We start from the raw sequence: 97,022 nt of genomic DNA, 5'->3' as shown, positions 1-97,022 counted from the left end.
GGGGAAGAAGTCTTTAACGTGAAATACACAGCTTAATTTTTAAAAAATTGGATGCGCTATTAGATGCTCAAAACACAACATTTGACAATATCTCAATGGATTAATTTATGCAAAGAAAACCGATGATAATAGTCATGGTTGATTTTTGTCCCGCTGACCTGAAATAGAGGGCCAAGTTTTCTAAAAAACGTACGCATTGTTTTTAGGTGAATAGGTGCCGTTTTGCTCAAGTAATTAGAGGCTAGAAATTGAATTTGTTTTTTTTGTTCTTCTGTCAATTCCCCAGAATCAGCAGCAGCTTTTAAGAGAGCAAGATTTAAAAGCCATGCATTTTGAGATTTATCTATTTTTTCATGACTTGTGAATAATTTAGTTTTACTTACAAATTTTATTTTAAAAATTTTGTTTGCTGCACTTTTAACTTTATTAACTAATCCTAAGATATTTTGAGAAATAAAAGAGGTAATTACAGAAGAAAGTGTGGAAAGACTGAGATTTTTTCCAAAATGGGGAAGAAATTTTGATAATTTTTTATTAGGATAGACCCCATAATTTTTTAGTGGGTCTTGTAAATTATTCGCACTAGTAATAATAGTTTCATTTTTAGGTTGTAGAGGTAAAGTCATAAACTATTACTTTGTTAAGTGTTATAATGTCATTATAACAACATTGCTTCCTCAAAACAATCGTTTTTTAGATTTTTAAAATCTGCAATTTCTATTAACGATTTTAAATAAAAAACCACAAGAAGGAATTGTGTTCATTTTTTTTGAGAAATTTATTTTAAATGATTTGACTTTCTACTTCTAAAAGACTTATTTCTTCATAAAAACGAGTAAATGGTTCGAAGTCAGAAGGGGGCTTATGTTTAAATGGCTTTGTTTGTTTCTTTTCCTCATTTCCCAAGCTTCTTGCAATGATTCGATAAAAAATAATCCTGCTTATCCTATTTCGGCAACCCCGCAACTTCCTTTTGAAGTGTATTCTGAAGAATTTGCAAAAATTTTAGGGGTAAGACCACAACTTTTTCATGTGGCAGATGGTTTTGGATTTACGGAAGGACCAGCTTATCTTTCTATTAAAAATAGTGAAGAAGGGTATTTACTTTTCACCGATCAAATTAATGATAATATTCTTATTCTGCGTTGGCACGGACTTTTACCCTATAATCAGATTACCCCTTTATCATGGAGTAAACCCGTGGTTTTTAGACATCCCTCCAATATTGCGGATGGTCAAACCATTGACTCAGAAGGAAGATTATTGACTGCAGAAACGACGGGTAGAAGAGTTTCTGTAACTGAACTAACTGGGGAAGTCAAAACATTAGTGGGATTTTACGATGGAAAGCCCCTTAATTCACCTAACGATTTAGTCGTCAAATCCGACGGGACAGTTTGGTTCACGGATCCAGGATATGGGTGCTTACAATTTCCACAAGAATGTTATCTACCGAACAATGTCTATCGTTACAATCCGAAAACCAAGGATTTAGATGCTGTCATTACCGACTTTAAGATGCCTAATGGAATTGCTTTTTCCCCAGATGAAAAAATTTTATACGTGATTGATAGCGGGGCAATTCAAGCTCCTCGCACCTATTATGAAAAATATCCTCACGCAATTTATTCTTTTGATGTCACAGAAGATGGTTCCAAGGTGACAAATAAGCGGCTTTTTACGATGGTAGCGCCTGGGTTTCCTGACGGAATGCGTCTCGATCACGAGGGTAATATCTATGTGGGAGCTTTGGATGGGGTGCAGGTGTTCAATCCTAAGGGAGAGTTGATTGGAAAAATTCGGATGCCAAAAGAAACAGCGAACTTAACTTTTGGCGGTAAAGATAATAACGTCTTGTTTATTTGTTCATCAGATTCTATTTGGGCCATTAAGTTAAATACGAAGGGAGCTAAACCTGTTCCTGAACTAGCAAAGGCTTCCTAATGCGTAAAGAAACGATAGCCATTTATTTTGCTGGTCTAGTCCAGGGGATCGCATTGGTCGCATTTCCTGCTGTAAGTACTATATTAACTGATCCACATCAATTTCACCTGTCCAGTACTGCCTATGGAAGCCTATTTATTCCTCAAGCTATATTGTCGATCATTGCGTCCGCGTTAAATCCTGTTTTTTGTCGAAAATTTGGATCAAAGTCGGTTTTTTTGTGTGGACTTGTAGCCAATCTCTTATCCATGATACTGCTTGCTATAAGTGCCTTTACCGTGCACTCCTCTATTTTAAGCTATGTCATCTTACTCTGTGCGACAGGTTGTCTAGGGCTCGGCTTTGGACTGGTTGTCCCCACCATTAATGCGATGGCAGCTTTACTATATCCTACCCAAGTCGATTCCATCCTTCTCATGTTAAATGCTCTTTTAGGAATTGGGACAGCTTTAGCACCCATTTTTAATGCGTTTTTTGTTTCGATGGGGTTTTGGTGGGGATTACCGCTTTTATTGGCTATCCTGCTAGCCACAGGATTTATTTTCAGCCAGGCTTTAAACTTGCCAGGAGGAAAATTTAACTTTTCAACAAATCAATCGCTCACCGTTCCCATCCCCATTCGTTTTTGGATCTTTGCGTCTTTTGCTTTGTTGTATGGAATTGTGGAAACATTAAACGGAAATTGGCTTTCTATTTTTATGAAAACACATCTCCATGCTTCGCTTGAATTGCAGTCCATTGCTTTAACGGCTTTTTGGGGAATGGTGACTTTTGGAAGGGTATTTTTTGCAATCGTCAGAAAATATTTTCGAGAAGAGCTTATTTTCCAAACTTTTCCCTTCATTTCGACACTTGCATTTATCGTGATAGCCTCACTTCCGCCAAATGCTGAATACTGGGCTGTGGCTGCATTTGGATTAACCGGTTTTGGATGTTCGGTCCTTCTTCCTCTTATTATTAGTTTTGGAAATCAACAGCTGAAAGCATTTGCTTCCTCCGTGCCAGGCATGGTGATTTCATTTTATTTATTGGGATATGGAATCGCAGCCTTTGGAGTTGGATTACTTGAAGATAGCACGCATATGAGCTTAAGAGACGTGTATTTAGTCGGGGCGGTAGTCGCCTTTATTCTTGGGATTATTTCATTTTTTGTCACAGAAACTCCAAAGAACAATCATTTATCAAAGGAGATATAATGGATTTGAAAGGAAAGGTAGCCATTGTTACAGGAGGGAACACAGGCATAGGGGCGGGCATTGTTCTAGAGCTAGCTAAGCGTGGGGCTAATATCGTCATCGATTATGTCGTGAATCCTCAAGCGACGGAAGAATTAGAAAAGAAGGTAAAAGCCTTGGGCGATCAAGTGATTGGTGTTGATGCAGATGTAAGCAAAGTGTCTGATTGGCAAGCATTAGTGGACGCAGCTGTTAAACAATTTGGACATTTAGACATTTTGGTGAACAATGCAGGCATCGAAACGAGAACCTCTATCCTGGATACAACCGAAGCTCAGTATGAAAGAGTTTTAGCGATCAATTTGAAAAGCGCTTTCTTTGGGACCCAAATTGCAGCCAAACAAATGATTAAGCAAGGTAAGGGCGGGCGGATTATCAATATCACTTCTGTACATGAAGATTGGCCCATGCCTAACAATATTCCTTATTGCCTGTCGAAAGGCGGCATGCGGATGCTAACTCGAACCTCAGCTCTTGAGCTTGCCAAATATGACATTTTAGTGACGGGAATTGGCCCTGGAGCAGTTGCAACTCCTATTAATCGCGCCACGATGGAAAATGCCACATTAATGAAAGAACTGGATACGACAATTCCTTTAGGTAGAATGGCTCAACCAGAAGAGATTGCCAGAGTCGTCGCTTTTATTGCTGGAGAAGGGGCTAGCTATATGACTGCCTCTACCGTATTTGTGGATGGTGGTTTGATGCATCAAAGTCCTGGATTGTAAAATGGAGAATATTGAATCCACAGAAGAAGGTAAACGTCTGTCAGACATTCGGCTCAATCAAGCCTCATGGAGGAAATGGGGCCCCTATTTAAGTGAGCGTCAATGGGGAACTGTGCGAGAAGATTATAGCCCTCAAGGAACTGCGTGGGAATACTTGCCGCATGATCAAGCTCGCTCGCGTGCTTATCGTTGGGGAGAAGATGGATTAGCGGGTATTTCGGATGAAAAACAGCAGCTCTGTTTTGCCTTGGCTCTATGGAATGGACAAGATTCCATTTTGAAAGAGCGTTTATTTGGAGTCTCAGGTCCAGAGGGGAATCATGGAGAGGATGTAAAAGAATATTATTTTTATTTAGACAACCTCCCCAGCCACGCTTACATGAAGCATCTTTATAAATATCCACAAAAGGCTTTTCCTTACGATGAATTAGTTTCTGTAAATAAGCAAAGAACACGAGAACAACCGGAATATGAGCTTTTAGATACGGGCATCTTCGATGATAATCGTTATTTCGACGTCTTTACGGAATATGCAAAAGTTTCATCCGAAGATCTCTTAATTCAATTTACTGTTGCCAATCGAGGGCCAGAATCTGCGGTCTTGTATTTACTCCCCACACTATGGTTTCGGAATACATGGTCATGGGATACGAATAACGCGAAGCCGGTCATCTCGCTTACAAAAGAAAAACATGTTCTAAAAGCCTCTCATATTGGTTTAGGAGACTATTGGCTATATTGTGATAGTCCCGATGCTGTTTATTTTACAGAAAATGAAACTAACCAAGAAAAATTGTTTCAAATCCCCAATAAATCATCCTACACAAAAGATGGTGTGAATGAATTCCTGATTCACGGATCGCAAAACAGCATCAATGGTGAAAAAGGAACGAAAGCCACGATCAGTTATCGTTTGGATGTCACGGCTGGAGAAACCAAAGTCATCAAATTACGCCTAACTAATCGAGACAACTTGGCAAATCCTTTTGCGGCAGAATTTGATCAAATATTCGCACAAAGAAAAGTTGAGGCAGACGCCTTTTATTTAAGCGTGACCCCTTATCCTTTGTCAAAGGATATGCGGAATGTAGAAAGGCAGGCCTTTGCAGGGTTGCTGTGGAATAAACAATGTTACCACTACAATGTAAAAAAATGGTTAGAGGGAGATCCCTCGCAACCTAAACCTCCTCAAGAGCGTTTAAAAGGGAGAAATTATCACTGGCCTTATCTAGATGCCTATGATATTTTTTCGATGCCTGACAAATGGGAATACCCTTGGTTTGCTGCATGGGATTTAGGCTTTCATACCATATCTTTAGCCATGATTGATCCAGAGTTTGCAAAAGAGCAATTGCTTTTGTTAACACGTGAGTGGTACATGGCTCCAGATGGGCAAATACCCGCCTATGAATGGAAATTTTCCGATGTTAACCCTCCTGTACAAGCATGGGCAGCTATGCGTGTCTATCAGATTGAAAGTACGATGTACGGAAGAAAAGATAGGAATTTCCTAGAGCGGATCTTTCATAAGCTATTATTGAATTTTGGTTGGTGGGTTAATCGCAAAGACACAGCCGGCCGCAATATTTTTGAAGGGGGATTTTTAGGATTAGATAACATTGGGGCTTTTGATCGTTCGCTTACATGTCCTGATGGAGGATATTTGGAACAACCTGATGCCACAGGCTGGATGGGGATGTATTGTTTAAACTGTCTTCAAATTGCTCTAGAGCTTGCGGATGAAGATCCTGTTTATGAAGATATCGCCACCAAATTTTTTGAGCACTTTGTTTGCATCGCGGATGCAATCAACAATGTGACAGGAGAAGTAGATGGTTTGTGGGATACTGAAAATGGCTTTTATTATGGGCTGATGATAAAAGCGGACGGTGAAAAAGTGAACATGTCCCAAGATAACATGACTGGCATTATTCCCTTATTTGTGGTGGCAACCAATAATGCGGATGTTCCAAGCAAATTCCCAAATTACCGACGCCGTTTCGTTTGGTTTGTGGAAAATCAGGCTGAACGCCTTCACAACATCGCGGATTTGCGCAAAAGAGGGCAACACGAGCGCATTTTACTTGCTTTTACCAATCAAATTAAGCTGACTCGCGTTTTGGAAAAAGTTTTAGATGAAGAGCAGTTTTTAAGTCCGAATGGAATTAGATCTGTTTCGAAACGATTAAAAGATCAACCTTTTACCGTATTTTTAAATGGGAAAGCATTCAAACTCGACTATGAACCTGCAGAATCTACCACACCTATCTTCGGAGGAAATTCTAACTGGCGAGGCCCTGTATGGTTTCCCCTCAATTTTCTGCTGATTGAATCCTTACAAAAATTTCATTATTACTACGATGACCATTTAAAAATTGAATGTCCCACGGGATCAGGGCAAATGCGAAACCTTTGGGAGGTCTCTTTGGATATTTCTAAGAGGCTTATTGATATTTTTCTAGAAGATCAAAATGGGCGTCGACCCGTTTATGGCAATATTGAAAAATTTCAAACCGATCCGCACTGGAAAGATTACATTTTGTTTCATGAATACTTTCATGGGGATTCAGGCAAAGGGTTGGGGGCTAGCAATCAAACGGGGTGGACGAGCTTAGTGGCTAAACTTATCCATCAATATGGAAAATTTGTTGCCCAAGGGATCTCTCCAGACAAACTTTCAGAAGAAAAGATTTGGAGTCTTTAGGCAAGAATGATGGCAAAAAAAGATTAAGAGAGTTTTTATGGATGCATATGACGTGATCATCATTGGAAGTGGGGCTGGAGGGGGAACCTTGGCTTGTCATCTGGCTCAATCAGGGAAGCGGATATTGATTTTAGAGCGTGGAGATTGGCTTAAAAGAGAAATTGAAAATTGGCAAGCTGAAGACGTTTTTGTCAAAAATCGCTATGTTTCACCCGATACCTGGCATGACGATCAAGGAAAAACTTTTCAACCACAAGTGCATTATTTTGTAGGAGGTGCGACAAAAATGTATGGCGCAGCTCTTTACAGATTACGAAAAGAAGATTTCGGTGAACTCCAACATTATGATGGAATATCTCCGGCATGGCCCATTAGTTATGAGGAATTAGAACCTTATTATGGAAAAGCCGAAAAGATGTACTATGTACATGGTGAGCGAGGGATTGATCCGACAGAACCTCCAGCAAGTACGCCATTTCCTTATTCACCTGTTTCGCATGAACCACGCATCCAGCAGCTCTACGATAATCTTAAAAATGCGGGCTATCATCCTTTTCCAGCACCCTGTGCAATCATGCTCGATGAAAAAAATCCTCCTTATAGTCGTTGCATCCGGTGTCAAACATGCGACGGTTTCCCTTGCCTTGTTCAAGCGAAAGCAGATGCAGAAATAGTGGGCGTGCGCCCTGCGATTGCCTACCCAAATGTCACTCTTTTAACAAATGCTAAAGTCATCAAATTAAATACAGATGCATCAGGGAAAACCGTTAATGAAGTTGTTGTGGAGATAAACGGGTTAAAAGAGAGCTTTAAAGGTAATCTCATTGTCGTGTCATGTGGAGCCGCGAATTCCGCTAAGCTATTGCTTTCATCCGCAAATGACAAACATCCAAATGGATTAGCAAACGGATCTGATCAAGTGGGACGCAATTACATGTTTCATAATAGTCAGGCCGTTTTAGCGATCTCAAGAGAGCCAAATCTTACCTATTTCCAAAAAACATTGGCTCTTAACGACTTTTATTTTGGCATGGAAGGGTTTAACTTTCCCATGGGAAGCATTCAAATGGTAGGCAAGTCACAAGGTCCGATGTATAGAGGCGAGAAACCCATCGAAACAGCTATATTGCCGCTTATCCTTCTCAACGATTTAGCGCGGCATGCTGTGGACTTTTGGTTGACAACTGAAGATTTGCCGACACCTAATAATCGGATAACAATAGATAAACAAGGGCATGTAAGGCTTAGCTACACTCCGAATAATCAGATACCCAAGCTCAAGCTTTATGAAAAACTTAAATCCATGCTTAATCATCTTGGAATGCACCCAGACTATTTAGTTCCTCGCAATCTTTATCTAAAAACAGACATCCCTATTGCAGGTGTCGCACACCAAGCGGGAACTTGTCGTTTTGGAAAAGATCCTAAAAATTCCGTTCTTGATGTAAACTGCAAGGCACATGAGCTTGATAATTTATATGTGGTGGATACCAGCTTTTTCCCAAGCATCGGAGCTGTGAATCCCTCTCTTACAACCATTGCAAATGCGCTAAGGGTCGGGGATCATCTATTGGAGCGATGGAAATAAAGCGCGAGACTCTTGCTTTAATTGAATTCCCTATTTATCCTAACTGCTTTTAGAATATGTGGAGGATAGACCATGAGTTGCCATGTCCATATAACACTACATTTTGAAGATGGGAATGAAGAATTTTATTCGATGAGCTGCAAGGAAGCTTTAACCTGGCAAAGAATCAAATATCGTTTATACGCGAATTCTTTTTTAAAAGCGAATTTGACTTTCAAACCCGGTTTCTTTGAAAAAAAAGTGTATGCCTCATTTGAATCTTTGCAGTTTCGAGACTTTCACAATCTTCTTCAATGCGTAAGTTCCGCTAAGGATAAAAATGTTTTTGAAAAATGTGTCGCTGTAAGTAAAAGAAGATTCCTGAGAGGTTTTTCGGACGAACCTATAGGGCATTCACATTCCTAGTCGTCATTCCACATTATAGAGAGATAAATTCTGGGGTGGCTTGTTCACCCTTTCATTACCCTAAACGAATTCCATTTTTATGAATGAAAACCCCTCCTTTGTTATTGGCATTAGTGGCATATCTGGAGCGGGGAAGTCAACTTTGACAAAACGACTTGCAAAAACGTTAAATGCGACTGCCTTATTTTGGGATGACTTCGATGAAATATCCCAAGGACCCGAGGATTACGTGCATTGGTTTGAAATAAGCCACAATTATGACGATTGGATTTATGATGATTTGGCCGCGACATTAAAAGTTCTCAAACGGGGGCAAACAATTGTTTGTCCTGCCACAAAAAAAGAGCTCATTCCAACTCCTTACATTTTATTTGATGCCCCTCTTGGATATTGTCACCACGCAACAGGGCAGCATATTGACTTCTTGATTTGCTTAGACACCCCTCCTGATATCGCCCTTGCTAGACGCCTTTTGAGAGATTATCGATCTCAAGATAATTTACAGAGAGTTTTGAATGAGTTAGAAGGTTATTTATTGAAGTCTCGACCTCTTTTTCTATTAGCACCGGAAGAAAAAGAATGTGACCTAATGATTGATGGATCCCTGTCATTAGATGAACAAGAAGCAAGGGCTTTAAAATTTCTTTGTAGCTAAGGTTGACTTTAGACTGGCAACTCTCATATAAAATACTGATGCTACTTGCCACTTTTTTGTCATTGCAAAACCTTGAGATCTCATTTTTTTCCCATAACTCATAGCGGCAAAGTGGTATTTCAATACCTGAAGAAGGATTAAATTTAGAGAGTGTGTTAATCACGATTTTATCCAATTTTCTTTCTATTGCTCTCGAATAGGATTAATCGTTTGTGTAATTATTTTTTTTGATAAGTAAAAGAGCGTGGATCGTCTCTTTTTTTGTCGTTAAAAGGCAAAATAAACCGGTGGAAATAAAAATGCATGCATAAGAACCATGGATTGAAAAGCTTTCAAAATTGGCCTCTTCTAAAAGTGGGATGAGATAGTGTCCTGTTCCACACATGGGACCTAAAAAGGGGACCACCAGCTTTTACGGCGTAATCAAGATAGTAGGCCAACATTTCTGACGGGGTGAAGGTTTATTAAGGTCATAATATTCAGTGCAAAGTCTTTGATAAGTCATCGATTCTTTATGCATATTTTTGCTATATTCCTGAAATTTTTTGAGGTTAGTCTCATGTTCTCCAAATATCTTTCTATTTTTTTTATTTTTTTATTTTCTCAATTTGCCATTGCAAAGCCTAGACTTGAAGTTTCGCCTACATGTGCATTAATGGATGTTCCTTTATCTATTGAAGTGCATGAGTTAGATCCTTTTCAACACGCAACCATAAAAGCGGAAATCGTGGATGATGTAGGCGAAAAATGGAATTCTTGGGCTTCATTTGAGGCTGATGAAACCGGTATTATATACGTGAATGCACAAAATCCTATTGAAGGAGCTTATGAAGAGGCTGATGGAATGGGGTTGTTTTGGACCATGAAACCCACTTTAAATCCTTTCGCTTCCTTTAAAAAAAAGGGAGATTTTGAAGTTGAATTAAAATTGTTCGTTCAAGGGGAAACCGTGGATATCAAAAATGTTCAACGACTGAGGCAATCTTTCGAGATGGTAAAAATAGAGGTTAAAGAAGACGGTTTAGTAGGCTCTTTATTTCTTCCTTTCTCACAAGCTCCTTTGCCTGTCATTATCGTATTAGGTGGGTCCAATGGGGGACTAAGTGAAAACCGAGCTAGGTTAATAGCCTCTAATGGTTTTGCTGTCCTTGCTTTGGGGTATTTTGGTCTCGAAGGATTGCCAGATAATCTTGAAAACATCCCTTTAGAATATTTTGAAAGAGCTTTTGAATGGTTATCTCAAAGAGATGATATTTTAGGAAATCGTGTGGGAATTTATGGCATCTCCAGGGGGGCGGAACTTGCTCTTTTGATTGGTTGTTTATTTCCTGAAAAAGTGCAGGCAATCGTGGCTGCACTTCCTAGTTATGTGGTATTTGGAGGATTAAGTAGCGAGCGTGTACCGGCATGGCAATATCGGGGAGGGCCGTTAATTCCCGATGCACCTGTTCCCATGTGCGATCTCAGTTATGGAAAAGGACAGAATCCAGAAGATCCTCTCACAATATCTACAAGTTATTTACAAGGGATGCAAGAATTTCCTGAGGATTACGCTGCTGCGGAAATTCCTGTGGAAAAATTACAAGCTTCTTTGTTGCTTATTTCTGGAGGAGATGATCAGATGTGGCCTTCTACACTGTTTGCGAGCAAAATCATGGATCGTCTAAAGGCAAAACAATCCCAAATTACACGTATACATTTGGATTATCCATTAGCAGGTCATTTGATCCACGTTCCTTATCTTCCTGCCGAAACGGTTTACTATCATCCACATGGAAAATTATGGTTTTCAATGGGCGGATTTCCATGTGAAAATGATTTAGCAAGTCGTGATTCATGGCTTAAGCTTTTGCATTTTTTTCAAATTCAACTTTGTAAATAGAAAAATATGGTTCTTGAAATAAGCGATCTTTTTTTGTGCTCGCCCATTTTAGGACATGTTTTTAAGAACTTTTAAATTTTATTCAAAGAAGAGAATTTTTCAAAATAGTAAAAAAATATTTACACGATAAATGGTTATCAGGTACACGATGTTTTTAAAAGTGAGATGATATTTATGAAATATTTTTTTAACGTTTTTTTAAGTTTGACAACCGCTTGCTCTTTTCTGATCGCTCCTATCAGAATTCAGGCTGATGAAGTCTGTGGTGAAATAAATACAGAAATTTATGAAGAGACATCTTGCACGGAAGCCAGTGAAATTTCTACAGAAGTTTGTGATGTTCCTTATTATCCCAAATCAAACATTAAAAAATACCTATTCGGTGCCGCGATTATTGCTGCTGTCGCTGCTGGAGTGGGTGGCTATTATGCGGGTAACGATCCGAAAACAAAAAAGATCAGACCTCAATGTCCAGTTTGCCCGGATTGTCCAACATGTCCGACTAACTGTGGTGAATGTCCAACTTGTTCCACTTGTCCGGCTTGTCCAACAGATACTGTTAATAGCAATGTGAATGCTGTGTTTACTTTTCACGGCGATACTGTTGGCACGAATACAATGACCATCTCTTACGCATTAGTTTCTCCCGATGGAAATTATCGTAACGATAGCATTACGGTGGTTCCTAACGTAACGACAAGCGTATCATTGGAGCAAGGCCCACCCTTATCTCCTGGAGTTTGGAAAATTGTTGTGATGGGAGTCAATGGGGCATCGCCTATTTCTACACCAGTGTTAGTTGTCGATGTCTTTACTTCTTCTGGGCTGATCGCTAGCCAGACGTTTAATACGGTAAATCCAGGCGACGTGCTAACCCTTAACTTTACAATTCCTTAGATTGGAGCTTTAGATGAAAAATTTTGTTTCAATTCTCAAAGGTTTATTTGCTGTTGGTTTACTAAGCTTGTATCCATTTGCAATTTTTTCAGCACCTTGTCCGTGCCCAACATGTCCAACATGCCCGACATGTCCCACATGTCCTCCTCTTGTGTTTTACGATGGACCTATAGATGTTCAAGTGACTCTCCACACGGGACCTGATGTTACAGTATCATTGGTTGCAACAGATGGAAGCATTACAACACAAACATTGTCTGCAGGAAATACAATCACGCTCTCTCTTAGTGGGTCCTTTCCAGCTGGATCGGCTGAAATTATTGCAACACCTATAAATGCATCAACTGGTTTTGCGGAACTGACTTACAATGTATCTATGAACGGTCCCGTATACACGTTTGCCAGTATTTCTGCAGTCGCTGGTGAATCAGCGATCACACGTTTTAACGTTCCTTACCATTTTTAAAGAAGAAATCGAGTAAATTTTTACGGGGTTGCTAAGTTGTGAGTGAATATGAATATTGCGTGTGTAAAAAAAGTTTACAAACAAGATGAACTTGAACTAAAGACTGTTTATTACAGTGAGATGATATGATGAAACCATTATTCAATATTTTTTTAAGTTTTATGACAGCCTGTTTTTTTCTGGCTAATCCCATGAAAATACATGCGGAAGAAGTGGATGGTGACGAGGAAAAGACGGAGAATGTTGAAGAAACGGTATATCAAGAAGATGTTGACCCACTAAGACAACCTCCTAAGTCGAATCTAGGAAATTATCTATTAAGTGCAGCCCTTTTAGTCGCTGCTACGGGAGTCGGGGGGTATTATTTAGGGGAAGATAATAGCCATACAAAAAAAAAGGTGATTAAGCCAGATTGCCCTGTTTGTCCAGAATGTTCTCCATGTCCACCTGATTGTGTATGTCCGACTTGTGCAACATGTGGCTGTCCTTCTACCAGCGTTGATGATACGGTGACTGTAACGGTTACCGTTAGTGGAGATTTTATAACGACTAGTTCACTTACCATCGCTTTTGCGTTTGTATCTCCTGATGGAAGTTATCGTAACGATAGCATTACTGTATCGCCGAGTCAAACAAAATTGGCTCAGAGAATACAAGGTCCCCCTCTTACGCCAGGGATTTGGAGGCTTATCATCACAGGAGTGGATGGCGCATCTCAGCCTGTGCTGCCTTCGATATTTGTCACCGTGTCAACAGCTAATTCTGGTATTATCGCACAAGAGACATTTGGTGGAATTACCCCAGGCGATATCATGACAATTAACTTTACAATTTCTTCATAGTTTGGAGCTTTAGATGAGAAATTTTATTTCGCTTCTCCAAGGTTTGCTCCTTGTTTGTTTGCTAGGTTTATATCCATGTGAAATGTTTTCATTAACTTGTCCCTGTCCAACATGCCCAACTTGTCCCACATGTCCCACATGCCCTACTACAACGTTAACATTTACAGGAACTGTGACTGTGCAGGCGACTCTTGTTTCAGGGCCTGATACTTCAGTTTCATTGTACGCCACTGATGGAAGCATTACAACACAAGTGGTAACTGCAGGAAACACCGTTACGCTTTCACAAAGTGGAACTTTTCCAGGCGGTGATTTTGAAATTGTTGCGACTCCATTTAATACTACAACAGGCTTTTCAGTATTAGATTACTCAGTATCAGTAAATTCAGATAGTTATACGTTTAATGCGATTACTATTAGAGCAGGACAATCTTCATTGACAGGTTTTCCGGTTCCCTACCTCTTCTAAGCTTTAAATATGTAGGTTTCGGTAAGAAACTTACATATTTTCTAGATTAACTTTTTATCAATCAGCTGAAAATAGTTTTTTCATAAAAAGGGAAGAATTGTTTTCATAACTATTTAATTTGTAGGAGATAGGAGTTTTTTTCTCTCAGTATAGATAATTCCAATGTGATGAGATAAGTTTACTTTGCTAGGCGAGAGCTATGAGAGAAGATTGTTTTCTTCTTGAATTTCTGGAAGAGGAACTATTTTGGCAAGGGCAAAGTTAAAATTTAAAAATGGTCATCTAGTTCATTTGATTCACATTTTTTATTCGTCTGCAGATCCCAGAAGAAGCGATGTAGTAAGTCGAGATTTTTGATTAAGTTTTTGCATGAGATCATTTTGCAAAATGAATATACGATGAAAATCGCAAATATCCACTTCCTGATGTCTTTCGACAAGACAAAACCAAATAAAAAATATATGTAAAAGGGCGTGAAATAAAGATCTTTTTAAAAGGCAGTAAATTCTTCTGAGATTTTTTTTGAATTGTTTTTTAAGTTTTATGACAGCCAGCTTTTTTTTGATGAATCCAATCAGAATTCAAGCTGATGAAGCGTTTGACGACGAAACAAATACAGAAATTTATAAGGAAATGACAAATGAAGAAACTTGTGATGTTTCTTACGAACGTCCTATGGATAAAGTAAAAAAATGTCTATTCAATGCTGCTCTTTTAGCAGCGACAGGCGTTGGTGGTTATTACATCGGAAAAGATAATAATAATCATACAAAAATGAAAGTTGTTAAGCCTACCTGTCCAGAGTGCCCAGTATGCCCAACGGCTCAGACTGTCCCGTTTGCCCAGAATGTCCAGTATGTCCTCCAGAAACTCTCGAAGATAATATAACGACCTCATTTCTTTTTGGAGGGGATTTTTCTGGAAAATGACACTTTCACTGTATCTTTTGCGCAAATAGACCCAGCTGGAAATTCTCAGGGCTACAGCGTCACAGTACTTCCTAATACTAGTGATGGTGTGGTTTGGTTCCAAGTATCGCCTTTACCTGCTGGGGTTTGGAGAATTATTATTGTTGGAGTAAGCGGCGCATCACCGATTAACCCCGTATTAACTCCACTAATAGTCACAGTAGAAACCGATAAACGGGGAGTAATTGTGAACGAGCCCTTCAATACCATAAATGCAGGTGACATAAAGACGATTAATTTTACACTGTAGCTAATTATGAGCATTTATAAATGATGAATTTTCATTTTTGATCACTCTATTATGCAGGCTTTTATTGAAGCCTGCAATTTAAGAAAATTACTCACTAAATTGTGTTAATTCTTTAAGAAATAATTGCCCAATGCATTTCCTCTTGTGCAATCGAGTTCTGGAGGAGTGTTTTCTATTTTGCCAATATGAAAGAGCAAGATCTTTTCATTCTCTTTTAAAATGCTTTCAATTATGTGGTTGGAAGCAATAGTTATTGTTTGATCATAGGTTGTTTCTTTTTGAATCTCTAGTCTAAGGGTTTTCATCAAATTTAATGCAATCCACTAGACAAGCCCCCATAAATTCTATAGGGGCCGGATTTTTTACACTAGAGAAGAGAAAATTCAAAAGAGAGGTCAATTTTTCTATGAAATTCTAATCTTGTTTTAATTTAAAAAATTTTCTATTTGAACATTTAATAGGTTCTGAATACCATTTGGAAGTGCTTTATTATGAAGAATCGATCTCGACTCTAAAAATATTTTGTGCTCGAGTGTGGGATTTTCGTGCAAAGCTACGGCAAGGGAAACTTTGTCGGGGATAATATGATCTCCCCCTTTGGCTTCAGGTGAAACATGCTGAATAATGATATGCGTGATGTCGAGCTGACTGAGCTTTTGGGCCGCGTTTATCGCGTTAATATTCAAATTAGCAAGATAGAAAATTCGTTCAACTATCCATCCCATGAAGGGGCTTGAAAACTGGCTTATAATAGCTCCTGCAGTTTTGGCCAAATCACTGAATGAACGATCTGTAATCGATAAATACTGAATGCCGTCTTTTTGCCCCTTGTTAAAATCATGCTGTTCAATGGCTTTAGCCATCATAGCTCCGCCAAGAGATAAGCCTTTCATGATGATATGAGTTGCTTTTATTGTCTGTTCCAAAAATTGTATTCCAGCTTCAAATCCGGCGCCCATCTGATAAGGGGTTGGCCAGCCTTTGCTTGAAACGACAGAAGGACCGTTTATCAACAATGTATTGCAATCATATGCAAAATGTTCCTTTGCAAATCGATAGACATGGGTTTCCATATCCATGCCATTTCCTAGAGCACAAATCACCCATTTCCCATTTTTAATGCGGGTTTGATCCGTAACAAGAATCGCGGAATACGCAATTCCAGATTTTTTGATAAAAAATTCTTTAACGACATAACTCTCATTTCGAAGGTTTGCGATTTGCTCAGCTCCTTCTTCTTTAATGGACTTGCGACCACAAAAAGGGAAAGATGTTAAGGCTGCTGGGTAAACCAAATAGCCTAGCACAACCGCTGCAATTTTTTGAATATTGTACGCCATTGAAGCATAGGAAGCATAAGCTAAAAAACCGGATTCTCTAGTCGATACTGCAAAGAGTCCATATAAACTTAGTAAGGCTAAAGATTGATGACAGGCACGGATCGTTTTTTCTTCAGTCGTTGTTTTAGCCACAAATTCAGGGATAGCTAACCAATTGGGAAGGGTATTATCGGAAGAATCATTTTGAATCATATTAAGCCTCTTTGTTTTTAAATAAAAATATTGGCGAACGGTTTAGGGACAGCATAGAAAAAGATTTAGAAAATGACAATATTAAAAAATTGTTTACGCATTATGTCGGCTTTTATAATGTGAATTTCGAACACATACCTTTAAAGGTGCTGATATGTCAAAAAAGATGGCGGATAAAGTGGTGATTGTAACAGGGGGCTCAAAAGGCATTGGAGCTTCCATTGCGATGCACTTTGCCGCGGAAGGAGCTGCTGTAGTTGTTGATTATGCATCGAGCAAAGAAGATGCAGAAAAAGTTGTTGCGGAAATTGACAAGAAGGAGGGAAAAGCCATTGCTATACAGGCCAATATTTCTAAGCCTGACGACGTTAAACGCCTTTTCTCTGAAACATTTAATCACTTTGGACGACTTGACATCTTGGTAAATAATGCAGGGATATAGGAGTTTCACCCCATTGAAGATGTTACTCCAGAACATTTTTATAAAATATTTGAAATAAATGTGCTTGGGTTACTTTTGGTCTCTCGAAAAGCTGTAGAGTATTTTGGGGCTCCGGAGGTAGTATCATTAATATTGGTTCTACGGCTAGTGTTTCCACGCTCCCCAATATGTCTGTCTATAGTGCAAGCAAAGGGGCTGTTGACCCAATCACAAAGTGTTTAAGTAAAGAGCTTGGCCATCGAAAGATCCGGGTCAATTCGGTCAACTCCGGGATGGTAGAGATTGAGGGTGTCCATTCCATGGGCATTGATAAAGGGGAATTTTGTCAGCAAGTGGAATCAAAAACCCCACTTGAAAGAATTGGCCTGCCAAAAGATATCGCTCCTGCTGTTGTCTTTTTAGCATCAGATGACACCACGTGGATTACAGGAGAAATCATGTTTATCTCGGGCGGGTATTTTTGAATGAAATAAGGAATCTCATGAGTCATTTTAAAATTTTCGTCTACTGTGTATTAGCGTTTATTTCTCTGGTTAATTTAGGGTGCTCAAGAGAACACGTGCACAAAAAAAAGCATTTAGTCGTCAGGGAAAATCCTGCCTGGCAGAGTGTTGTCAGCTATGCTACCGAACACTTACCACTAGAGGGAAAATTAGTGGGAAAATCAGATGGATTTGTCTATCTTAAAGTGGATGATGACTATATTCGAAGGCTTTTTCCCATGCTAGGGCTTAAAGAAGATGGTTTTAGGGTCCCGCCCTATTTTCGTAGAATAGATTCTCCAGGAGCTCACATCAGCGTTTTTTATGCAGATGAACACATTACTCCAGAAGAGTTAGGGAAAACCTTCCATTTTATTCCCAAAAAAATTGTGGTTCTTCAATTATCAAAAAATACCAGTTATGCAGTGTTACAGGTAGAATCTCCAGAGCTAGAAAAACTGAGAGAAAAGTATGGGGCGACTCCAAAACTTTTTGGTCATGATTTCCACATATCTTTAGCTAGAAAAAAGGCGCATTTGCATTATAAGTAAGCAAAAATGATTTGAATTAAATGATTTTTCTTGTATAATTAATTGCACCATCTACATGGCTTTTAGCCATTCTTTTGTATTTTTCTTTATATTCCTACATTTTTCCCCGGCCATTACGTCATTATTCATTTTTTCTATTTTAAATTTTATCGGAGATTAGGATGCATTTTTCACAAGATGTTTTGCTGACCAGTTCTAAGAAAAATACTCTTTATGCAACCTTATTTATTGCTTTTGTTGATTATATGGGAGTCGGACTTGTCTACCCCTTATTTGCTGCGATGCTGTTTGATCAATCAGCAGGACTTTTGTCAATTGAAACCAATGCGGATTTAAGGGGGCTGTGGCTAGGAATTTTGATTGCTTTGATGCCCTTTGCCCAATTCTTTAGTGCTCCCTTATGGGGATCGATTTCTGACAATATGGGTCGAAAAAAACCTTTGCAAATCAGCATAGGTATAGCAATGTTAGGTTATCTTTTCGCTCTTTGGGGGGTATTCGTAAGCAATATTTGGCTTTTATTAGCTTCGCGAATCATCATCGGATGTGCGGCAGGTAATATGTCGATTGTTCAAGCCACGCTTGTCGATTTAAGCTCTCACGAGGAGAAAGCGAACCATTTTGGATTATACAGTATGGCTTTAGGCGTGGGATTTACGCTAGGACCATTTTTTGGTGGGATATTGTCATCCTTTGGTTACAGCGCACCCTTTCTTTTAGCGCTGGTTTTAACTGGTCTGAATTTTTTATTTGTCTTTTTTCTTTTCAAAGAAACACATTTTATCTCTGCAAAGCTTAAGCTAAGTTTATGCTCTGGATTGACTAGCATAAAAAAAGCCTTTTATTTTAGAGAGATTAGAATCGTATTTCTCTGTTCATTCCTTCATAATTTTGGTTGGTCTTATTTTTTTGAGTTTACTCCTGTTTATTTGATTTCTCAGCTGAATTTTACAGCAACAATGTTGGGTGTTTTTTATGCGGCATCAGGATGCTTTTATGCTTTGAGCACAGGTTTGCTTATTCGACCTTTCACCAAGTTTTTGACTGCAGAAAAGCTTTTTTTCTGGGGGAATTTGCTGTCAGGAATCACGATATTAAGCATTCCTTTTTTGCCGATTTCATTCTTAATTTGGCCGCTCTTATTTCTCATTTGTTATTTTGTCGCCTTTGTGACTCCCTCTTCTACAACACTTGTTTCGAATAGCATTTCTTCAGAAAATCAGGGGGAAGCTTTAGGCATTTTAAGCTCTGTAAATGCTGCTGCGCTCATTTTTAGTCCTCTGTGTTCTGGCTCTTTCGTTGGGCATTATCCAAGTCTTCCCATGCATGTAGGGGGTTTTCTATTGCTTATCACAGCAGGGATATTTTTTATGCGACTTCGAAAGCTCTTTATTTAGAAACCGACTTCGGAACCAAGACACACGCTACTAAGACGTGTTCGAGTGGCTTGGTTAGCAAATCGTCGCAGCATAATAAAAATATTCAGATATGTTTTTTTAAACTTAAAAGTCATTTCGATGGGGAAAAAACGATTTTGAGTAAAATGGTGAGAATGGCAATGATAAAAAAGCTCATCATAGCATTTGATTTCAGTTAATTTTCCCCAATTTTCAAGAGGAAAAACTAACATGATGCGATGTCTAAAGATGTATTCAATGCGGGGGTTATTTTGCCTTTTTTGGATTTGGAGACGGTTACGCCATTTGATAACTACGCGATCATTTAGCTGGAGGGATGGATTGATTTCCAGCTCTAAGCGATGCGTATGATGAAACATTCTTGTTTCGATCGGTTTAGTGCGAATAAAACTGTAATGAGCTTCCAAATCAAGCCATGAAGTCGCTTTGTAAGCGAAATTTTCTGTGATGCGATAGTGATAGAGTGTTGAAGCGTCGCGATCCATCCTGAATTCACCAGACGAATACAGCCTGTAGGGTCCTTTTTCAAAATTTTTCAAAGTAAAGTATTGCCAATACTCAGCGTCAAATTCGTTAGCCTGTAAAGAAAGGAAAAAAAGAATAAAAAAAATAAATTTGACGATTCCTATCGCAAAGGAAAAATGGTGTGTCATAGAAGGCTTATTACTCGCTTAAGGAAAACAAAATACTTCTCTACTTTAGTCAATCAATGTTATGGATTGGTAGTATACGAAAGAGAGAATCGAAATGCTTCAGTTGCCAATAACAGCTTTTACAACGGCCGGCTTTTATTTTTCTATGTTTCTATTTTTGGCCTCAGCTTTTTTGCTTTTGGCCGTTTATTATTTTCGATGGAAGTCAAATTTAGTCTCCGGGATTATTTGGTCAATCACGCTTCTAGGAATTGCATGTGCAACTTGGACAATGATACATGAACTTTTGCCTGTGATGGCGACTTTATGCGTCAGTGTGTTGCTTGTTCTATGTTTTTATAGATTGATTTCGACGATCTCATTATTTGGTGTCTTTTTTTTAGTGAGCATGATCTTACCCGCCTTTTATGGAATTGTTTGGCTGAGTGAACTTGTAATGGCCTCATTCCATTATTTTGAGCATTGGCTAAGTGCTGCTATTTTCATTACTTTAATGGGGTCGCTCGGCTGTTTGATGATATTCAACACGGTGATGCTGAGTTGGATTACACTAGTCAGGTATTCAGATTTATATTTTCGTTTTCCTAGATTGAAAAGGGGACTGACAATCGCAGATCAATCAAAAAAAAATTCCCCCTTTGTCTCGATTCACATTCCTTGTTTCAATGAACCCCCAGAACTTGTTATCGAAACACTTAATGCTATTTCCCGATTTAACTATCCCCATTTTGAAGTGATCGTATTAGATAACAATACCAAAGATCCAACGGTCTGGGCTCCTGTTGAAGCACATTGTTTGCAGCTTGGCGAGCGTTTCCGCTTTTATCACATCGACAAGCTAGCAGGGGCTAAAGCTGGAGCACTTAATGCCTGTCTAAAATGCACTGCTTCACAAGCTGAATTGATTGCGGTTTTTGATGCAGACTATGTGGCTAAGGAAGATTTTTTAAGCCGTCTTGTGGGCTTTTTTGACGATCCAAAAATTGGCTTTGTACAATCTTGTCAGGATTATAGAGATTGGGACCATAGTCATTATCAAGCGGCATGTTATTATGAATATGAAACCCATTTCAAATTGGAGCTGCCAGGCCAAAATGAATGGGATGTGACCTACACGATTGGGACTATGTGTTTAATTCGTCGAACTGCACTAGATGAAGTTGGAGGATGGGCAGAATGGTGTCTTACAGAGGATTCGGAAGTCGCCGTACGGATCCACGCATTAGGTTTTGCAGGCTATTATCTAAAAGAAACCTTTGGTTACGGGTTAATCCCCGAAACATTTGAAAGTTACAAGCTGCAACGTTTTCGGTGGTCAGCAGGCCCTGTTCAACAAATCCAAAAACATTGGCGCCTCTATTTGCCTTGGGCAAAGAACGGTCTTTCATTAGCGCAAAAATTTGGTGAAATTTTTCACAGTTTATCCATTTTCTTTAGTGAATCCTTGAGCTTTCTCATCAATATTCCTATTCTGTGCATATGCTTGTGGTTTGCTATTGTAAAACAGCAGTCCTTCATATTGCCAAAAGCTGTGTTGTGGGCTATCCCTATCGTCTTTATTAAGAATATTCTTAGTAATTGGTTGTCTATCCGCTTACTTGGTGGATCTTGGAAGGAATACCTATTATCGGCTTTAGCGGCGCGATCGCTCATTTTTACGCGGAATGTTGCGTTTTATAAAGCGTGGATGTCAAGTCAATTGACATGGATTCGCACAGATAAATTTAAGGCAAAAACAAGTTTGTGGAGGGCTTTTCTCTCTTGTAAGCAAGAGATCATTTCAGCGATTATTTATGCTGTGATCGCTGTCATTTTAATTCCTTTTATTAGCTTTTGGCCGGCAGATATTATTTTTTTAATTTGGTTAGGAATAGTTAATCAAATTATTTCTTTTTTATGTGCACCAGTTATGGCGTTTCTCTCTGAAAAAAGCATTGAAACATCCCATATTAAATAGTATTAAATTCATTTTTATTGATATTAAAAAGTAATTAATTGATAATCCGTTAATTAACTAATGGATTATTGAAAATGAATAAGAAAGATTTTGTTTTTTGTCTAAAAAATGTGGCTTTTTCCTACAAACTAGGATCTCACTTAGTTGATGCTCTTCGTGATATTTCCTTTGATATTCCAAGCCAATCACTCGTGACTCTTTCTGGTCCATCCGGCTCTGGAAAATCAACACTATTAAATATTCTCGGATTTATTGAACCTCTACAAAAGGGGAACATCTATTTCCAAAATGAAGACATTTCTCAAATGAATGAATCACGGAAAAATCATATTCGGAAATTCAAAATTGGATTCATTTTTCAACAATTTCATTTAATTCCTGTTTTAACAGCAGAGGAGAATGTCTCGTATTTTTTGCATAGACAAGGTCTGCTTAGCAACGACGTCAAAAAGAGAACGCAAGAGTCTTTGGAAGCTGTATCCCTGTGGGACCATCGTAAAAAAAGACCATCTGAATTAAGTGGAGGACAGAGGCAAAGGGTTGCCATTGCCAGAGCGATCGCAAAAAATCCAGAAGTCATTATCGGAGATGAACCCACTGCAAGCCTAGACCAAGCAACAAGCCGCGAAATTATGGACATTTTCCAATTTTTAGCTGAGGAAAAAAAGGTATCCGTTCTTTTAACCACTCACGACAGCATGGTTCAATCTTATTCAGATTATAATTTTTTGATTAAGGACGGAATTTTATCAGAAATATTAACTAGAAGAGCGCTATGATTTTTCTTTCTTTCATGAATCTATTTCGCAATTATCGAAGAACGCTGGCAATACTACTTACAATTGCATTAGGAACCGGTGTTTTATTTTCCTTCAAAGGATTTATTCACGGTGTATTGAATCAATATAAGGAAAATACGATTCATGCCCATTATGGACATGGTCAAATTAATGAAAGAGATTACCGCGAAACTGTTTATGTGGATCCATGGAATCATTGGATGAGCAATGGTGAGGAAATTGAAGCTTTTTTATCTACGCAAAAATCAGTTGAGCATGTTTTCCCACGCGTAAACTTTCCAGCGTTATTGAAAAAAGGAAACGTGGGGGTAAGTGGATATGGGCATGGAATTGTGGCCGAAGAAGAGGCGGAATTCTTTTATAGCCTGAACGTGGAATCTGGAGAAACACTTGTCCACCAAGAAAAAGGGATTCTTTTAGGAAAGGGATTAGCAAAAGCTTTGGATGTATCTCCAGGAGAAGAGATCTCTTTATTTGTGACATCCACAGATGGAACAATGAGTGAAAAAACATTTATTGTAACAGGAATTTTTCATACTGGTTCTCTCGATTTTGATAATCGCATCTTTCGGATTCAATTATCTCAAGCACAGGCCTTATTAAAGACTTCCAGAGTCGAATTAATCTCTGTGGGATTGCGAAGTGATTCGGATTGGGATGCCTTTTCACAAGCATTAGAAGCAAAATTTCCGAATCTTGAAACAACCTCTTTTGCAATTTTGGACAAAGTTTACTATCAACATTCTGTTGATTGGCTCCATGCACAATTTCATGTTATCCAAATGATTATTCTATCGATTGTTTTATTAGGAATTTTTAATTCTATTTCATCCTCTATATTAGAAAGAAAGCAAGAGATTGGGAATTTTCGCGCTAATGGAGAATCGATTGCAGATATCATACGTTTAATTATTCTAGAAGGCGCATATCTCGGAGTGATAGGAAGTTGCTTAGGAATATGTGTGGCTTATGTCATCCTAAAAGTCTTTCTTGACAACGGGATTTTAATGCCCCCAGGTCCAGGTTTGACACGTCCTTTTTACATTTCTTTTGAATTCGAATGGTCCATGGTGTACGTAACGCTTGGGCTCAGTTCTGCAGCAGCTATCATTGCATCCACTTTTGCTGGTATTCGTGTCGCGAGAATGACAATTGCAAAAGCTCTCAGGGCTTTTTAGCTTATCGTCGTTGTTTTCCTGTGTTTTATATTTATATTTTGACAATTTATTCTCTTTTGTACGAATATTCTGAAGTTTAAAATAGCAAATCATGAATGAAAGAGTGAAGGTTGCCATGAAAAATTTGATTACAGTGATGTCAGTTCTCAGTGTTGTTTTTTGGATTATCGTTTTATGTGCTAACGGAATGAGCTCCCAAAATAGCATTGCATGGCAAGTTTGTGAACTCACCGGATTTTCACTTTGGGCCGCATTGTTTGCTTATGGAATTTCAAAGTTCTTTAAAAGTAAAAATGCTCCATATGGGTTAATTTGCTTTGCGACATTATTTTCATTAATTGCTGGAATTAAGACTTTATCAACAAGCCAAGAAGCAATTGAAACAGAATTTGAAAATACGAAATTAGCCTTATTGGATATGCTTGAAAAAGATCCTTTAAGAGTGAGTGTGGATAGTTCAGAAAAAAAATATTCAACGGATGAATATGGGGACATGGCAGATGTCTTACGGATCATTGACAAGCTCGTTACTAGCCGTGTGGATGACATGCAAAAATATAATCTAAAATTAGAAGAATCGGGCTTGGAACAATTATTTGATCCAACAAGCTTATGCGATCAGTTGAAGCGGGCAGAGTTAATAGAAAAACTTAACATTCTCTTGGCAGAAATCAGCATTTTAGATCTTAATCTCAAAAAATACATGCTGAATTTAGATAATGAGATAGCTGAATTACCCCGTGAAGAATTAAGAATTCGCTGCAAAGCTAGCATGGAAAGAGGAAATGCACAATCAAATCCTTTGTGGGAAAGTTATGTTTCCATCGAGAAAGAGTTTATGCAGACGGCAATTGAACTGATTGAATTTATGAATGCTAAGGAAGGATTATTTTGGGAAGAAGATAGTATTCTTTGCTTTGAGGAAGAAACAGATGTTGATTTGTTTAACAATCATGTAGAAAAAATCATGAGGCTTGCCGAGCAGGAAGAGGCCGTAACATGCAAAATGAAAGATCTTCAGGAACGAGCCATTGAAAAATGCAGAATGTTTTAGATTTGCACATCAAAGGTCGTCAATAACTTCTTGATTAAAATTTTTTATATCCTGTAAATGAGAGAATAAATCCCTTCTATTTATTCATATGGTAGAGAAGGGAAAAATGCGTTTTATATCATTTAAAGGAGATGAATTATGGCTCGAGATTTATTACCCGATCTTATTTCTGATAGACCGTTTACACAGCTCGCAAACTTATGGCCGAATCTTTTTGCTGGTAATGTGCTATCCGACGATTTTTCTATAAAAGGTGTGCGTATCTATGAAGAGAATAATCAGCTTCATGTAGAAGTGCCTGTTCCAGGACTTAGTTTAGACGATATTGAGGTTAGCTTAAATAAAGGGGTTCTTTGGATAAAAGGAGAATTAAAAGAAGAAGAAAAAGACAAAAAAAGAAATTTTTATCGTTTTTCTAAAAGAAGCTATTCCTCCTCTATTCCATTGCCTGCTCAAATTGATGAAAAGCAAGAGCCACAAGCTGTTTACGAAGATGGAATTTTAAAAGTTTCTCTTCAATTAGCCAAACATGCTGAAACAAAAAAAATTAAGGTTAAGTCAGGGAATAAGAAAAAGTAAATCCACTTAGTCCAAGTTTAGATAAACCGAATTAATGCTGTTTAAAGCGATGATTCGGTTTTTTTATTTAATGTATTTTTTCCACTTTTATTAAGAATTTTGAGATAAAATATCGATAACTTCCTGGTCTTCTACCTGGTAAAATTCATCATAATAAGCTCCTACGGCTCCCAAAAATTGCCCATCTGGGGGGATTTCAATGGCCACAAATTCATCAACCATACTGGCCAATAATTGTGCGGTGCTTTTGGGGCTTACAGGGACGGCTGCGATAATTTTTTTTGGTTGATTGGATTTTAATTCCTTAATCCCTGCTTGCATGGTGAGACCTGTTGCAATGCCATCATCCACAATAATGGCAATTTTATCTTTTGCGGATTTTTTTGGGATGTTCTTCAAATACAGGGCACGTCTTCTTTTCATTTCAAGTACTTGTCGTTCTTTTTCTTTTTCGAACCATTTTTTATCGACAAATCGAAGTTCATCAGATGCTTCGACGATTAGTCCATGTTCGGAGATCGCTGCAATTGCATATTCTTCTTGATAAGGATGACCTATTTTGTGAGCAAAAATTAAATCGAGGGAAGCATGTAAAAATTTAGCGATTTCTTCAGCTATGACAACCCCTCCACGTGGCAGGGCATAAACAATGACATCTTTGTCTTTATATTTTTCTAAAAGTTCTGCAAGCTGTCTCCCCGCATCGTGCCGATCTTTAAAGTGGTTCATATGTATACCTAAATGTTTATTTGGCTTTTATTGGCATATCAGTCATCATTTTTGGTTTCCAAATGGTTCTAAGAGAGTTCAAAATAGCTAAGACATCAATAACTTCCTGACTGATTGCTCCTGCGACAGGAGGTAAATAACCAAGGGCCGCGATGACCATTCCGATTAAAGAGAGAGCCATGCCTCCCACAGCACTTTGTAAGGCGACTGTACGCATACGATGGCTAATATGGAGAAATTCGTCGACTTTCTCGAGTGTATTGTCCATGATCACAGCCCCTGCAGCCTCGGCAGTTACATCGCTATTCTGTCCAAAAGCAATCCCAACAGTAGCCACGGCTAATGCCGGAGCGTCATTTATTCCATCACCTAAGTAAACTGTTTTAGCGAGTTTGGTTTCTTCTAAAACAATTTTCACTTTTTCTTCAGGGCTTTTATTTGCATAGACTTCATTAATTCCAACAGCTTCAGCTAAATACTTGACCTCTTCTTCTCGATCTCCTGAAATAATGAGCGTTTTTTTAAATCCATGCTTAGGAAATAAATGCTGAACAAATGATTTACTATCTGTTCTTGGAGCATCCCTAAACTGAAAATGAGCAGCTAGTTGGTGGTCGATAATAATGATACATTCGAGACCGCTGCTGTAGGGGAGTTGCTCTCTTTCTTTTTCGAGACCTAATTGTTCAAGGTATTTTCGGCTTGTAATCATCACCTCATGCCCATTGACAATTCCTTGAAGCCCTTTTCCTTTAGGTTCACTAATGTGTTCAGCATCTATGAGTTGGATTTTTTTGTGTGTGGCTTTTTCTAAAATTGCACTTGCTAAGGGATGTTTGGAATATCTTTCTAAGCAAGCCGAAAATTTTAAAACATCTTGAGCGCTATTATTGTTATAGAGAGTTTCTTCAGTTAAAGTGGGCTTTCCATAAGTTAATGTGCCTGTCTTATCAAAAATCATTGTTTTACATTGATCAATTTGTTCTAAAACAACCGGATCTTTAACGAGGATACCTCGTTTAGCGCTTAAAGAGATCGATCCGATAATCGCCACTGGAATTGCAATAAGCAGCGGGCAGGGGGTCGCAATCACAAGCACAGCTAAAAAACGTATGGGATCTCCACTCATAAACCATGCTGCAAACGCAATTAAAAGGGCAATGGGCGTATACCAGGCACCCAGCTGATCTGCTAATCGGCGGATTCGCGGCCGTTTTTGTTCGGATTCAGACATAACCTGCATAATTTTAGCATAGCGGGAATCTCCGGCCAATTTTTCAGCTTTTATGGTTAAAGAAGCATCTCCATTAATCGATCCCGATATCACTGTCGATCCAGGTGCTTTCGAAATTAAAAAGGGCTCACCTGTTAAGTAGGATTCGTCCATAACACCATTACCTTCAATCACACTGCCATCGACAGGACAAATCTCATGAGGAAAAATCAAAAGCGTATCGTTAATGTTAATTTTTTCCACAGGGAGATCTGTGAAAGAGCCGTCATTTTTGAGATGTGCAATGGTAGGGGCTCTGTTAGCTAAAACTTGAAGGGTTTTAGATGCTGTTCGAATTGCATAGTTTTCAAGAGTTTCTCCGCCTGAAAGCATGAGCACTACTAAGGCACCTGCTAAATATTCTCCAAGAAGAACAGCCGTAATAATGGATATGCCGGCAAGTAAATCGGAGCCAAAATTAAATTCAAGCAACTTGGATAAAAGGCCTAAGACTAGAATCGTGCCACCAATTGCGAGCGTGATGTACAAGGGGTAAAGAGCAAAAGGAGAAAGGGTAGGAATGAGAAAGCGAAAGATTAGATGTAAGAAGATACAAACAAGGGCCAGAATGGCGATATAACCTTCGGTGCCAAGCAAATTTTTGTTATCTTTTCTAGAACTTTGCATATGCTCAGAATTCATAGATTATTTAAGCCTTTTCGTAGAAATTTTTTTTTTGCGAATTCAACAGTTGCGATATAGAGAGCCACAATTAGAGTTATAAAAAGATAGAATTTCATGGAGAGTTCGGTGAAACCCAAATAATTGGCAAAAGGCATTATGGGAAGGAAAAGAGTCATAATGGCGACTGACGTCACTGCGATTAACAAATATTTACCTGGAAGGCTTGCAAAAAATGGTTTAAACGTTCGAATGACAAGAACGACTAATGTGGCCGAAACGACCGATTCAATAAACCAAGCCGTTCTAAATTCTTCTACAGAGGCTTTAAGCCATAGAAGAACGCCAAAAGTTGCATAATCAAAAATAGAACTAATAAGTCCAAATATGATCATAAATTTGCGAATAAACCCAATATTCCAGCGCAACGGTTTTTCGATCATTTCTTTATCTACATTATCGGAAGCTATCGTGATTTCGGGAAAATCTGTCATCAAATTTGTGAGGAGGACTTGCTTGGGTAATAAAGGAAGAAAGCTAAGGAAAAGAGAGGCTCCCGCCATGCTGAACATATTGCCGAAGTTTGCACTACTTGCCATGAATACGTATTTAAGTGTATTAGAAAATGTCATTCTTCCCGCTTTTACACCTTCCTCAAGGACCGACAAATTTTTTTCCATCAGAACAATATCTGCGACTTCTTTGGCCGCATCAGCAGCACTATCAACAGAAATGCTGACATCCGCAGCGTGAAGGGCGGTCACATCATTGATTCCATCCCCTAAGAATCCCACGACGTGCCCTGTTTTTCTTAAAGCGAGTATGATACGTTCTTTTTGGTTGGGTTCGATTTCGGCAAAAATGGATTTTCGATTCACTTGGTTTAATAAGGCCTGATCGCTCATTTGATGCAGTTGTGGTCCTGTTAAAACTTTTTCTTCAGGGATATTTAGAAGCTTTGCGACATGTAATGCGACAAGTCGGTTGTCCCCTGTAATGATTTTTAATGAAATACCAAGTTTCTTCAAATTATCGACAGATGTTGCAATATCTTCTTTGATTGGATCCCAAAATAATAAAAAGCCTAAGAAGATCATTTGAGACTCACATTCAGCTGTTAAAATTGAAATATCGTTTTCCTTACGATATGCCAGCCCTAAGACACGAAATCCACTTTTGCTGTATGTGATGTATTGCTTCTTCAAATCATTAGTCCATGCACGTATCTCCTCAATCGCATCGGGTGATGTTTCAACATGTGTGCAAATACTGAGAATTTGTTGGAAAGCCCCTTTTGTGACGATGAAGCGTGAGTTTTCATTTTCGGCCAAAATACTGATACGCTTTCGAATAAAATCGTAAGGAACTTCATCTAACTTTTTCCACGCATGAATATCTTGTGAAGTGCCATGCATAAGAGCCTGGTCAATGGGGTTTGTATATCCAGTTTGAAAGAAAGCATTTAGGTAAGCATACAAAGCAACTTTGGAATTTTCTACGCCTTTGAAATCACAAGCTTTATTGAGTTTGACTTCTCCCGTCGTCAGAGTTCCCGTTTTATCGGCACATAGAATGTCCATACTTCCAAAATTTTCAATCGACACAAGTTTTTTGACAATGACATTGCTTTTAGCCATTCGAATTGCCCCATGAGCCAGATTGATTGTAATAATTGCGGGCAATAATTGGGGCGTTAGTCCAACTGAGAGAGACAAAGCAAATAACAAGGATTCGACTAAAGGTCTTGCTAGGTATACATTAAATGCAAAGATAATGATTAAAAGGACAAATGTTACTTCCATTAAAAAGTAACCAAAACGACGCACTCCATGTTCAAATTCTGTTTCAGGAGGGATTAAGGAAAGTCGTTCAGAAATTTTGCCAAATTCCGTATTTTTTCCTGTTACGATGACAGCCACTTTAGCTGTTCCACTGATCACATGGGTTCCCATAAAAAGAATGTTGGTTCGTTTAGAAATGGGTGCACTTTGCGGAGTGACTTTTGCAAATTTTTCTGCATAAAACGTTTCCCCTGTTAATGTGGCTTCATCTACATACAAATCTTTAGCTTCAAGCACATAGCTGTCAGCAGGAATGATGTCGCCTGCATGCAGTTCTACAATATCTCCGGGAACGACTTCTTCGATGGGAATTTCTTTTTTTTGTGCACTTCTGATAACAGCGGCTTTAATCTGGACGATCTTCAGCAACTGTTCCATTGCTTTTACAGCACTTCTTTCTTGGTAAAAGCTTAATAAGGTACTTATCGCGATGATGCCAAAAATAATTAAGGCATCCGTTCTGTCATAAAGCAGCAAAGATAGACCGGCTGCAAAAAGAAGCATGTAAATTAAAGGTGTATTAAACTGTGCAAACAGCAGTTGTAATGTGCCTTTACTTTTTTTGACTTTAAGAACGTTGTCACCATAGATTCTCAAGCGTTTTTTTGCTTCAGCATCAGACAACCCATTCTCTAGATTTGTTTCAATCCCTTTTAAAATTTCTTGGATTGAAAGAGACCAAAATGATTGGGAGGTATCTAACATACATCTAACATGAAAATCTTTTTAAACCTCAAGAAGGTGTTTTTCGATAGATTCGGTGTCACAAGAAGTGAGGCATTTTGTCGATTCTGAGACAATCGTTTTTTGAATTTCTGGGGTGAGGTGTTGACGGAGTAAACCTAGAAAAGATGGTTCAGCAAATATATAGAGTCGGCTGAATTCTTCTTTTTGTTTTGCAAGGGATAAGTATTTAGCGACTTCAGTCGCAAATTTCATGGCTTCCAATTGCTTTGGATCTGTTTCTTGTTGGTAGGCATGTCGAGTGACTCCTCCGCTTTGAAAATTGCGCCCAGGTTTTGTCGAGATCAAATCCTGATTGCGTGCTCCACTTTCAGGGTGTTCTAAATAATCGATTTCTTTTATTTTAGGAAATTTTACAAGGCGAAAAATTTTTGCTTGGCATTTATCAGCAACGACAACCCATGTGGTGGAATGATTTGTTGGCATACAAGTCTCCTTTGCAAAATAAAAACTTATCTATTTGCTAATTAAAGATAAAAGAAAATCTTTTTATAAATTCATATATCTTTTATATGAGTGTTCTCTAAGTAAGAAGTCAAATGTTTTTTTCTTGGATGAAGTGCTTAAAAAAATTAAAACTACCGATGTTTTAAATGATGCATTAAGCTGGAATCATTTGAATAAAAATTGAGATTTTCATCATGGAAAAAAAAGTAGAGGCGTATCTTTACGCGCATATTCCGATTACTCAGGCCATGGGAATAAAGGTGGAGTTGGCAACCCCGCAAAAAGTCATCTTGTTTGCTCCTCTTGCCAACAACATTAATCATAAAAAAACCGTTTTTGGGGGCAGCCTGCATGCAGTGGCGACCTTGGCATGTTGGAGTTTGCTGTATATCCATTTACATAATGAGCCTTTTCAAATTGTCATTACGAAAAGCGAAGTCTCGTACGATGCCCCTGTCAGCGAAGATTTTAGAGCAGAATGTGAATTTCCTAAAAAAGAGGAATGGGATCGTTTTATTAAAATCCTGAAAATAAGAGGGAAGGGGAGGATACGCCTATTTGCTAAAATATACCAGAAAGGGAAGCTTTGCGTAGACTATCACGCAACTTTTGCGGTTATTTGAGTGGCATGATATTTTGCATCACTTCAAGAAAGTGATCTGTTTGGTAGCAGGCATAGTCAGCAAAGGGGCTATCAAGATCATCTTCACGAAGTTTACGATGTATGACTATCAGGCCCGCCTTATGTGCCGCCTCTACACCTTTTGGATCGTCTTCAATGGCGACGCATTGCTTAGCATGAATCGGCTCTTCCAGGACTTTTGCCATTTTTGTTAATCCGACTAGGTAGGGAGTCGGATCAGGTTTACGACCTTCATAATCTTCTTTAAAGAGAATGAATTGCATAAGGGCTGCTATCCCTCTGCGTTGTAATACAGGCTCTGCGGAATCACGCCGCGCATTTGTAATAATTGCTTGCGGAATTTCCAGATCTTGGAACAAGGCTAAAAGCTGAGAAACTCCGGGTCGCATTTCAAGAGTTTGAATCGCCTGTTGAAATTCAGCATCTATCTCGTACAGGTAATTTTCTTGAGAAATTGGTAAGCCAAGCTCTTGATGCATCCAATCCCAATTTTGCACGCCATTGTTCTCATAAACGCGTTGGCGGTAACTCTCAGGAAGATGAATGCCATGACGTCTTAAGACTGTGTGATGCTTATTCCAATGAGCTTCTGCGGTTTCTAGAATAGTATTGTCGTAATCCCAAAACACAGCTTGAATTTTCATGTTTCCCTAAAGTCTCATTGATTAAATCGTTTATATTAGCAAAAAAGAATCAAAATCTCCACATTTTCAAAAGATGCTTGGTTTAATTTCTCTAACAGAGGAAAATGGATGTAAAGGATTTAGATGGAGTAACAAAATGGGAAAATATCTCATTAAACCAGCGACGTTAACAGGAGAGATAGGAATACCACCATCCAAGTCACATACCTTGCGTGCCATTCTTTTTGCGACCTTAGCTAAAGGAAAAAGTGTCGTTCACCACTATCTGGCCTCTCCCGATACATACGCAATGATAGAAGCTTGTCGGCATTTAGGGGCAAAAATTGAGGTTTTTCCCACATGTATTGAAATAAGGGGAACGGGCGGAAAAATTGCATACGCAGAGAATGTGATTGATGCCGGTAATTCGGGCATTGTCTTACGTTTTTGCACAGCCATTGGAGCTTTGGGATCCCTCCCCATTGTGATAACGGGAGATCACTCCATTCGACATCAAAGGCCTATGCAACCTCTTTTGGAAGGCCTTTCGCAATTAGGTGTTTCACAGTCATCCATGCGAGGAGATGGTTTTGCTCCTGTGATTATCCAGGGACCCATTAAATCAGGCAAAACAGTTATAAATGGTGAAGATTCTCAACCGGTTTCTGCTTTGTTAATTGCCGCAGCCTTTGCTGAGGGTTCCATTGAAATAGTTGTCAAAAATCCCGGAGAAACACCTTGGATTAACCTTACGCTTAATTGGTTAGATCGACTTGGGATCCCTTACGAAAACCACAACTTTACCCATTATCGTTTGTTTGGCAACGCGTGCTATGAAGGCTTTGATTATACTGTTCCTGGAGATTTCAGTTCCGCGGCCTTTCCTATTGCTGCAGCCTTAGTGACAGACTCCGAGCTTGTTGTAAGAAATATCGACATGCATGATGTGCAGGGCGACAAAGAACTGCTCTCTGTTTTTCAAAGAATGGGAGCCAAGCTTCACTTTGATGAAACCCAAAACATCTTGCTCGTCAAGAGAGGGGGAAAACTTTCAGGGATTTCTGTCGACATTAACAATTTTATTGATTCCATCACGATATTAAGTGTCTTGGCTTGTTTTGCAGATGGTGAAACACACATCCGTAATGCAGCTATAGCAAGGCGGAAAGAATGTAACCGTATTACAAGCATTGCGACAGAATTGCGAAAAATGGGTGCTGATGTTTCTGAATTGGAAGATGGCTTAATTGTGAGAAAATCTATTTTAAATGGTGCACAATTGCATTCTTACCAAGATCACCGTATGGTGATGTCTCTTACCGTTGCAGCCTTGGGAGCTCGAGGTGAGACACTTTTGACTTCAACAGAGTGTGTTTCTAAAACATTTCCCACTTTTGTACGCGACTTTAATCGTTTAGGTGCCAATATTCAGGAGTGCACATGAACATTGTTTTATGCGGCTTGCCTATGAGCGGAAAAACAACGGTGGGGAAGAGATTGTCAATCCAATTAAATTGGACGTTCATTGATACAGATGAAATGATCGAATGTGCTTATGAAAAGGAATTTGGGGAAAAGCTGTCCTGTCGACAAATTTACCGAAAAGAAGGGGAATCTTTTTTTAGGGAATTAGAGAATGAACAGGTGTTAACATTAGAAAATACGCATCAAAGCGTGATCGCAACGGGTGGCGGAACCTTTCATGTGCAAAAGAATGTTCAAATTTTGCAAGACAATGGCATTCTATTTTATCTCATGCTATCACCAGAAGAGGCTTGGAAGAGAACCGCTGTAAAAGGGATTCCTGCTTTTTTGGAGAAATCGTATCCTGAGCAGGCATTTTATGCAATCGCCGAAAAACGACTTCCTCTGTATGCAGCTTCCTCTCATGTCACAATAGAAGCGCATTGCCTGACGGTAGAAGAAATTACAGCTGCCATTTTAAATCACGAGGAGATCAAGCATGGCCAGTAACACCTTTGGAAATATCTTTAGAATGACAACATGGGGAGAATCCCACGGCAAAGCAATTGGCGTGGTGGTTGATGGATGTCCTGCTGGCTTAGATATACATGAAAGTGACATTCAGACTGCTTTGGCTTTACGTGCTCCAGGTCGCAACCTCTATACATCTCCTCGTGTTGAAAATGATAAAGCTCAGATTCTTTCAGGCATATTTGAAGGCAAGACAACAGGTGCTCCCATTAGCATTCTCATTTCGAATCATGATGCCGATTCGAGCAAATATGAGTCCATTAAAGATTTGCTTAGACCCGGGCATGCAAATTATACTTATTTAGAAAAATATGGAATTTTTGATTATAGAGGCGGCGGCAGGGCTTCTGCACGAGAAACTGCTTGTCGCGTGGCTGCAGGAGCTATAGCCAAAAAACTTTTGCAAATACAAGGAATTCAAATAATTGCCTATATCAAGCAAATTGGCCTCATACAGGCAAATGTTGACGTGCGTCAAATTGAAGAGATGCGAAACCTCATGGAGCAAAGTCCCCTTTTTTGTCCGGACCTAAACAGTGTTCCTGCGATGATTGATTTAATCGAAAAAGCGATTAATGAAAAAGACTCTCTTGGTGGAGTGGTTGAATTTGCTGCTTTGTCAATTCCTGTTGGATTAGGAGATCCCATTTATCAAAAATTAGAGGCACATTTAGCCTATGCTATGATGAGTATACCGGCTTCCAAAGGTTTTGAAATAGGAGAAGGATTTCAATCTGTATCGATGCCTGGATCTGTGCACAACGATCGTTTTGAAAACATCTCGGGGGAAATTCAAACGGAAACAAACCATGCAGGCGGCATTTTAGGAGGAATTTCAAATGGAATGCCCATAGTCGGAAGGGTCGCCTTCAAACCGACATCAAGCATTATGCAGCCTCAAAAAACTGTCACAATGCAAGGAGAGATGGCTGCATTTCAGTTGCCTGAGGGGTCTCGCCATGATCCTTGTGTCGCCATTCGCGCTGTCCCTGTAGTAGAGGCCATGCTTGCTATTGTCCTTGCGGATGCCATGCTTTTAAATCGGTGTGTTAAATTATGAGCTCGCCATTAACTTGCTCTATTCCTGGTACAGTCATTCAATATAAAATTGAAATTCACAACCATATTTTAGGCCATTTACTTCATTTTTTGAACCCATTTGGTTATACATTTGCAATTATCGCAGATGATATGACAGGTGCTTTATATGGAGAAAATATTAAAAAAGCGCTTTTAAATCAGGGTTTAGAAGTCCATTTGTTTACATTTCCTCATGGAGAAGAAAATAAAACGCGGGTAACCAAAGAATATATAGAAAATCAACTCCTAGAAAAAAACTTAGGTCGTGATACTTGTATCTTAGCATTAGGTGGAGGTGTTGTGACAGATTTAGCTGGCTATATTGCGGCTACATACTGCCGAGGTGTTCCTCTGGTCATGTTGCCAACCACTCTATTAGGAATGGTAGATGCCAGCATTGGGGGGAAAACGGGTATTAATGTTCCTCAAGGGAAAAATTTACTTGGATGTATTTACCAACCTAAGCTTGTATTGATGGACTTATCGACATTGAGCACATTGCCCTCAAATGAGATAAGAAATGGGATTGTGGAGATGATTAAGCATGGAGCTATTGCAGACGCCTCTTATTTTAATTTTTTAGAAAACCATTCGGATCAAATATTAGCCTTAGAGCCCTCGTTATTGCGAAAAGCTATCTACGATAGTTGTTTAATCAAGAAAAGTATTGTGGAGCAAGATGAAAAAGAAAATGGGAAAAGGCATTTGCTCAATTTTGGGCACACCATTGGGCATGCTTTAGAGCATTTAACGCATTACGAAATATCCCATGGGGAGGCTGTTGCTATAGGAATACTTGTAGAAAGCTATTTGGCTGTCCTCAATGGGTATCTTAAGCAAGCGTCTTTTGACAAAATTTGGCAAATTTTGAAACAATATGCGCTTCCTTTGCAACTCCCAATCCCTTTTTCTGCTGAAACACTATATGATGCGATGATTTTAGATAAAAAATCGTTAAACGGGAAACCCCGTTTTGTGATGTTACAAGAAATCGGGAGCCCTTTTAAAGAGGCTTGCATTTCCGTGGAAGATGAAACCATAAGAAAAGCTGTAGAATGGATGAATCATGATTTGTGTCGTCATTAAAGGGCCGACGTACTTAGAAGCACGCCAGCAGATTGAAAGGGCTTTGCCATACGCCGATCTTGTTGAATTACGTTTAGACCTTTTTGTAAATGTGGATGAAACCTCTTTGCTGGAATTAAAATCGATTTTTTCTATTCCGATGATTTTTACTTTGAGAAGTCAGGCCCAGGGGGGAAACTTCAATCAATCGGAAGAAAGCCGCGTTGAGCACATTTATCGTCTCGCAGCATTAAAGCCGTTCTATTTAGATTTGGAAAGCCATATGCCTGAAGATGTGGTGAGAGATATTTCTTCTTTACATCCAGAAATCCAGTTAATCCTCTCTTATCACAATTTGCAAGAGACTCCCGAAAATTTCGATCATTTGTACGCAGACATGCAAAAAATCCCAGCTCATTTTTATAAAATTGCTGTGACGGCTAAAAGCTCTGTGGATACGATGCGCTTGCTGGTTTGGTCTAAAAATCAGAATGCAAAACTGATTCCGATTAGCATGGGACCTAATGGACAAATCAGTCGGATCTTAGGCCCTATTGTTAACCATCCTTTTACATTTGCATCTCTTGATGAAGATCCCAAAAATCCTCTAGGACAGTTATCCGCAAAGTTATTGATTGAGCAGTACCGCTACCGCACATTGACATCCCAAACCGCCATTTATGGATTGATCGGAGATCCAGTTAATTTAAGTATTAGCGATGAAACACACAACGCTGTGTTGGCAGCGTGTGGGATGGATGCTGTTTATGTAAAAATTCCTGTTAAAAGTACCGAGTTATCCCCATTCCTCGAATTAGCCAAAGCATTGCCCATTCGTGGACTTAGTGTCACAATGCCTCTAAAAAAATCCATCATGTCCTTTATCGATCACCTCGATGTGAAGGCAGAAAAAATCGGGGCTGTCAATACCCTGCAATTTAAAGAGGATCAAATCTATGGTTTTAATACGGATGGCATGGGTGCTATGGAAGCTTTGGAGACCAAATGTGGAATTCAAGGGAAACATGTCGTCATCATTGGAGCGGGAGGTGCTGCTCGAGCAATTGCCTATGAAGCAGTGCAGAAAAAGGCTTTGGTTACAGTTATTAATCGATCTCCAGAAAAAGCCTACGAAATCGCCCATGCATTTGGTTGCCAGGGAAAAGGATTACATGAGATGCCAGCTTGCGCACAAGTGGGATACGATATTTTAATTAACTGCACGTCTGTGCCCATGCCTATTGCTTTTGAAGATATTCTTCCACATGTTCTTGTCATGGACATTAAAACAAAGCCTAAAGTATCATTGTTCCTTGAAAATGCCTTAAAAAAAGGCTGTCAGGTAATTTTTGGTTATCAGATGTTCATAGCCCAGGCGCTAGGACAATTTAAATTATGGTTTAAACGAATGGATCGGAATAAATCCCAAAAAATTTTAGAGGAGAAGGTCATGACGAGTTTAAGCTCGATCAAAACCGAACGATTAATCTTGCGCCCTTGGCGAGAGAGTGATCTAGAGCCATTTGCTAAGCTCAACGCAGATCCGCGAGTCCTTGAGTATTTCCCAGCAACGCTCACACGGGAAGAAAGTGATGCATTAGCTCAAAGAATTATCTCAAAAATGGATGAACAAGGATGGGGATTATGGGCGGTTTCACTCCCTGGCGTTTCCGATTTTATTGGATTTATTGGACTATCAAAAGTTCTTTTTGAGGCCAGTTTTACTCCTGCTGTTGAAATTGGATGGAGGCTCGCCTATGATTTTTGGGGAAAAGGCTATGCTCCAGAGGGGGCGTTGGCTGCTTTGCAATATGGATTCGAAACACTACATCTTGATAAGATTGTTTCATTCACAACTGTTCAAAATGAACGCTCAAGAAAGGTGATGGAAAAAATTGGAATGAAACATCATCCAGAGGATGACTTTGATCACCCTCGATTGTCCTTGGAACATCCCTTATCTCGGCATGTCCTCTACAGTGTGCGTGCGCAAGATTTTTTTAGCTTGAACCCCAAAAAAGCATAATTTCTAAAAGATAAAGCCCAATGACAAGGCATGTGCCGAGGATCGTATAGAGTCGACGATTTCGGCCTTCAGGCGATAGCCACCAGCCGAGTAGTCCAATTGCAAGAGGCATTAAAGGAAAGGCAATCAGTGATACGCTAATCATGTTGCCGATGAATGTGGCTAATGAAAGGTTTAGGCCTGCGGTGAATGGGGATAAGAATTTAATCTCCAACATCACAATAGGAAAGAGCACAAGCAACACAATCATGGTCTGTTTCCACACAGCTGGGATTTCACTGACTTTTGCGATGGAAGCAAACCAGCCGGCAAAAGGGGAGATGACGCGATGGATTTCAAGCGATGAGATAAAGGGGGCCGATTCATTTAACAGCGTCTTTCTTTCAGAAGAATTCAACCACTGGTCTAAGTTTTCCATCGTGTCAAATTGCAATAAAGTGATCCAATGCTTTCCTCGATTTTCCTCAGGAGATTGAATATAAACGCCTCGAAAGCCAGCAAACTTCGCTTCGGCTTGATGAATCTTTGCTGTCCATTTTCGGTAATCCTCAACCCGATCAGAGCTTACTTCCGTGATAATGATCTCTGTTACCCCTTCAAAGCTAGCCGCATCCACCTGAATCTCTTCAATTTTGCCATCTGGAGCTAGACTGCTGAGTTCTTTTAATAGTTCCTGATAAGGATTTGAATGCTTCCATTTGGATGCGCTCGCTTGATCAGAAAATCTTTGCACAATTTGCCAATGCTTTTCCTTTTTAGTAGGGGCTAAAAATTCAAGGCTAATAAATCCTGAGAAATTGACAATTTGGGAATTGAAATGTGCTTGCCAATCCGTAAATGCCGATTCCGAAAGAGAGGGAATTTCTGTTAGAATGCTGAGAATGATGGGATTCTCGCTATATTGAGGCATACGATCTCTCCAAGACCATTGCTATTTCTTGAGCCGCTTGCTCCCCGGCATAGATGGCACCTTCTAAACACCCACTCCAGTCTTTTGCCAATTCAGAAGAAGCCCATAAAATGCGATTGACTCTTGGTAAAGCGGAATCTTCCAAAATTTCATGAGGAGCATTTGGAGATAAGTAACTAGCTTGTCCACAGGAGATAAAGGGATCATTTGTCCAATCATGTTCCTTATATTGAAGGGGAGTTAAAGCCTCTTTTCCAAAAACATGAGCCCATGTCTGCAAAACGGCATTTTTTCTTTCTTCTTGATCTTTGGACATCCATTTTGATGCTGCGGAAGCGGTTAGCATTCCTGATAAAACGCCTAAAGAAGAGTTTAAAGGGCTATTGTCATTCGTTAACATCGGAATATCAGTTAAGGAGATTCCGTTACCAGACCAACCTTGTTGACGCCAAAATGGTTTTTCATAGACAGCTTGTATTTTCAGCGTTTGTCCCACTACTTGAAACGCATCAAATATCTGAGCGTATCGCGGAGGGAGAGGCGGATCAAACGCAAGTGTTTTAACGCGATTAGGTGGAATGCAAACCACAACTGCTTGAGCATGAAATTGCTGATCAGCCGTTTGGACCTGTACCCCTTCTTGATTTTGTATAATTGTTTTGACAGCTTGCCGATAATGAATGCGCTCTCCGAGAGATTCGGAAAGACAATGTGCAAGAGCTTGTGATCCTCCTTCGATTCGACTGGCCTGAGCGCCTCCCAATGTCCATGTTGGTAGCCCATAATTTCTTTTAAATAACCAAAGCATTTGAAGTAATGACACCTCTTCAGGTTCGACTGAAAAGCCTTGGTTGATCATGAAACGAAACAACTGCTTGGCATCTGGAGATTGCAAGCTTTGATTGAGCCATTCTTGGAAGGTAATTGAATTCCAATGTTGAGCAGAGGATGACCTGACATGTCTTGTCATTTTTTCAAGCAGATTTAATGCAGCATTAAATTCATCAGGGATATGAAAGGAATCAAGTGGTAAAAAATTGTGGCGATCATTTTTTAAAAAATGTTGCCCTTCGTTGTCTGTCTCGTACGTTTGAATCCTAAATTCATTTAAAAGAGCATGAATTTTTTTTTGCCTTTTACAAATGTATTGTCCGCCCATTTCTACAGGATGAGAATCAGTTAGGCTATAATCTAATGCACGTCCACCGGGTCTGTGTGATGCTTCTAGTAAAAGAACATTCCAATGTTTTTGAGCGAGTGCATAAGCACAGGCTAAGCCGGCATAACCGGCTCCAATGACGATGACATCCATTTTAATAAAACGCCTTGTTAGGCATTTCAGCAAACTCTTTCCAAACTTCAACAGCTTGTGGACGCATGATTTCGGTAAAGGAGATTTTTCTTTCGGAGGGTTCTTTGCGGATTTCTTCTAAAATATCCACATCTGCAAAGTTTCCATATTTTAAGGCGTCGTGGGTTGTTGCTGCGTAATAAATGTGATCAATGTGTGCCCAATAGGCTGCAGACAAACACATCGGACAACACTCCGCACTTGTATAAAGATCACATCCTTCTAAATGAGGCTTTCCTAACTTTTTACAAGCTTCTCGAATGGCATGCATTTCCGCGTGCCATGTGGGATCGTTGTGCTTAAGCACCTGGTTATAACCCTCGGCAATGATTTTGCCATCTTTGACAATTACGGCACCAAAAACCCCTCCCGTTTTTTCTTCGATTGAAGCCTTTCTGCTTAGTGCGATCGCACGTTTCATAAATTCTTCATGGTTTTTTTTATTCATTTAATCTCCAGAAATAAAGATTCTGCTAAAGAAGCTATTCCTCTTTTCGTAATGTTAGTAGGAGTTGAATAGCTATGGTTAATATTGAATCGTTGTGTACAAAATTTTGAGGAAAGTTGTCAACTTATATGTTTGTCTGAAAACACTTTTAATCAAACTCTCGCTTTTTTATGCTAGGGGGAAGGAAATAACAAGGTTTTGATTTGATGCATACAATTCAGTCCACAATTTCACAAATTGTGACTTCAATTAAACCATTTGACCAACAAGAAAAAGAGCATATTGCATTTACTCAAAACTGGATTGCTTCTGGATCTCAGCTTTTTCGTTTATTCAAACCCGCAAATCCAGCCATCCATTTAGTTTCTTATTTTGTGGTATTCGACCAGAACAGTCAGAAAATTTTGATGGTCGATCATAAAAAATCAGAATTGTGGCTACCACCCGGTGGACATGTTGAACGCAATGAACATCCTAAAGAAACAGTGAAACGAGAAATCATTGAGGAATTAGGAATCGAAGCCCATTTTTTTTTCGATGACCCCTTTTTTTTAACGGTGACGGATACGGTTGGTTGTGTCCAATTGCATACAGATGTTTCTCTTTGGTATGTTGTCAAAGGAAACAGCAATGAGTCACTTCAATACGATAAAGATGAGTTTCATCAAATCTGTTGGTATGATTGGGATCAGATTCCTTACGAACGTTCAGATGTGCATATGCGAAGATTCATAGATAAGTTGATGCACCATCTAGCAAATAAAATCTGACTCCTCTCTATAAAAAAACTTTTCATTTTTTTCGTGCAACTTTGAGGCAAATTGGGGTATAGCTAATCCTTTAAACAAAACAAATGATATAGCCATGCGACGCCATTTTTTATTCCTTGTTCTGCTTTCTTTTTGCCTTTTTTCCTGCGATTCTAAGGTCGAAAAGGCTCCTGTCAATCCGGTTGATGTGACAGATTATGTTGTGGAAACTAAAACATTGCCAGTTGTGTATGACTATATTGGCTTCGCACAAAGCTCACACCCCGTAGAAATCAGAGCGCGTGTAGAAGGCTATTTGGATAAAATTGCTTATCAAGAAGGTCAGCTCGTACATGAAGGAGATCTTCTTTTTCAACTTGATCCTAAGCAATATCAAGCGCGTGTAGAGCAATCAAAAGGGGATGTGGCGAAGCAAGAGGCTCTATTAGAAAATGCCAAGTTAACTGTGCAACGCTTAGAACCTTTATATAAGCAAGAAGCTGCGAGCAAAAAAGACTTAGATAATGCCATTGCCAATAAACTTTCGGTCGAAGCTGCCTTACAAACGGCTAAAGCATCACTTTTAGATAATGAGATTAACTTAGGTTACACCACCATCACGTCTCCCATTACTGGTTATGCGGATCGATCCAACTATCGAGAAGGTGCTTTAGTGACTCCTGGTGTCAATAATCTTTTGACAACAGTGTCTGTCTTAGATCCTATTTGGGTGTATTTTAGTGTGTCTGATTACGATATCCTACGCATTAGACAAATGCAGAGTAAGCAGACCATTACTGTTCCTCAGTTCGAAATGATGACTCTTCCTAAAAATAATGATTACCAAGTAGAAGGCATTCTCAGTGATGGATCTGTGTATCCACAAGTTGGGAGACTTGATTTTGGTTCCCCAACTTACGATCAAAGTACTGGAACCCTTCTTGTCAGAGCTGTATTCCCTAATCCGTTGGGAGAAATTCGTCCAGGCGAATTTATGCGCATTAAACTACATGGCATTGAACGTCCAAATGCGATTTTTGTCCCAAGGCGAGCCTTGTTGCAGAAAAAAGAAGGGATGTTTGTTTATCTGATTGATAAGCACGGGAATGCAGCTGCTCAAGACGTATCTGTAGGAGATTGGTATGGAGATTACCAAATCATTACTAATGGTTTAGAGGTAGGGGATAAAGTAATCGTGGATGGAACAAATAAAGTATTTCCCGGAGTGCCTGTGCATGTGAAAGGGGCTTGGACTCCTTCTAAATCTTCTTCAACGACTCCCTCTGCTAAGGAATAATGCACGCATGTTAGCCAGTTTTTTTATTGATCGTCCGATTCTTTCAACTGTTTTCTCTATTTTTATTTTGCTTGCTGGTTTGGCTTCACTTTTTTTTCTGCCAATTGAACAATTCCCGAATCTTTTACCCCCTCAAATTAATGTGCAAACATCTTATGCGGGAGCTAGTGCTCAAACGGTTGCAAATTCTGTGGCTGCACCGCTAGAGCAACAGATCAATAATGTGGAAAACATGATCTATATGTATTCCAATAGCTCCTACACGGGAGACTATAGCTTAAACGTTTTTTTCAATATTGGATCTGATATTGAAGAAGCTTTGATTAACGTCCAAAACCAAGCGAGCATTGCTCAGCCTCTTTTACCCCCGGAAGTTCAAAAGAGTGGTGTTACCATATTAAAACAAACGCCAGCTATTTTGCTTGCGATTGGAATTCAATCCCCAGATGATCGGTATGATGAAATCTTTCTAAGTAACTATGCCACTGTCAATATTGTCGAAGAGCTTCAGCGAACTCCTGGCGTGAGTAGTGTTTCGATTATTAACGATCGCACCTACGCCATGAGAATATGGCTAGACCCTGCTTTATTAGTTAAATATGAGCTATCGACACAAGATGTAGCCAATGCAATTATTGATCAAAACTCAGAATATGCTGTGGGACGTTTGGGCGAACCTCCTACTGCGGGGCCCACAGAGTTAACCATTTCCATTACAAGTACGGGGCGTTTAAGTACACCCGAGGAATTTAATCAGATCATTTTGAAAGCGAATCCAAATGGTTCTGTGGTTTATCTAAAAGATGTGGGTTATGCGCAATTGGGAGCTCAGAATTATAATGTGGTGAGTAAGCTTAACGGTGTCCCTACTATTTCAATTGGTGTTTATCAACAGTTTGGGGCAAATGCTTTACAAGTGGCTGAAAATATCAAAAATAAAATGGAGGAGATTGCCAGTCATTTTCCACAGGGGATTACGTATTCCATCCCTTATGATACCACAAAATTTGTGAATGCCTCTATTCACGAAGTCATAAAAACGATTATTGAGGCAGGTTTTCTTGTTGCTTTGGTTGTTTTCGTTTTTCTTCAGAATGTTCGATTAACCATTATTCCTTTACAAGCCATGGTTATTTCGATCGTCGGAGCGTTTGCAGGAATGCTTGTCATGGGACTTTCCATTAATACATTGACCCTATTCGGCATAGTTTTAGCTATCGGAATTGTGGTGGATGATGCAATTGTTGTGATTGAAAACGTAGAACGGAACATGCGACTGCTCAAGACCTCTGCGAACGAAGCGGCTCATCAGGCAATGCGAGAAGTCACAGCCCCGATTATTGCGATTGTGTTGGTTTTATGTGCCGTGTTTCTTCCTGTGGCGTTTTTGGGAGGGATTACCGGGCAGTTATATAAGCAGTTTGCTTTGACAATTTCTGTCTCTGTCATTATCTCAGGGTGTGTTGCATTGACTTTGAGCCCTGCACTTTCCGCTATTTTAATTAAGCCTCAAAAGACCCCTTCAAAATTTACTCAGCTTTTTGATCGTTTTTTTGATCGCTTTACCAATTTCTACATTAAGGGTGCAGAGTGGCTTGTTGATCATCCTTGGACAGGGATTTTTAGTTTTTTAATTTTTTGTGGGTTAACAGGTGTTCTTTTTTACATTATTCCCACCAGTTTTATTCCTGAAGAAGATCAGGGGTATCTGATTACAATGATTAATATGCCCGAAGGTGCCAGCCTAAATCGTACCGAGGAAGTTTCCGCAGAGGCGGCAAAAATTGCCTTACAAAATCCCGCCGTTGAAGAGGTTTTTGAATTAACCGGTTTTAGCTTTATTGACAGCTTAAATCGTACAAATCAGGGATCCAGTTTTACAGTTTTAAAAGATTGGGCATTAAGAACAGATCCTAAAGAACATGCCGAAGCTGTTTTGATGGATCTCTCTAAAAAGTATAGCCATATCGCACAAGGGCAAGCTTTATTGTTTAATCCCCCTGCCATTCAAGGACTCGGAACTATTGGCGGTTTCGAATTTTGGATTGAGAATCGAGGAAAAGGGGATTATGCACATCTGCAAGAGATTACTGAGAAATTTATTGAAAAAGCGAAGCAACGACCCGAATTGGTTAACCTGATATCCACAATTAATGCGAATGCCATGCAGCTTTATGTGGATGTTAATCGGGACAAAGCACGGTCTCTCGGTGTACCGATCAGTGAAATTTACAGTTCTTTACAAAGCTTTTTTGGGTCATTTTATGTAAACAATTTTAACATGTTTGGAAGAGTCTATCGTGTTACGATTATGGCACAGCCCCGGTTACGTGAAAATCCTTTGGATATTGAACAGATTTATGTCAAATCCACTCAAGGGCAAATGATTCCATTAAAGTCGCTTGTGACGATAAAGAATACTTCTGGTCCTAATTTGGTTAGTCGATTCAATTCTTTTCCTTCTGCCAAAATTAATGGAAGCTCGGCTCCAGGATATAGCTCTGGGCAGGCCATGCGGATAATGGAAGAAGTTGCCAAAGAAGTCTTGCCCTCTGATATGGCATTTGCATGGGGAGGGGAATCCTACCAAGAAAAGGTCGCTGGTGGAACTTCAACTAAAATGCTGATGGCTAGTCTTTTAATGGTTTTTTTAATACTAGCCGGTCTTTATGAAAGATGGAATATTCCTCTTGTAATTGTCTTAGCGATCCCTTTTGGAATTTTTGGAGCGTTCCTGTCTGTGTGGTTGGCTGGAATGACAAACGACATCTATTTTCAAATCGGTTTAATTACGATTATTGCTCTTGCTGCTAAAAATGCGATTTTGATCGTGGAATTTGCGATGATCAAGCATGAGGAAGGCATGTCCATCAGAGAGGCCGCTATCGAAGCTGGAAGATTGCGCTTTAGAGCGATTTTGATGACTTCTCTTACATTTATCTTCGGGGTAGTTCCTCTTGTGTTTAGCTCTGGAGCAGGGGCAAATAGCCGTCATTCTGTTGGTATGGGAGTGATGGGGGGCATGATTGCTGCGACATTCTTAGCCGTATTTTTTGTACCCCTCTTTTTTAATCTGATCGCAAGTTATTCTGAAGCAAAGAAAAATGATTCTGGAGTCCAAAAATGAAGCGCTGGGCCCTTGTTCTTTTTCTATTATTATCGTTGATAGGATGTATTCGACCCTATTATGATCGTCAATATGTTGATCTTCCTGACGAATGGAGATTGCAAAATAATGACGATAGCACGTTATGCAATGTTGGTTGGTGGAAGCAGTTTGATGATCCTGTATTAGATGAATTGATTACTGTTGCACTCAAGAATAATCAAGACCTACAAGTCGCCATCAATCGCGTATACGAATACTATTCGTTATATCGAGTGGAAAGTGCTCCGCTTTTCCCTTTTCTTACAGGAAATGTAAGTTACAATCGTTTTAAAAGCTCTATTGCCTTGCCATCAGCTCTAGAACCAAGCCAAAATATCAATACGTTTAACTCGAATACGCCTATCTCTCCTGGGGTAAGCCGAATCAATAATGACTTTTTAGCTTCATTAAATTTAAATTGGGAACTTGATTTTTGGGGCCGTATCCGAAGTGCTTCCGATGCGGCTTACGCTGATATGTTAGGTCAGATTGAAGCCAGACGTACGGTCATTATTACAGTCGTGACCTCAGTTATCAACGCGTATATCACTTTGCGTGAGCTCGATGCGCAGCTAGAAATTTCAAAAAAAACATTGCAGTCTCGAACACGATCTTTAGAACTAGCTGTAAATCGTTTTAATGTAGGAGAAACTTCACGACTTGAGGTCAGACAGGCCGAATCTGAGGTTAAAACTGCGGCCATCAGTGTGCTTGAATTTGAGCGCAGCATTCCTCAGCAAGAGAACTTAATTAGTATTTTATTAGGGGAAAACCCTCACTCCATTTTGCGAGGAAAAGCCTTAGATGCCTTTAAATATCCGGTCAAGATTCCACTTGGTTTACCGTCCGATCTATTGACAAGGCGACCCGATATTGTCCAGGCTGAATATAACTTAATTGCAGCAAATGCACATGTTACGCAAGCGCGAGCTCTATTTTTCCCTCAGTTTACTCTAATGGGAATCTATGGAAGTGAAAGTGATCGTATTAGCCTTTTCCTGACATCACCAGCAGAATTTTGGCAATATGGAATCTCTGCTGTGCAAACCATTTTTGACGCAGGGCAAATCTACTACCGTGTAGAAACAGAAAAGGCGCGCCGTGATGAGCTTTTATTTACTTATCGACAAACCATTTTAACCGCCTTTCGAGAAGCAAATGATGCTTTGATCGCGTGTCAAAAAAATCAACAATTAGTCATTGAGCATACAAGTCAGGTAAAAGTTTTAAGTGATTACCTCCAACTTGCAAAATTGCGTTATGTAGAAGGCGAGGTCGACTATTTAACCGTCTTGGATGCGGAAAGATCTCTTTTTAGATCACAGCTAGATTTAGTGCAATCTCAAGCTGAAAATTTCAGCGCGGTTGTTCAACTCTATAAAGCTTTAGGTGGTGGGTGGGTAACGGATGCTGATAACACGGCGATTAACCCTGTCGTGAGTTGTGATTAAGAAAGATGGAAATGCACGCACTTCCATCTTTCCGGATTCTATAATAGCTTGTTGTAAAGCCATCCCAAAAGGAAAAGACCTACAAAGCCATCTATGAATCCATAAATGAGTCCAATGATGGACCCAAGCAATGAAACGGAATAACCTGGGTAAACATCACTCACCAAGCTAAGCCAGTGGGTGCCATATCCAAAATAATGGGCAAGAAGGGTGCAAACAAACATGGATAATCCCCAGAGAATTCCCCCTGCGAGACCGAGTTTTGTTGGATTTAACATTTTGTCCTCCTTTGTTTGTGATGGTCACACAAGAGTGCAAATTGCTAATTTCATTATAGCATAATGGGCAAATAACTGAATGTTTTTCGCTAGTGAGCCTTAACTTCTAACTTTTGTCCTGGAAGTAGACCAAACATGCGAGGTTTTTTCTCTTTATCTATGAAAAGTAAAAATTGAGTGAAAAGCTGTTGGTTGATCAGTTCTCTAATGGATGCGTTTTCAGGAATTACAATCTCTTGTTCTTTTGGCATGTTATCGATAGAGGAAAGAAGGATATTTTGATCCCCATCATTGAAGAAAACTTTTCTATTGACTGGGATTGTGCGTTTGGGCACTTCGTCTTCATTATTTTTTAGGTTATAGTAAATGAAAGGACCATGAATTGACCATTTAGGACTTAACTGTGCAATAGGCAGATCTAGCCACGAATTCACACGTAAACCAACGGTCCTATAAGCCCAAGACTTCATGAAATTAGTGTAAATGCTTCGGTTTGCATCTATCTTTTTAATCTTTGATGATCCGTCAATTCTCTCATAATCTTCAAATTGCGTGAGTTTTCCTTCACAAAATGCTCCATTTACTTCTTGGTAGGCTTCTAAATCATTTTTTTTTGCCATCTGATGGCAATAAAGCATCGCAAAGCGGACGCACTCATGCCCTCCTCTTTGGATCTTTGTATTAATGTATTCTCCATGAAAATTCACTCTTTTTCCTTGTGCATCCGTAATCCCTAATTGATTAAGTTTGGTTGTAAATTTTTTCACGTTGAATATCGGGTGTGACATGGAATCTATGATTTTAAATCTCCCATCAGAGCAAAATCCAGCCGCAACAGTGTGGATGTGATTTGAAAAGCGCACAACGACCATATCTTTTCCTGTCGCGAAAGCTGCTGTTAGAGTTTGTTTTAGAAGAATGAAATCTTCTTTTTTAGAAACATCAAAGTATTGACTACTTTTTTTTGGTAAAAAAAAGACTTTTGAATTTGTTTCATGCAGGGGAGTGAGATCTGCAAGAGATGCCAGATCAGGGCTTACGCAAGATTTCGCTCCGCTCTTAAACTCCTCTTCCAAAATAACGAGAGAATTACTTGGTTCGCCATTTTCAGTAAATTCGTGGGCATTTTTCTTATATTTTGACCATTGTTTGTCTAAGTATTCTTGAGGCGCACCTGGAAGCTTTGGCTCTTTTTTCTCTGCAGTAGTTGTTAAAATCTGAAATGTATGATTTTTGCGATAGATGGCTTTACCAACCAATGCAACGAGGGCTAGAGGAAAGAACGTAAATGAAACGAGTTTGGCAATGGTTAAAAAAATTTGTTTTTTGGAAAGCGAGGAAGGCCTAATTTCTTGTATTGTGTTTTGCTCGAGCACTGTAAATCGGCGAGCGCCTAGCTTTCCAGATATCCCATCTAAGTAAAGATAATTTTCTAAAAAACGGCCTGTTTTATTGGAATGATCGCTAACACAGGAAAAAAAGCTTGGCGACGACATATCATGCTCCTTTAAAAAAACCATCTTGTTATAAATAAATTATACTAAATGATCGTTTATTTTCAAAGGATAGTATTATCCTAAACCTTTTAAGATTAATTGTTCTTTAATTTTATCGTTTATTTCAAAAAGAATACTATCGATTCCAACTTTTTCTGCAGAAAATACATTCACTTCAAGATCATCAATAAACAAGCAATTCTGTGGGTTTAATTGATATTTATCCAAAAGATATCGGTAGATTTGAAAATCAGGCTTCATTTTGTGAATTTGATAAGAAAAAACAGCCCCATTAAACGTCTGCAAAAATGGATATTTATGGGTCAGCCACTCATGAAATTCTCCTGATAGATTGGAAAGAATGTAGGTTCGGCAGCCTTTTTTTTGAGCTTTTTCTAAGACCTCTAATCCAAAATCGATAATAGTCAAATCTTCTTTGACTTTTTCAAAAAAAAGACTTAGATGATGAGATGGAAATTTTTCAGAAAAGTATTCGATCATCTCTTTGGACGAAATATATCCTAAATCGAATAGGTTCCAGAAAGGTGTTTGTGTGATTGTGTAAATGGCAAGATCAAATGAAGGGTCTGATTGAATAAGATCTTGAGCAGATTGATAGGGATTCCAATTAAATAAAACCCTTCCTAGATCAAAAATGACTATTTCGTATTCCTGTTTTTGCATCGGTGAACATCCTTGGAGGTGCATCATAGACTTTAAAAAAACAATACTCAAGATTAGAGTTGACTAAGAGCTGAGTGGTCGAGTAATTTATAGTAAAGTTTAAATTTTAATCAGAGGGGAACATGACCAAAACAATCGCTACTTATGCCGCTCTATCCGCCACAACACCACTAGAAGCCTTTAGTATTGAACGACGTGAACCAGGCCCACATGATGTGCAGATTGAAATTTTGTATTGTGGGGTGTGCCATACAGATTTGCACATGTCCCGAAATGAGTGGAAGAATTCCGTGTATCCGATGGTTCCAGGACATGAGATTGTAGGAAAAGTAACAAAAGTGGGGAATGCAGTCAACTCTTTCAAAGTCGGTGAATTAGCAGCGGTAGGATGCTTGGTGGATTCTTGTCGAAGTTGCGCAAGTTGTCGTGAGAATCTAGAGCAATACTGTGAAAATGGGGGGATATTAACATATAACAGCCAGGATAAGCATAATGGAAAAATGACGTATGGAGGTTACTCCACACAAATCGTAGTGGATGAGAAATTTGTCCTCCATGTCTCAGAAAAACTAAAAGATCATTTAGCTGCTGTAGCTCCTTTATTGTGTGCGGGAATCACCACTTATTCTCCTTTGCGTCACTGGAAAGTGGGGAAGGGGGATAAGGTTGGAATTGTGGGGCTCGGAGGATTGGGGCATATGGGCGTTAAATTTGCGCATGCCCTTGGAGCTCACGTGGTCGTTTTTACTACTTCTCCAGGTAAAACAGAAGACGCAAAACGGCTGGGAGCTGATGAAGTTGTTGTGTCAAAAAATCCAGATGAAATGAAAAAACACGTAAATAGTTTTGACTTCATTCTAAATACGGTTGCTGCACCCCATAATTTGAATGCTTTTTTGGAATTGCTTAAGCGAGATGGGACCCTATGCTTGGTTGGCCTCCCATCTGCCCCTCACCCTTCTCCGTCTGTAGAAGCTCTTATTTTAAAGCGTCGAAGCATTGCAGGATCTGTCATTGGCGGAATCAAAGAAACTCAAGAGATGCTGGACTTTTGCGCCCAGCATAACATTGTGTCAGATATTGAAATGATTCCGATCCAAAAAATCAACGAAGCTTATGAGCGGATGTTGAAAAGCGACGTGAAATACCGCTTTGTTATCGACATCGCTTCGTTAAAGTAAGCCTTAGAGTGATACAAAACTGAGTTTGATATACGTCTTCTCCGATGTGGAGTTTGTCACATTTTGTGGCATCTCCCATTTTCTAAAATTTTTCACAACTTTCTCAAATTGATTCTCTCCATATGGAGTCAACTCTAAAGAATCAAGAGTGAGTTGTGTGTGAAGTTCATTTTGCGATGGTTTAGATACCATCCATTTTAGATAAAGCGTCGCGATTTTTTGTGTTGTGTCATGCCCGTGGAGTCCATTTTTTTGTTTTGGATAAATCCCCTTATTTTTCACTAATGTATTCGAGAAGCCTTTCGCATCACAGTTTATCCAATATTCAGCACTTTTATGGCTCTCATCTATGGGTGTAAAGTCACGAATGACCATTTTTTGCTTGCTATTTTCATCGTTAAAGCGTGGGAAAATGCTCTCTAGGAGTATTTTAATGGATTGCAATTGGTTAATCGTCATGAATTGCAAAATTTCATAAGCGGGAACAAAGTATTTTATGAACTCAGTGAACATTAATTTTTTATACGTGGCGTGATCCTGGTAAAATTCATCCAAATTTTCTTTTGTTTTTAATATGAAATTTTCGAATTCTTTCCAATTGATCGCGATATCAGGAAATTGCTTAGAGAATAAATTTTCTAATTTCCTTAAATCACCATTTAAGGTGATTTTTTGACGTATTGCTAAGCAAGAGACAATTTCTTGAAATTGCAAGCTTTCTTGGTCTTGATTTGTCATCTTTGCAAGAAGATTAGATTGAAAATCTAAGGTATTTTGAAAAGAGCTGTTGCTGTAAATAATGAGTTTTATGAAATAATTCGTCACAATTCTTTCAAGCTCTTGTGGATTAGTTTCTCGCAAATGCTGAGACTTTTTCTTTATTTCTTTCATGCATTTTTTTAAATAATCCCACTGTATAATAGTAGATGGAAATTCATTGCTAAAAAGTTCTTTTAATTTGCCAAAATGTATGATGCTATACGCACATAAATATTTTTTAATGTTTTGTTGAAATTGAATGCCGGTTTCTGTTTGCTCGGTCATTTTTTTTAAAAAAAGATCGAGGTCGTTTGTGAGGGAAATCGACTGGATGCCAAAATTTTTAAAGCCAGACAAGTAAATATTTTTTAAAAGGTGCATAAAAGCCTCTTTCTGTTCTAATTTTTCTCCCGCAGTAAAAACAATCCGGCCATTTACATATACAGTGGAGGGCAATGATGACATCCCTTTAGCTTCAGGAGCGATGCTGCGGGCGATATTCATGGGGGGAATAATCATATGGGTATGTGGCTGAATTTGTTTAAATGAAGAAGGAATAGAATTGATGTTATTTTTATTCATTATTTTTAAAAATGAATGCGATTTAGATGTTGGCTGAGGTTTTTGGGCAGTAGACGTTTCATTGGGGAAATTAAGCGGATGATTTACATTATGAACAGTCATCATATACTCCAAGTTACTATATTTCATCATTTTACAAAAATTAGCAGAATATTAAACAAGCTGTTTGTTAATCTCTTGTTTAATTTCCGAATCTTTTAATAAGAAGTTTTGTTTTTTTCAAAAAAAATTGATGTAACTGTTGTGATGTGTTAAGGATTAACACATCAAAAGAGCAAAAAGATTTAACCGCCGCATTCCACTGCAATAAAGCGTACTTGGTCTGGCGTTGTCGGCACACCACCCGTTGTGAAGTTAATTGTAACAGAACTTCCTGAGCGTTCGATCGAGGGTATAATGGCAGCACCAGCTGTTCCTAAATAAAAGGGTTCTGCTACAACGGTAACATTAGAAGTAAAAGGGGGAAGAAAATTTAAAATCACAGAATTTGCTGAGGTTTCCCACGTGTAACCTTGTCCTGTTCCTGCAGAGGGAAAGTCAATAATTCCAAATGTAAGGTTGGTAAAGCAGTAAATCGAAACATTGGTATCTCCTTCAGCTCCTTGTAGTCCTGATGGTCCTGTTGCACCCGTAGGGCCAGTTGCTCCTGTCATCCCAGGAGAACCTGGCAATCCAGCTGCGCCCGTCGGTCCCATAGGACCTGTAGGGCCTTTTGGACCATTAGGGCCTGAAAGTCCTTGTGCAGATTCTGGGTCAGCAATACTTGTCGCTGCATGTTGGGTAGCGCATAAATTGTTAAAGCAAATTGTTAAAAATAATGTTGTTACGAGAATCTGTTTGCGCATGTTGATATCCTCAAGATTTTTAGTCAACGGGTGGACAGCCAATTAGTGCAATCCCTATATAGTCTGCTGCATCACTTAAATTAATCTCAAAAGTATTAGGTGCTGTCTGGGTCACTGTGTGACTAATTTGATCAGTCAAAGTCGTTAAGCCTGGCATCACAACCAAAGCAAATTGGTCTGAGCTTGCCATGTCAATTGTGAGCTGTGTAGGAGTCGCCGTATAAGTAAAAAAAACTGTTGATCCAGAAGAGGCTCCGAGGGGAGGCAGCGTAATGGATATAGGAATCATGGTCGTTTGACCTGAACAAGGTAAAACATTCAGCTTTTGATTTCCCGGAAGGCCTACCGGGCCTGTCGCACCTGTGGGGCCTACCGGTCCTGTGGCTCCTGCAGGGCCATCTTCTCCGGTTGGACCTGTTGGTCCCATTGGTCCTGGATCTCCTGGAGCTCCTGGAGATCCTTTGCGTCCCGGAATACAACTGCTCGCTTCAAGTTGGCTCAGAGAGCAAAGAAAAACTGTTAGCATAAGGGATATGCGTAACGGTAAATCATATAAATTTTTCATTAGAAGAGCCTTTTAGTAATTTTCGTCCAATAGCAGGATCTTTTTAACGGAATAATTTCATTTCGATAAACACGCTCATATAACAATTCGTGACATGAGGCACAATTTCTCCAATTCCAAGGAAATTAGATGGTTAGACTTGCCTGCACAGCAAGAGTGCAAAATACGATCATATGTTCCGGAAATTTCTAGAGTGAAATACCTATAAAAAGTATCTCGCAATTTGAAAATACCTCCAAGTGCGTTATTTTTGAATCGAGATCACGTATAATAGGTTCTTATGCCCATGAAAGGGGAAATGTTATCAAAAAAAATAAATTTTTTACCTAATTCCGCTTCTACAAATAAGAATGCATATTCGTGAAAGTGTCTTTTTACAAAAAAAACATCGGTATAAACAAATGTTTTATTCCGTTTTGTTGTGTGTCCCAAAGCGACGGCTCCATTGAGTCTAAGTTCCCATAATTCATGAAATAATTCTAATCCTAGTCCGACTTGATTGTAATGGTCATAGCTAGATTTAGGATGATCATAAAAAAGATTTGCATCCCAAATAGTTTGAGGAGCATAAATCTTTCTAAATCCTACGCCTGCATTGACTGCATAATGATGTCGAGTCAACCAATGCCCTTTGAGATCTGAAAATGTCGTTATGTCTTCGAGAGGCAGTGGGAAACACATTAAATCCAAAGAAGCATAATTTGAATGATATCCCAATCCATCATTTCCGCCTTTATAAGAAAGATAAGTTTTAAAATATTCATTAGTGTGAGTTGCTTGATGGATAGAGAAAAAAAAGATAAGAGTAATGAGTAAATATTTTTTCATAGTGTTTTATAAGGAGGAGCAGTTTGTGATAAAAAAATTTATGTAGTCTGCGCCTGGAGGTTCCACTTCGTAAATAATGATGGAAGAATCTTCAGCTCCCGTACGTGTGACTCTTACGGATGTTGCTCCCCCTCGCAATCCTTCTGCCGTGGCACTATTCCCAAATACGGCAGGTGCATAAAAAATCGTGAGTGAGGTTGGTGTGGCGGTATAAAGATATCCAGGGCCAAGTGCTGTAACGCTTCCAGAGAGAGGCATTGCAATGCGTCCATAGATGAATGCTCCCGGAAAGCAAATATTCAAAAGGTTGGTTCCTGCCGCACCTGTAGGGCCTTGAACACCTGTCGGACCCGTCGGACCTATCGGACTTATTCCATTGAGGCCCGCAGGACCAGTGGGGCCTGTGGGACCGGTAGGGCCTATGGGACCTGGAATTCCAGGAGGGCCAGAAGGGGTAGGACAACATCGGATGGCGAATAAATGGACTGGCATTAGAAACAACAAAATGAGCAAAAGGGAGGCGCGCTTTTTCATTTATCGTGGAATCCTCACATATACATTTCGAATTTTAAAACTTTTTGAAATAACCCTTAAATGAGGTTCTTAAAATTTTGATATAAAAATTTAGGTATTAATGGTAAAGGTATTTTTTTGTGGATCAAGTTTTTTGAGAGAATGACAATGTAAAATTAGGATTGCATATTTACTTGCGCCAATTCTTAAAAAAACTTTATTCTCTTATCTTTGCTTTTTGATTTTGAAAAATGAGGAATTAAAGAAGGTTTTTAAATGTTTTAAGAAAAAAAACCTTCTCACAGAATTATGAAAACATGATCGATTACGAACCAAATGATTTAAACAAATGAAATGACTATGAGTAGAGTTCTCTTTATAAAAAGCCTCGAGGAAATGGATTCTTTTTCTAAGTGGGGTGAAGTCCAATTTGAGGATAAAGATCGAATTATCGATGAAAATGCTCTTCCCGTTGGAGAAGACTATCAAGGTAGGCGCTATAAGTTAGTTGCAAAAAAAGTGCGGCTTTTTTCAAAGCGTGAAATGGCGTTTAGAAAGGTTTTTGCGGGTTTATCCCTTCTTTTTTCTTTTGGATCTATCTATTTGTCTCGACGTTTTCGAAAGTATATAAAAAGAAACAAGACAGGTATACGTTTTGCTCTTTTAATCGATGTAGGAAGGAATAATTTTGGTCATGCATCTCCTTCTGTAAATAAAAAAAAATCGGTCATAAAACATGTAAAAACTGAGGCCGATATAAAGCAGGAAGAAGAACTTCCTCCTATTTTAAGCTTACAAATCAATGCGGAAAAGCATGCATTAAATAAGCCTTTAGCGAGAAAATATTTTCTGTCTGAGGAATTTTTAAATACTCCACTTGTAGATTTTCTGAAGGTGATGGATTGTTCTTCAACAAATGTTGCAATAAAGGCTATGTCGACGCGATTGGAAAATTTCGACCAAGCAATGCAACTTAAAAAAAGATTAGAGAGTATTCGCCATTGTGAGCTAATTTTGGGGGATTTTATTCCCGCATGGAAAGAATCATTTTTAAAATTCGGACTTATTTCAGATAAAGAATTTCCGCTGTTAACGTTAACAATAATAGGACATGTTGACCCGGAATTTGTTGAAAGAGTTTTAAGAAAAAGGCTGATTGATCTAGCTGAGAAGCACAAAGAGAAATTAGACTCTACCATAGTCTCTCCAAAACACATTCAAGGGATCTCTTTGATTCATTTATATCAATTAGGGGCAAAACGGATTAACGAATGGATGACCCATCTTCCTCCTCTTGCTTTTTGTTTATTTTCAGATTCAGTTATCCAAGATCTTCAGATAAAGCATATGTCAACAGAGCAAATTGAGATGTTCTTCATTTCTGAATCACGTGTGCACATGCTGACTTCAATACAAATTAATAACTGTGTCAATAATATTCCTCCGAGATTATTTTCTCGCTTAAAAGATGAACAAATTTTGGCCTTACATTTTGTTCATATTAAAAACGAAGAAATTTTTGCGGCAATTTTTAATCAATCTGAACGTTCAGATGCGCTTTTACGAGCTTTAAGTTCATGTCAAATAAACGAGATCAGAAAATTCCTTTCAGTAGAAGATTGGAGAAAATTTACCGAAGATCAAATTTTAGGTCTTGACTATTCTCTGATGAAACAAACGGATTTTGATGCCATTTTTAATGGACCTAAGATTCCTAAGTTGTTTCGAAAATTGAGCGATCTTCAGATTAACTATGTGAAAAAATATTTTACGGACCGTCATTGGGATTATTTGGCCAAAGATCAGATTATCCAGTTAGATTTTTCTGAAATTGATCAGGATGTTTTAAAGAGGTTTTTTAGCAAAACATTGGGCTATGATTTAATTAAATCCTTATCCACGCATCAAATCTACCATGCTTATCCCCATTTTTACACCGGACATTGGAAACAGTTAACTCCAAAACAGATCATTTATTTTGACTTTTCAAAACACGAAATTGATCAAAAGGCATTTGAGTCAATATTTAGTCGAGAAAGCGAGGAAAAATGGAATTTATTGGAAAAATTATCTATACAATCGATAAACGCACTTATTCCGTATTTTACAGAAGGGGATTGGGGAAAGCTAAGTTTGGGTGTGTTAAGTCAATTAGACTATACGAAGATTGACTCGGCTATATTTTATGAAATTTTTTCAGCTCAGAATTCAAATTTCGAAAAAAAGATTCAAGTATTACCCATAGAAAAGCTCTATCAACTCATTCCATTCTTTTTGGAAGGACACTGGACCGCTTTAAGTGATCAGCAAGTTCTTGCTTTTGACTATTCGAAGCTTACAAAAGAAAGTTTCGATAAAATGTGGCCTGAAAGTAGTCTCAGAACACGTAGGCTATTACCCCAATTACCAAGCGAAGCCTTTCATTTAGCGAAACCATTTTTAGATGGAGAGCATATTAAAATGCTTACGGATAAACAAAAGCGTTGGTTAGAGATAAATAAAAATAAAGAGAATGTTTTTGAACCAATAGCGAAATAAAATTTATGCCGTTCACTTTACAAATAAATGAAGAGGTTTCTGAAAAAGAAGCTTCTACGCTTTTGCAAGGAATCAATAAGGGAGCTTACGCTGCAAAGCACATGGCTCCCATCCGTTCTTTTGGGATCTTTATTAAAGATGAAAAAGAAAATATCAAGGGTGGGCTTCATGGGGTAACTTACTATGGTTGTTTGTATGTCGACATGCTATGGATAGACAAACCCCTTCGAAATCAGGGATGGGGCACCCGTTTAATGACAGAATCAGAAAAGGTGGCCAAGGAAAGAAATTGTACCTTTTTAACCGTTACAACGATGGATTGGGAAGCTTTCCCTTTTTATCAAAAGCTAGGATATCACGTCGAATTCATTAGAGAAGGCTATGAAAAGCAATCTAAAATGTATTTTCTAAGGAAAAATTTGTAATATTACACAAAACATTATTTATATCAGGACAGATCTTATGTTAGCTCAAGAACATTGGAATATGATCGTTGCTAAAGAATGTGAAGAATCTTTTTTTCTAGATAAGTTGCACCCCTTTTTGACTTTGCAGTCTCAAATTGTGGACTATGGGTGCAATCAGGGCCATTTATTGTATGAATTTAAAGCTAACGGATACTGAAATCTCATCGGATTTGATTCCTCTTCAATCGCTATCGAAAGAGGGAAACTCATTTATCCAGAGCTGGATCTACGTGTTCTGGAAAAGGGAATGCACATCCCTTGCTTAGATGCTTCTCTTGACGCGGTTGTGCTCTCTTCAGCTCTTCATCATATATCGAATGCGCTGGAACGCGAACTGCTAATGGCAGATATTTGGAGAGTTTTGAAAAACAAAGGAATTCTTTATGTTTCCGATTTTTTAATTTGTGAGCATTCATTTTCTCAGGGAAATTATGTGAATGGGTTCAAAGAATTTAATGATTGGGGATTGCATGTTGCCGAGAATCAATTTGTTGTTAGACATTACTCGGTGCAAGCGATTATGGATTTATTGAAAAACTTTGAAATTCAGTGGTTCGAGCAATTTGATTTCCGAGAGCTTCCAACACGTCGCTTTCATTGTATCGCGCGCAAGAGATTTCATTAATGTTAAAGCGAAACAAAGGTGTGTAAATCACACTTTTGTTTTTTTTCATCTAGTAACCTTAACCACTGTTGCTTCTAAGACGGCATCAAAAAAAATCCCACCTTCGTAGAGATGAAAATATTTTGTCTTCCCTCCAGGATTCCTTTCATAGATCAAACGTCCTTTTAATTTGTTCGCAGCTAGCTTTAATAGAACGTAATTTTTCCCAAACCAAAATTTTTGAACAATATGAGAAATTTGTTCTTCTTCGGCGAGATGGATAAAGTCTTTATCAATCGGAGAAAGCACAATGCTTTTACTTTGCATGCTTTTTTGCCAGTCATCTGTTGAGATGATTTTATATAAAAACTTAGGGGGAGAATCATGCGAATTATCTGAAATCATAGATTGCTCAGCCTTGGCATTGTGAAATGCTAGATTAAAGAGTAGGGTTAGAGAAAGAAAAATAAAACGCATAATCTTCCTTTATTTACTAAATAATTGCGACATTTTGAATCATTCTATAAAATAAATTGCATGTTTGCCCAAAGCTTATTTAAACTTTAAGATTGATTTCATTTATGTTCAAGGGAATTGTATTTGCTTTAGCTGCCTGTTTTGTCTGGGGATTGATATTTATTATTCCGCAACTGATGAATGAGTTTAGCTCTTTTGAGGTTGTTTTGGGGCGATATCTTGTCTATGGTTTCATTTCTCTCAGTATTTTTTTAAGCCAAAGCAAGCTTAGAAAATCCTATCCTTTAGAGATTTGGTTGCGTGCGCTTGGTTTTTCTTTTGTGTCCACGGTCCTGTACTATACTTGTTTAGTTCTGGCATTGCGCTATTCAAATCCGGCCGTATGCACTCTCGTTTTAAGCATTAGTCCCATCACAATTTCTTTTTATGGAAGTTGGATGGAAAACTCAAGAAATTTTAAAAGTTTAATTCTTCCTTCCCTTCTTATTTTATTGGGATTGATTGGCATTAATTTTCCTTATCTGAGAGGTGCTCAATCATTTTCTGAATATGGTTTTGGAATTATCGGAAGTTTTGTCTCTGTTTTTGCTTGGAGTTGGTATGTGGTTGCCAATTCACAATTCTTAAAAAGTACTCCAGAAATGACTTCGACAACATGGTCTACCTTAGTTGGTGTTTCCACTCTATTCTGGGCTTTTTTATGGGGATTTGGATTGTTTTTCTTTTTTAGTGATTTTGAATTAGAAAAATATACCACTCTCAATTCGGCTTTATATCGCTTTTTAATCGGTTGCTTAATTTTAGGTGTGGTATGTTCTTGGTTTGGTGCGTATCTTTGGAATAAAGCAAGTCTTTATTTACCGGTCACAATGGCTGGACAACTGACCATTTTTGAAACCATTTTTGGATTACTGTTTGTTTATGCGTTTGAACAGCGCTTGCCCCCACTTGGAGAATTTTTTGGCATCGGTGTGTTATTAAGTGCCGTGATTTACGGCATTCGAGCGACAAAGACATTATCTCCTCAACATGCGGCATAAAGGCAAATCGATGCAGCCTATCTTTAAGCTAAATCCTTTAGATGCCGAGAAAGCCTTCCGTGAAATGACTGTTACTTTGTCCGAGGAGCTTGGGATTTCAGACGTTTATGCGCAAGATGTGAGCGAAAAATGTTGTTTCGGATGGATTCAAAATACAGAGTGTAAGGGACTAATTTGCCTTGCATTTCCCTATCCAAAGACAGCTCATCTCTTTTGGCTAGGAGTTAAAAAAGAGGATCGTCAAAAAGGAATAGGAAGAGCCTTAATGCTTTATGCAGAGGCATTTTGTTTGTCACAGGGATGCTGTTCATTAACCGTAGAAACTCTGAGTCCCAGGGAAAATCATCCCGCGTCTCTCCATACATTTAACTTTTATCGAGCTCAGGGATTTAAGCCCCTATTTAAGTCGGAGCAAGGATCTGCCTTTTCAAGGGTGTACCTGCAAAAGATTCTCTCTCTATCCATTTTTAAGTGGATAGATTTGACACATGTTTTGAAAGATACTATCCCCACTTGGGATATGACATGTGGCTTTCAACATGCTACCATTTCAGATCCACAGGACCTATTCGTTGTCCAGCACATTGAAATGTTTGCTGGTGTGGGAACCCACATGGATGCTCCTGCTCATTGTATTTCAGGGGGGAAGACGGTTGAAGGATTCTCTTTGGAGTCATTGATTAGACCCTGCGTAGTGATTGATGTTTCAGATCGAGCGCATGCGCATTATACAATTAATTCTCAGGATATTCAAAATTTTGAAAGATTACATAGAGAGCTAAGGCCGAATGACTTTGTGGTTTTTTGTACGGGTTGGGACAAATATTGGGAAGAGCCCGTTAAGTATCATAATCAATACCAATTTCCCAATATTTCAAAATCTGCAGCAGAATATCTGATTTCCAAATCTATAGCTGGAATAGGAATTGATACGCTTTCACCAGACCGTTCCACTGAAGGATTTCCGGTACATGCGCTCATTTTAGGAGCGGGTAAATTTATTGTAGAGAATATTGCGAATGCTCTTCAAATGCCTCCAACTGGAGGACATGTGATGGTGATTCCTATTCGCACATGTGGGACCGAAGCGCCTATTCGATTATTGGGCGTCGTAGAGGGATAAGAAATCATTTTTTTTGGGGAAATGATTATCTTCAGATTTCGATAAATGGTTTGTAAAAAAAACATATAAGCAAAATTACGAGGTCCGAAGAAGAGCGAATGTGTTTATTTTAAACCTCTTGAATAAAAACTGTTTGTTTGATAGCCTTTTTTGGAAAGCAAAAAAAAATATACTGCTAATAGTTATTGGACTTTGATGCAAAAAAATATCCCATTAATCATGATACATAACAGTGAAAGTTTCTCTATAGGAGATTTTTTAACATGAGTTGTATTTCTCACATAGACGAACACAGTGCGGAGCCTTCCGACGAATTAAGCAAATGGCGCAGGAGATTATGGCCTGTTCATTGTTTCGAAAATAAAAAAGTGTTTTCTCTCATCCTCTTAAAATTTTGTGTTTCATTCAACTTTGCAATTCTTCATGCGACGAAAGATACCTTAATTGTGACAAAAGGGTTTGGAGCCGAAACTATCCCGATCTTAAAAGGCTCTTTTGTTTTGTTCTTTGCTTTTCTCTTTATGATTGTTTATTCCAAGCTCAGCAATCATCTTTCCTCCTCCCGGTTATTTTATTTCACTTTATTTCCATTCCTTGCCTTTTTTGCTATATATGGCTTTTTCCTTTATCCCAATCGCGATTTACTCTCTCCCACAGAATCTGCCAATTGGCTGCTCTCTGTACTTGGAGAAGAACGAGGGCATTGGGTGGCTGTCTATCGCAATTGGATGGATTCTTTATTCTTTCTCATGGCAGAACTTTGGGGTGGAGTCGTAATAGGCCTACTTTTTTGGGGATTTGCAAATCAAATTAATACGATCAAAGAAGCCTCTAGATTTTACACGATCTTATCGGCGGGTGGGCATGTCGGAATCATTGCTGCGGGCTACCTGATTTGGTATTTTACGCAATCTTTTGTGAATAGCCAGTATTTATTGACAATTCAGTATCTCATGGGTTTTGTGACTTTGGTGAATTTGGTGATTATTGGTGTATATTGGTTAATGGATCGGAACATTGCCAAAAATGGTGAGCAATTTGTAGCGCGTGAAAAGAAGGATACAGCTTTGTCTTTGAAAGAAAGTTTAGTCCACATTCTATTTTCTCCCAATTTAGGATGCATTGCTTTGATGGTGATCGGCTATAGTCTTTCTGTGAATATGGTTGAAGTCCTTTGGAAAGCGACGCTAAAATTGAAGTACCCCGATTCGAATGATTATCAAGCTTTTATGGGCCTTATTTCTTCTATTACAGGGTGGCTATCTCTTTTCCTCTCATTGTTTGCTGGGGGAAATATTATTCGAACTTTTGGGTGGGGCGGTGGTGCCAAATTAACTCCAATTGTACTTGGAGTTGTTTCCGCGATTTTTTTAGGTACCTATCTTTCTCAAGCCTACTATGCGGAATCACCTATGGCGATAGGAACAAGCGCTTTGACTCTTATTGTGATTTGTGGTGCTTTACATAATGTGGCATGCAAATCGATGAAATACTGTTTGTTTGATCCGACCAAGGAGATGGCTTACATTTCATTGGATGAAGAAACGAAAACAAAAGGGAAGGCCGCAGTGGATGTTGTGGCTTCACGTTTTGGAAAATCTGGTTCTTCTTGGATTCAAGTAGGGCTTATGGAATGCATGAGTGTGAGTTCTGTTTTAAGTATCGCACATTTCCTCACTCCAATCATTATTATTTCTGTTCTTGGATGGCTTACTGCCGTGTATTTTTTAAAGAATCGAGTGCAAATTAAAATGGGGCCAAGCCCCGTTCAAAAACAATTGCAACCGGCGGCTTAATCTGCGTCGATTTGCATCACAATCAATGAGGGGGAGACTTTTAAGTTTCCCTCTTGACTCAAAATTTCAAATTGAACAACTGTTTTTGCTTGTAATAGAGCGATCGTTTGGCCTGACAAAACCTTGGTTTGATTAGCTGCTAAATGTGTTTCCATTTGTGGAAAAGGATGAATATTAATCATATGTGTGACATTTTGAAGACCTAATGAAACGATATCGTCCACATCATTAGAAAGAATAAACGTCCACCCAATAAGATAAATTCCATCTTTTTGCACTTGAAATAAGGTGTCGTTATGGTTAAACGGATGCGCAATATGGGCAGGCGTTACACGTGCATGATTAAAATGAAGAGGAAAATAATTTCCCGAATTTAATACTTGCAAATCTCCATAGCTAGAAGCATATCCTGAGCTTAAGCTTAAAGATTGGCCTTGAGCGCCTGGCTCTCCAGTTGGCCCTCTAGGGCCTTGTGCGGGCTTTTCGCATTTAGCATGCATCTCAGAAGTGAAAAGCATTAGAGTCCAAATAAAAGGTAAAACAGATTTTTTTAACATTGCTTTCCTTGATCAGTCTTGTTTGAAATTATTTTTATTTTCACTGAACAACTCAGGTTGTTCAGTGAAAAACACACTTACGGAGCAATTTGCATGACTGTAATAGAAGGTTGTATAAGGGCATTTCCAAAATAACTCGCTACTTGCAATTCAAAAAGAGTACCAGCCGTCAAAGGGACAATGGTCTGTCCAGAGATGACTTGAGCTTGGTTTGCCACCAAACTAGCTTTTCCCAATGTATCAGACTGAAAAGGAGCTCCCTGAGTCACATTGAAAAGAGAGATCTCGATCTCATCGTCACTTTCACTTGTTGCTGTTATGGCCCAACCAATATGGTAGACACCACTGTTTTGAATTTTAAACCGTTCGTATTGGTTCGAAACAGGATGTTCCATTCCAATAGAGGTTGTTCGTTGATGCTCAAATGTGATGGGTATAAATACATGGTTTGAATCAATCGTTTGCCTTTCGCCATAAGCAGAGGCATAGCTTACATGAAAAACTCCCGGAGGTCCTGGAGGGCCTTGTGGCCCTGGAGGCCCCGGAGGCCCCGGCTTAGTTGCGGGAGGCTTTTTTTTAGCCTCTATTCCTTGATGCTCTTCCCATGCATAGCTACTCGAAAACACTGTCAGGGCAACAAGCAGTGATGTTGTGCATTTTTTTAGCATAAATTTCCTTCTCTAATCAAAAATTAGGATTAATAGTTTAAATATTTTTACCAGTTACTTGACCAATTGCAATATCTCCTTTTAACAATCATTTCATTTCGTTCAACTGGTTGTGTGAATACGCGATTATAATTTTCTCTCAAGGCTATCCCAAAACAGAAATCAAGTGGAATTGACAACATGGCCATTCCTTGCCAAAAACTATTTTGGTGATTGTCATGAAAAAATCGGGCTTGAAGACTTAAAAGAGAGCCTACGTTAATGCATGCACGAGCTTTTTCTCCCCACCGCTTTTCATTGTTATGGTTATGGTGGCGATGTCCGCAAACATCTGTGTAATAATAGCCACCGATGGCTCCAAAAACAGAAAAGTAAGGACATTTCCAGAAGGTGTGTCCGACTTCGAGATCGACACCTTTTTGAGCAATTTCAGTTAAGCCGCATACAGCATAGTAAGGGCCTATATAATCGCTGAAGACATGGTCTTCACAATGAGTAACATCTCCCACAGGGAAATAAGCATTCAAGCGCATTTCAAAACAGTTCGTAAAGAATTCAAGTCCAAATCCAAACTGATTAAAATCCGTCTGAGTTGTATTGCGATAATCATAATACAGATTTGCTCCAAAGATGAAGCCTGTCATGCAATCTCTCCATCGAAGACCTCCGCCTACATTGGCTGCCCAACGTTTATTTTTGATGTAGTGGGCTCGTAGATCTAAAAAGGGATAATAATCATCGTAGGGGACGAGAGGGGCAAAAAGGGCTGTTAATGTTGAATAATTATGTCGAATACCGATTCCCTCACCAAAGGTATAAGCTCCACGCACATATCCAAACTCAGAAAATTGACACCATCTTGGTGTGTTAAGAGAATCATCGATTTGGTACCCATCATAAGGAGGCGGGGGAGTTTGTTCCTCATTTGGAGCTTGCAATATGTGTAAATTGCCCTCACTTCCATAGACAGGCTCTTCGTCATGATAAGGGGCTTGATTAGGAGAATAGCCTGGAGAATGATACATGGGAGCTTCGTGATAGGGCCCGTCGTGTTGGGGGTAACGCGAGTAAGGTTGCTCAGGATAACTTCCATGAGATTGATAGGGAGGGCCATTATGGTATGGCTCATTGGGATATTGTCGGTTAGGAATATTTCGACGTGGTTGATGTCCGGGTGCGTGGTGATAAGGTTCACCTTGTTGTTGATTAGGATAATAATCAGATGGTTGCTCTTCATACTGTGGTTCGTATTGAGGTCCACCGTGAATAAAAGAATGTGCTTGAGGATTTGGGTAAGTTTGCTGTGTCATTCCTTGTCGAGGATAGAGGGGTCCTTCATGAGGTGCTGCTTGGCGAGGATCGTATTCTTGCTGATCGTACAGGTCGGGATTCGCTGGCTGGTTATGATGTCTTGTTGGGTAATACCCTTGATGAGGAATCATTTGCTCATCTTGGCGATAAAAGCTTTGCTGTTGATCTGGATAAGGGGCGTATTCACCTCTCTGATCTTGAGGATGGTATGAATGATGAGAAGGATAATAGCTTTCTTGTGAATAAGCACTTTCATATTGGGGGATGTTATTATTAGGGTAAGCTTCTTGAGCAATCCCAACGTTGAAAGTCGCTAGACAGACAAAAGGCATTGCAATTTTGCAGGAGAAAATTCGGGATAGCATTTTTAAAAAATCCTTCTTGATGTTTATGCGATTTTTAATTTGATAAGGGAGCGATAAAAAAATGTCAATCCTTTTGTAGAAAAAAGGGTGAAATAAAATATATTATAGATTTTTTTTCTGATCTATGTTATTCTCCCAATAAGCTTGAACAAAAAAGTGTGTTTTTTAAGCTGCTATATTGGAAATGATTCAACAAGGAATTTTGATATGCAAAAGAGCCTACAGAGATTTGACAGGTTTTTGCCGGGTCAGTTTTATTCATTAAACGCTTCAAATCTACTTTTCTTCGCATCTGTTCTTGTTCATCATCACCATCGTCATATCCATTCTTGCTAAGCTTATTTTTAAAATAAGTTTACATTTTTCGTTTTACATTTTAAGAATTTACAAACAGACAATCTAAATCGATATTTTTTGTCTGAATAATTTAATTATTTTATTTCAGTGAGATGTTATGGATTTGACGACTTTTATTATGACTTTATTAGGTCTCCAATTGATTTGCTTATTTGTAGGAAGTAAATCAGCTAAAGAGACGAAAACACAAGAAGATTACTTTTTAGCAGGAAAGCAAATTCGTTTTTTTCCGTTAATGATGACCTTTTTAGCGACTCAAGTAGGGGGTGGACTTATTTTGGGAGCGGCCGAAGAAGCTTATAAGTTTGGGTGGAGTGTTTTTCTCTATCCTTTAGGAGCTTGTTTGGGTCTAGTTTTGCTTGGAGTTGGGGTCGGACGAAAGCTTTCTCAATTTAAAGTTTCCACAGTTGCTCAAATTTTTGAGGTGGTTTATAAATCTTCCACCCTAAAAAAAATTGCCTCCATTCTTTCGATACTTTCCCTTTTTGCCATCTTTATTGCTCAAATTATAGCTTCAAAAAAGTTTATGTTGAGTGTAGGTGTTGATAACCCAATCTGGTTTTTTATCTTTTGGGGCATTGTGATTATTTATACTTGCGTAGGCGGCCTAAAAGCTGTGATTTCAACAGATGCAGTTCAAGCAGGTTTTTTTGTCATCGTCTTTTTTCTTTGCTTTGGCTACGCCGTTTTCAATCTTGAATATCCTCTCAGTGTGGCATTATCGGAAGGATTTGTCGGTGAAAATTTTACATTTGACATGTCGAAATTTTCGGGATGGCTTCTCATGCCTTTACTCTTTATGGTCATTGAGCAAGACATGGGCCAACGTTGCTTCGCAGCGGAATCTCCAAGGATTGTCTCCTTGGCGACCCTTTGTGCGGCGGCATGCACATTTTTTGTTAGTATGATCCCGATCTTTTTTGGAATCATGGCTAGAAATAGCGAAATTCAGATCCCTGTAGGAAGTAGTGTGTTAATGGGTGTTATCCAACAAATGACAAATCCATTTGTGACTTCATTGGTTTGCTGCGCCATTTTGGTTGCTATCATTTCGACTGCAGATTCCTTAATTAACGCGGTCAGTTCTAATTTGTCTCAAGATTTCAGATTTACAGGCTTTAGCATGAATAGTGTGCGGTTTTCTCAGATTATTTCCGCACTGATTGCCATATCGGGTATATTCTTTTCATTCTACTTTAACAATATTGTAGATCTTTTGATTTTAAGTTATGAACTTTCTGTTAGCTGTTTATTCATTCCTTTGTGTTTTGCTCTCTATAAAAAACAGGGGAATAAATATGCCGCCGGATCTGCGATGCTGTGTGGAGCTTTAGGCTTTATTCTCTTTAGATGGACATCTTTAGAAATTGGGCGAGAAGTTTGCAGCCTGGCTTTTTCCCTTTCAGGTTATTTTTTTGGTGCCTGGCTATTTAGAACCAATTCTCAAGAATATGCACAGTCATAGCCTTTGCGGGGAGAATCTCTTATTCAAAATAAAAGGTTCTCCCATTTTTTTTGATTTTAAAAAAACTCTTTTTGTTTAAGGTAAAAAAAACAGATAGAGGTTTCCCATGCAAGAAATAGACAAGCTCGGCGTTTTTTATCTAGGAAAGCTAATCAATCCATCCAATGGCAAGGAAACAGACCATCCTTTGCTTTACGATTCTAAAGACTTGACGACACATGCTGTATGTGTGGGGATGACTGGCAGCGGGAAAACGGGTCTTGGGATTGTCTTATTAGAAGAGGCTGCTTTAGATGGAATTCCGGCCATTATCATCGATCCGAAAGGCGATCTGGGTAATTTGCTTTTAGCGTTTCCAGATTTGAAACCGGAAGATTTTTTACCTTGGATTGATGCGGATGAAGCCTCTCGAAATGGCGAAACAAAAGAGGCCTATGCGGCGAAAGTGGCAAAGGACTGGAAAGAAGGACTGGCTGAATGGGGAGAAGATGCTAAGAGAATTGCCAGATATAAAAATAGTGTGGAAACCACCATTTATACCCCTGCGAGTCAAGCAGGCTTACCCATTTCTCTTCTAAATTCCTTTGGAGCACCTCCTCCAGAGCTTGTTTTAGATACTTCTGCTTTTCGTGATCGTATCCTATCCACTACCTCAAGCTTGCTCGGATTATTGGGCATCGATGCAGATCCAATCAAAAGTAAAGAGCATATTCTAATTTCAACCATCTTTGAAAAAGCATGGAAAGAGAATCGTGATCTCGATTTAGCTACGCTGATTCAGGAAATTCAAAAACCCCCCTTTGATAAAGTTGGTGTATTTGATCTTGAGACCTTTTACCCTGCTAAAGAGCGCTTGAATCTTTCGATCTCCTTAAACAACTTGTTGGCCTCTCCTGGCTTTCAAGCTTGGATGGAAGGGGAACCACTGGATATTCAACGTCTTTTGTATACGAAAGACGGAAAACCTCGACATTCTATTTTATCCATTGGACATCTATCAGAATCTGAACGGATGTTTTTTGTGACCCTTCTTTTGAACGAAACATTGGCTTGGATACGTAGACAATCGGGGACATCGAGTTTAAGAGCGATTCTTTGCATGGATGAAATTTATGGATATTTTCCTCCCACTGCGAATCCTCCTTCCAAAACACCCATGTTGACCCTACTTAAGCAAGCTAGAGCTTTTGGATTGGGGGTTGTTCTGACTACTCAAAACCCTGTTGACTTAGATTATAAAGGGTTATCCAACTGTGGAACATGGTTTATAGGAAAATTGCAAACAGATCGTGATCGCTCCCGCATTGAGGAAGGGTTAAAAATGGCTTCGCTTGAAGATAGCGATCCGAATGAAATGCATAAACTATTGTCCATGTGTGGAAAACGCACGTTTGTGATGAAGGATGTCCATCTAAAAGCTTCTGTCTTGTTTCAGACTCGGTGGACTCTCTCGTATTTAAGAGGACCTTTGACATTACCTCAAATTCAATCTCTAACCACACAGGTAGAGCGAAAACAAGAGGAACTTGCAGTTACAGCTCAACAACCTTTTGCAGGTGTTTCGCGCTCACAAAAGCCTTTAGTTCCTCCTGGTGTTCAGGAATATACCTCTAAAAAAGCGACAGATTCTCCTGAACAAACTTATCGTCCTTTAGTCTTAGCAATTGGGAAGGCCCATTTTATCGATTCAAAAAATGACGTAGACACTTGGCAAGACTATGTCTATGTCGCAGGGATGGCCGATACAGGCAATGAAGTCCAGTGGAGTGAAGGCTCTAATCTTCCAGGTGGAAAAGAAAGTTTAACGCAAGATTTACCTAAAAAGGGGATGTTTGAAGAGCTTCCGGCGGACTTCATGCAGGCTAAAAACTATCCGGGTTATCAAAAATCATTCTTAAATTTTTTATACCAAAGCCAAACATTGGATTTATTCAAATCCTCAGATTTAAAATCGATTTCAAAAATCGGGGAGAGTGAAGGTGATTTCCGGGCTCGCCTTGCACAATTATTGCGTGAGAAACGTGATGCCGATGTCGAAAAATTGCGCAAGGCTTATGCGGATAAGATTCAAACTCTGCAAGATAGAATGCGGCGAGCTCAAGAAAAATTAACCAAACAGCAGCAGCAAGCAGGTCAGCAAAAGTTTGATACATTGATTTCTCTAGGCAGGACGCTCTTAGGTGCTTTTTTGGGGAAAAAAATATTTTCTAGCACAAGAATTTCTGAAGCGGGATCGACCCTAAAAAAGGCTGGCAAGATAGGAAAAGAATCTCAAGATGTGGCAAGTGCAGAGGAAAGTGTGAAGGATTATCAGCAACAGTTGGATGAGCTTGAAAGTTCTTTGCAAAAAGAAATTTTGCTGATCCAAAGTAAAAACGTCGATGAAATTCCATTAGATAAAGTGTCAATTAGGCCGCGTAAAACAGATTTGGTAGTTGAAACGGTGGCCATTTTATGGTGGCCCTTACCTTCCTAATTTTGAGAAGAGAAATGGTACAATTTAGCAAACGTCAATTGTGTTACTCGTTTAGCATGCCTCATCGCTTTTGTAGATGGAAACTTGATGCTCCAAGCTTTATCAAAATACGATCTGACAGTTTGAGGCGAAATCTCTTTGTAAGCACTAAAATCAGGGATTAACACCATAGGACCGTTTAAAGCACTGGATATTCTAAAAGGATGATCATCGCTTTGAAGACCCTCAGATATGGGCTTAAAATAATGTGCACTTTCTAATAAGCACGGATATCGTTTGGTAAACGACTCCAAATCCTGAGCTGTGAAGTAAGGGGTGGGTAAAGTGCCAGGTGTTGAGCAAAATTTTTGTCCTGAATTTTTAACATGTGAGACTGTTTTTTCTAAACTATGATATAAGGCTTCGGGTCTAAGCAAAAGGATGTTTTGATAGAAATGGCCTCTGAAAATGCTTAGCGCGAGAACGATGATGGACTGTTTGAGAAGTTCACCAGAAATCGACTTCCCCTTTTTTATGCGAGATCCAAGTTCGTGTAAGGGGCGTCTAAATACAATAATACCACTATCGTGAAGGGCTAATGGCTCGAGTGGCAATGGTAACATAACGTTGCTCCTTTTTTCTTAAATATCAAAAACTTTTATAATTCACTCAATCGATATTTGCAATTTGCAAAAATCATTTGGACGAGAAATCCTTGGTAGAGATACATTTTTGCAAATCGAACCGAATTCTTTTAGAGAAAACTATGCATCCCATCATGAAAATCGACAAATTATCAAAAAAATTTGTCGTCAATCAAACTTTTCCTCATATTTGGGGCACATTTAAAAATCTTTTCTCTTTTCAAAAAAAAGAAATTGAGGCCATCCACAGTCTTTCATTTCATATTCACGAAGGTGAAAAAGTGGCTTTTGTTGGACCCAATGGGGCAGGCAAATCGACGACAATTAAAATGCTTACAGGCATTTTACATCCCACCGCAGGTCAGATAGACATTCTCGGTTTAACTCCTTGGAAAGATCGCCAAGCTTTAGGTTATAAAATTGGGACGGTCTTTGGACAAAGAACACAGTTGTGGTATCACCTACCGCCTTCAGATACATTTGCATTGTTAGCTAAAATATATGAGATTAACTCTAACGTCTATCGACAACGCCTAGCTGAACTTGTGGAAGTTTTCGAAATCGAATCACTTTTAAACAGACCTGTTAAGCAACTTTCGTTGGGAGAACGCATGCGATGTGAGCTGGTCGCGAGCCTTTTACATCAACCCAAGATTCTTTTCTTAGATGAACCGACGATTGGCTTAGATATCAATGCGAAGCAAAAAATTCGAGGTTTTTTAAACAAATTATCTAAAAATCAGGGAATTGCATTATTTTTGACCTCGCATGATACGGCCGATATTGAACAAGTTTGCGATCGTGTCATTGTTTTGGATCGAGGCACGATTATTCATGATAGTTCAGTCAGAGATTTGAAGAAAACTTATATGAAAAAGAAAATTTTGACTTTTGTGACGACGGAAGAATGCCTTTCACTTTCATTGCCAGGGATCAAAACCCTGGAGAATGCCAATTATCATTTCATCTGTGAAGTTGACTTAGAGGCGATTCCTATTGATGCAGTGATTCGAGAAGCTTTGAAATTGGCTAGCTTAAAAGATGTAACCATTGAAGATCCTTCTATGGAAGAAGTCATCCGAATCCTTTATAGGAATTCCTCTCATGCGTAATTTGCAAAAATATGGAATGGTTTTTCGCTTATCCTGTTTATTGACTTTGAAAAACTATAAAGCTTTGATTGGCATGAGCATTTTTTTAGTCAGCTGCTTAGTGATTTTTTCGTTTCTTTGGAAGGTTGCTGCAGCAAAAGTGGGGGCTATAGACTTTTCTTCAGATCAACTTTTGTGGTACATCGCCTTCAATGAATGGGTTTTACTATCTCTTCCTGACACACATAATGAAATAGAAGAAGATTTGCACACGGGGCGCCTAGCGTATCTTCTTTCAAGACCCATTTCCTATCTCGGGTCGATATTTGCCGGAGCTTTCGGAGTTTTAAGCATCAATCTTCTTGTTTTAGGAGGGGTGACATTGCTATTTACTTCCTCTCAAGTCGGGCTTTTATCTGTGCACCCACTCTCTTTCTTCGCTTTCCTATTATTTGGCTTTTTAGGAGGCATTCTAGGGATTATTTTTCAAATGCTGATTGGCCTTTCTGCTTTTTGGGTGCAAGACGTTGAGCCTTTTTTGTGGATTTGGGAAAGGCTTCTGTTTATTTTTGGCGGAATCATCTTACCTTTGATTGTCTTTCCCGAGTGGATGCAAGTGATGGCTTACCTGACTCCTTTTCCTGCAATATTAGGAGAACGAAGTGCTTTATTTATGCATTTTACCTGGGAACATATTCTAGTATTTTTAGGAATGTGGATGTTTTGGTGCATTTTTGGATGTCTTTGTCTGATCTTTTTTTATCGAAGAGGATTGAAAATCTTAAATATTCAAGGAGGATGAGCGTGTTTAAAACCATGGTTTTTATGTTCTATCTGCTCAAGACAAGTATCCAAGCCTCTTTGAGCAACAAGAACGCTTTTTTGCTTGAATCCGTGCTCATGATTTTAAATAATTTCATTTTCTTTTCGTTATGGTGGATTTTTTTCAATCAGTTTCATGATATCGATGGCTGGAAAATTGAAGAGATGATCCTCTTGAGTGCCATCGGATCAGGTGCATATGGTCTTATGCAAGTCTTATTTGGAGGGATTAAACTGCTTTCAAAAATGATTATCAATGGAGATTTAGATTTTTTCATGCTGCAACCCAAAAATTTACTGATTCACATTTCAAGTTCACGCTCATTGGCAAAAGGGTGGGGGCATTTATTCACGATGATCTTATTCATGATTTATGGAGGATTGCAAAGGGATTCCATTTGTTTGATTGTAATCAGTTCTATAAGTGGGTGTATGGTTTTTGTCTCTATAGGTATTATTGCGCACAGTTTGCCTTTTTGGATGGGATCTGTGGAAACGCTTTCGAAAAAATATTTCGATTCTGTTTATCTCTTTGCGCTATATCCAACGAATATTTACTCCGGATTCATGCAACTTGTGATGTATACCGTGATCCCTGCAGGTATCATTGGAAATCTGCCTGTATCGTTGATTCGAGATTTTTCTTGGATCAAACTTGCGCTATTAATGGGGAGTTCTTCGATTTTCTTACTTGGCGCATTTTGCGTATTTCATATGGGCCTTAAGCATTATGAATCGGGTAATAAATTTGGACTACGTATTTAAGTTTTACCAAATTTGCTCTTCAGCGGGAATGCCTTTAGACATTTCGTAAATGCTGATGTCTTCAATTCTTTTAAAGAGGGGGGTCCAAGGAGATCCATCCCGCTTTCTCGATTTACTATTCCACAAAATCTCGGGCAGATTATTAGGACAATTATAAAAAAAGACTGTATGTCCATTTGTGTCGTAACCCCCACCTAAATACTGTTTCATGCAGTATTTTTGAAGCAAATCCGCAATCTTCTCTGTTGATTTAGAATCTTGATCTTTTGTTTTTTCAAAGAGAGGCGTCTCTTGATGTAAAAAAATGATTTCTAGCTTGTCTGAATGAATTTTTTTTACATTTTCATAAATTTTTTTCTTTTCCGATTCTTCATTCACATTCAGGATTTGAAAAAAATCCTGCGCAAGCGATTCATGGTCGCCTCTTTTTACTTTTTCAAATTTCTCAATTGCACTTTTGTTAGCTACTAAAACAACATGAAAAACTTTTTGATAATGATTAAAGAGGTCGTAATGCTCAGTGGCATATTGTTCAAATAAAAATTGTGTTCCTGTGCTCGCATAGTCATCTAAAATAATGAGGCAGCGATTGGATTTGTCTTCTCCATCACGGTACAGATCATCTAAATTTTTAAAAGCGACGCCCCGGATTTTATTAGCGGTGCGATAAAAGTAGGAAATAAGGTCGCCACTTTTCGCTGGATAGGTTTTTGAGAAGTCAATATTTTTAAATAAAATTTCTTTGCTATCATCTTCAATAAACCCTTCTTTTTTCAAACAAGCTAGAACTTGTCTATGTAAATAAGAAAGGTCCTTAATTAATTGTCGATAAGAATAGTAGTCAATTTGTTGAAGAAGCATAATGGCAGCTTCACGATCTTCTTGATCAAATTGATCAAGCCAATGATTAATTTCTGCAAGCGTTATATGAGCTTCATTAAATTTCTTGTACAATTCCGCTGCTGAAGAAATACCGTTTGAAAATCCAGCGGAAAATAATAATAGGACGAGTTTAAAGCGTTCGAAAGCTTCCATGAGTGGTTTATCCCTGGTCGCAGATAGCTAATTAATTCAGTAATCGGTGTGGTAAAATAATCGTTTCATTTACGCAAATGTAAATCTGGACTACACAATAAAAGCTTTAGATTTTTAAATTAAAAATCTGTATGCATTTAAAAAAAAGTATCTAAAGTTTGTCTTGATCATAAATAAATTAGTTTTCATAAGTTCATAATCGTACAAAAAAAGATGACTAATGCGAAAAAAATATCAAAATAAACGATTTCGCTCAATTATTTTATTCAGTTAAAATGAAAGTTTGTTTTTTAAGATGTTGTTTAGGGCATTGATTACAAATCTATTAGCAGTAGAACCATGTTGACAAAATATTTCAGGCAAAGCAAACGCGTTTATAGATAATCTTCAGGCAATATCGACAAATGTGCTTTTTATCTTTCTCTTTTTTTTCAGATCCATTATAGATTTATTTTTTTATTGCATTTCGAATAGCACAACACCTGCTTGAATTGATGCAAGAAAGCTGGAAACTAATAAAATGGGAACTCAGATGAGCAAGATCGTTCAAAAAACGTGTTTAGTCTTCTTAACCTGGATGGGAGCGACTTCTTTTCTTTTTGCAGATGCACAAGCAACAGAGGAATCAAATGATGCATTCTTAAATGAATTCTCATTACAACCAGACCATGAACAAGCCCATGAAGGCTATGGCTACGGAGAACGCCAAGAACAAACCAATCAAGAAGAATGCCAAAATGAATGTGTAGAAAATGATAATGAAAGCTATGCACATTGGAAACGTTGGCACCACTATTCTCACGGAGCACCCTGGGATTACTACGATTTTACTTTATCTGAACGCGCAAGAGGTACTCGCTATGGTTTAACGGGGGTTTGGCTGCCAGAAGATCCTATTCTCTTCAGGCCTTTTATTGCGGATCCGCATCAGGTTTGCTATTCGGTGGGTTGGCGTTTTAATGACCAAGCGTTAGCTAAAAATGTTATTGATGTTTCTTATGGGGATACTTTGCCGCTCTACCGATGGTTCTATGTTTGGCCATGGTGTGGACAAATGCAAATCGAGATTGAAGGTGCTTTATGGGCCGTTTTTGCACCCTTGCAAGAATCCGCTCCATTAATTAACGCAGACTACTATGTCGCCATTCCCATTACCTATGCGATCGACAAGTGGTCTTTTAGGTTGCGCGCCTTTCACATCTCCTCACATATCGGGGATGAATTTTTGTTAGAGCACCCATGCTTTGACCGTCGCAACCCGAGTGCTGAATTTTTAGATTTTTCTGTGTCGCATGATTTCACAGATGAGATTCGCTTTTATGGTCTTGTTGGGGGAATTTTGCACCAAGATGAATCATTCAAAACGCGTCGTATTTATGCTGAGGCAGGAGCTGAGCTTAGATTAGAAGGACTTGGCTTTATTGATCACCGGCAGCAACTGTATGGTGTCCCTTTTTATGCCATGCATTGCCGCTATAAAGCCGATTTTAAGAAGCATGTCGATATGACCTATGCTTTAGGGTATGAGTGGGGGAAAATCTGCGGACGATGCAAAAAAGTGCGCCTCTTCGCTGAATATCATGATGGCTATTCTGTTGATGGACAGTTTGAGCGATATGCAAATAATTACTTTAGTATTCGTATCGTCTATGGATATTAAAGCATGACTCCTAACGGGAATAATCAAGGGCTTTCAGAAAAGGATTTTATTCAGGAAGAATATCCGAAAAATCCACGTCCTTTTTGGATTTCGTTAGGTATTGTTTTACTTGTGTCGTCTATGTTGTGGCTCATCTCTTCTTGGTATAATCAAGAGATGAGCCTCCAATATCAAGAAAGCCCTTTTTTACAGGTGACAAATCGGGATATGTCCCTATTTTTGTGGCAATTCACCGACCACATGCGCGCCAATGTGAAAGAAAAAACATCCTATCTCCCAGGGTTCTTATATCTAGAAAAAGTGGGTGTGGATCCAGCCGCGGCAGAGCAATATGTTGTGGCGCCTCCAGAATTAATTTTTCTCTATCACGTGTGGGATCTCTTTTTAAGACCAGAGTTTTCTCCGCGAGTAATTCCAAAAGAAGAGTTTAAAAGATTTTTGAGAGAGGCCGATGAGTGGCAGCCTGTCTATTGGACAAAAGCTCCACAAGGTTATCGAGATTTGGTTCAACATATGGATCGGATTACAGAAGAGGATTTAAATCCTCTTTCTCAAGAACAGCTTCCACAAGTGGTTCGTTTAGCCTTTCAAGGTTGGAAAAACTATTTCATCGAAGGAGATGCCATTAATGCACTGGAGCCAACCTATGCAGAAATACAAAGTTTTTTAGAAAGACATCCCCACTATGCCAGAAATTATTGGCATAATATTTTGGAAACGAGCTATCCAAACTACTTAAATGCATTTGAGCATCCAATTGCGCACTTAGATGCGCTCGTGCCCAAAAGCGAATTGGCTCCCTTTTTACGCGTCGCATTTTACAACGATCAAAAGTCTAGAGCCCATCAATAGAGCTTAGTCTTTGAATAGGAGGCTTGTATCGACAAATCCCTCATCGTAAATAGGGCCATCTTTTCCTATCGGGAGTTTTCCTGAAAAGTACTCGTGATAAACTTTTAATCCTTGTTGGGCATTCTGAATGCAGTAAAAGCAATTGCTTAGCCATTCAGATCCCATAATTGTGCCACTTTCTAAGTTACAGCGAAAACGAGATGTGATTTTATCTTTCCAATATTCCTTTTCACCAAATAATAACATTGGAGAAGGATTGATGGAGCCTACTTTACGTCGAACTTCTTCAAGGCAATATTCAAAATCAGTGCCCACACCGCCGGTTAAAAAGATGGGGAAATCGAGAAGAAATTCGGCCTGACGCTCAACCAACTTATCTAGCCGATAGGTCATCTTAGCTTGAACATAGGGGTTTTGATTTTGCTCATTGACGACAGAATGATCTTTCTGCCTAAAATCGACCACATTTGCGCAGGATAGAATATTGAGCTTTGTCGCGACATAATTCCCAATCTCCATTGCTCCAGGTCCGCCTCCCGTCACTAATGCTAAAGGAGTCGCAGCGTGCAAGAGAGGGTGTTCCATCTCTTTTCGCATTTCAAGGACACCTTGGAGAAGAAGTTCTAATTCTTTGTCGAAATTGCCTTTTAAGAGATTTGAGCCGTAAATCCCAAAGACTGTTGCGCGTAGAAATGTCTCGACTTGGTCTAATGGAACGAACATCCCTGAATCTCGAGAAGTTTTTTCTGTGAATTGCAAAATTTTTCCACTTATTTCATCGACCCAATAAACAGGAATTCCAAATTTATTGAGGTCGTGTAAAAGAGCACGATCTTCTGCAGAAAAAAACATCCCATGATTGCGTGAAGGATATTGAAAGTAGATGCCTTTTAAGCAACGTTGAATTTGGTCGCCCAATAGCATCCGCTTCATCAAAGGGGATGGGAAATAACGGGTTAATAAAATACCTTGGCTTGTGATGTAGCCTGCATCAATGGCCTTTAAAAAAGGGTATGCAGGTTGTTGTTCAATATATCTTTCCACCATCAATGCTTGGCGGTTGGATTGCGTTTGGCCAGGAAAGTCATGAAAACGTGTTTCTCGGCTTATCCAATCTTCTGGTTTCAAAGAAAGTAACTGCTCACCTTTCACAACAAAAACAGAGGCTTTGTTCTCAATTGGAGTGGGAGCGGTCGAAAATGCTTTGAAGAGGGCATTGCTATCTTCGAGAGAAATTTGCAATTGATCCCGATCGGAAAAAAAGACATGCTCTCGATAGGGTTCCAATGTATAAAATTCTAGGGGAATATCGGTGATTTCCCGGACGCTTTTACCAAATAGTTCGTAAATATCTCCTGAGGCAGTTGTATCTGGCTGAAGAACTGATGCGGATGTATGTTGATACCCTTGAGATAGGAGTTCATTGACGACTCTTCCGAAAACAGTTCGAATATGTAAAGGAAGTGTTTTAACGAGCAGAATTTCGTCTCCTTCGAGATTTCTTGGAAGATGGGATTTCCATTCCTGATGTAAGCGTAGCATATCTCGCATGGGCGTTTTGCTAATGAGTGCTTTTGCGATAGTCGGTAAAAAACCATAAGTTGTTGGATCGTATTGCACGCGCCCATGCTGCAGGGAAAGATAGGCTACGGTGCGTCCATCGACTTTTTCTAAAATAAGGTCATTGCTCCCATGCAAACCACCTAATGAAAGGAGTGGCTTGCCCCATCTATCGGCTCTACCAAACATACGCGATAAATAGTCTGGATTGCGAACTCTGCGACGATCATCTGCTGCAAAAAGTTTACCAACGTAAGCACCAATTTCTAAAAGGTTGAGCATTTCTACAGCTAGAGTTCCGTAAGCTTTCAGTTCGACAAGCACTTCTGCACAGCCACTTTTTTGATTGAGTTGAATCGATCGATTCACTCCGTCGATGCCTAATTGGGCCAAAGTACTTTTAATGTTGAAGAATACAAGCGAAGGGTCTATGCGATATCCCACAAACACAGGGGGAATATGCTCAATAAAGACAACAGCTTCAGACGTTCTTTCATCAATTTTTTTAATAGATGTAATGCAGCCGTCAGGTGTTATTAAATCTGGATAAGAATAATCAAAATCAAATTCCATAGGATAGCTTTTTACCCGTAATTTTTAAGAATTTCTCATCATAGTGTAAGCATAGATTTACGACGAGTAATTTTAGAGAGTGCAATGCTCTGTTTAAATAGAGCAAAAAGGTTTATGAGAAATGGCAACCTAGCTTTTGTAGCGCTTTTTGTTCGCCTAAATTGGGAAATCCCTCACTCTCTGCGGTTTTTTTTGTGGATTCTTTGTTAATAAGATGTTCGTAAAAAATGGCTTTATGTGAAATCCTCTAGGGGAAACACAGTCGAAAATGTAGGTAAGCAGAATTAATTTTGCTTTAAGAGCATAACTATAAGCGTATTATGTGTAAATGTGCGGAGAGGTTAAAAAAAATCTAAGTCCTATTTTTTCAATTAGATATTTTGTTTATAACTTAAGGGTTAAAGATCTAGGAATCAGAAATTAAATTTCTCATCAGGTTAAGCTTTTGCATAAAATCCCGTTGTGCCATAATGCCCATTTTTTAAGAAGGCAGCAAAATCTTATTGCCCGCAGGGCTACAAGAATTGATAAGGTGTCATGTTTGCCTGACAGATACTTTGAGGCCACTCATGGAAGATCAAAAAGCGCCAAGAAGCTTAGGAACTCACGACGGAACATTTCATGCAGATGAGGTGACGGCGTGCGCGCTGCTCTTGCTTTTTGATTTAATCGATTCAGATAAAATTCTGCGAACCCGTTCTCTCGATCAACTCTCTCGCTGTGAATACGTTTGTGATGTGGGCGGCATTTATGATCCCGCACAAAAGTTATTCGACCATCATCAAGTCCAATATCAAGGAATGATGAGTAGTGCGGGGATGATTTTACTCTATTTAAAAGATCAGGGAATCCTCAAAACCAACGAATACCAATTTTTTAACCATGCTTTGATTCTGGGCGTCGATGCTTCCGATAATGGAAATGACCCACAAATTCAAGGCTTATGCACCTATTCACACGTCGTCTCGAATTTTACTCCTATCGAACATAACGCTTCTCCAGACGTACAAAATAAAGCCTTCTTTGAAGCGTTGGAGTTTGCTTTCGGACATTTGAAACGATTGTGGGAAAGGTATTGTTACACACAATCTTGCAGACAAGTGGTTGAAGAAACCATGAATAAATACTCTGAGTGCTTGATCTTCGAAAAAGGGATTCCATGGCTAGAGATTTTTTTCGAACTCGATGGAGTTAATCATCCCGCCAAGTTTGTAATCATGCCTTCTGGAAGCCATTGGAAATTACGCGGTATTCCACCAAACTATGAAGATAGGATGAATGTGCGTTTTCCTTTACCACAAGAATGGGCTGGGTTGATTGATGAAGAGCTTAAGAAAATTTCCGGAATCGATGGGGCTATTTTTTGCCACAAAGGTCGTTTTATTTCTGTTTGGGAAACACGTGAAGATGCACTAAATGCTTTGGATTATACTCTTCACAAAGAAAAAAGGATGTTATGACCATATTTGCGAAAATCATTAATGGCGAATTGCCTTGTGATAAAGTATTTGAAAATGAAAGAATCATCGCTTTTAAGGATATCCATCCGTCAGCTCCTGTTCATTTATTAATTGTTCCGAAAAAAGAAATCCCTGATTTGCAATCAGTCACTGCGGAAGATCTTCCTTTAATTGGAGAGGTTGTGCAAGTGGCCCAGCAATTAGCCGTACAATTCGATATTCTAGAAGGATACCGGTTATTAACAAATAATGGCCCATTAGCTGGGCAAACAATCTTTCATTTACACTTTCATTTGATTGGCGGACGTCAATTAGGTCATTTGGCATAACGAAAATATTTAGGGATCATGATGCAAAATTTTAAGCTCGCGCGCCATCAAACAGGATTGTTAGTCATTGATGTTCAAGAACGTTTGTACCCTTATATCGAACGCTCATGCGAAGTTTTACATGCCATGCTGCAAGTTGTAGAAGGATTTAAAATCTTAAACATGCCCATTTTGGTGACAGAGCAATATCCAAAGGGCTTAGGACAAACCGTTGCAAAGCTAAAAAATGCCTTGCCACAGGACCAAACTATCGTTGAAAAGACAGCTTTTTCGTGTGCAAATGAGCAGTCATTTTTGGATTTTGCTAATCAGCATAAAATTTCTCAATGGATTCTAATTGGAATAGAAGCCCACATTTGTGTCTTGCAAACGGCAAAAGACTTACTTTCTAAGAATCATGAAATTGTCGTGTTGAATGACGCCATTTCTTCACGATCCATCTACAATTTTTCCACAGCCATTGCAGAAATGCGTGATTGCGGAGCGCGGATCAGCTGTGTCGAAACTGTCTTGTTTGAGCTATTACAAGATGCCGCAGCACCTGAATTTAAGCAAATTAGTCAGCTTGTGAAATGAAATGCATCTTCTTTGCATTAGCACTTTGTTTGTATTCCAGCCAAATACTCTCTTCGCAAGAATGGAGCGAAGACATCATTGTTAAGCGCATCCACGCTCATTTAGTTTTAAATGATACTGATGAAGCCTGTTCTGAAGCCCTACAAGGGATTCAGGCTTTTCCCCATTCAATCCCCATTCATAAAGCTTATATCCATGCGCTGTCAGCAAAAGGGGATGAAAAGGAGATATTGGCGATTTGGAAAGCCTACCAGCAATTGGCACCTGATCGAGATTCAAGACAAATTTCAGAAGAAATTGCTTGGGGAGTTATTCACAAAGGAGCTGCGTCATCATCACCCATTATAAGAGTGATTTCGCTTCTTGCCGCCTTTTTCAGTCAAGATGCCCGAGGAGTAAGTCTGCTGGCCCGCCATTTTAATGATTCAAATGCATTTATTCGAAGAGCCATCGTTGAGTTATCAGCCAATATGCGCGACGATATCCTGTGTAAAAATATTCTGTTGGTTCTCAGACAGGAAAAAAACTGGAAAGTCTATCAAGAAGCCATTCAAGCAGCAGGGGAGATGAAAATTTTCGATGCAAAGCCAGATCTCATCAAGATTTTGACAGATGATAAAAGCATGCTGGAAGAAAAAATATCTGCAGCCATCGCTCTTTCAACCATGGTGGAATCCATCTCGCATGAGCAATTACATGAACTCGTGCGAAGCAATCGGGTTGGATTGCGCTTGCTTGCCTGCCAGCTGGTCTATCGATGGTCTCTCATCGATGAGCTCGACGAAATGCTATACCTGACAACAGATTCACATGCACAAGTACGCGCAATCGCTTTGCAAGTATTAGGATTATTAGGACGAACAGAAAAATATCGTGAACAAACCATCCGCAGTGCATTGCGATTGGTGAATGATCGAGATCCTGAAGTGGTGATACCAGCCGCTTGGATTTTGGTGTTGACAGAACATCCACAGGGAGAAATTGTTTTTAAGCAGTTATTAAAGAATCCTGAGCAAGAAATTCAGGTGAAAGCAGCAGGAGCATTATCCTCGACAGGCAAATATGGAATTCCTCTCCTTCAATATGCTTTAAGGAGAGATAATGCTCCATTTGTCAGACTCAATGCAGCGTTAGGGCTTATCCATCAGCAAATTGACGTTGAGAAAGCCTGTGCGATCTTAGAAGAAGGCTTGAAGGAACACCCTGAAAGATGGATGTGGGAAGAATTTGGGGTATTTAAAGCTTTAGCAGCAAGTACAATCAAACACGATGAAGACATTCCATGCTACCCTGAAAGCGTAGATCAATCCACCCGCTTAGAGATTCTAAATATTTTGGCCATTATGGAATCCCCAAAAGCACAAGAAGCCATCAAACATTTCTTAAAAGAAAAGCGATGGGGTGTATCGGGGATGGCATCCATCCTGCTTTTGACAGAAGGTGACGAAGAAGCATTATCCATCATTGAAACCTTAATTGATGATCCAGATCCCCAAATCCACATTCAAGCCGCCTTAATCTTAGCCCTATGGGGAAGAGGGGAGAAAGCGATCAATACCCTGCAAGCAGCCTATCCGCAGGCATCGCGCGATCTGAAAGAAAAAATCTTGGAAGGATTGGGAAGAGTTGGATCCGAGACATCCATTCCCTTTTTGATCGAGCAATTGGAAGAGCCTTTTCAATCATTGCGGATCATTGCGGCATCTTCTCTTTTACAATGCCTATACCATTAAAAGGGCATACATTTGTCCATAAAATTTATTCATCTTCGGATGAGTAATCTTCACTTAGGTCAGTTCCTGAAGCCCCGGTGAAAATCTTTTTGATTGCTCTGTCATAGGTTTCAGTGTATTTGGACTCATTGCTTTGATACGTTAAAACTTGCCCTGATAGAATTGCGAAAATGATTTGAGAAGGATCTTCATTATCATCTGTTCTGCAATTATGAATGGCAATCTTTAAATCTTCCTGTGAGAAAGGAATATTTTTCAGGAACAGGCAGTAAGTTTCTTGAGAATTGATCAAATGGACTATTTCCTCTGAACAACGCATTAAAAGTTTTCTTAGTTCTTCAAGAGAAAGGGGGGTTAGCGAAGTAAAAGATAAGGAGATCTTTTCTATCTGGTAGTTAGAGGTTTCGGTGCTCGATCCGCATGGAATTAGAGCGAATTTCTCTTCAATTAGGGCATTTGCAGAACGCACAATGGAATCGGATAAAAAAGTTTCCGGCATCCACACGCATTCATCTAGAGGAGTGCATCCTGTTAGAATCAATGAGATTGAAATGATAAAGGGGAATGTTACTTTCATTTTTGGCCGTCAGTTTGTGGAGAGTTCATTATTTCTAAAGCTTCTTCATATGTGTAAAACACTTCTGCCATCACAGTAATTATTGAAAATCACAATTTGAATATCTTCAATGCCGAATGGTATATTTTTCAGATATGGAAGAATGCTTATGCAATTATTAACTTGGTACAAAAGTTCATGAGCACTTTCTACAAGTATTTCACGTAATTCTTCTTTTGAAAGAGGTTGACGAGTATTAAACATTAAACAAATTCTTTCGATAAAATCACCGGTATTTATGACGTGAATCCCACAAAACTTGAGCTTATTGCCATATTTTTTTACAATTTTTTTTTCGGTTTTGCTAAGTAGATCCTCTATTATTAGATCTTCTTTTGGAATGGAAAAATAGTCTTTGGTGGGATAAGTGCAGCCAGTTGTAAAAATCAGCAATATAAATAAAAATATCATAAAGTACCAAGTCACGTAAGACTGGATTAAGAATCGTCGTTGCTCTTTTAATTTTCCCATCCAAAAAAAATCAATTAGAGGAATAAAATCTATCTGGCTTCTAGCTAGACAATTGAGCATCACCACAAATGTTTCATCAATTTTATTACTGCGTATCAGTGTTGCATTTTGGAATGCCTGTATCGTTTAAAGATGCCATTTTTATTTTTTCTAAGGCTTCTTCGTATGTTTCTTCCAAAAAGTATTCAATTTTTTTGGATTCTGGGCTTTGTTTTCTAATTGACAAAATGCCTTTTAATATCTGTACGCTTGACGTGTCAGGATAGTAGATCTCTATTCGTCTATCTTTATTTTCGTTGTATATGATGATTTGGGTTTCTTTAATCGTGAAAGGTCTTTTCACTAAAAAAGGTTGAATATTGGGATTGTTATTAATTTGATTTAATAGTTCAGTCGCGCAATCAATTACAAGGCTTCTGAGCTGTTCTTCGGAAAGTTTCTCGTGTGTATTAAAACATAAACCTAATTCTTTGACTAACCCATCCGGCATTGCAATAATCGTTCCGCAAGGGTATAAGTCGTGTTTTTGTTTAATTATTGTAGTTGCTTGGTTTAAAATTTGATTTAGATAAATGTTTTCTTTTGAAGCGCCGCTTAAAAATATCGAGCACTCAACTGTTATAGTGGTAATTAATGCAATAAAAATTAGTAGGATTTTCATGTTTCACCTGTAAAATATTTGTGTTTTTAATGTTTGTTTGTTCGTTTAATTTTCAAAGCTTTTTTAAAGCTTCTTCAAAGGTTTCTTGAGACTTTTCTTCAATTTTTAGTAAACCACGTGTCATTGAATCAAATAAAAGTAGTCCATTTTCTAAGCTAGCTGTTGAAGTATCGGGAAAAAAAATATCTCTATTTGTTTTGTCTTTGTTATGAATGACGATTTTAACGTTTCTAATAGTAAGAGGAAACCTTTCTACAAAAGGCTGTACGTTTGGATTCGAATTCATTTGGCTGAGAAGTTCCATTGAACAGTCTACCAAAATCTGACGTAGCAATTCTTTGCTAAAATTTTCTTTGGTGGTAAAAATCAAACCCGCACGTTCTATAATTCCTCCTGGAGAAGTTGTGGTTTGCCCTGCAAATGTTATATTATATTTAGAGGCAAAACGTATTCCTGTTTTTCGAATTTTATCTAAAAAGAGCTCTTCTTCTTTAAAATAAGGGGAACTTTCATAACTATTAAGGGAACATCCTTGAAAAACAAAAATCAATAAAGAAAATAAGATACATAGATATTTCATCGTGTTTTATTCGTTGTGTAGTTATCTAAATGCTATTTGCTTATTTTTTGTATACGGGGCTTATAAAAGAGAGATCAAACCAATCTGTGCTTGGATGTGAATCAAGGGTTTTTATTGTTCCTCGATTTTGTAGTGCACCAAGAAAATCAACTAGGGATGTGTGCTTAATTGTCATATATTTTTTCTAATGCCTCTTCAAAGGTTTCTTCTTGCTCTTTATCTACGCTTAAAAAACCTTGGGTCCAATAGCGATACAAGAGAATTCCATTCGTGATTGAAGCGGAGGACATTTCTGGAGTAAAGACATCTCGGTTATCTTTGTCTTTGTTGTATATTAATATTTTAATATTCCTAATGGTTAGTGGAAATTGTTCTACAAATGGTTGTACATTAGCATTAGAATTCATTTGAGCAAGTAATTCAATCGAGCATTCAACTAGGAATCGGCGAAGCATTTCTTTGCTAAAAGGCTCTCTTGTGGTGAAAACCAGACCTGCCCTCTCTAAAATTCCTCTTGGGGATGTAGCTGTTTGTCCGGCAAATGTTATGTTGTATTTAGATGCAAAATGTCTTCCTGTTTTTCGGATTTTGTCAAAAAAAGCTTCTTCTTCTTCATAATACGGCGAGTCATCCAAATAAGGGTAAGAGCATCCTCCAAAAATAACAATTGAAGAAAGCAGCAAAAAAAATAAATATTTCATAAAGTTTGCTTGGTTATGTCATTTTGTAAATGATCTTTTATTACGTTTTCATATGTAGGACTTGTAAAAGAATGATCAAACTACTCTGCATCAGGATGTGAATCAAGTGTTGTTATAGTTTTTCGATTTCTTCGTGCGCCAAGAATATCAACTCTGGGAACTAAATCTCTCCATGCTTTTGCTCGATAATGCTGAACATTGGCACAAATACTTTTGCTAATATAAGCTGCAGGGGCAATTGCTAAAACAAGAATTCTATTTCTCAATTCTTTGTTATAACTTAATAGTGCATTTCTTACATGAATAGCTCCTTGACTATATAATGCAGAGCTTCAGCGGACATGCCTGGCTTAATGTAATCTGTCGGAGCCATAGCAACAACTAAGACTCTATCTCTAATTGCTTGCGGTGAAGCTTTTAGCGCATTCTTTACAAGAACTGCGCCTTGGCTTGTGCAAAATTGAAGAATTTTTACTCCTGAAGGGGCTATTTCATGAAATTTTCTCCATTCATCGCATAGCAAGCGAAGCGAGACGGCGTCGTTCCAATGCCTATCCATCCAAGAAAGGCCTCAAAGACATCGGTAATTAAGTTTAATGTGATGTCTTTTTATTTAATTTTTCCATGGCTTCTTCGTATGTTTCTTCCAAAAAGTATTCAATTTTTTTAGATTCAGGGCTTTGTTTTCTGATTGACAAAATGCCTTTTAATATCTGAACGCTTGATGTGTCAGGATAGTAGATCTCTATTCGTCTATCTTTATTTTCGTTGTATATGATGATTTGGGTTTCTTTAATCGTGAAAGGTCTTTTCACTAAAAAAGGTTGAATATTGGGATTGTTATTGATTTGATTTAATAGTTCAGTCGCGCAATCAATCACAAGGCTTCTGAGCTGTTCTTCGGAAAGTTTCTCGTGTGTAGTAAAACATAAACCTAATTCTTTAACTACCCCATCCGGCATTGCAATAATCGTTCCACAAGGGTGCAAGTGAAATTTTTGTTTAATTAAGTTGGCTGATGCTTGTAAGATTTGGCCTACAAACTTATCGGCTGATGGCTTTAATTCCCATAAACAATTTCCAAAAATAGGAATAAATGTCGTAATTAATGTTAGCAAAATTTTCATATATCTTTATATCCTGAGTTAATGAAGGTGGCTACATGGTGTTTCAAAACTTTTTTATAAGAAGGACTCCTGAAGCTATGATCAAAGAATGCGGCATCAGGGTGAGATTGGATATCTACTATGGTATCCTTGGCTCGTATAGCTCCGAGAATATCGACTCTTGGTACTCCATCTCTGTAGGATGGCACTCTATAATGCACAACTTTAGCACAAGTATTGGGATCCACATATGCTCCTGGCGCAATTCCAACAACATATATACGTTGACGTAGGATTTTGTTATATGTGTTTAATCCATTGCGAATATGCAGTACTCCTTGACTATGGCCAATCATTAAAAAAAATTCATCTTGCTTAGCTATAGCAAAGTAAGCATTCCATCTATTGTGAAGAGCTTGTACAGGTTCTGTTTTATAGCCGCCTAATCCTAATAAGTATTCAACTCCATCCAATAGCAATCCTCTGGTTGGGTTATGAAGACCAGAAAATTTTTCAGTATTGTCTCCTTTTCCAATATGACCTAAATTTTCTTTTGCATTTGCAAGCGTTGTATTAACACCAAACATGCAACATATTGCGACATGAGAAGTATCTGGATTAACCCTATCGGTCAAATCATAATTTTGAACAGGCTCACTACTAGGAAAGAGTGTTTCAAATGCGGAAATACCACCTTTTGAATGAGCTACTACTTGTTCTTCACTTCTTTCTCTGGACTTACTATAATTAGTAACATTTGTGGTAATTCTATCGCGCGTTTTTCGCTCATGTCGATCGTCAGCCCAATCAAATCCCCACAGACCGTAGAGATCAATATGTGTGAGCGGGCTATTATTGACATATGCGTAGAGATTGGGTCCTGCATCGAAGCTAAGAGGGTCAGCGGTGATCCATCTTGCTATCTTAGGATCGTAGTAACGTCTCCCAAAATATATGAAACCAGTCTCAGGGTCATATCGTTTAGAGCTGAATCGCCAGGCCGTAGTTGGGTTTTTCGTAGCACCGGATGCATCTAGAGTGACTTCTTCTCCAAAAGCCGTATAGCGATAGATGTCGACGGGTTCTCCTGAAGTATTCAGCAAGACTTGCGTATTTCCTGCGAAATTACAAAGGGGAATGTAGGTTTCTCCTCCGATTTCTAATGCAATGGAAGCTCCAATTTCTGCCCCTCTACCACTTCCAAGGACGCGTAATTCCTGCATGTTGTAATCTGCATCACAAGAACCGATCTCATTTTCCCCTTGGTAGAGAAAATATTGCTTTTCCTCGGCTGTCCATTCATTTGTGAAGGGATCCCATCGTGCGGCTTCTTTACAAAGGCGTCTATTTAAGTCATCGTACACATAGGTAAATCGGTTATTTTCCGTCGTGACAGAAATTAAGCGATCCCAAGCATCGTAGGCATATTTTTGATCATACTTCTCGGCTAGATTGCCATTGCGATCGTAGGTATAAGCACCCAATTTGTCGCCTAAGAGTTGATTTAGAGAATTATAATCAAAGATTTGTTCGTCTTTTGTAAATCGATTTAAGAGCGAGTCATGTTGATAGGTATGTGAAGAAACGGAATCTTCACGGCTAAGTTGGTAAAGGTGATCATAGCTGTATTTACATGGAGTTTCACCTATGGGATCTTTAAACAGCTGTGAGGTCAAATTTCCTACGGAATCGTACTGAACATCTAGCTCACTAAAATAAGAGGACTGTATCGAGCGATGTCGATTGAGCAAGTCGTAACTTTGCGTAACGGTTCCTAAATTGAAGGGGAGTTGCTTTTCCCTAAGATTTCCGCCTAAATCATATTGATAGGTTTGCTCGTATTGCTTTTCTCCTGATGATGAGAGCCTTTTGACTGCAAGGAGATCAACGGCATTATACATATAGACGATTGAGCTTTGATCTGGCAAGGTGGTTGCCAGAAGTCTTCCTTGTCGATCGTACGCGTACGAGAGTTTGATTCCATTGCCTAGTATTTCTTCAATGAGATTGTTGTTACTGTCATAGGTTTTTTGACTTTGCGTTTGATGAATTAAATCCTCTACCAAAATGGGGATATCATTCAAATTGTAAGTGTAGGCATAGCTGATGGTTTGGTCTGTTGATGTGACTGTTGCTAAGCGGCCTTTGGCATCGTAGGCATAGGCGATTTGATTTCCATCTGGCTTGTATGTGACGACTTTCTGGCTGCAGTTATTGTAAGCATGGCAGGTGGTTTTTTGCTCTGGAGTTCCGACAGCTTCTATGCAGCTTGTCATTTGACCGATCGGATCATAGGTCCATTGCGTTACGACTTGTCTATCATACGCATCTAGCTTAAAGACTTTTTCTTGTGTCTGGATGAGCTGTCCGGCACCGTCATAGAAAAAATCTCTTTCCTGAATGACTTGACCCATTCCATTCTTTTTCTGAATTTTGGCAGTCTTTCCACGCGCATTGCCTATGCTAATGGTGACATTTCCTTGAGGATCAATTGATTCAGAATAGGGGACGACCATGTTATAAGCATCTCGATAGTCATATCGATAATTGATCAAGGTGATGTTGTTGTCCGGATCGACGATTTTTGTGGGCTGATTATTAAAATCATAAGTGAAATATGTTGTTCCCACACCGGCATCTGAATAGGTGCTGACTTGTAATTTATTGCCGCTGGCATCATAAACATAGGTTTGTTTGCGCAGGATATTTCCTTGATCATCTTCTGTCCTTTCTGCAACGATACGATCTTTTGAATCATATTCAAAAACTTCTAATGTATAATCGCCTGAGGTGTCTCCGTAAAATGTTTTTACGGTATCTTTTCTTCCAAGAGCATCATAAGTGTTGTAAATCGCTGCATCTGCTTTTATGACGGCTTTAGGGCGTCCTAAACGATCATATTCGTAGGAAGTGACGTGGCCTTCCGCATCGATTTCCCGAATCAGGTGAAAGGCAGAGTATTCTTTGGTATGAATGCCGAGGCTTTCTCCTGTGGAGGCAATGTATTCGATTTGGATGGGACGTTTTTGATAATCATGGCTATAACGGGTGGTCATCCCATTTTTATCGATAGTTTCTTGAAGGGTTCCATCTAAATTGTAGGTCATCCTCTCAGAGGAACCGTCGGGATAATTGATCTCAAAGGGCTTGCCTCTGATGGTATTTTTTTGATCGATAGAGTATCCGTTGCCATTCGTTATTTTAGTGATATGACCTAAGGCATTGTACTCGATCCTTTCTTCAGGCCTAAATAGCTGTCCATTAGCAGAAGGAATTGAGGGATGGGTTGTTTTGACAAGGCGATCAAATCGATCGTATTCATAATGGGTTTGATTCCCATACCAGTCTGTGGATGAGATGCGATTGCCTCGCTTATCATATTGATGCCTAATGATATAGCGTTGATTGGTGCTGTGATCGACGGTTGTAGCCGAAGTTAGTCTGCCCACACAATCGTAAGAGTATTCCACGTGGAAGGCCTTATTTGGACCTTGTTCATAGACTAGTTGATTGAGTTCATCATATTGGCGTAATGTTTCTTCTCCGTTTGCATTGACGGCTCGAATGATATTTCCGCGTGCATCATATTCCCAATGCAAGCGATAACGTAAGTTGTCTCCAATGTCATAATGATGTTGTTCATAGAGTTTTCCGATGGAGTTATGGAGATTACGAATTCTTTTTACACAAATTTCATTCCCATTGGGATCAGTGTAAATGAGTTTTTCTTCTTCTGTGAGACCAAATGGAGCTTGGGTTCTTTCGGAAAACTCACGAATAATGCGTTGTGTTGCGTTGGTTAGATCATTTTTAGTATCTGTTGTGGCGTCATCGATAATTTCTCGAGTCAAAAAGCCACGGCTATTATATTCATAGAAATTGCGTGATTTAAGAGTGGAGTTGTCATAGGAAAATTTGGTTTTGAGTAAGTCTTTATCTTTGTAATAAATATAAACGTTTTTTTGGGGGCCTTCGGTTTCGGATAGCTTTAAATTAAACCGATCATTACTGAAGGTTCGGTAAATGGTGTGAGATTCACATCCATTTTTTATAGTTTTTCCATCGCTTCCAATATTTGGCGAAATCGTATTTTTTCCTGTTAAATTTCCGTGGAAGGCTTCTTCAATGGGGTTGCCTGCGGAGTCGTAATTAAATGAGTGGATGATGCTAAATGCATTTTCTGGTCCTGAGATGGTCTGAGCAATCACATTTCCTGCGTCGGCGTCTTTTCCCCAGTATAATCTTTCTTTTCGATAGGGATCCGAGCGATCTCCGTAGTAGTCGAGAGCTGTAAGACGTTGAAATTCATTGTAATAATAAATGGTTTTGCTAGAGTTAACGTCAAAAACTTCGGTTCGTCCACCTAGGTTTTCTGCGTTAAGGTAATATTGAAAGCGATAGGTTTGGATGGGTTGATCATCAGCTCCCACAGGCTCTGCAAGGGATTTTACACGAAATCTTTGACGGTCATGCGACTTAAGAACTTTGCCGTCGCTGACGGGGTCATTTTTCATCCAGTAATGGATATCCGTATAACGCGTGAATGATAGCCATCTTCTGCTAATACGTGGAAAGCGATCATATTTCCCATTCTGGTATTCATAATGCAAACTTAAGCCATCTGGCCGATCCACTTTCTTTAAACACCACTCTCCATTAATTTTGTAAAACAGGTAATGAATGTGGCGTCCATCGTCTAGGTTTACATTAGTGCGACAGTGGATATCGTATTTTTCATAGGTAAAGCCAAAACCTGTTAAGTGTTGGGTGCCACTTTTTAGGGAGCAATATGCAATTTCATGGTCTTTGTTGTAATCGTAGTATAGAAGATTTCCATTTGGAAAAGTGGTGCGTTTTAGGAGGTAATTGATATTATGAGAATGATCGAGTTTCTTGTAGAGATGGTGTAATCCTGAGCCATCATAAAGCCTGTAGTGTCTGATTCCTCCCTCTTTAAGTTTACTACGGGTTAAATATGTATTTTTTGTATTCGTGCGCCCGCTAATCTCTCCTTTTCCACAATTTGTCATTCCTTGATCGATCGATTGCTTTGAGACATAGAATTTTTCATCATTTTCTTGTCTGCGTTGGAATACCGTTAAGGCCCCTTGTCCCTCATTTAAAGTGACGGCATTTCCTTGTTGCTTTTTTATGCGAGTTAAGTGGTTGAGATTCCAACCTAATTCAAGGGTTCCATTTTTATTAAAGGAACTGCTGTATGAGCGTTCAAACGTTATGGGGGTGGGGCCTGGAATAACTAAATCAACTTCATATAAGGCCAAATCCCCTGTAACCGCATTGACCATTCCTCCCACAAAAGCATTGGGGACACCTGAAAAATTGGCTTGCGTCACACGTGTTTCATAATCTTCATTTGATTTTGGAAGAAGTTTTACCTCTTTAAATTCTTCCGAAAAGAGAGGAAATACAGTGAGAAATAAGGGAAGAAGTAAGCGAATTAATCGATTCATGAAGTGCCTGTGAAGTTGAAATTCTTCAAATGGCACAATTTTATATTAAATTTTAAAATTGGTGTCAATAAAAAATATTTTTTTGTAAATGCAACGTGAAAATGTCACCACTTGTGCAAAGTAAAAATGTCACCATCTGAAGTATTCTATTTGTCAATTACAAATGGGAACAGAAATGGCGAGATTGGAATTATCAAAATAGCAAATGGAAGAACCTAGCCTGCTTGATCAAAGTCAGGCCAATGAGACAAAAATCTGCCAAAGATTTTGCTAAATGGATCCGACAACATTGGAGTATCGAGAACAAATGTCATTGGGTAGCTGATGTGATTTTTTGAAGAGGATTACACTGACAGATAGAGGAAACAGTGCAGAGAATATGAGGGTGTTTCGTCGCTTGGCAATGAACATGGACTGTAGTGAAGGATCCAGAAAGAGGACTGGCTTCAGTGAGGAGAGCGGCAATTTTTGGTACAGGATATTTACAGGGAATTTTGGCAATGTTTTTCTATTCAAAAGCATCAAAAAATTTTAGTTAAAAAGCCCTGTTCAGATATCAGACAAGACAAATAAATAAAGCATTTAGCTAAAAAAGCTCGTTCCATTTGGGTTTAAAATATTCGGCAACCCCTTTTACTCCTGCTTGAGTATTTTTATTCAAATTTTTATAGCATTCACTATCAAATTGGTTTCGCCTGATCCAGATGGAAGCTATAGATTCTCAACATGAATTTAAAACCACGGATTTTCCTCATTTTTTTGCTATTTGTATTAAAGCGTTTAAAGCTCTACTGTCATCAAATTAAAATAAATCCATTGCGGCACCGCCTCTTTCGGAAGCAGAACCATTAAGCAATAATTTTATTAGTGAATTAAGGCGTTCATTCATAAATCAATCTCATCTATAAATATGTTCTAAAGGGATATGGGTTCCCATATCCCTTGCCCCCATATTTGATGTAAATGGATTAATATATTTCACCCGCTAAGTCGAGCATCAAATCTTGGGAGATTGCTACCTGACTGCAATTGCTCTCGAAAGCTAGGCGTGTCGTCAATTAAGTCATATCACAGAAGCTGCTAAATAAATGGCGGATAAAAAGTTTCGAACAGTTTTATCATAACGAGTGGCAATCCCTCGGTATTTTTTAACTTGGCAAAAAAAATTCTCAATAAGATGCCTAGAATTATAGAGATGCTTGTCATAATCTCTCAGTTCTTTAGCATTACTCTTTGATGGAATTACGATGCCTTTGCCAGCCTTCTTCAATGGAAGAATTATCCTGTCTTCGGCGCTAAATGCTTTATCAGCAATAACAATTTTAGCCTGGATTTCAGATAGTTGTAGATCAGCTCCATCTAGATCATGAGCTTTCCCTGGAGTTAAAGCAGAACTGGTCGGATTGCCTAAAGCATCTGTTGTAGCATGAATTTTGGCGCTTAGCCCTCCTTTGCTCTTTCCTATGGCTTGGTTCTTCGCTATTGCACCAACACTATATTGATGCGCTCACACAATTGTAGAATCAATCATCACGTATTCATTATCGGCATCAGTGGCTAAATATTTGAACATTTTTTCCCAAATATCGCTCGTAGCCCACCTGCTCCATCTTCGGTGGATATTTTTCCAATCTCAAATCTCTCTGGCTAGTCTCTAAAGGACATACCTGCTAGATACCGGTAGAGCACCGATTCAAGATTATCTTTAACAATACACCCAACATCCCCTCTCGTCCAGGCAATAAATCTTTGATCCGTTCCCATTGATCATCTCTCAATAAACAACTCCTTGAAATCGTTTAGTTTATTCGATATCTACATGATCTAGTCAATCACTTAATTGACGGCACACTGTAGTTAAAGTCTTACTTTTTATTTTTTTTGAACGATTAATTCAATAGAGCCTTTTTCGAGAGAATTGTATTCATCTAAATTAAAATAATAATATTGAGGGACATTTTCTTGAGCTAAATTCAAAAGGTGATTTGCCAAAGATTTTAAACCTGATGAATTTGCTATTACAATAACTACATTATCTTGGAACTTAACTTCAATTTCAGAATCAGGCTCCCACTTATATATAAATCCATCTTCACCATAATCTGGCACTTCTAATTTTATTTCCATTTTTAATCCTTCTTAATCAGTTAAATAAATGTGAGCTTTTCTGCCAACTTTGACCTTTCCTGTTTTAAGATTTGGAACTAAAAGTTCAAAATTAACATGAGGTCCTCCTGAGTGTTTTCCTAATAGGTCATTTAACCCCATTCTAAAAACTCTTTTGCCATCTGCTGATACAAATCTCCCACTTCCTGCAATTGCTTCTTTATAACCGATTCCCAAAAATTTTTCTGCCATTTCTAAGACTTTATTTGTTGGTAATCTCATCCCATTCTTAAGACCAAGTTCACTTATTGCATCTAATGTTCTAACCGTACTTTTTTTCGATAAAATTGTTTTTTGGAATAAATGCTTAGTAGCTGTAATAGTGTTTGTTGCTGTAGGTGAAGTTATGGCTGCTGCTTTTGCAAGTAAGACATTTGCCTCCGCCGTTGCTGCTTTTCTAAATCCCTGCGACGCAGTTTCTAGTATTTCTGCTTTCAAAATTTTTTGCATTCCTTGCAGCATCACTCTTTGTGTACCTTTTTTTAATGCAAAAGAACCTAGGTTATAGGCTAACCCAGCGCCGCTATACAGCAATGCGGCATCCGCTGCTAAAAATATTCCATCGACAGTATATTCACCTAATTTGCCAGCAGAATAATTATCGTAACATTCCCCATTCAGAATTTCTGGGGGAGCATTTGAATAGTCCTTTGTAAGTCGGTTATAAACACCCTTAATAAAATTTTTGCTCGCCTGATATCCAGTTTCTCGATCTTGCATTTCTTGTAATGTCTGCTCTTTTTCAAATTCAGACCACTCTGAAAGACCAAATAAATCAATACTAGTTAAAGGACTGTTATTTACATATGCATATAGATTAGGTCCGGCTTCATAACCAAGGGGATCAGCAGTGATCCAACGAGCTATTTGAGGGTCATAGTAACGTCTGCCAAAATAAATCAGGTCCGTTTCTGGATCAGTTCGTTTGGAACAAAAACGCCAAGATGTTGTCGGATCTTTAGCATCCCCAGATGGATCAAAGATGGTTTCTTCTCCGAAAGCCGTGTAGCGATAGATATCGACAGGTTCACCTTTAGAGTTTAAAAGAACTTGAACATGCCCTGTAAAGTTAGTTA

85 protein-coding genes and 2 pseudogenes are annotated in these 97,022 nt (G+C 38.8%); 50 read left to right on the top strand and 37 right to left on the bottom strand.

Features of this window, described 5'->3' with window-relative positions; genetic code table 11:
• Positions 1-92 precede the first annotated feature (92 nt).
• Positions 93-626, bottom strand: coding sequence for a hypothetical protein (locus tag AOM43_RS08560; RefSeq protein WP_059359868.1), 534 nt, complete (start codon positions 624-626; stop codon positions 93-95).
• 238 nt (positions 627-864) lie between these two features.
• On the opposite strand from AOM43_RS08560, the gene AOM43_RS08555 reads away from it, so the two are divergent.
• The 13 genes from AOM43_RS08555 to AOM43_RS08490 all read left to right on the top strand — a co-directional run bounded on the left by AOM43_RS08555 (position 865) and on the right by AOM43_RS08490 (position 14,703).
• Positions 865-1,944 carry an SMP-30/gluconolactonase/LRE family protein gene (locus AOM43_RS08555; protein ID WP_059359866.1) on the top strand — a complete coding sequence of 360 codons (1,080 nt, stop codon included), beginning with the start codon at positions 865-867 and terminating at the stop codon, positions 1,942-1,944.
• Positions 1,944-3,140 carry an MFS transporter gene (locus AOM43_RS08550; RefSeq protein ID WP_059359864.1) on the top strand — a complete coding sequence of 399 codons (1,197 nt, stop codon included), beginning with the start codon at positions 1,944-1,946 and terminating at the stop codon, positions 3,138-3,140. The genes AOM43_RS08555 and AOM43_RS08550 overlap by 1 nt, the downstream gene beginning before the upstream one ends.
• Complete coding sequence (locus tag AOM43_RS08545) at positions 3,140-3,907, top strand: SDR family NAD(P)-dependent oxidoreductase (RefSeq protein ID WP_013925379.1); 768 nt, start codon at positions 3,140-3,142, stop codon at positions 3,905-3,907. Before AOM43_RS08550 ends, AOM43_RS08545 begins: the two co-directional genes overlap by 1 nt.
• 1 nt (position 3,908) lies before the next feature.
• Positions 3,909-6,611, top strand: coding sequence for an MGH1-like glycoside hydrolase domain-containing protein (locus tag AOM43_RS08540; RefSeq protein ID WP_006342071.1), 2,703 nt, complete (start codon positions 3,909-3,911; stop codon positions 6,609-6,611).
• Positions 6,612-6,648: 37 nt separating this feature from the next.
• The gene (locus AOM43_RS08535; RefSeq protein WP_059359862.1) at positions 6,649-8,199 is read left to right on the top strand and encodes a GMC oxidoreductase; all 1,551 of its coding nucleotides are present in this window, start codon (positions 6,649-6,651) and stop codon (positions 8,197-8,199) included.
• Positions 8,200-8,271: 72 nt separating this feature from the next.
• Positions 8,272-8,604: a hypothetical protein gene (locus tag AOM43_RS08530; RefSeq protein WP_013925378.1), complete on the top strand. Its 333-nt coding sequence runs from the start codon at positions 8,272-8,274 to the stop codon at positions 8,602-8,604.
• A gap of 79 nt (positions 8,605-8,683) precedes the next feature.
• Positions 8,684-9,259, top strand: coding sequence for an AAA family ATPase (locus AOM43_RS08525; RefSeq protein ID WP_059359859.1), 576 nt, complete (start codon positions 8,684-8,686; stop codon positions 9,257-9,259).
• Between the two features lie 559 nt (positions 9,260-9,818).
• On the top strand, positions 9,819-11,141 hold the full coding sequence (locus AOM43_RS08515; protein WP_059359857.1) for an acyl-CoA thioester hydrolase/BAAT C-terminal domain-containing protein: 1,323 nt from the start codon (positions 9,819-9,821) through the stop codon (positions 11,139-11,141).
• A gap of 174 nt (positions 11,142-11,315) precedes the next feature.
• Complete coding sequence (locus AOM43_RS08510; RefSeq protein WP_006342065.1) at positions 11,316-12,038, top strand: hypothetical protein; 723 nt, start codon at positions 11,316-11,318, stop codon at positions 12,036-12,038.
• Between the two features lie 13 nt (positions 12,039-12,051).
• Positions 12,052-12,504: a hypothetical protein gene (locus AOM43_RS08505; protein WP_193374862.1), complete on the top strand. Its 453-nt coding sequence runs from the start codon at positions 12,052-12,054 to the stop codon at positions 12,502-12,504.
• A gap of 125 nt (positions 12,505-12,629) precedes the next feature.
• A complete protein-coding gene (locus tag AOM43_RS08500; protein ID WP_006342062.1) occupies positions 12,630-13,346 on the top strand; it encodes a hypothetical protein in 717 nt (238 codons plus the stop codon).
• A gap of 13 nt (positions 13,347-13,359) precedes the next feature.
• Entirely contained in the window at positions 13,360-13,815 is a 456-nt protein-coding gene (locus tag AOM43_RS08495) for a hypothetical protein (RefSeq protein ID WP_226987460.1), read from the top strand.
• Positions 13,816-14,379: 564 nt separating this feature from the next.
• Complete coding sequence (locus tag AOM43_RS08490; protein WP_013925369.1) at positions 14,380-14,703, top strand: hypothetical protein; 324 nt, start codon at positions 14,380-14,382, stop codon at positions 14,701-14,703.
• A gap of 755 nt (positions 14,704-15,458) precedes the next feature.
• Here the strand turns inward: AOM43_RS08490 and AOM43_RS08475 are convergent.
• Complete coding sequence (locus AOM43_RS08475) at positions 15,459-16,565, bottom strand: alpha/beta hydrolase family protein (RefSeq protein WP_013925366.1); 1,107 nt, start codon at positions 16,563-16,565, stop codon at positions 15,459-15,461.
• A gap of 154 nt (positions 16,566-16,719) precedes the next feature.
• Between AOM43_RS08475 and AOM43_RS14105 the strand changes: the two are divergent.
• From AOM43_RS14105 to AOM43_RS08455, 3 genes and pseudogenes are all read left to right on the top strand, one after another.
• Positions 16,720-17,471 (top strand): annotated as a pseudogene (locus tag AOM43_RS14105) (SDR family NAD(P)-dependent oxidoreductase).
• A gap of 17 nt (positions 17,472-17,488) precedes the next feature.
• Positions 17,489-18,040: a hypothetical protein gene (locus tag AOM43_RS08460; protein WP_013925364.1), complete on the top strand. Its 552-nt coding sequence runs from the start codon at positions 17,489-17,491 to the stop codon at positions 18,038-18,040.
• 161 nt (positions 18,041-18,201) lie between these two features.
• Positions 18,202-19,437, top strand: coding sequence for an MFS transporter (locus AOM43_RS08455; RefSeq protein WP_006342051.1), 1,236 nt, complete (start codon positions 18,202-18,204; stop codon positions 19,435-19,437).
• Here AOM43_RS08455 and AOM43_RS08450 read toward each other — a convergent pair.
• Complete coding sequence (locus AOM43_RS08450; RefSeq protein ID WP_006342050.1) at positions 19,434-20,111, bottom strand: DUF2490 domain-containing protein; 678 nt, start codon at positions 20,109-20,111, stop codon at positions 19,434-19,436. The two genes, AOM43_RS08455 and AOM43_RS08450, sit on opposite strands and share 4 nt — an antisense overlap.
• Before the next feature lie 94 nt (positions 20,112-20,205).
• Here AOM43_RS08450 and AOM43_RS08445 point away from each other — a divergent pair, with 94 nt between their 5' ends.
• The 5 genes from AOM43_RS08445 to AOM43_RS08425 all read left to right on the top strand — a co-directional run bounded on the left by AOM43_RS08445 (position 20,206) and on the right by AOM43_RS08425 (position 25,679).
• Entirely contained in the window at positions 20,206-22,068 is a 1,863-nt protein-coding gene (locus AOM43_RS08445; RefSeq protein WP_013925363.1) for a glycosyltransferase, read from the top strand.
• Between the two features lie 74 nt (positions 22,069-22,142).
• Positions 22,143-22,847, top strand: coding sequence for an ABC transporter ATP-binding protein (locus AOM43_RS08440; RefSeq protein WP_013925362.1), 705 nt, complete (start codon positions 22,143-22,145; stop codon positions 22,845-22,847).
• Entirely contained in the window at positions 22,844-24,046 is a 1,203-nt protein-coding gene (locus tag AOM43_RS08435) for an ABC transporter permease (RefSeq protein WP_013925361.1), read from the top strand. The genes AOM43_RS08440 and AOM43_RS08435 overlap by 4 nt, the downstream gene beginning before the upstream one ends.
• A gap of 115 nt (positions 24,047-24,161) precedes the next feature.
• Positions 24,162-25,100, top strand: coding sequence for a hypothetical protein (locus tag AOM43_RS08430; protein ID WP_013925360.1), 939 nt, complete (start codon positions 24,162-24,164; stop codon positions 25,098-25,100).
• Between the two features lie 138 nt (positions 25,101-25,238).
• Entirely contained in the window at positions 25,239-25,679 is a 441-nt protein-coding gene (locus AOM43_RS08425; protein ID WP_006342045.1) for an Hsp20/alpha crystallin family protein, read from the top strand.
• A 90-nt stretch (positions 25,680-25,769) separates the two neighbouring features.
• On the opposite strand, the gene AOM43_RS08420 is transcribed toward AOM43_RS08425, so the two are convergent.
• From AOM43_RS08420 to AOM43_RS08405, 4 genes are read right to left on the bottom strand one after another with little or no spacing between them, the layout of a single operon-like run.
• On the bottom strand, positions 25,770-26,408 hold the full coding sequence (locus AOM43_RS08420; protein ID WP_059359853.1) for a phosphoribosyltransferase: 639 nt from the start codon (positions 26,406-26,408) through the stop codon (positions 25,770-25,772).
• 16 nt (positions 26,409-26,424) lie between these two features.
• Complete coding sequence (locus AOM43_RS08415) at positions 26,425-28,323, bottom strand: heavy metal translocating P-type ATPase (RefSeq protein ID WP_059359852.1); 1,899 nt, start codon at positions 28,321-28,323, stop codon at positions 26,425-26,427.
• Positions 28,320-30,848: a magnesium-translocating P-type ATPase gene (gene mgtA, locus AOM43_RS08410; protein ID WP_006342042.1), complete on the bottom strand. Its 2,529-nt coding sequence runs from the start codon at positions 30,846-30,848 to the stop codon at positions 28,320-28,322. Before mgtA ends, AOM43_RS08415 begins: the two co-directional genes overlap by 4 nt.
• A gap of 21 nt (positions 30,849-30,869) precedes the next feature.
• Positions 30,870-31,313, bottom strand: coding sequence for a host attachment protein (locus AOM43_RS08405; RefSeq protein WP_006342041.1), 444 nt, complete (start codon positions 31,311-31,313; stop codon positions 30,870-30,872).
• A gap of 215 nt (positions 31,314-31,528) precedes the next feature.
• Here AOM43_RS08405 and AOM43_RS08400 point away from each other — a divergent pair, with 215 nt between their 5' ends.
• Positions 31,529-31,957, top strand: a complete 429-nt coding sequence (locus AOM43_RS08400) for a YiiD C-terminal domain-containing protein (protein ID WP_006342039.1) — start codon at positions 31,529-31,531, stop codon at positions 31,955-31,957.
• Here the strand turns inward: AOM43_RS08400 and AOM43_RS08395 are convergent.
• Positions 31,950-32,621 (bottom strand): HAD family hydrolase, encoded by a 672-nt coding sequence (locus tag AOM43_RS08395; RefSeq protein ID WP_006342038.1) that lies wholly within the window; start codon positions 32,619-32,621, stop codon positions 31,950-31,952. The two genes, AOM43_RS08400 and AOM43_RS08395, sit on opposite strands and share 8 nt — an antisense overlap.
• A gap of 136 nt (positions 32,622-32,757) precedes the next feature.
• Between AOM43_RS08395 and aroA the strand changes: the two genes are divergently transcribed.
• The 5 genes from aroA to aroE are packed head-to-tail and all read left to right on the top strand — an operon-like array spanning position 32,758 to position 38,766.
• Positions 32,758-34,044, top strand: coding sequence for a 3-phosphoshikimate 1-carboxyvinyltransferase (aroA, locus tag AOM43_RS08390; RefSeq protein WP_013925358.1), 1,287 nt, complete (start codon positions 32,758-32,760; stop codon positions 34,042-34,044).
• A complete protein-coding gene (locus AOM43_RS08385) occupies positions 34,041-34,574 on the top strand; it encodes a shikimate kinase (RefSeq protein ID WP_059359850.1) in 534 nt (177 codons plus the stop codon). The genes aroA and AOM43_RS08385 overlap by 4 nt, the downstream gene beginning before the upstream one ends.
• The gene (gene aroC / locus AOM43_RS08380; protein ID WP_059359848.1) at positions 34,564-35,655 is read left to right on the top strand and encodes a chorismate synthase; all 1,092 of its coding nucleotides are present in this window, start codon (positions 34,564-34,566) and stop codon (positions 35,653-35,655) included. Before AOM43_RS08385 ends, aroC begins: the two co-directional genes overlap by 11 nt.
• Positions 35,652-36,761, top strand: coding sequence for a 3-dehydroquinate synthase (gene aroB / locus AOM43_RS08375; RefSeq protein WP_059359846.1), 1,110 nt, complete (start codon positions 35,652-35,654; stop codon positions 36,759-36,761). Before aroC ends, aroB begins: the two co-directional genes overlap by 4 nt.
• Positions 36,742-38,766 carry a shikimate dehydrogenase gene (aroE, locus tag AOM43_RS08370; protein WP_059359844.1) on the top strand — a complete coding sequence of 675 codons (2,025 nt, stop codon included), beginning with the start codon at positions 36,742-36,744 and terminating at the stop codon, positions 38,764-38,766. Before aroB ends, aroE begins: the two co-directional genes overlap by 20 nt.
• Here the strand turns inward: aroE and AOM43_RS08365 are convergent.
• Genes AOM43_RS08365 through AOM43_RS08355 form a run of 3 tightly spaced genes read right to left on the bottom strand, consistent with a single transcriptional unit; the run spans position 38,741 to position 41,475 of the window.
• A complete protein-coding gene (locus AOM43_RS08365; RefSeq protein WP_013925354.1) occupies positions 38,741-39,676 on the bottom strand; it encodes an antibiotic biosynthesis monooxygenase in 936 nt (311 codons plus the stop codon). The genes aroE and AOM43_RS08365 overlap by 26 nt on opposite strands.
• On the bottom strand, positions 39,663-40,988 hold the full coding sequence (locus AOM43_RS08360) for a flavin monoamine oxidase family protein (protein WP_059359842.1): 1,326 nt from the start codon (positions 40,986-40,988) through the stop codon (positions 39,663-39,665). The genes AOM43_RS08365 and AOM43_RS08360 overlap by 14 nt, the downstream gene beginning before the upstream one ends.
• A 1-nt stretch (position 40,989) precedes the next feature.
• Positions 40,990-41,475 carry a nucleoside deaminase gene (locus AOM43_RS08355; RefSeq protein ID WP_006342030.1) on the bottom strand — a complete coding sequence of 162 codons (486 nt, stop codon included), beginning with the start codon at positions 41,473-41,475 and terminating at the stop codon, positions 40,990-40,992.
• Between the two features lie 206 nt (positions 41,476-41,681).
• Between AOM43_RS08355 and AOM43_RS08350 the strand changes: the two genes are divergently transcribed.
• The 4 genes from AOM43_RS08350 to AOM43_RS08335 all read left to right on the top strand — a co-directional run bounded on the left by AOM43_RS08350 (position 41,682) and on the right by AOM43_RS08335 (position 48,120).
• Positions 41,682-42,245, top strand: coding sequence for an NUDIX hydrolase (locus tag AOM43_RS08350; RefSeq protein WP_013925353.1), 564 nt, complete (start codon positions 41,682-41,684; stop codon positions 42,243-42,245).
• 94 nt (positions 42,246-42,339) lie between these two features.
• Entirely contained in the window at positions 42,340-43,521 is a 1,182-nt protein-coding gene (locus tag AOM43_RS08345; RefSeq protein ID WP_013925352.1) for an efflux RND transporter periplasmic adaptor subunit, read from the top strand.
• 7 nt (positions 43,522-43,528) lie between these two features.
• Positions 43,529-46,648 (top strand): efflux RND transporter permease subunit, encoded by a 3,120-nt coding sequence (locus AOM43_RS08340; protein ID WP_013925351.1) that lies wholly within the window; start codon positions 43,529-43,531, stop codon positions 46,646-46,648.
• A complete protein-coding gene (locus AOM43_RS08335; RefSeq protein ID WP_006342025.1) occupies positions 46,645-48,120 on the top strand; it encodes an efflux transporter outer membrane subunit in 1,476 nt (491 codons plus the stop codon). Before AOM43_RS08340 ends, AOM43_RS08335 begins: the two co-directional genes overlap by 4 nt.
• Before the next feature lie 38 nt (positions 48,121-48,158).
• Here AOM43_RS08335 and AOM43_RS08330 read toward each other — a convergent pair whose 3' ends face one another.
• From AOM43_RS08330 to AOM43_RS08320, 3 genes are all read right to left on the bottom strand, one after another.
• Positions 48,159-48,398, bottom strand: a complete 240-nt coding sequence (locus AOM43_RS08330) for a bacteriophage holin (protein WP_006342024.1) — start codon at positions 48,396-48,398, stop codon at positions 48,159-48,161.
• An 89-nt stretch (positions 48,399-48,487) separates the two neighbouring features.
• Positions 48,488-49,894, bottom strand: a complete 1,407-nt coding sequence (locus AOM43_RS08325; RefSeq protein ID WP_226987459.1) for a hypothetical protein — start codon at positions 49,892-49,894, stop codon at positions 48,488-48,490.
• A 75-nt stretch (positions 49,895-49,969) separates the two neighbouring features.
• Positions 49,970-50,578 carry an HAD family hydrolase gene (locus AOM43_RS08320; protein WP_013925349.1) on the bottom strand — a complete coding sequence of 203 codons (609 nt, stop codon included), beginning with the start codon at positions 50,576-50,578 and terminating at the stop codon, positions 49,970-49,972.
• Positions 50,579-50,700: 122 nt separating this feature from the next.
• On the opposite strand from AOM43_RS08320, the gene AOM43_RS08315 reads away from it, so the two are divergent.
• Positions 50,701-51,759: an NAD(P)-dependent alcohol dehydrogenase gene (locus tag AOM43_RS08315; protein ID WP_006342020.1), complete on the top strand. Its 1,059-nt coding sequence runs from the start codon at positions 50,701-50,703 to the stop codon at positions 51,757-51,759.
• Positions 51,760-51,762: 3 nt separating this feature from the next.
• Here AOM43_RS08315 and AOM43_RS08310 read toward each other — a convergent pair whose 3' ends face one another.
• The 5 genes from AOM43_RS08310 to AOM43_RS08290 all read right to left on the bottom strand — a co-directional run bounded on the left by AOM43_RS08310 (position 51,763) and on the right by AOM43_RS08290 (position 55,872).
• The gene (locus AOM43_RS08310) at positions 51,763-53,205 is read right to left on the bottom strand and encodes a hypothetical protein (RefSeq protein ID WP_039377553.1); all 1,443 of its coding nucleotides are present in this window, start codon (positions 53,203-53,205) and stop codon (positions 51,763-51,765) included.
• Positions 53,206-53,384: 179 nt separating this feature from the next.
• On the bottom strand, positions 53,385-53,945 hold the full coding sequence (locus tag AOM43_RS08305) for a collagen-like protein (protein WP_039377550.1): 561 nt from the start codon (positions 53,943-53,945) through the stop codon (positions 53,385-53,387).
• 19 nt (positions 53,946-53,964) lie between these two features.
• Positions 53,965-54,510 (bottom strand): collagen-like triple helix repeat-containing protein, encoded by a 546-nt coding sequence (locus AOM43_RS13950; RefSeq protein ID WP_039377547.1) that lies wholly within the window; start codon positions 54,508-54,510, stop codon positions 53,965-53,967.
• A gap of 261 nt (positions 54,511-54,771) precedes the next feature.
• The gene (locus tag AOM43_RS08295) at positions 54,772-55,338 is read right to left on the bottom strand and encodes an inverse autotransporter beta domain-containing protein (RefSeq protein ID WP_039377545.1); all 567 of its coding nucleotides are present in this window, start codon (positions 55,336-55,338) and stop codon (positions 54,772-54,774) included.
• A gap of 6 nt (positions 55,339-55,344) precedes the next feature.
• Positions 55,345-55,872 carry a hypothetical protein gene (locus AOM43_RS08290; RefSeq protein ID WP_039377542.1) on the bottom strand — a complete coding sequence of 176 codons (528 nt, stop codon included), beginning with the start codon at positions 55,870-55,872 and terminating at the stop codon, positions 55,345-55,347.
• 339 nt (positions 55,873-56,211) lie between these two features.
• Here AOM43_RS08290 and AOM43_RS08285 point away from each other — a divergent pair, with 339 nt between their 5' ends.
• Genes AOM43_RS08285 through AOM43_RS08275 form a run of 4 tightly spaced genes read left to right on the top strand, consistent with a single transcriptional unit; the run spans position 56,212 to position 59,481 of the window.
• A complete protein-coding gene (locus AOM43_RS08285; protein WP_059359838.1) occupies positions 56,212-58,389 on the top strand; it encodes a hypothetical protein in 2,178 nt (725 codons plus the stop codon).
• Between the two features lie 5 nt (positions 58,390-58,394).
• Positions 58,395-58,814, top strand: coding sequence for a GNAT family N-acetyltransferase (locus tag AOM43_RS08280; RefSeq protein ID WP_006342013.1), 420 nt, complete (start codon positions 58,395-58,397; stop codon positions 58,812-58,814).
• A 37-nt stretch (positions 58,815-58,851) separates the two neighbouring features.
• A complete protein-coding gene (locus AOM43_RS13765; protein ID WP_226987458.1) occupies positions 58,852-59,013 on the top strand; it encodes a hypothetical protein in 162 nt (53 codons plus the stop codon).
• A gap of 6 nt (positions 59,014-59,019) precedes the next feature.
• Positions 59,020-59,481, top strand: a complete 462-nt coding sequence (locus AOM43_RS08275; RefSeq protein WP_226987462.1) for a class I SAM-dependent methyltransferase — start codon at positions 59,020-59,022, stop codon at positions 59,479-59,481.
• 45 nt (positions 59,482-59,526) lie between these two features.
• Here AOM43_RS08275 and AOM43_RS08270 read toward each other — a convergent pair whose 3' ends face one another.
• Positions 59,527-59,937: a DUF952 domain-containing protein gene (locus tag AOM43_RS08270; protein ID WP_006342011.1), complete on the bottom strand. Its 411-nt coding sequence runs from the start codon at positions 59,935-59,937 to the stop codon at positions 59,527-59,529.
• Between the two features lie 104 nt (positions 59,938-60,041).
• On the opposite strand from AOM43_RS08270, the gene AOM43_RS08265 reads away from it, so the two are divergent.
• The 3 genes from AOM43_RS08265 (at position 60,042) to AOM43_RS08255 (ending at position 63,896) form a co-directional block, all read left to right on the top strand.
• Positions 60,042-60,977, top strand: coding sequence for a DMT family transporter (locus AOM43_RS08265; protein WP_013925342.1), 936 nt, complete (start codon positions 60,042-60,044; stop codon positions 60,975-60,977).
• Between the two features lie 10 nt (positions 60,978-60,987).
• A complete protein-coding gene (locus AOM43_RS08260; RefSeq protein ID WP_059359836.1) occupies positions 60,988-62,100 on the top strand; it encodes a GNAT family N-acetyltransferase in 1,113 nt (370 codons plus the stop codon).
• A gap of 263 nt (positions 62,101-62,363) precedes the next feature.
• The gene (locus AOM43_RS08255) at positions 62,364-63,896 is read left to right on the top strand and encodes an Npt1/Npt2 family nucleotide transporter (protein ID WP_059359834.1); all 1,533 of its coding nucleotides are present in this window, start codon (positions 62,364-62,366) and stop codon (positions 63,894-63,896) included.
• Here the strand turns inward: AOM43_RS08255 and AOM43_RS08250 are convergent.
• From AOM43_RS08250 to AOM43_RS08240, 3 genes are all read right to left on the bottom strand, one after another.
• A complete protein-coding gene (locus tag AOM43_RS08250; RefSeq protein ID WP_006342007.1) occupies positions 63,893-64,453 on the bottom strand; it encodes a hypothetical protein in 561 nt (186 codons plus the stop codon). The genes AOM43_RS08255 and AOM43_RS08250 overlap by 4 nt on opposite strands.
• Positions 64,454-64,530: 77 nt before the next feature.
• Positions 64,531-65,121 (bottom strand): hypothetical protein, encoded by a 591-nt coding sequence (locus AOM43_RS08245; protein ID WP_006342006.1) that lies wholly within the window; start codon positions 65,119-65,121, stop codon positions 64,531-64,533.
• Positions 65,122-65,168: 47 nt separating this feature from the next.
• Positions 65,169-66,797, bottom strand: coding sequence for an inverse autotransporter beta domain-containing protein (locus tag AOM43_RS08240; RefSeq protein WP_013925341.1), 1,629 nt, complete (start codon positions 66,795-66,797; stop codon positions 65,169-65,171).
• A 454-nt stretch (positions 66,798-67,251) separates the two neighbouring features.
• On the opposite strand from AOM43_RS08240, the gene AOM43_RS08235 reads away from it, so the two are divergent.
• Both AOM43_RS08235 and AOM43_RS08230 read left to right on the top strand, forming a co-directional pair.
• Positions 67,252-68,619 (top strand): sodium:solute symporter family protein, encoded by a 1,368-nt coding sequence (locus AOM43_RS08235; RefSeq protein ID WP_013925340.1) that lies wholly within the window; start codon positions 67,252-67,254, stop codon positions 68,617-68,619.
• Positions 68,620-68,725: 106 nt separating this feature from the next.
• Complete coding sequence (locus AOM43_RS08230; protein ID WP_059359832.1) at positions 68,726-71,095, top strand: ATP-binding protein; 2,370 nt, start codon at positions 68,726-68,728, stop codon at positions 71,093-71,095.
• On the opposite strand, the gene AOM43_RS08225 is transcribed toward AOM43_RS08230, so the two are convergent.
• The gene (locus AOM43_RS08225; RefSeq protein ID WP_006342000.1) at positions 71,092-71,697 is read right to left on the bottom strand and encodes a hypothetical protein; all 606 of its coding nucleotides are present in this window, start codon (positions 71,695-71,697) and stop codon (positions 71,092-71,094) included. The genes AOM43_RS08230 and AOM43_RS08225 overlap by 4 nt on opposite strands.
• A 143-nt stretch (positions 71,698-71,840) precedes the next feature.
• Here AOM43_RS08225 and AOM43_RS08220 point away from each other — a divergent pair, with 143 nt between their 5' ends.
• The 3 genes from AOM43_RS08220 to AOM43_RS08210 are packed head-to-tail and all read left to right on the top strand — an operon-like array spanning position 71,841 to position 74,396.
• Positions 71,841-72,830: an ABC transporter ATP-binding protein gene (locus AOM43_RS08220; RefSeq protein WP_006341999.1), complete on the top strand. Its 990-nt coding sequence runs from the start codon at positions 71,841-71,843 to the stop codon at positions 72,828-72,830.
• Positions 72,823-73,611, top strand: a complete 789-nt coding sequence (locus AOM43_RS08215; RefSeq protein WP_006341998.1) for a hypothetical protein — start codon at positions 72,823-72,825, stop codon at positions 73,609-73,611. Before AOM43_RS08220 ends, AOM43_RS08215 begins: the two co-directional genes overlap by 8 nt.
• A complete protein-coding gene (locus AOM43_RS08210; protein WP_006341997.1) occupies positions 73,608-74,396 on the top strand; it encodes an ABC transporter permease in 789 nt (262 codons plus the stop codon). The genes AOM43_RS08215 and AOM43_RS08210 overlap by 4 nt, the downstream gene beginning before the upstream one ends.
• 3 nt (positions 74,397-74,399) lie before the next feature.
• Here the strand turns inward: AOM43_RS08210 and AOM43_RS08205 are convergent, their stop codons facing one another.
• On the bottom strand, positions 74,400-75,431 hold the full coding sequence (locus AOM43_RS08205) for a phosphoribosyltransferase-like protein (RefSeq protein WP_006341996.1): 1,032 nt from the start codon (positions 75,429-75,431) through the stop codon (positions 74,400-74,402).
• A gap of 532 nt (positions 75,432-75,963) precedes the next feature.
• On the opposite strand from AOM43_RS08205, the gene AOM43_RS08200 reads away from it, so the two are divergent.
• Together AOM43_RS08200 and AOM43_RS08195 are read left to right on the top strand one after the other, a co-directional pair.
• Positions 75,964-77,091, top strand: coding sequence for a DUF1207 domain-containing protein (locus AOM43_RS08200; protein WP_226987457.1), 1,128 nt, complete (start codon positions 75,964-75,966; stop codon positions 77,089-77,091).
• 3 nt (positions 77,092-77,094) lie between these two features.
• Positions 77,095-77,943 (top strand): hypothetical protein, encoded by an 849-nt coding sequence (locus AOM43_RS08195; protein ID WP_013925338.1) that lies wholly within the window; start codon positions 77,095-77,097, stop codon positions 77,941-77,943.
• Positions 77,944-77,946: 3 nt separating this feature from the next.
• Here AOM43_RS08195 and AOM43_RS08190 read toward each other — a convergent pair whose 3' ends face one another.
• Positions 77,947-80,076, bottom strand: a complete 2,130-nt coding sequence (locus tag AOM43_RS08190; RefSeq protein WP_006341993.1) for an LOG family protein — start codon at positions 80,074-80,076, stop codon at positions 77,947-77,949.
• A 569-nt stretch (positions 80,077-80,645) separates the two neighbouring features.
• On the opposite strand from AOM43_RS08190, the gene AOM43_RS08185 reads away from it, so the two are divergent.
• Genes AOM43_RS08185 through AOM43_RS08170 form a run of 4 tightly spaced genes read left to right on the top strand, consistent with a single transcriptional unit; the run spans position 80,646 to position 84,174 of the window.
• On the top strand, positions 80,646-81,536 hold the full coding sequence (locus AOM43_RS08185; protein ID WP_006341992.1) for an MYG1 family protein: 891 nt from the start codon (positions 80,646-80,648) through the stop codon (positions 81,534-81,536).
• Positions 81,533-81,865 (top strand): histidine triad nucleotide-binding protein, encoded by a 333-nt coding sequence (locus tag AOM43_RS08180; RefSeq protein WP_006341991.1) that lies wholly within the window; start codon positions 81,533-81,535, stop codon positions 81,863-81,865. The genes AOM43_RS08185 and AOM43_RS08180 overlap by 4 nt, the downstream gene beginning before the upstream one ends.
• A gap of 21 nt (positions 81,866-81,886) precedes the next feature.
• Positions 81,887-82,441 (top strand): isochorismatase family protein, encoded by a 555-nt coding sequence (locus tag AOM43_RS08175; protein ID WP_013925337.1) that lies wholly within the window; start codon positions 81,887-81,889, stop codon positions 82,439-82,441.
• A complete protein-coding gene (locus AOM43_RS08170) occupies positions 82,438-84,174 on the top strand; it encodes a HEAT repeat domain-containing protein (RefSeq protein ID WP_006341989.1) in 1,737 nt (578 codons plus the stop codon). Before AOM43_RS08175 ends, AOM43_RS08170 begins: the two co-directional genes overlap by 4 nt.
• Positions 84,175-84,199: 25 nt before the next feature.
• Here AOM43_RS08170 and AOM43_RS08165 read toward each other — a convergent pair whose 3' ends face one another.
• The 11 genes and pseudogenes from AOM43_RS08165 to AOM43_RS08110 all read right to left on the bottom strand — a co-directional run.
• Positions 84,200-84,751, bottom strand: a complete 552-nt coding sequence (locus tag AOM43_RS08165; RefSeq protein ID WP_226987456.1) for a hypothetical protein — start codon at positions 84,749-84,751, stop codon at positions 84,200-84,202.
• Between the two features lie 45 nt (positions 84,752-84,796).
• Complete coding sequence (locus AOM43_RS08160) at positions 84,797-85,321, bottom strand: hypothetical protein (RefSeq protein WP_226987461.1); 525 nt, start codon at positions 85,319-85,321, stop codon at positions 84,797-84,799.
• A 25-nt stretch (positions 85,322-85,346) separates the two neighbouring features.
• Positions 85,347-85,922, bottom strand: a complete 576-nt coding sequence (locus AOM43_RS08155) for a hypothetical protein (RefSeq protein ID WP_059359830.1) — start codon at positions 85,920-85,922, stop codon at positions 85,347-85,349.
• Positions 85,923-85,974: 52 nt separating this feature from the next.
• The gene (locus AOM43_RS08150; protein ID WP_226987455.1) at positions 85,975-86,472 is read right to left on the bottom strand and encodes a hypothetical protein; all 498 of its coding nucleotides are present in this window, start codon (positions 86,470-86,472) and stop codon (positions 85,975-85,977) included.
• A 194-nt stretch (positions 86,473-86,666) separates the two neighbouring features.
• Positions 86,667-87,203 carry a hypothetical protein gene (locus AOM43_RS08145; RefSeq protein ID WP_006341774.1) on the bottom strand — a complete coding sequence of 179 codons (537 nt, stop codon included), beginning with the start codon at positions 87,201-87,203 and terminating at the stop codon, positions 86,667-86,669.
• A 295-nt stretch (positions 87,204-87,498) separates the two neighbouring features.
• Positions 87,499-87,762 carry a hypothetical protein gene (locus tag AOM43_RS08135; RefSeq protein ID WP_036746369.1) on the bottom strand — a complete coding sequence of 88 codons (264 nt, stop codon included), beginning with the start codon at positions 87,760-87,762 and terminating at the stop codon, positions 87,499-87,501.
• Between the two features lie 34 nt (positions 87,763-87,796).
• Complete coding sequence (locus AOM43_RS08130; RefSeq protein WP_059359825.1) at positions 87,797-88,330, bottom strand: hypothetical protein; 534 nt, start codon at positions 88,328-88,330, stop codon at positions 87,797-87,799.
• The gene (locus AOM43_RS08125) at positions 88,327-93,780 is read right to left on the bottom strand and encodes an RHS repeat-associated core domain-containing protein (RefSeq protein ID WP_059359823.1); all 5,454 of its coding nucleotides are present in this window, start codon (positions 93,778-93,780) and stop codon (positions 88,327-88,329) included. Before AOM43_RS08125 ends, AOM43_RS08130 begins: the two co-directional genes overlap by 4 nt.
• Positions 93,781-94,843: 1,063 nt before the next feature.
• Positions 94,844-95,576 (bottom strand): annotated as a pseudogene (locus AOM43_RS13065) (IS5 family transposase).
• 76 nt (positions 95,577-95,652) lie between these two features.
• Positions 95,653-95,907 (bottom strand): Imm32 family immunity protein, encoded by a 255-nt coding sequence (locus AOM43_RS08115; protein WP_006341986.1) that lies wholly within the window; start codon positions 95,905-95,907, stop codon positions 95,653-95,655.
• 12 nt (positions 95,908-95,919) lie between these two features.
• Positions 95,920-97,022 (bottom strand): RHS repeat domain-containing protein (locus tag AOM43_RS08110; protein WP_161792764.1); only part of this gene is annotated, 1,103 nt, incomplete at its 5' end.

The organism is Parachlamydia acanthamoebae (genome assembly GCF_000875975.1).
Taxonomy (GTDB): Bacteria; Chlamydiota; Chlamydiia; order Chlamydiales; family Parachlamydiaceae; genus Parachlamydia; species Parachlamydia acanthamoebae.
This window is presented reverse-complemented; position numbering and strand designations above follow the sequence as displayed.

Coding starts and splice junctions, on each gene's coding strand:
- AOM43_RS08285 (WP_059359838.1), top strand. CDS start 56,212: ATGAGTAGAGTTCTCTTTATAAAAAGCCTCGAGGAAATGGATTCTTTT.
- AOM43_RS08385 (WP_059359850.1), top strand. CDS start 34,041: ATGAACATTGTTTTATGCGGCTTGCCTATGAGCGGAAAAACAACGGTG.
- AOM43_RS08440 (WP_013925362.1), top strand. CDS start 22,143: ATGAATAAGAAAGATTTTGTTTTTTGTCTAAAAAATGTGGCTTTTTCC.
- AOM43_RS08180 (WP_006341991.1), top strand. CDS start 81,533: ATGACCATATTTGCGAAAATCATTAATGGCGAATTGCCTTGTGATAAA.
- AOM43_RS08270 (WP_006342011.1), bottom strand. CDS start 59,937: ATGCGTTTTATTTTTCTTTCTCTAACCCTACTCTTTAATCTAGCATTT.
- AOM43_RS08135 (WP_036746369.1), bottom strand. CDS start 87,762: ATGGATAGGCATTGGAACGACGCCGTCTCGCTTCGCTTGCTATGCGAT.
- AOM43_RS08255 (WP_059359834.1), top strand. CDS start 62,364: ATGAGTTGTATTTCTCACATAGACGAACACAGTGCGGAGCCTTCCGAC.
- AOM43_RS08145 (WP_006341774.1), bottom strand. CDS start 87,203: ATGAAATATTTATTTTTTTTGCTGCTTTCTTCAATTGTTATTTTTGGA.
- AOM43_RS08225 (WP_006342000.1), bottom strand. CDS start 71,697: ATGTTACCATTGCCACTCGAGCCATTAGCCCTTCACGATAGTGGTATT.
- AOM43_RS08295 (WP_039377545.1), bottom strand. CDS start 55,338: ATGAAAAAATATTTACTCATTACTCTTATCTTTTTTTTCTCTATCCAT.
- aroC (WP_059359848.1), top strand. CDS start 34,564: ATGGCCAGTAACACCTTTGGAAATATCTTTAGAATGACAACATGGGGA.
- AOM43_RS08355 (WP_006342030.1), bottom strand. CDS start 41,475: ATGAATAAAAAAAACCATGAAGAATTTATGAAACGTGCGATCGCACTA.
- AOM43_RS08310 (WP_039377553.1), bottom strand. CDS start 53,205: ATGATGACTGTTCATAATGTAAATCATCCGCTTAATTTCCCCAATGAA.
- AOM43_RS08125 (WP_059359823.1), bottom strand. CDS start 93,780: ATGAATCGATTAATTCGCTTACTTCTTCCCTTATTTCTCACTGTATTT.
- AOM43_RS08455 (WP_006342051.1), top strand. CDS start 18,202: ATGCATTTTTCACAAGATGTTTTGCTGACCAGTTCTAAGAAAAATACT.
- AOM43_RS08195 (WP_013925338.1), top strand. CDS start 77,095: ATGACTCCTAACGGGAATAATCAAGGGCTTTCAGAAAAGGATTTTATT.
- AOM43_RS08155 (WP_059359830.1), bottom strand. CDS start 85,922: ATGAAAATCCTACTAATTTTTATTGCATTAATTACCACTATAACAGTT.
- AOM43_RS08325 (WP_226987459.1), bottom strand. CDS start 49,894: ATGTCGTCGCCAAGCTTTTTTTCCTGTGTTAGCGATCATTCCAATAAA.
- AOM43_RS08315 (WP_006342020.1), top strand. CDS start 50,701: ATGACCAAAACAATCGCTACTTATGCCGCTCTATCCGCCACAACACCA.
- AOM43_RS08400 (WP_006342039.1), top strand. CDS start 31,529: ATGGAAAAAAAAGTAGAGGCGTATCTTTACGCGCATATTCCGATTACT.
- AOM43_RS08335 (WP_006342025.1), top strand. CDS start 46,645: ATGAAGCGCTGGGCCCTTGTTCTTTTTCTATTATTATCGTTGATAGGA.
- AOM43_RS08430 (WP_013925360.1), top strand. CDS start 24,162: ATGAAAAATTTGATTACAGTGATGTCAGTTCTCAGTGTTGTTTTTTGG.
- AOM43_RS13950 (WP_039377547.1), bottom strand. CDS start 54,510: ATGAAAAATTTATATGATTTACCGTTACGCATATCCCTTATGCTAACA.
- AOM43_RS08220 (WP_006341999.1), top strand. CDS start 71,841: ATGCATCCCATCATGAAAATCGACAAATTATCAAAAAAATTTGTCGTC.
- AOM43_RS08405 (WP_006342041.1), bottom strand. CDS start 31,313: ATGCCAACAAATCATTCCACCACATGGGTTGTCGTTGCTGATAAATGC.
- AOM43_RS08240 (WP_013925341.1), bottom strand. CDS start 66,797: ATGCTATCCCGAATTTTCTCCTGCAAAATTGCAATGCCTTTTGTCTGT.
- AOM43_RS08360 (WP_059359842.1), bottom strand. CDS start 40,988: ATGGATGTCATCGTCATTGGAGCCGGTTATGCCGGCTTAGCCTGTGCT.
- AOM43_RS08210 (WP_006341997.1), top strand. CDS start 73,608: ATGAGCGTGTTTAAAACCATGGTTTTTATGTTCTATCTGCTCAAGACA.
- AOM43_RS08265 (WP_013925342.1), top strand. CDS start 60,042: ATGTTCAAGGGAATTGTATTTGCTTTAGCTGCCTGTTTTGTCTGGGGA.
- AOM43_RS08555 (WP_059359866.1), top strand. CDS start 865: ATGTTTAAATGGCTTTGTTTGTTTCTTTTCCTCATTTCCCAAGCTTCT.
- AOM43_RS08170 (WP_006341989.1), top strand. CDS start 82,438: ATGAAATGCATCTTCTTTGCATTAGCACTTTGTTTGTATTCCAGCCAA.
- aroE (WP_059359844.1), top strand. CDS start 36,742: ATGATTTGTGTCGTCATTAAAGGGCCGACGTACTTAGAAGCACGCCAG.
- AOM43_RS08425 (WP_006342045.1), top strand. CDS start 25,239: ATGGCTCGAGATTTATTACCCGATCTTATTTCTGATAGACCGTTTACA.
- AOM43_RS08235 (WP_013925340.1), top strand. CDS start 67,252: ATGGATTTGACGACTTTTATTATGACTTTATTAGGTCTCCAATTGATT.
- AOM43_RS08445 (WP_013925363.1), top strand. CDS start 20,206: ATGCTTCAGTTGCCAATAACAGCTTTTACAACGGCCGGCTTTTATTTT.
- AOM43_RS08500 (WP_006342062.1), top strand. CDS start 12,630: ATGATGAAACCATTATTCAATATTTTTTTAAGTTTTATGACAGCCTGT.
- AOM43_RS08490 (WP_013925369.1), top strand. CDS start 14,380: ATGAATCCAATCAGAATTCAAGCTGATGAAGCGTTTGACGACGAAACA.
- AOM43_RS08205 (WP_006341996.1), bottom strand. CDS start 75,431: ATGGAAGCTTTCGAACGCTTTAAACTCGTCCTATTATTATTTTCCGCT.
- AOM43_RS08350 (WP_013925353.1), top strand. CDS start 41,682: ATGCATACAATTCAGTCCACAATTTCACAAATTGTGACTTCAATTAAA.
- AOM43_RS08530 (WP_013925378.1), top strand. CDS start 8,272: ATGAGTTGCCATGTCCATATAACACTACATTTTGAAGATGGGAATGAA.
- AOM43_RS08505 (WP_193374862.1), top strand. CDS start 12,052: ATGAAAAATTTTGTTTCAATTCTCAAAGGTTTATTTGCTGTTGGTTTA.
- AOM43_RS08535 (WP_059359862.1), top strand. CDS start 6,649: ATGGATGCATATGACGTGATCATCATTGGAAGTGGGGCTGGAGGGGGA.
- AOM43_RS08190 (WP_006341993.1), bottom strand. CDS start 80,076: ATGGAATTTGATTTTGATTATTCTTATCCAGATTTAATAACACCTGAC.
- AOM43_RS08415 (WP_059359852.1), bottom strand. CDS start 28,323: ATGAATTCTGAGCATATGCAAAGTTCTAGAAAAGATAACAAAAATTTG.
- AOM43_RS08365 (WP_013925354.1), bottom strand. CDS start 39,676: ATGCCTCAATATAGCGAGAATCCCATCATTCTCAGCATTCTAACAGAA.
- AOM43_RS08515 (WP_059359857.1), top strand. CDS start 9,819: ATGTTCTCCAAATATCTTTCTATTTTTTTTATTTTTTTATTTTCTCAA.
- AOM43_RS08420 (WP_059359853.1), bottom strand. CDS start 26,408: ATGAACCACTTTAAAGATCGGCACGATGCGGGGAGACAGCTTGCAGAA.
- AOM43_RS08260 (WP_059359836.1), top strand. CDS start 60,988: ATGCAGCCTATCTTTAAGCTAAATCCTTTAGATGCCGAGAAAGCCTTC.
- AOM43_RS08250 (WP_006342007.1), bottom strand. CDS start 64,453: ATGTTAAAAAAATCTGTTTTACCTTTTATTTGGACTCTAATGCTTTTC.
- AOM43_RS08290 (WP_039377542.1), bottom strand. CDS start 55,872: ATGAAAAAGCGCGCCTCCCTTTTGCTCATTTTGTTGTTTCTAATGCCA.
- AOM43_RS08495 (WP_226987460.1), top strand. CDS start 13,360: ATGAGAAATTTTATTTCGCTTCTCCAAGGTTTGCTCCTTGTTTGTTTG.
- AOM43_RS08320 (WP_013925349.1), bottom strand. CDS start 50,578: ATGCAAAAACAGGAATACGAAATAGTCATTTTTGATCTAGGAAGGGTT.
- AOM43_RS08215 (WP_006341998.1), top strand. CDS start 72,823: ATGCGTAATTTGCAAAAATATGGAATGGTTTTTCGCTTATCCTGTTTA.
- AOM43_RS08305 (WP_039377550.1), bottom strand. CDS start 53,945: ATGCGCAAACAGATTCTCGTAACAACATTATTTTTAACAATTTGCTTT.
- AOM43_RS08550 (WP_059359864.1), top strand. CDS start 1,944: ATGCGTAAAGAAACGATAGCCATTTATTTTGCTGGTCTAGTCCAGGGG.
- AOM43_RS08175 (WP_013925337.1), top strand. CDS start 81,887: ATGCAAAATTTTAAGCTCGCGCGCCATCAAACAGGATTGTTAGTCATT.
- AOM43_RS08525 (WP_059359859.1), top strand. CDS start 8,684: ATGAATGAAAACCCCTCCTTTGTTATTGGCATTAGTGGCATATCTGGA.
- AOM43_RS08160 (WP_226987461.1), bottom strand. CDS start 85,321: ATGCTCAATTGTCTAGCTAGAAGCCAGATAGATTTTATTCCTCTAATT.
- AOM43_RS08340 (WP_013925351.1), top strand. CDS start 43,529: ATGTTAGCCAGTTTTTTTATTGATCGTCCGATTCTTTCAACTGTTTTC.
- aroB (WP_059359846.1), top strand. CDS start 35,652: ATGAGCTCGCCATTAACTTGCTCTATTCCTGGTACAGTCATTCAATAT.
- AOM43_RS08185 (WP_006341992.1), top strand. CDS start 80,646: ATGGAAGATCAAAAAGCGCCAAGAAGCTTAGGAACTCACGACGGAACA.
- AOM43_RS08560 (WP_059359868.1), bottom strand. CDS start 626: ATGACTTTACCTCTACAACCTAAAAATGAAACTATTATTACTAGTGCG.
- AOM43_RS08395 (WP_006342038.1), bottom strand. CDS start 32,621: ATGAAAATTCAAGCTGTGTTTTGGGATTACGACAATACTATTCTAGAA.
- AOM43_RS08435 (WP_013925361.1), top strand. CDS start 22,844: ATGATTTTTCTTTCTTTCATGAATCTATTTCGCAATTATCGAAGAACG.
- AOM43_RS08540 (WP_006342071.1), top strand. CDS start 3,909: ATGGAGAATATTGAATCCACAGAAGAAGGTAAACGTCTGTCAGACATT.
- aroA (WP_013925358.1), top strand. CDS start 32,758: ATGGGAAAATATCTCATTAAACCAGCGACGTTAACAGGAGAGATAGGA.
- AOM43_RS08450 (WP_006342050.1), bottom strand. CDS start 20,111: ATGACACACCATTTTTCCTTTGCGATAGGAATCGTCAAATTTATTTTT.
- AOM43_RS08330 (WP_006342024.1), bottom strand. CDS start 48,398: ATGTTAAATCCAACAAAACTCGGTCTCGCAGGGGGAATTCTCTGGGGA.
- AOM43_RS08115 (WP_006341986.1), bottom strand. CDS start 95,907: ATGGAAATAAAATTAGAAGTGCCAGATTATGGTGAAGATGGATTTATA.
- AOM43_RS08545 (WP_013925379.1), top strand. CDS start 3,140: ATGGATTTGAAAGGAAAGGTAGCCATTGTTACAGGAGGGAACACAGGC.
- AOM43_RS08200 (WP_226987457.1), top strand. CDS start 75,964: ATGAGCAAGATCGTTCAAAAAACGTGTTTAGTCTTCTTAACCTGGATG.
- AOM43_RS08280 (WP_006342013.1), top strand. CDS start 58,395: ATGCCGTTCACTTTACAAATAAATGAAGAGGTTTCTGAAAAAGAAGCT.
- AOM43_RS08475 (WP_013925366.1), bottom strand. CDS start 16,565: ATGATTCAAAATGATTCTTCCGATAATACCCTTCCCAATTGGTTAGCT.
- AOM43_RS08245 (WP_006342006.1), bottom strand. CDS start 65,121: ATGCTAAAAAAATGCACAACATCACTGCTTGTTGCCCTGACAGTGTTT.
- AOM43_RS13765 (WP_226987458.1), top strand. CDS start 58,852: ATGTTAGCTCAAGAACATTGGAATATGATCGTTGCTAAAGAATGTGAA.
- AOM43_RS08510 (WP_006342065.1), top strand. CDS start 11,316: ATGAAATATTTTTTTAACGTTTTTTTAAGTTTGACAACCGCTTGCTCT.
- AOM43_RS08130 (WP_059359825.1), bottom strand. CDS start 88,330: ATGAAAATTTTGCTAACATTAATTACGACATTTATTCCTATTTTTGGA.
- AOM43_RS08230 (WP_059359832.1), top strand. CDS start 68,726: ATGCAAGAAATAGACAAGCTCGGCGTTTTTTATCTAGGAAAGCTAATC.
- AOM43_RS08460 (WP_013925364.1), top strand. CDS start 17,489: ATGAGTCATTTTAAAATTTTCGTCTACTGTGTATTAGCGTTTATTTCT.
- AOM43_RS08345 (WP_013925352.1), top strand. CDS start 42,340: ATGCGACGCCATTTTTTATTCCTTGTTCTGCTTTCTTTTTGCCTTTTT.
- mgtA (WP_006342042.1), bottom strand. CDS start 30,848: ATGTTAGATACCTCCCAATCATTTTGGTCTCTTTCAATCCAAGAAATT.
- AOM43_RS08165 (WP_226987456.1), bottom strand. CDS start 84,751: ATGAAAGTAACATTCCCCTTTATCATTTCAATCTCATTGATTCTAACA.